The following is a 115,343-nucleotide window of genomic DNA, read 5'->3' on the forward strand; positions in this document are numbered from 1 at the left end:
GGCCTCGGCAATCAGATCGGCGGCGTCGCCGGCCAGCTCGCCCAGCGCTTCCTGCCGTTCGAGGCCGGCCCGCAGTTCGCCCCGCAGGGCTTCTTCGGCAATCTGCTCGGCCAGGTCGGGGCTCCGCTCGGCGGCGCCATCGGCGGTGCGTTCGGCCATCAGGGCCTCGGCAATCAGATCGGCGGCGTCGCCGGCCAGCTTGCCCAGCGCTTCCTGCCGTTCGAGGCCGCGCCGGAATTCGCCCCGCAGGGCTATCTCGGCAACCTGCTCGGCCAGACCGGTTCGCCTTACGGTGGCGCCATCACCAACTGCTTCGGGAATCGGAGTTTCGGCCCCACCCTCGGCGGCGTCATGAGCCAGCACGGCCAGAACGTGCTGCCGTTCGAAGCGGCCCCGGAGTTTGCCCCGCAGGGAATCCTCGGCGGCTTCCTCGGCAGCACGCTCGGCGGCCTCGGCGGCGGCTTCGTCGGCAAGGCGCTCGGCAATCGCAACCTGGGCCGGAGCATCGGCAGTACCGCGGGCGGCATCCTCGGCTCGATCCTGCCGTTCGACGCCGGCCCGCAGCTGGTGCAGAACGGCTGGGCCAACGTCCCGATCTATCCCTACCAGGGCGTGACCTATCACTGAGCCCGTATCGACCGGCGTAAGGCTGCACTCAGACGTTGCAAGTGTCCCGTTGCAAGTGTCCCCCGGGCGGCTCGATAGTCGTCCGGGGGAAACACGGAAGACAGTGAGGACGACCATCATGACGGACAATTTTGCCACGAACGGATCCAGCGACGAGTTCATCGTCGCCGGACGCAGCGCGTCCGACACATCCCAGCTGACCGCGTTCGAGGACGCGCTGAAAGGCATCAGCGGCGCCTCGGTCGTTTCGAGAGGCGGCCGTCCCGACCAGCCGCACCTCGTCGTGAACCTGCCGTTGCAAGACGCCGAACAACTCAAATCCCGCTTCGGCACGGCGCTGATCATCGAGCGGAACGCCAAGCTCAGTCCGTTCTGACAGGTCAACGCCATGCGCCGATCCAACAAGCGACAGAGATCCAAGGAGAGAGACGCTATGGCCGACAACAATGCGAGCGACAATTCCGCGGGCCAGGGTAAGGGCTCGAACGGCCGCGGCAATGCCGCGCCGAACAAGACCGACGCGGCCGCGCCGACGGTGGAGCCCACGGTGAAGGCGAGACGGTCCCGCTTCCTGGTCGCGGCGCGCCCGCTGCCCGGCGTGCAGCCGATGGCCGTCGATGCGATCGCGACGACCCTCAACAACATGCCGGATGTCCAGATCATCAAGCAGGTGAAGCCGAGCGGCTTCGGCGCGTTCTCGGCCGGAGGCGGCGGTGGCGGCATGCCGGAGATCGTCGTGGCGGAGATGGATCCGGCGCGCGGCGCGGCGCTGCGGGCCAGCGCGCCGCCCAACGTCATCGTCGAGCACGATGCGCTGTTGCGGCACGCCGATGATCTGTCGATGGCCTTCAACAATGCCATGACGATGTCGCCAGGCATCGGCATCGACGTGCGGCTGCGCGTCGTCGGCACCAGCGGACAGCCGCTGCCGAAGGCGACGGTCTACGTCTATGGGCTCGGCTTCCCAGGCCAGGGCGTGACCGATGACAGGGGCGAAGTCACCGTGACCGTGTTCGGCGGGCCGCTGGAGACGATCCAGGCGATCTACGTCAAGCCCTCCGCGAACTACTGGGACCGCATGTTCGAGCGCCCGGCGCTGTCCGACGGCATCAACACGCTGCAGCTGCAGCCGTTCAGCGCGACCTTCCAGGGCTTCCCCGGATCGCCCTATGTCGGCTGGGGCCAGCAGCTGATGAAGCTCGATCAGCTCGATCCGTCGCTGACTGGACAGGGCGTCAAGGTCGCGATCATCGACTCCGGCTGCGACAGCGGCCACCCGCAGCTGACCCACGTCACGCGCGGCATGGACTTCACCAACAACAAGGACGGCGCGAGCTGGGCCAGGGATACGATGTCGCACGGCACGCATTGTGCCGGCATCATCACCGCGGCGACCTCAGGCCAATTGAAGGCCGTGCGCGGCTTTGCGCCGATGGCGGAAGTACACGCCCTGAAGGTGTTCCCGGGCGGCCGCTTCAGCGACCTGATCGATGCGCTCGACCAGTGCATCGCCAGCGGCATCGACGTCGTCAACATGAGCCTCGGCAGCAGCGAGGCGTCCGAGCTCGTCGCGCACAAGCTGATCGAAGCGCGGCAGAACGGCGTCGCCTGCATCGTCGCGGCCGGCAATGCCAGCGGGCCGGTGCAGTTCCCGGGCAACCAGCCGTCCGTTCTCACGGTGTCGGCGATCGGCAAGCTCGGCGAGTTTCCCGACGACAGCTATCACGCCCGCACGGTCGTGCCCAACATGGTCGCCGGCGCGATGTTCTCGCCGCGCTTCACCTGCTTCGGCCCGCAGATCGGCGTCGCGGGTCCGGGCGTTGCCATTGTCTCGACCGTGCCCGGCGGCGGCTATGCGGCCTGGGACGGCACCTCGATGGCGACGCCGCACATCACCGGCATGGGTGCGCTGCTGCTCGCCCATCACCCGGTGTTCCGTGACGCCGCCAAGGCCCGCAACGAGCAGCGCGTCTCGCAGCTGTTCTCGCTGCTCGCCAGCGCCGGCGTGCGCTATCTCGGCGACCCGACGCGCGAGGGCGTCGGCGTGCCGGATCTGCAGCGCGTCGCCGGGCTCGGCGCCGCGGCCCAGAGCGGCAACATGGCGACCGCCTCGGCGGCGCCTCCGCTCAGCGGCACCATGAGCTTCGGCGTGCCTTACCAGGGATCGCCGTTCGCCAACGCCTATCTGCAGCCGGCCCAGATGATCCATCCGGCGCTGCTGCAGAGCTTCCTTCAGATGCGCAACGCAGGACTGGTCTGACGGGCGCGTCCACCGCAAGCAGGACTCCGCCGGCGGCAACGCCGGCGGATGTCGTTTCGATGCTTGTTCGGACCAGGCAAGACGCAGCAGGCCGTCGGCCCGGCAGAGACCGGGAACGACGCTCCAGCTTCAGCGCTGGTGATGCGCCCGCAGACGGTGAGCGGCCTGGTTGCGCCGGCGCACGTTGAGCTTCTCGAGGATGTTGTGCACGTGGTTCTTGACCGTGCCGACCTCGATCCTGAGATTGCGCGCGATCTCTTTGTTGGACAAGCCGACCTCGATCATCTGCAGGATCTCGCATTCGCGCGGCGTCAGCTCGCCGAGCCGCGACTTCGTCGCGGGCGCCGGCTGAAGGCGGTTGGGTTGCTCCTCGGGCTCGGCCACGATCGAGATCTGCTCGCTGGCAACCTGCTCGGTGCGGCCCGAGGTCAGCCGGTCGACCTGCGCGATGACATCGTCGATCGAGCCGTCGCGCGGGACGCAGCCGGCGATGCCGCGACCGATCGCAGACAGCGCGGGCGCTGCGATCTCCGGAACGCCGATCGCGAGGATCTCCAGATCGGGCTGCTGACGCAGCAGCGTGGTGGCGCGGTCGAGACTGTGCCATTCGCCGATGTCGAGCAGCACCAGATCCGGGCGGCTCGACCCGACCAGGCTGAGGGCGCCGCGGTGATCGACCGTGTCGATCACGTCGAGACGGTCGTTCTGTCCCAGCCTTGCGCCGAGCGCCTCGCGAAAGAAACGTGTTTCACTGACGATGAGAATGCGGGTCTTGCCCGCGACCACTTCGGCCATGTCGGCCGCAAGGGAGGGAACCGGCAGAATGTCGAGCTCGACGGCACGTCGCGACATTGGAAACTCCCAATTGCAAAATGGCTGCAGCGGTCCTGCAGGGCGCTCAAAACGCGCCCTCGCAGAGACGGGGTGGATTGCAGATGAAATGATGCTGGGAATTGAACAACCTTTGGGCGAAATCTGCCCCACAATCATGACGAGAACGTGGTCGGGACTGCTGGGCGCTTCGTCGCAGATCCTCGGCAAAAACCGGTATGATGCTGCCATGCCTGTACATCTGCGCGGTCTCCTCACCAACCAACCATGGACTTGCAAATGCACCTACAGGGTGTGTCGCAACACAACCTGGAAACGTTCGCAGATTCCTGGCGGAACTGACGTGTCGAGACCATGATCGACCGCACATTCAGAGCCGGCTTGCACCGGCCGTCGCGATCATTAAATTAGGCGATCACCCCACGACATGTTCGAGAACGAAACAGGCCCATGAGCTATATCGAAGCGACCGACACTGCTGCGCGCAAGAACGGCCAGATCAAGCTGCACGGCGCGAGCGGCTTTGCCGGCATGCGCAAGGCCGGCGCGCTGGTGTCGAAGTGCCTCGATGCACTGACCGACATCGTCAAGCCGGGCGTGCCGACCTCGCGAATCGACGATGTCGTGCGCGACTTCGCCTTCGGCCACGGCGCCTATCCGGCGACGCTGATGTATCGCGGCTATCGCTACTCGACCTGCACGTCGATCAACCATGTCGTCTGCCATGGCATGCCCAACGACCGACCGCTGAAGGAAGGCGACATCATCAATGTCGACGTGACCTTCATCGTCGACGGCTGGTACGGCGATTCGAGCCGCATGTATGCGATCGGCCCGATCTCGCGGAAGGCCGAACGGCTGATCGAGGTCACCTACGAATCGATGATGCGGGGCATCGCCGCGGTGAAGCCCGGCGCCACCACCGGTGACATCGGCCACGCGATCCAGAGCTTCGTCGAGCCGCAGGGCATGAGCGTGGTGCGCGATTTCTGCGGCCACGGTCTTGGACGGCTGTTCCACGACGAGCCGAACATCATCCATGTCGGTCGCCCCGGCGAGGGCGTGCTGCTCAAGCCCGGCATGTTCTTCACGATCGAGCCGATGATCAATCTCGGCAAGCCGCATGTGAAGATCCTGTCCGACGGCTGGACCGCCGTGACGCGCGACCGCTCGCTGTCGGCGCAGTTCGAGCATTCGGTCGGCGTCACCAATGACGGCGTCGAGATCTTCACGCTGTCGGAGCGCCATGGCGAGAAGCCGCTGACGCAGGTGTGAGTTCGCAGGAACGCGTGACCGCGCCGAGGTCGATGCGTCACTTCGATCCTAGAGCATGATCCGGAAAAGTGGAAACCGGTTTTCCGAAAAGATCATGTTCAAACCAAGAGACAAGATCATGATGCGTTTCCGCCGAAACGCATCTTGATCTTGACCGTTGCGCATCTCAGTTGCGCTTGGCCTTCGGCAGATCGATGGCACCGCGATGCGGAGCACCGTTGGGCAGCGAATCAAACAGAACGACGAACGTGATGCGGTCAGCGCTGGCCTCGAGCACGCCAAGCGCTTCGGCCTTGCCGACGACCCGCTTCCCGTCGACCGTTTGCTCGACGGCCGCGAGCGTGCCCAATTCCTCCGACGCGCCGCTCCCAGGCTCGACGACGAACAGCTTGAACGGGACCTCCGGTCCGTGCGGCGCGCCGGCGAGCACCAGCAGCCGGCCGTCGGGCAGCGCCGCCAGATCGCGCACGCCACGTCCGTCGAGCTTGACAGGCAGCGCCTCAGGCTTCGCGGCACCCCTCTCATGCCCCGCTGCGAACAGGTCGGAGACCGTCGCCGGCACGAGATAGGCGTTGTCGCCAATCACCGGCGCGCGCAGGCCGAACCACAGCCGGTCGCCTTGTGCGGCGATGCCCTCGATGTTCAGCCCCTTCTCGGATTCGAGATCCTTGCCGAAGAACTCACTGACTGGTGCCGCGCGCCGCAGCAGATCGGACACCCGGTAGGTCGTCTCCGCTTCACCCGATGCCGCCGGATCGGAATTCACGCGCGCCAGAATGAAGGATGACAGCCGGAACTTGTCTTTCTTGCGCGAGCAGCCGTGCGAGCCGATCACGTAGAAATATGGCTCCGCATAGGCGACGCCCTCACCGTCGAGATCATCGAAATCATCCTTTTCCTTGCACGTCGCCTCCGGCGCAGCCCCGAGTGTCTTCGGGTTCGGCTCCTTGCCGATCAGGCCGACGAGAGCGCCGGCCGTGATCCCGCCGTTGTCGATGGCGGCGCGCTGCGCCGTCCGGTTCTCGTCGTTGATCACAAGGCAGCTGCGTTTGCCCTGCTCCGGCGCCAGGCAGGCGATGCCGCTGAGATCCTCGGCCGTCTTGTCGGATCCCTTCTTGAAGGTGCCGGACACCTCGAGCTTGGTGAGTGGAATGGTGCCGGGCTGCGCGGCGAGCAAGGCCGGGCCGCCGTTGACGGCCATCAATGCGACGAGGGTCGCAACGAGGGTCAAACATGCCAATCGCATCTATGCCTCCCTTGAATGAGCGCGTGCTGAAAACAACTGACGATTGCACAGCCGCCGGAGAGCCGCAACGGCCAGCCGCTCAGCGCGGGTTCCGGCAGAGGCGCTGCGCGTCGGAGCGGTCCGATTGTTGCCATCCACCGATGGTTCGATTGCCGCATCAACATGAATCGGAGGCGCTCTTGGCGAACCCAACCCGCCGCGGCTTTCTCGGCCTCGTCTCCACGGGTGCCGCGCTGCTCGCTCCGTCCGCACGTGCGACATCGGAGTCCGCCCCACCTTCGGCGGGCGCAGGCGACGCCTGCATCCTGACGCCGCAATCCGAATCCGGTCCTTACTATCTCGACCCCGGACTGGTGCGCGCCGACATCGCCGAGGGCCGACCCGGCGTTCCGCTGGCGCTGCGACTGCGCGTGATCGAGGCCGGCGCCTGCACGCCGATCGCTGGCGCACGGGTCGACATTTGGCACTGCGACGCGCGCGGCGTCTATTCGGGATTTTCCGGCCAGAGCGACACGCACAAGGTCGACCAGACCGGCAAGACGTTCCTGCGCGGCACGCAGATGGCCGACACCTCAGGCTGGGCCGGCTTCAGGACGATCTATCCCGGCTGGTATGCCGGACGCGCCACCCATGTTCATTTCAGGGTGTTCGTCGACGACGCAACGGTGCTGACCGGGCAGACCTTCTTCCCGGAGGCCTTGAACGAGTTCATCTACACCAACGTGCCCGACTACACGGGACGGCCGAAGCAGCGGCTCGTCATCAACGCCAATGACCGCGTTGCCACCGAGGCCGACCCCGATCACCGCGCGCATTGCGCTGTCAAGGAAGAGCGCGACCACTATCTCGCGACCTTGACCCTGGCGGTGAGCCGCAAGCCGGCCACGCCGGTCGAGATGCCGACCGGCAGGCTGCCGCCGGCGCCGTGGATCAAGGACCGGCTCGCCGCGGTGGTGCCCGGACTCAAGCGCAGCCCGTTCTGATCAGTCCTGTTCGGTGAACAGATAAGCGAGCGCGGCGAGCGGCAGCGCCGTGCCGAGCGCGGCCGCGAACGTCCAGCCGCCATGGGCATAGGCGAAGGCGCCGATGCCCGAGCCGGCGGCGCCGGCCACGAAGAACGTCGTCATGTAGAGCCCGTTGAGCCGGCTGCGCTGGCCGGCGCCGAGCACGAACAACACGCGATAGCCGAGGATGAGGCTGAGCTGCGCGCCGCAATCGATTGCGATGGCGGCCACGACCAGCATCGCCAACGACCAGCTGGTCCCGAGCGGCGCCAGCAGTGTCACCGCAAAGCCGGTCGCACACAGCAGCATCGCCGCGACCGTGGCAGGCTTCGTCCAGCCGCGGTCGGCGATGCGGCCGGCCACCGGCGCCATGATCGCGCCGGCGACGCCCGCCAGCGCGAACAGGGCAATTCCGGTCTGCGACATGCGGAAATCAGGGCCTGCCAGCAACAGCGGCACAGTGGTCCAGAACACGCTGAAGCAGCCGAACAGCGCGGCCTGGTACAGCGCGCGACGGCGCAGGGCCGGCGTGTCGCGATAGAGGTGCACCATGGAGCCGAGCAGCTGGCCATAGCTCAGCCGCGCCTCCGGCTCGCGCGGCGGCAGCGCGACGCGGAGCACGATGGCAAGGATCACCATGGCCACGGCCGATGCCGCATAGATCACGTGCCAGGAGGCATGCGCAGCGACGAAGCTCGCGAGCGGCCGTGCCAGCATGATGCCGAGCATCAGGCCGGTGGTGACGTTGCCGACGGTGCGGCCGCGGATCGCCTCCGGCGCCATGTGCCCGGCATAGGGGATCAGGATCTGCACCGCGACCGAGCCGAAGCCGATCAGCAGCGCCGAGAGCAGGAATGTCGACGGGCTCGTCGCCAGGGCCGCACAGGCCAGCGCGGCGGCACCGATGATGATGGTGGCAATGACGAGCTTGCGGTTCTCGATGAGATCGCCGAGCGGGACGACCAGGAGGAGGCCGGCGCCATAGCCGATCTGGCTCATGGTCACCAGCAGCCCGGCGAACTGCGGGCGCAGACCGAGATCGGCGCCGATCGGCCCGATCAGCGGCTGCGCATAATAGATGTTGGCGACGATCAACCCGCAGGAGAAGGCGAGCAGCAGCGTGATCCAGGCCGACAGCGAGTCGCCGGAATCGGACGTGATGGTGGTCAACGGAAACGTCTCCGGGCGGGAATACCAAGTCAGTGAGGCAACGCATCGATGCTGTCGAGTGAAGATTTTGCGTCGCAACATTCAAGGCTGACATAGGTATTGCGTCCGTCCCGCCAATTCACGTCTGCGTGGGCGCCGCGTCGGGCAGGCCAGCGCGACAGCGATCACGGCCGGGCTTCCGTCTCCTGCTCCGGGATGTCGCGACCGCCGATCAGGCGGGGCAGCAGCATCGGTACCCGCCGGCGGTAGCGTCGATAGGTGTCGCCGAATGCCGCGACCAGATCGCGCTCCTCGAGCTGCAACCCGACCAGGATATAGGCCGTGTTGAGCGCCGCGAACATGAGATGTCCGACGCTCATCTCGGGCGTGGCCCAGAAGGCGAGCAGGAAGCCGAGCATCAGCGGATGGCGGACGAGACGGTAGAGCAGCGGCGTCTTAAACGGCTGCGCCGGCGCCTCCGTCGCGCGCAGCGCAAAGGCAGCCTGCTTCAGCCCGAACAGATCGAAATGATCGATCAGATAGGTCGAGGTGAGCACGATCAGCCAGCCCAGCCAGTGGATCGAGGTCAGCACGCTCGCACCAAGTCCTTCGATCCGCCAGATCGGCGTCGGAATCGGCCGCCACTGCCAGAACAGCAGCAGCAGGATCAGGCTCGACAACAGCACATAGGTGCTGCGCTCGGCCGCCTTCGGGATGAAGCGCGTCAACCATCGCTTGAACGCCGGGCGCGCCATGACGCTGTGCTGGAGCGCAAACAGCGCGAGCAGCAGCACATCGACGAGGACGGCCTCCGTCACGGAACCGGATCCGCCCACGTCGATCGACTTGGAGGTGAGAGAGTTGATATTGCCGACGAAACCGACCGCCCAGACGAACGACCCAAGAAAGACGGCGTAGCTCGTAATGGCGTAGAGCATGATGAGGAGGCGTGCGAACATGACTGTTTCCCGGTTGTGCCGCAATCAGCCTGACCGCTAGCAGCGGACCGTCCCCCGAGCGTCCCCTGGGACGCGGTCATTGCAGGTCGCATCCACGATGGTTCAGTTCAGCGTCCGCACCTTCGGCTTCCCCGAGATCCGCCGGGACGGTGAAGCGTGCCCGTTGCCGCTGCGCAAGGGCGTCGCGCTGCTGGTCTATCTGGCCGAAGCCAAGGGCGCGGTCGCGCGCGAATTCGTCGCGACGATGCTCTGGCCCGACAGCCCCGACGAAGTTGCCCGGGCGCGGCTGCGCCGCCTGCTGCACCGGATTCAGCTCACGCTCGGCGATGGCTGTCTCACGGTCGACCGCACCACGATCCGCTGGTCCGGGGCGGTCGGGCTGGAGGTGGATTCGAAGCTGTTCGAAGCGGCCTGCGATCGCGGCGAATTTGCGCTGGCCTGCCGGCTCTATCCAGGTGATTTCCTCGACGGCTTCTCGCCCGGGGACTGCCCGCCATTCGACGAATGGGCATTCTTCCGGCGCGAGGCCCTGCGCGGCCGGGCGGTGCAAGCGCTGGAGCGGGTGGTGCAGGACGCGAGCGTGGCCGGCGACCACGCCACGGCTGCGGCCCATGCCCACCGCCTCGTCGCGCTCGATCCGCTCAGCGAGGTCTATGGCCGCGCCCTGATCCGCAGCCTGATGCTTTCGGGCGATCGCGCCTCAGCCGAGCGCCAGCTCGAGGCGTTGGCGCAGCGTCTGCGCGAGGAGCTCGGCGTGGCGCCCGAAGCGGATACTCTGGCCCTGTTGCAGCAGGGCACGACCACGCAGGGCGAGCGCGCGCCGCCGACCCGCTATGTCGGCGGCGGCGGCATTCATCTGGCGTATCAGACCTACGGCACCGGCCGTCCCGACATCCTGCTGCTGCCCGGCTTCGTCTCCCATGTCGAACGGATCTGGGAGGAGCCGCGCTGCCGGGCGCTGCTGTCGGCGCTCGCGGCGATGGGACGCCTGATCCTGTTCGATCGCCGCGGCGTCGGACTCTCGGACAGGGTCGGCTTCAGTCCGAGCGTGGAGGCCACCGCGCGGGACCTCGCAACCGTGCTCGACGCCGCCGGCAGCCGGCGCGCCGTGCTGCTCGGCGCCTCCGAGGGCGGACCGGCCTGCATCTCGTTCGCGGCCGATCATCCCGAGCGCGTCGCCGGGTTGATCCTGTTCGCCTCGCTGGCCAAGGGCAGCGCGGCGTCCGACTATCCCTATGCGCTGCAGGCGAGCCAATACGGCCTATGGCTGCGGCAGCTGATCGCCGAATGGGGCGGCCCGGCCGGGATCGAGACGTTCGCGCCGAGCCTGGCCGGCGATCCCCAGGCCCGCGCCTGGTGGGCAGGGCTGCTGCGGGCCGCATCGAGCCCCGGCGCGATCAAGGGGCTGCTCCAGGCCCTCAGGGACACGGATGTCCGGCATCTGCTCGGACGGGTGTCCGCGCCGACCCTGGTGCTGCACCGTCGCGGTGACCGCGCGGTGCTGGTCGGGGCCGGCCGGCATCTCGCCAGCCACATTCCCCAGGCGCGATTCGTCGAGCTCGACGGCGCCGATCACTGGATGTTCGCCGGAGATCAGCAGCCGGTGCTGACCCGCATCGCCGCCTTCGTGGCCGGCCTCCCGGTGTAGGCACGATGGCGGGATCGCACGGATCGATGTAGTCCGGTACAGACAGGAGGATCCGATCGTCATGGCAGAGGACGCAGCATTCCATCGCGAGCAGCGCCAGGTGGCGACCGGCATGGCCGCAGCCGCGCTGATCGCCATCGCCGCCATCGGCATCGGGCTGTGGCAGGGTAGCGGCCCGACGCAGCCCCTGGCCGCGCGGCTGGCCACGGTGCTGCGGCTCGACCTGCTCGTGGTGGTCTGGCTGCTCGCCGCGATCGGCAACGTCGCGCGCCTGCGCTTCTTCTCAGCCCAGGACATCGCCGGCAGCGCCACGACGGTCGCGAGCGAGGCCGTGCGGCGCGGCAATGCGATCCTGCAGAATACCCTGGAGCAGGCCGTGCTCGCCGTCGCGGTGCATCTCGGGCTGGCGGCGACGCTGCCGTATCCGGACCTCCTGCTGGTGACGCTCGTGATCCTGTTCGGCCTCGGACGGCTGTTGTTCTGGCTCGGCTATGCCCGCGGCGCCGCAGGCCGCGCCTTCGGCTTTGCGCTCACCTTCTATCCGACCGCTTTCTCGCTGATCCTCGGCATCGCCCTGGTGCTGACCGGGCGCGCGGCCTGACGCATTTGCCGAGCGTGCAACGCGAACACTTCGAGGTTGCAAAAACGCTGCATCACGGCATGCTGGCGCGATGCCGGAGAAAGACCTTCCCCCCACCGACAATTCGGCCGAGACGCCGCATTTTCACGGCCATCGCCAACGGCTGCGCGAGCGCTTTCACAGCGCCGGCCCCGACGCGCTGAGCGACTACGAGCTCTTGGAGATGGTGCTGTTTGCGGCGCTGCCGCGGCGCGACGTCAAGCCACTGGCCAAGGCACTGCTCAAGACGTTCGGATCGTTCGCGGAGGTCATTCACGCGCCGGAGCCGCGGCTGCGCGAGATCGACGGGGTCGGGGATGCCTCGGTCACGCAGCTCAAGCTGATCGCGGCCGCCGCACACCGCATCGCCAGGGGCGAGGTCCGGCAGAAGCACGCGCTGGCGTCGTGGCAGGACGTCATCACCTATTGCCGCACCAGCATGGCGTTTGCCGACAAGGAGCAGTTCAGGCTGCTGTTTCTCGACAAGCGCAACCAGCTGATCGCCGACGAGGTCCAGCAGACCGGCACGGTCGATCACACGCCTGTCTATCCGCGCGAGGTGATCAAGCGCGCGCTGGAATTGTCGGCCACCGCGATCATCCTGGTGCACAACCACCCCTCCGGCGACCCGACGCCGTCGCAGGCGGACATCCGCATGACCAAGACCATCGTCGACATCGCCAAGCCGCTCGGCATCACCGTGCACGACCACATCATCGTCGGCAGGAACGGCCATACCAGCCTGAAGAGCATCGGGGTGATGTGACGCCGCGCGCATCCGCGCCGGACGATCGCAATGTCGTCATGCCCAGCGGCGCGCCATCCCGACACACAGCACGACGATCGCGGCTGCGCCGATCATGCTGGCGGACACCGGCTCATCCAGCAGCAGGCTCGCAAAGGCGAGGCCGAGAAACGGTTGCAGCAGCTGCAGCTGCCCCACGGTCGCGGTGCCGCCGCGTGCGAGGCCGCGGTACCAGAACGCGAAGCCGATGAACATGCTGAAGACCGAGACATAGGCGAGGCCGAGCCAAGCTGCCGCCGTGATGTCACGAGACGCGCCGGGCCACGTCAGCACGGCGAGCAGCAGCATCAGCGGCGACGACAGCACCAGCGCCCACGAGATCACCTGCCAGCCGCCGATCTGCCGCGTCAGCATCGCGCCTTCCGCATAGCCGAGTCCGCAGACGACGATCGCCGCGATCATCGCGACGTCGCCGATCGGTGAGGCCGCGCCGTCCTGCGCCAGCGCGAAGCCGGAGACGGCGGCGGCGCCGAGCGCCGCGAACAGCCAGAACAGCGGGCGCGGCTGCTCGCCACCGCGCAGCACGCCGAACAGCGCGGTCGACAGCGGCAGCAACCCGACGAACACGATCGCATGCGCGGAGGTGATGTGCTGGAGCGCGAGCGCGGTCAGCAGCGGAAAGCCTGCGACGACGCCGAGCGACACGATGGCGAGCGGGAGCAGATCGCGCCGGGCAGGACGCGGCTGCCGCAGCAGAGCGAGACAGAGCGCAGCCAGCACGGCCGCGAGCGTCGCCCGCGCGCCGGTCAGGAACAGCGGCGGGAAGCCGTCCAGCGCGGCCCGCGTCGCCGGCAGCGAGCCGCTGAAGATCGTCATCCCGATGGCGCCGCTGCCCCAGCCCTCGACCGATCCTTTCATGGTAATTCCTCCCTGATGTCACCGCCTGCATAGCCGGCGCCGCCTTGCCGCGGGAGGCACGGATCAGTACAATTTGGCCAAACTGTATTGGCTGAAAGAGCAACACACTTGACGCTGACCAGCGCGGATTCGCACTCCGGCGGCCCACGCACCGCCACCGTGATCGCGGCCATCCGGCACCGGCTGGCGACGCGCGCACTCGGTCCCGGCCAGCGCCTGCCGTCGATCCGCGCCCTTGCCGCGGCCATGGGCGTCTCGCCGGCGACCGTCGTCGAGGCCTATGACCGGCTGGCGGCCGAGGGCGTGATCCACGCCCGGCGCGGCTCGGGTTTCTACGTGGCCGACAGCGCGCTGCCGCCGCTCGCGCTCGCGGGGAGCGAGTCGCGCCGGCCGCGGGCGATCGATCCGTTCTGGGTGTCGCGGCAGTCGCTCGATGCCGATGTCACCACGCTCACGCCGGGCTGCGGCTGGCTGCCGGCGACGTGGATGCCGCAGGACGCGTTGCGTCGTGCGATCAGGAGCCTGGCGCGCCGCGACGGTCCCGTCCTGAGCGACTATGGCGGCACGCGCGGATCGGCTGCGCTGCGGCGGGTGCTGCAGGCCCGGCTCGCCGGTCTCGGCATCGACGCCTTCAGCGAGCAATTGCTGCTGACGGCATCGGGCACGCAGGCGATCGACCTGATCTGCCGCATGCTGCTGCGGCCCGGCGACACGGTGCTGGTCGACGACCCCTGCTACTTCAACTTCCTGGCGCTGCTGCGCGCGCATCAAGCTCGGATCGTCAGCGTGCCGATGACCTCGACCGGGCCCGACATCGCGGAGTTCGAGGCCGTGCTCGCTGCCGAGCGGCCGCGGCTCTACATCACCAATTCCGGCCTGCACAATCCGACCGGCGCCACGCTGTCGCTGCAGACCGCGCACCGCCTGCTCAACGCCGCCGCGGCGCATGACATGACCATCATCGAGGACGACATCTATGGCGACTTCGAGCCGGAGCCGTCGCCGCGGCTTGCCGCGCTCGACGGGCTGAGACGGGTGATCCTGATCGGCAGCTTCTCGAAGACGCTGTCGGCGTCGGTGCGATCAGGCTACATCGCGGCGCGGCCGGACTGGATCGAGCCGCTGATCGACCTGCAGATTGCGACCGGCTTCGGCGGCCCCGGACAATTCGCCGCGGAGACCCTGGCGCAGGTGCTGACCGGCGGCAGCTATCGCAAGCACATCGAGGAGTTGCGCGTGCGTCTGGCGCGGGCGCGGCCGCGCGTGGCGGCACGGCTGCAACGCCTCGGCATCACGCCATGGCTGATGCCGCGCGGCGGATTTCATCTGTGGTGCCGGCTGCCGGAGGGATGCGCGGCGACCGACATCGCCCAGGCGGCGCTGGCGGACGACGTGGTGCTGGCGCCCGGCAACGTGTTCAGCGCCGCACAATCAGCCGGCGCGATGATGCGCTTCAACGTCGCGCATTGTGAGGATGCCCGCATCATGGCCGCGCTGGAGCGCGCGATGACTTGATCGGCTGCGCGTCGGCGCGCAGCGATCATGTCTACCGGTGAGCGGCGCTTAGTAGCAGTAGCGGGGATGCGCGCGGACCCAGGAGCCGTCGCCGCGCTGCAGATAGCAGCCGTTGCGATACGCGTAGTAGCCGCCGCGGCGCCGCTCGCCGTCGGCCGCAATCGCGGCGCCGGTCCCGGCGCCGATGACCGCGCCGATCGCAGCCCCGCGCCCGCCGCCGATCGCGCCGCCCAGGATCGCACCGCCCGCACCGCCGAGGATCGCGCCCCCGAGCACGTCTTGCGCAGCCGCCTGATGCAGCGGCGCGATGGTTGCCAAGGTCAGCAGCGCCGCCGCGCCGCAGCGGGTGGCAAAGGAAATCCCCAGACGTCGGGTCATGAACAGGCCTCCGTTCCGGACACGCTATTCCGCCCGGCCGGGCCGTTCTTGATGCAGATCAAGGCGCAGTCAAGGCAGGGGATTCTGGGTTCCTGCGGCTCGGCCGTCATGCCGCGGCGCGCTGATCCGCCGTGCGATCCTCGATGATGTTGAGCAGGAATTTCGGCTCGCCTTCGCCGATCGAGATTGGCAGCCGGCGCACCACCACATCACGGATGCGGTTACCCGGCATCTCGACGCTGTGCGCCTTCGGAGTCTGATCGGTCTCATCGGCAAGCAGTTGACGATCGAAGGTCTCGATCAGGGTGCATGTCGGCTCGGGAAACAGGTCGCGCGCCGCGCGGCCGATGATCTCCGCGCGCGGCAGGCCGAACAGCACCTCAGTGGCGCGATTGACGAACACATAGCGCAGCGACTGCGCGTCCTTCGCCACCACCGCCTGCGGGATGTTCTCGAGCAGCGCGGCGAGGAAGTACTCGGCCCGCGCCAGGATCCGCTCGTTGCGCCGCTGCGCGGTGAAATCCTCATGCGTAGCGATCCAGCCGCCGCCAGCCATCGGACGCTCGGAGATACGGATGATGCGACCGTCGGCGAGCTCGACCTCCACGATCTCGGCCCTGCCCTCCTTCATGCGCTGTCTCAGGGCGGCGAGAAAGTCGGACGGCTTCTCGCGCAACAGCCCGAGCTTGGCGCGATGCGCGAGGATCTCGCGCACATGCGCACCGGGCTTCGCAATCGAAGCGGGCACGCCGTAGAGCTTGCGGTACTGCTCGTTGACCATCAGCACGTAGCCGAAGCTGTCGAGCATGATCAGGCCCTGAGCCATGTTGGCGACCGCGGCGTCGAGGCGCTGCTGGCTGCTGATCGCGCCCTGCTCCAGCTGCTCGTGCTGGCGCAGGATGTCCGTGTATTGGCGCTCGATCTCGACCTCGTGCTCTTCGAGCTCCTGGAGGCGGAAGGCGCCGTTCTGATAGGTCTCGACCGCCTGCGCGACCCGACCGATCTCGTCATGCCGTCGCGCATGCGGAATCTTCAGCTTGATGCGGCCGGCGGCGATGCGGTCGGTGACGCGGGCGATGTCGAGCAGCGGCATCAGCACGCCCCAGCGCAGCGCCAGCGCGGCTGCGGCGATCAGCGCCACGATGAGCAGGCCGAGCCCGCCGAGAAAGTACGACGCCACGCCGCGCGCGTCGGCGGTCTCGCCGAGTTCGCGGGTTCGGGCGGCGTAGAGCCGGGACAATTTCTCGAGATCCTCGTTGAGCGCGGTGCGCACCGCGCGGTTCTCGTCGTTGTCGCCGAGCTCACGCGCCGCCGACGAGCCGATCGAGATGGTCCGGCGCGCCATTTCGGTGCGGAAGGCGATGAACTGGTCGATCCGCATCCTGAACGGGGCGAACAGCGCGGCATCCGCTTCGGTGACCTGGGCCTCCCACTCCGCGACCACCTTGGCCAGCTGTGCGAGCTTTCCGAGCTGCGCGTCGGCGTAGCGCCGCGCGACGTTGCGATCCAGCGACATGTAGATGCCGCGCGATTCCATCACCACGGCATAGATCAGCGCATTGGTGCGCTCGATGTTGCGCGATGCGGCGGCGAGCTGCTCGAGGCGCTCGTAGAACAGCCGCTGCTCACGCAGCGCCGAGAGCGCGCCCAATGTCGACAGCATCACGAGGACGGCGAAAGCGGCCGCCGCCGCGGAGATCGTGTCGTTGAGGCTGAACGACGGCAACGACGTGGTGAACCTGCGCAACGGCATCTGCATGGCTGGCTCCCGGCTCTGGGACAACCATCACACGCAATATCCGTAAACAACACGTTCCAAGCGCAACGATCGGACGTAACGAAACATTAACCCGGGGTTGCGCAATCGTTAACGCCGCTGCCGGGCGGCGCAGCGCTCCGCCTCACTGCCGCAGCATGATCAAGGGATTGGCGCTGTCCGGCACCAGCCGCCACTGCGCATTGTCGTCGGCCTCGAACCGCCAGATCTCGCCGCGCGCCGACATCAGCATCATCTGGCCGTGCTCGAGCCGCCACTGCGTCGGCGCGAAAGCCGCGATCGCGGCATCGCATTTGGGTTTCACGAACACCTGGAAATTGTCATTGCCGGCCTCGGTGTTGGTCAGCACCAGGCTGCAGATCGTGACGCCATTGCCGCGGACCATGGCCCAGTCGCCGATCATCTGGTCCATTGACTTGGCCAGCGACCGCGCCGCCGCCAGGTTCTGCAGGATGTAGACACCCTCGCCCTGGCGCAGGCCTTCGAAGATGCCGGCCTCGACCTCGGTGAAGTCGAGCACCGACTCGCCATTGGCTGCCTGCAGGCTGACGATGTCGAGACCCTTCACGTTCCAGCCGGCGATGTCCTTGGTGAAGGGCAGCGCGGTGGCGCAGCTCGGCTCCAGCTCGAGCTTCTGCCCGTGCGGCGCCGCATCCGGCTTCAAGGTCACGACGCAGGTCTTGCTGCGCTCCGTGGTCGCGAGCTCCCACTGCCCGATCATCGCCTTCTTCAGGCTGGTCGCATCCTGCGCAATGGCGGGAATGCTTGCCGCCGTTGCAAGCAGCGCGATCAGGAGCGGGAGCGCACGTGTCATCAGCGGCCTTTCACCGGCGTTTCCGGAACGGGCGTCAGCGGCGGCTTGCCGGCGAACCAGACCTTGAGATTGTCGACCACCAGCTGATCCATCGCGTTGCGGGTTACGATGGCAGCCGAGCCGATGTGTGGCAGCAGCACGACATTGTCCATCGCCTTGAGCGCGTCGGGCACCGACGGCTCCTTCTCGAACACATCGAGACCGGCCGCGAGAATCGTGCCGGACTTCAGCGCATCCACCAGCGCGGCCTCATCGATCACCGAGCCGCGGGCGACGTTGACGACGACGCCGCGCGGGCCCAGCGCCTTCAGCACCTCGGCGTTGACGATTCTGTTGGTGCCGGCGCCGCCGGGCACGATCACGACCAGCGTGTCGACATCCTTCGCCATCGCCAGCAGGTCGGGATAATGCTTGTTGGCGACGCCAGCGGCGGGGTTGCGCGAGTGATAGACGACCGGGACCAGCGAGGCTTCCAGCCGGCGTGCGATCGCCTGGCCGATGCGGCCCATGCCGACCATGCCGACGGTGCGGTCGCGCAGCGAGCCGACACTGAGCGGATATGGCTTGGAGGTCCACTCGCCCGAACGCACGAAACGGTCGGCCTTGATGAACTCGCGGCAGGTGGCGATCAACAGACCCATCGCGACGTCGGCGACCTCCTCGGTCAGCACGTCAGGCGTGTTGGTGACGACGATGCCGTGCTGTCCGGCGTGCGCAGCCGCAATGTGATCGTAGCCGACGCCGAAGCTCGCGATCATCTCGAGCTTCGGCAGCATCGCCATCACGGCGGCGTCGGTCTTGACGGTGTGGAAGGTCACGGCAACGCCGCGAATGCGGCCCTTGACCTCCGCCGGCAGCGCTTCGAGATCGGCCTGCGTCGTCGCATGGTGCACGTTGAAGCTGTCCGGGAACCCGTTCTCCAGGATCGGCCGCAGCGGCCCATAGATCAGAACATCGACCTTGTCAGACGAAGTGGCCGCCATCAGTTATCCTTTCCAAGAGCACTTTCGTGCCAGCGCCGCAAAACGAGGTGCGAAACTAGCGCCAGCAAGCCATAGATGACAATCCCGGCAACCGACAGCAGCACCAGCGCGGCAAACATGCGGGGTATGTTGAGACGATAGCCGGATTCCGCGATGCGATAGGCAAGGCCGGATCCGGCACCGGCGCTGCCGGCCGCGATCTCGGCGACGACGGCGCCGATCAGCGACAGGCCGCCGGCGATGCGCAGACCACCGAGAATGTAGGGCAGCGCAGCGGGCAGCTTCAGATAGCGCAAGGTCTGCCAGCGCGAGGCGCCATAGAGCTGGAACAGCCCGGCGAGATTGCGGTCGACCGAGTTGAGCCCGAGCGCGGTGTTGGACAGCACCGGGAAGAAGCCGACGATCCAGGCGCACACGACCACCGCCGTCTGCTGCGGCAGGTAGATGAGCAGCAGGGGTGCGATCGCGATCACCGGCGTGACCTGCAGCACCACGGCATAGGGAAACAGCGCCCATTGCAGCCATCTCGACTGGTTGAACACCAGCGCCAGCGCGATGCCGCCGAGCGCGGCGGCGATGAAGCCTTCGAGCGTCGTGATCAAGGTCGTCAGCAGCGACTGCGCCAGAATCTCCCAGTCGGCGACCAGCGTCTTCAGCACCAGCAGCGGCCCAGGCAGCACGTAAGGCGGGATGCCGTTGATGCGCACGGCGAACTCCCACGCGGTCATCGCGGCGACGAAGACGATCGCGGGAACGGCGAGGCTCGCAAGCCGCGCGCCGGAGACGGCCGATGCCCGATCCTGCACGCTCACAGCGCAAGCACTCCGGTGTAGGCCGGCGCGAGCGCATCGGAGACGCGGCGGCAATATGCGGCATAGTCCGGCGAGGCGCGGAACGCGTCATCGCGCACATCCGCCTCGATCGCGATTTCCGCGCTCAGTCGGCCGGGCCGCGCCGTCATCACCAGCACGCGCTGCGACAGGTAGACCGACTCGAACACCGAATGAGTGACGAACAGGACGGTCATGCTGAGGCGCCGCCACAAGTCGAGCAGATCGTCATTGAGGCGAAAGCGCGTGATCTCGTCGAGCGCCGCGAACGGTTCGTCCATCAAGAGGATGTCCGGCTGAGTCACCAGCGCCCGCGCCAGCGACGCCCGCATCTTCATGCCGCCGGACAGTTCGCGCGGGAAAGCGTCGGCGAAATCGGCAAGGCCGACCTGCGCCAGCGCCGCATCGACCCGCGGCCGGGCCTCGGCGGCGGTCACATGCGCGAGCTTGAGCGGCAGGCCGACATTGTCGCGCACGCTGGTCCAGGGCATCAAGGTCGGCTCCTGGAACACGAAGCCGATGCGATGGCCGGGATGCGTCTCGGACGACGCCGCCGCGATCTCGACCGTTCCCGCACTCGGCCCGGCAAGCCCCGCGATCAGCCTCAGCGCCGTCGACTTGCCGCAGCCGGAGGGGCCGAGCAGGGAGACGAACTCGCCCCTGCCGATCGCAACATCGATCGGCCCCAGCGCCGCGACGCCGGACTCGTAGACCTTGGTGACGGCACGCAGCCGCACGGCGATGTCGGCGGCGCGCACGGGCGACGGGGGCAAGCTCATCTGCTGACGGCGCCGCTGCGAGGCGTCCTACTTCTTCGGCCGGAGATCGATGCCGACGCCCTTGTTGACGAAGCGCAGCGTGTAGGACTTGCGATAATCGACCGTCGGCTTGACCACGCCGGCGCGCACCATCTTGTCGAAGAAGCTGGTGATGCGCTCCTCGGTCATGGCGCCGATGCCCTTCTCGACGCTGTCGCCGGAATCGACGATGCCGTACTCCTTCATCTTGGCGACCGAATAGGCCAGGAGGTCGTCGGTCATCTCCGGGTTCATCTTCTTGATCAGCGCATTGCCCGCGGAGTTGTCGCCATAGATGTAGGTGTACCAGCCGATGATCGAGGCATCGACGAAGCGCTGCACCAGGTCGGGCTTGCTCTCGATCAGGTCGCGCCGCGTCTCGATCAGGGTCGAATAGGTGTTGAAGCCGTTGTCGGCGAGCAGAATCACGCCGGGCTTGAAGCCCGCGGCACGCTCGACCGCGAACGGTTCCGACGTGACATAGCCCTGCATGGCGCTCTGCGCGGTAGCGATGAAGGGCTGCGGATTGAAGGTGTAGGGCCGGACGTTCTTCTCGGAGAAGCCGTATTCCGATTTCAGCCATTGATAGTAGCTGGAGATGCCTTCCTTGGAGACGAACAGCGTCAGCGTCTTCAGCTCCTCGAGCTTGGTGATCCTGGACTCCGGATGCGTCAGGAACACCTGCGGGTCCTTCTGGAACATCGCGGCGATCGACACGACAGGTACGTTGTTGGCGACGGCGTCGAACGCCATCAGCGTGTTCGCGGCCATGAAGAACTCGATCTTGCCGGAGATCAGCAGCATCCGGTTGTTCTCGTTGGGGCCGCCGGGCACGATCGTCACGTCGAGGCCGTAGCGCTTGTAGGTGCCGTCGGCGACCGCCTGGAAGAAGCCGCCATGCTCCGCCTCGGCGACCCAATTGGTGCCGAACGAGACCTTGTCCAGGGTCTGGGCCTGGGCCCCCGAGATCAGTCCGGCGACGATCAGCGATGCCGCCATTAACGTTCGCGACAGAAGCGACTGCGCCATGTCTGGTCTCCCCGGTTCTTTCTGGCTGAACAATGTTAAGATCAATGGAGCGATAACTAGCCTGCCCGACGGACGAAGGAAATGGCCCGCGCGATGACCCCGCCGCCCCGCGACTGGACCGAGTTGCATTGGCCCGATCTGGGAACGTCAGAGACCGCACGCTGGATCGCGGTGCTGCCGCTTGCCGCCACCGAGCAGCACGGGCCGCATCTGCCCGTAGGCACCGACGTCCACATCGCCGAAGCCTATCTCGCGCGTGTCCGCGCGCTGCTGCCGCCGGCCCTGCCGGTGACGGTCCTGCCGGTGCAGCCGATCGGACTCTCGACCGAGCACATCGACTATCCGGGCACGCTGACCCTGCCGACCGAGGTCGCGCTGCAGAGCTGGCGCGCGCTTGGCGACAGCGTCGCGCGCGCCGGACTGAGAAAGCTCGTCATCGTCACCAGCCACGGCGGCAACAGCGCCGCGATGAGTCTGGTGGCGCAGGACCTGCGCGCCGCGCATCGCATGCTGGTGGTGACGACGTCGTGGTCGCGCTTCGGCGCGCCTGACGGCCTGTTCTCGGCCGACGAGCTGCGCCACGGCATCCATGGCGGCGCGGTCGAGACCTCGATCATGCTGGCCCGCCATCCGCAGCTGGTGCGCAGCGAAGCGATCACCGATTTCGCCTCGTCGGGCGTCGCGATGGAGCAGGCCAATCGCGTGCTGTCGACGCAGCGGCCGGCGCCGATGGCCTGGCAGACGCAGGACCTGAATGCGAGCGGCGCGGTCGGCGATGCCACGCAGGCGTCGGCCGAGAAGGGCGAGCGCATCCTCGACCACGGCGCCCGCGCCTTCTGTGCGCTGTTGCAGGATATCGATAACTTCGACGTGAACACCCTCGGCAGCGGACCTCTGGCAGGCCGCTGAATCAAGTCCAAGCCGTTGGATTTCCTCATCGATTAAGAAGGCGGCCCAGCCATTGGCGGGTGGTTCGAACCGCTTTCGAAAAGGCTCCGTCCAATTGTGCAAGCGGCCAGGACCGGCCGCCCCAACGCAAAACGGAGCCTTCCATGTCCATCAAGACCAAGCTTGCCGCCCTCGCCGTCGCCGCTCTCGCCGTCACCGGCAGCATCGCCGCCACCGCCTCTCCCGCCGAAGCCCACGGCTTCCATCATCGCTGGGGTTGGGGCGTCGGTGCGGGCCTCGTCGGAGCCGCCGTCGTCGGCAGCGCCATCGCCGCCAGCAATGACGGCTACTACCAGGGCGGCTATCGCTACTGCCGCTGGGTGCCGCAATATGACATCTACGGCCAGTATGTCGGCCGCGCCCGGGCCTGCGGCTATTGATGCCGGGACGGTCGCCGTCGCGAGCCGCTCGCCCCGGCCCGCGACAGGGCCCCGCCGATCCGCCTTGCTCCTCCGCGCTGAGGCGGGGCCTCCCTGCCCCGATCTGCCTCTCTACAGCCCGCCGGCCGCCCCGGGCGGGCTTTTTGTTGCATGAACGCCACACCCGCTGGACAGGATGACATGGAGCCGCCGCCAATCTTGCTGTTGCAAATTAATTGCAATAGAAATCATCCACAAATTGCCGCTCCTCGTCCACACTTCCGATCGAGCATGGACGAATCCGTAATCTTATCGTGACTGTGCGCGGGCAATGAGGTTCTGACTTCATTCTGTGTCGTGTGCATTGCTTTGGGGACCCCGCCACCATGATCCGCTCCAACCGTGCCAGAGAGATGATTGGGGCCGGCGCCGTGATCGTGTCGCTCGCCTCGCCCGCCGCTGCGGCCGACCTCACGGTCAAGTCCCGGATGGTGCAGGCGGTGTTCGACTGGACCGGCCTCTACGTCGGCGTCCACGCCGGCTACACCCGAGATCATGCCAATGCCACGCTGACCGATCCGACCGGTGCAGCCAGCGCCGGCAGTCCGTTCAGCGGCCTCACCGGCGGCGTCCAGGCCGGCTACAACTGGGTCACCCGCTCCGGGCTGCTGCTCGGGCTCGAGGGCGATTTCAGCTTTCCGAACTATCTCACCTCCAACCACACCGTCGCGATGCTCGGCACGCCCGGCTCGAACGTGTCGGAGCTGTGGGATTATGTCGCCACCGCGCGCGGCCGCGTCGGCTACGTCAGAGGCGACTGGCTGCTCTATGCCACCGGCGGCCTCGCCTGGACCGGCGGCCGCTTCCTCAACAGCAACGCGGCCGGCGACACCGAGAAGCTGCTGACGACGCGGCTCGGCTGGGCCGCCGGCGCCGGCATCGAGCGCAGCTTTGCGCCGCATTGGAGCTGGCGCCTCGAATATCTCTACAGCCATTTTGAGAACGGCGGCGTCCGCTTCTCCAACGGGGCCAGCTACAATTCGCAGCTCGACTTCCAGACCCTGCGCGTCGGGCTCAACCGCAAGCTCGACTTCGCTGATGGCCCTGAGCTCAAGCTCAAGAACGATCCCTCCGATACTGAATCGGATCGCTGGGAGATTCACGGCCAGGCGACCGTGATCGGCCAGGGCTATCCCGCGTTCCGTGCCGCCTATACCGGCCCGAACAGCCTCACCCCCGCGCGGCAGTTCCAGCAGACCTGGAGCAACAGCCTCTATCTGAACGCGCGGCTGTGGGAAGGCGGCGAGGTCTACTACAATCCCGAGCTGCTGCAGGGCTTCGGCCTCAGCAACACGGTCGGGCTCGGCGGCTTTTCCAACGGCGAGGCGCAGAAGTCCGACTTCCCCTACCCGCACTACAACACCTCACGCCTGTTCCTGCGCCAGACCTTCGGCTTCGGCGGCGAGCAGGAGCTGCTCGGCTCCGGCCAGCTGCAGCTCTCCGGCAAGCAGGACATTTCGCGGCTCACCTTCCAGATCGGCAAGTTCGCCGTGCTGGACGTGTTCGATGGCAACGCCTATGCCAAGGATGCCCGCAAGGACTTCATGAACTGGTCGGTGTGGGCGCCCGGCGCCTTCGACTATGCCGCCGACAAGCTCGGCCTGACCTACGGCGCCACCGCCGAGCTGAACCAGAAGAACTGGGCGCTGCGCACCGGCTATTTCATGGTCGGCGCCGAATCGAACTCGAACAGTTTCGATCAGCGGGTCTTCCGCCGCGGCAGCTACGTCGTCGAGCTGGAGACGCGCTATCAGCTGTTCTCACAGCCCGGCCACCTGCGCACCATCGGCTGGTTCAACAACAGCTTCTCCGGCAGCTATCGCGAGACGCTCGACAATCCCGCTGTTAACCTCGACATCAGCCAGACCCGCCGCGGTCGAGCCAAGTTCGGCTACGTCGTCAGCTTCGACCAGGCGCTGTCGGACGATGTCGGCCTGTTCGGACGCTGGAGCTGGAACGACGGCAAGACCGAGATCATGGCGTTCACCGACATCGATACAAGCCTGTCACTGGGCAGCTCGATCAAGGGCACCCGCTGGGGCCGCCCCGACGACACGATCGGCATCGCCGGCGTCAGCAACGGCCTGTCGCGCGACCACCGCGCCTTCCTCGCCGCCGGCGGCCTCGGCCCGCTGATCGGCGACGGCGCGCTGAACTATCGCCGCGAGACCATCATCGAGGCCTATTACTCCTATTCGATCAGCAAATACCTGACCTTCACGGCCGACTATCAGTTCGTCAACAACCCCGCCTACAACGCCGACCGCGGCCCGGTGTCGATCTTCTCGGGCCGGCTGCACGGAGACTTTTGAGCGGCGGACTGAGCCGGTCAGCCAAACCAGGCTCAAGGCGAGTTAGCGCCCCCATCGCACGGCACAATCGCTGTCGTCCCGGCCTTGAGCCGGGACCCATACCGCGGACGCTATCGAGGGAACGCCACTACCAGTTGCCTGCCTCATCCGGGCCGGTGGCTCTGGGTCCCGGCTCAAGGCCGGGACGACGACGGAGGACTGAGCACCGGCGGTGCGCCAAACCCGCCGTCCGCGCGCATTCCCCCAAGCTCCCGCCGCAACGCGGCAATGGGCGTCGGCCCTCCCCATATGCTAGGACCTGTCCCCATCCCGCCCGTTCCGGGTGCCAGACCAGGTCGCAATGCTGTCCGTCGAACTCTCGATCATCGTCGTCCTCATCGTCGTCAACGGCCTGTTGTCGATGTCCGAACTCGCGATCGTGTCGTCCCGGCCGGCCCGGCTGGCGATGCTGGCCGAAAAGGGCATTTCCGGCGCCCGCCGCGCACTGACCTTGGCGTCCGATCCCGGCCGGTTCCTGTCGACAGTGCAGATCGGAATCACGCTGGTCGGCGTGCTCTCCGGCGCCTTCTCGGGCGCCACGCTGGGCCAGCGCCTGACGCAATGGCTGCTGGAACTCGGAATGAGCGCCTCGGCCGCCGACATCGTGGGCGTCGGCCTCGTCGTCACGATCATCACCTACGCCACCCTCATCGTCGGCGAGCTGGTGCCGAAGCAGCTGGCGCTGCGCGATCCCGAGGCGATTGCCGTGCGCGTCGCTCCGGCGATGCAGGTGCTGGCCAAGGTGTCGCTGCCGCTGGTCGTGCTGCTCGATCTCTCCGGCAAGCTGATTCTTGCCCTGCTCGGCCGCTCCGGCGACGCCGAGGAGAAGGTCTCGGAGGCGGAAATCCATCATCTGGTGCGCGAGGCCGAGACCGCGGGCGTGCTCGAGCCCGGCGAGAAGGAGATGATCGCCGGCGTGATGCGGCTCGGCGACCGCCCGGTCGGTGCCATCATGACGCCGCGTCCCGAGGTCGACGTCGTCGATCTCAACGACGACCCCAAGGTGATCCGCGAGCTGCTTGCCAAGAGCCCGCATTCGCGCCTGCCGGTCTCCGACGGCGAGCGCGACCGCCCCATCGGCGTGCTCCAGGCCAAGGATCTGCTGGCCGCGTATCTGCGCGACGAGACGCCGGATCTGCGCAGCCTGGTGCGCGAGGTGCCGATCATTCCCTCCACCGTCGATGCGCGCGACGTGATCGCGATCCTGAAGGTGGCGCCCGTGCATATGGGGCTGGTTCACGACGAATACGGCGCGTTCGAAGGCGTCGTCACCGCGGCCGACATTCTGGAATCGATCGTCGGCGCATTCTCCTCCGAGGAAGGCCCGCCCGAGCCCGCCTGCGTCCGCCGCGACGACGGCTCGCTGCTGGTCTCCGGCTGGATGCCGCTCGACGAGTTCGCCGACGTTCTCGCCATCGAGGTCCCGCCGCATCGCGGCTACCACACCGTCGCCGGCCTGGTGCTGCAGCACTTCGGCAGCGTGCCCGAGGTCGGCCACAGCTTCGAGCTGCAAGGCTGGCGCTTCGAGATCATCGACCTCGACGGCCGCCGCATCGACAAGATCCTGGCGACGAAGCTCGCGCCCGAGGGCGGCGAGCCGAATGTGGGGTAGCTGAGTTCCTTCTCTCGCCGCACGGACGGTGCACTCCCTCTCCCCGTTCTTCACGGGGAGAGGGTCGGGGTGAGGGGCAACCACACGGGTGGTGCCGCCCTCGAGCACCGGCATACGAGTCCGATGGAGCCTTGATGCGGCCCCGCTTGTGCCATGCCCCTCACCCGGATTGCTTCGCAATCCGACCTCTCCCCGCAAAGAGCGGGGAGAGGTGCACCGTGCCGCTGCGCTCTACATTTACAAACAAGCGATGACCGATTCGCCCGTCGGGCAGAGTGCTGGTGTCGAATGCGCCAGCAGATGGCCGATCCGAATTTCGAAAGCCTGCGCCGAAACACTCATTTCCCCTGCGCGCTCAACAGGACGCCCAATTCAAGAGCCCCCACGCAAAATAAACTGCTTCCGAAAATCATAACTCCTGATCTATCCTCCCCCCATTCCGGTCCTGATGAGGGGCGTACGCGTCGTCACGAACGTTGGGCCGGCAATGCGATGGACGGGACGGCGGCGCTGGACGAGCGCTGCAGTCACGGACGGCGAAATCGTGTGGTCCTGACCTCCCGACGCTGAGGTCCGCGGCAATGCGCTGACGGCGTATTGTCGCCACGGTGGCCAAAAGCCGGCGCACCGGGGAGAGCTCGTATAAGCCGTTAAAACCGATCGCGCAGGGAGGGCCGGGTCTGTCCGGCTGAACCTGTGGTACCTGCCGCCTGCATTTTTCTAAGCAGGCGGGCCACGGGCCTCAGTCGAGGTCCGGCTCTCCCTGCGCCCTCACATCCATGAGGGCCATCGACAGGCACACCCCGGACATGACATGTCGCGGGAACGTGAAGACGCGGGCGGCGTATCCTTTGATAGGCCGGGCCCGGAGACCGGATCCCCGGCCCGGCCGCTTGAAATCAAACCATCACAGTGGGCACTTAGGGTGCGGATCGACCGGCGGCCCAGCCGGCGCGTCCAGCTCCCAACCCATGACGAGGACCCGTCCGCAGCCACCACCATGGCTGCGGCCGATGAGACGAGACACGCCGATGCTGCTCCAGGACATCAGGACCACCGTGCTGCGCGACGCCGTTCGCCCCAACGTCTGGGACGTGGTCGCGCTGATCATCGTGGTCGGGGCGATGGTGCTGATCGTCTATGGCGGCGAGCAGACCACGCTGCCGCTGTCGGCGCTGGACTCTCCCGCGGTGTCGCTCGATCCCGCCAACCTGCCGCTCTACGCGCTGCGCACCACCTTGCGCATGCTGCTCGCGATCGTCTGCTCGCTGGTGTTCACCTTCGTCTACGCCGCGCTCGCGGCGAAGAGCCGGCGCGCCGAGATCGTGCTGATCCCGCTGCTCGACATCCTGCAATCGGTGCCGATCCTCGGCTTCCTCACCTTCACCGTCGTGTTCTTCATGAACCTGTTCCCCGGCAAGGTGCTCGGCGCCGAGCTGGCCTGCGTGTTCGCGATCTTCACCAGCCAGGCCTGGAACATGACTTTCAGCACGTACCAGTCGATGCGCAACGTGCCGAAGGATCTCGAGGAGGCGACACGCAGCTTCCACCTCTCCGGCTGGCAGCGCTTCTGGCGGCTCGACGTGCCCTATGCGATGCCCGGCCTGATCTGGAATGCAATGATGTCGATGTCCGGCGGCTGGTTCTTCGTCGTGGCGTCGGAAGCGATCACCGTCGGCAACACCACCGTCACCTTGCCCGGCATCGGCTCCTATGTCGCGCTCGCGATCCAGCACAAGGATCTCGCCGCGATCGGCGCGGCGCTGCTGACCATGCTGCTGGTGATCACGGCCTATGACCAGCTGCTGTTCCGCCCGATCGTCGCCTGGGCCGACAAATTCCGCTTCGAGCAGACGGCGTCAGGCGATCCCCCCTCGTCCTGGATGCTCGATCTGTTCCGCCGCACCCGTGCGCTGCGCTCGCTGTCGATTCCGTTCGCGGCGATCAACCGCTCGTTCTCCAACCTGCGGCTCAACTGGCCGAAGACGTGGAGCGGGCCGGTGCGCCATGCGCCGCCATCGCAACTCGTCGACGGCCTCTGGCTCGCCGTCGTCATTCTCGGCTGCGCCTATGCCGGCTGGAAGACTTATCTCTATCTCTCGACCACCCTCGCGCCCTCCGACGTCTTCACCGCGATCGGCTGCGGACTGATCACGCTGGTCCGCGTCGCCGTGCTGATCGCGCTGGCCTCATTGATCTGGGTCCCGGTCGGCGTCTGGATCGGGCTGCGGCCCAAGCTCGCCGAGCGCATCCAGCCGCTGGCGCAGTTCCTGGCCGCCTTCCCGGCCAATCTCGCCTTCCCGGTGTTCGTGGTGCTGATCGTCCGCTACGGCCTCGATGCCAATGTGTGGCTCAGCCCGCTGATGATCCTGGGCACGCAGTGGTACATCCTGTTCAACGTCATCGCCGGCGCCAGCGCCTTCCCGACCGACCTGCGCGAGGCCGCCGCGAGCCTGCACCTGACCGGCTGGCGCTGGTGGTTCAAGGTCGTGCTGCCCGGCGTCTTCCCCTATTACATCACCGGAGCGATCACCGCCTCCGGCGGCTCGTGGAACGCAGCGATCGTGGCCGAGGTCGCGAGCTGGGGCGACACGCATCTGACCGCATCAGGGCTCGGAGCCTACATCGCGGCTGCAACAGAGCGCGGCGACTTCCCCCGCGTGGTGCTCGGCATCGCCGTGATGTGCATCCTCGTCACCCTGTTCAACCGGCTGCTGTGGCGGCCGCTCTATGCCTTCGGCGAACGCCGGCTGCGGCTCGGCTGACCGGGAGAATTCATGATCCGCGACCAGATCAAGGACACCTCGCTGATCGAGATCAAGGGCGTGAGCCGGCTATTTCCCAAGGGCAGCGGCGAGGACCTGGTCGTGCTCGAGAAGGTCGACCTCACGATCCGCGCCGGCGAGATCGTCGGCCTGCTCGGACGCTCAGGATCGGGCAAGTCCACCTTGCTGCGGATCATCGCCGGCCTGGTGTCGCCGTCGTCCGGCGAAGCCAGATGCCGTGGCGAGATCATCGCCGGTCCCCCTGTTGGCGTCGCCATGGTGTTCCAGTCGTTCGCACTGTTTCCCTGGCTGACCGTGCTGCAGAATGTCGAGCTCGGCCTGGAGGCGCTCGGCATCGACAGCGCCGAGCGGCGCAAGCGCGCGCTGGCTGCGATCGACCTGATCGGCCTCGACGGCTTCGAATCCGCCTACCCCAAGGAGCTGTCCGGCGGCATGCGCCAGCGCGTCGGCTTTGCCCGAGCACTGGTGGTGCATCCCGATTTGCTGCTGATGGACGAGCCGTTCTCGGCCTTGGACGTGCTGACGGCGGAGACGTTGCGCACCGACCTCGTCGACCTCTGGACCGACGGACGGCTGCCGATCAAATCGGTGCTGATGGTGACGCACAACATCGAGGAAGCTGTGCTGATGTGCGACCGCGTCCTGGTGTTCTCCTCCAACCCCGGCCGCGTCGCCGCGGAATTCAGGATCGACCTGCCGCATCCCCGCAACCGGCTCGACCCGGCGTTCCGCCAGCTCGTCGACAGCCTCTATGCGCGCATGACGCAGCGGCCCGAGCCGAAGTTGCCGAGCACAGCGAGCGCCGGGGTCGGCATGGTGCTCAGCCACGTCTCCTCGAACTCGATCTCGGGCCTGATCGAGGCGCTCGCCGGCGCGCCGTATAACGGCCATGCCGATCTTCCCGTTCTCGCCGGTCACCTGCAGCTCGAGGTCGACGAGATCTTTCCCTTGGCCGAGGCGCTGCAGCTGCTGCGCTTCGCGCAGCTCAGCGAGGGCGACCTGACCCTGACGGAGGCGGGCCGGCGCTTCGCCGACCTCGAGACCGACGAGCGCAAGAAGCTGTTTGCCGCGCATCTCATGGAGAACGTGCCGCTGATGGGCCTGATCCGCCGCGTGCTCGACGACCGCCCGTCGCACGCCGCCCCCGCCGCGCGCTTCCGCATCGAGCTCGAGGACTACATGTCCGAGCAATATGCCGACGAAACCCTGCAGACCATCGTGTCATGGGGCCGCTACGCCGAGCTGTTCGCCTACGACGAGCAGTCCGAGACCTTCAGCCTGGAGAACCCGCATTAGCTCGCTGATGACTCCAACCACCGCCGTCGTCCCGGGCAAGTCCGGCAACGCGAAGCGTTGGCGGACGCCGACCCGGGACCCATACCGCGTGATCTCGCTTGAGGCAGGTGGCGCGTTGAACCTTCCGCGCCACAAACACAGGCCTGTGGTTGTGGATCCCCGCGTTCGCGGGGATGACAGCGAGGGTGAGGACACTGCTTACCGCCTCATTTCGGACCGGTACGACGGCCTCACGCTGCCGCGAACGTATCCGGCCGCGCCATCGCCCAGGCGTCACGGAAGCGGGCATCCTGCGTACCATCGAGCAGTTCCCCCGGCCGCAGCGACGGGTAGAGTTTGGCGAAGGAGGAGACCTCGGTGGTTGACGTCCGCTGTGAGAAGTGGATGGGACGCAGGTCCTGCGGATGTTCGAGCCCGGCGGCCGCAAGCAGCTCGGTCAGCGCATGCAGAGTTGCGTGATGGTAGTTGTAGACGCGGTCGATCTTGTGCGGGACGACCAGCGCGCGGGCGCGCGTCGGATCCTGCGTCGCAACGCCGGTCGGGCAGCGATCGGTGTGGCAGCTCAGCGACTGGATGCAGCCGAGCGCAAACATGAAGCCGCGCGCCGAATTGCACCAGTCGGCCCCGATCGACATCGCCCGCGCCATGTCGAAGGCGGTGGCAATCTTTCCGGAGGCGCCGATCTTGACGCGGTCGCGGATATTCAGCCCGACCAGCGCATTGTGCACGAAATTGACGCCCTCGCGCATCGGCATGCCCAGATGGTCCATGAACTCCAGCGGCGCCGCACCCGTGCCGCCCTCATTGCCGTCGACAACGATGAAGTCGGGATAGATGCCGGTCTCCAGCATCGCCTTGCAGATCGCCAGGAATTCCCAGGGATGGCCGATGCACAGCTTGAATCCGGCCGGCTTGCCGCCGGACAGCCGCCGCATCTCCCCGATGAACTGCATCATCCCGATCGGTGTCGAGAACGCGCGATGCGCCGGCGGCGAGATGCAGTCCTCCCCCATCGCGACGCCACGGATCTTGGAGATCTCCTCGGATACTTTGGCCGCCGGCAGCACGCCGCCATGGCCGGGCTTCGCACCCTGGCTGACCTTGAGCTCGACCATCTTGATCTGCTCGGTCGCCGCGACGCGTGCGAAGGCGTCGGGATCGAAGGTGCCGTCGCGGTGGCGGCAGCCGAAATAGCCGGAGCCGATCTCCCAGATGATGTCGCCGCCCATTTCGGCGTGATACGGGCTGAAGCCGCCTTCGCCGGTATCATGGGCGAAGCCGCCCCGCTTGGCGCCGCCATTGAGCGCACGGACCGCGTTCGGGCTCAGCGCGCCGAAGCTCATGGCGGAGATGTTGAACACCGAGGCCGAGTACGGTTTCGCGCAATCGGGGCCCCCGATGGTAATCCGGAATTTCTCCTCCGCGTGCGGCTTCGGCGACATCGAATGGTGCATCCACTCGTAGCCCTCGCGATAGACATCCTCCTGGGTGCCGAACGGGCGCTTGTCGAGCACCATCTTGGCGCGCTGATAAACCACCGCGCGGGTGTCGCGCGAGAACGGCATGCCGTCCTTTTCGCTCTCGAAGAAATACTGCCGCATCTCCGGCCGCATTTCCTCGAGCAGGAAACGCAGGTGCGCCGCGATGGGGTAATTGCGCAGCACCGCATGGCTCTTCTGCATCAGATCCCGCACCCCGAGCAGGGTCAGCGCGCCGAAGATCAACAGCGGAATCAGAATGAGATCGAATATCTCGCGGTCGTAGACGCCGAGAATCAGCAACAGGGCTGTGGCCGTGGCACAGATCGTCAGCACGATGAAGCGCGGCGAGAATGGGAGCAGCAGCGTATCCATGGAAGGCCTCGGGGCGGCTCGTGGAGGATCGATCGTCACGATACTACGCGTATCGCGAAGCAATCGTTACATAAGCGTGCGCAATCGGCCATCGACGATATCACATCGTCGATAGCCTGCGGCTATCGACCCGGATGCCGAGATGTCCATGAGCCCGATATCCATGAGCCCGGCGCGCGACAGCGACGTGTCCTTCTAGCGCCTCGGTCGCCCCTACGGGCCTACCAAGGTGAGGACGCGACCGGGCCGCGCCGCTATGCCTCAGCCGTCCGCGAACAGGCCGGAATGCGCCTCGCGCAACTGCCGCTTCAACAGTTTGCCGCTGGGGTTCTTCGGCAGCGCGTCAACGAACACCACGCGCTTCGGCGTCTTGAACGAGGCCAGGCGGCTCGAGGCCTGCTTCAGCAGCGCCTCCTCGGTCAGCTCGCAGCCGGACTTCACGACGACCATCGCCACGACCGCCTCCACCCAGCGCGGATGCGGCAGGCCGACCACGGCGACCTCCGACACTTCCGGAATCAGATACAGCGCCTCCTCGACCTCGCGGCTGGCGACGTTCTCGCCGCCGGTCTTGATCATGTCCTTCTTGCGGTCGACGATGGTGATGTAGCCATCCTCGTCGATGGTCGCGAGATCGCCGGAGTGAAACCAGTCGCCCTGGAAGGCGGCGGCGGTCCGCTCGTCATCGTGGAAGTAGCCCAGCATCAGATGCGGCGAGCGGTGCACGACCTCGCCGACCTCGCCGGGCGCAACGTCCTTCATGTCGTCGTCGACGACCCGCGTCTCGACATTGAGCACGGCACGGCCGCACGAGCCCGGCTTGCGCAGCTGATCCTCTGGTCCGAGCATCGTCGCCAGCGGAGCGATTTCGGTCTGCCCGTAAAGATTCCACAGCTGCACCTTCGGCAGCCGCTGCGCCAGCTCGCGCAGCACCTCCACCGGCATGATCGAAGCGCCGTAATAGCCCTTGCGCAGGGTCGAGACATCGGTGGTCTCGAACAATGGCGAGCGCAGGATCGAGATCCACACCGTCGGCGGCGCGAAGAACGAGGTGATGCGATACTTGGCAATCAGCGGCAACAGATTGTCGGGCGTCGGAAACGCGGTGATGATGTTGGTGGCGCCGACATAGATCGAGGGCCCGAAGAACACGTCGAGCTGAGCGCAATGATACAGCGGCAGCGCATGCAGGGTGACGTCCTCGGCAGCAATGCCGGCGTCCACGATGCAACTCACATACTGCCAGATCACGGCGTCATGGGTCAGCATCGCGCCCTTCGGCAGCGATTCCGTGCCCGAGGTGTAGACGATCTGCGCGACGTCGCTGCCCACGATTTCGACGGCCGGCACGGCAGCCGTCGAGGCCGCGAGCTCCGCGAAATCGATCATGTCGCCCTGCCGCTCGCTCGGCCCTTCCGATGGGAGCCAGATCATCTGCTCGACAGCGGGCGCCAACGCCTTGGCCGCGCGGGCCACACCGGCAAAGCCGCTGTCGGTCGCCAGCAGCCGCGCGCCGGCATGCTTGAGGATGTAGGCGACCTCCTCGGGCTTGAGCATGAAATTTATCGGCACCAGCACGGCGCCAAGCCGCGCCAGCGCGAAGCGCAGGGCGGCGAAGGCATGCGAGTTACGGGCGAGGATCGCGACGCGCTCGCCCTTGCCGACACCGCGAGCGGCAAGGCCTGCCGCGAGGCGATCGACGACGGCGTTGAATTCGGCATAGGTCCAGCTGGTGCCGCCGCAGATCACGGCCGTCTTGCCCGGCGTGCGCGCCGCGCTCCTGCGCAGGAGGTCACCGAGCGTTTGCCTGCGGACGATGGAATCCATGGCCGTTCCCCTTGTTGTCGCGGGGATGGCCGCCGTTCAGGCAATCCATGTCCCCTCCCTGCTTCGTTCCGGACATCTGTCGGTCCGATGTTGCGGCCGAAAATCGCACGGCCGCAAGGACGCGTGCAAGGAGGATATTGCCAACGAAAAGAGCGCCCCGATTGCGTCGAGGCGCTCTTTCGAAAATGTCAAAGTCGGGAGATCGACCGCTCAGCGCTCGACGAAAGCCTTCTCGATCACGAAGTGCCCCGGCTCGTTGCCGCTGCCTTCAAGGAAGCCGCGCGACTCGAACATGGTCTTGAGCTCCTCCAGCATGGCCGGGCTGCCGCACATCATGATGCGGTCCTTGGCGATGTCGAGCTCATGCTGGCCGAGATCGTTGAACAGCTGCTGCGACGTGATCAGGTCGGTGATGCGGCCGCGGTTCCGGAACGGCTCACGGGTGACGGTCGGATAATACTGCAGCTTGCCCTCGAGCAGCTCGCCGAACAGCTCGTCCTCGCGCAGCTTGGCGACGACGCTCTCGCCATAAGCGAGCTCGGCGACCTGGCGGCAGCCATGGACCAGCACGATGGTCTCGAAGCGCTCGTAGACGTCCGGGTCCTTGATCAGGCTGGCGAACGGGGCGAGGCCGGTGCCGGTCGACAGCAGCAGCAGCCGGCTGCCGGGCAGCAAATTGTCGGGAATCAGCGTGCCCGTCGCCTTGCGGCCGACCAGAATGGTGTCGCCTTCCTTGATCTTCTGCAGCCGGGAGGTCAGCGGACCGTCCTGCACCTTGATGCTGAAGAACTCGAGTTCTTCCTCGTGATTGGCGCTCGCCATGCTGTAGGCGCGCAGCAGCGGCCGGCCCTCGACCTCGAGGCCGATCATCGCGAACTGGCCATTCTGGAAACGGAAGCCCGCATCACGGGTCGCCCGGAAGGAGAACAACGTGTCCGTCCAATGGTGAACGGAAAGAACTTTCTCTTTATAGAACGCGCTCATGTCGTTTGTTTTTTCACGTGGGCTGAAGTTGGAAGAAACAAGTCGTGACGGAGGCAGGATCGCAAAAACCCTATAGATCACAGCGATTTTCGGCGCCTGATGTACGTGAAAACAGCAAATAATCAACCCGCATGGATGCACCATTGATCACGATCAAACGCATGCCGGCCCGTGCCGGACAGCCTCGATCGGCCATTCGTTCGTACACAAACGATAAGGGTAATTTACTTGCCGAGATTCCGTTTTTCCAGCACTTTAATTCCGCAACATTCGACCAATCCTTGAGCAATGATTAACGCTCCGCACATCCAGCTTGCAGCCGTCACCCGCTATTGCACCGACCGCGGCATCCGCCTCGAGGTCCGGGAGGACGGCTGGTTGCTGGTGCTGGAGGATGCGACCCGGCGCCATCTCATCTTTGGCTATGATCTCGGCCTGAACAGTGCGGTGGCGCACAGATTGGCCTGCGACAAGGCGGCGACGGCCGCGCTGCTGGGGGCCTCCGGAGTTCCCGCCATTCCCCATGTGTTCTGTCTTGCGCCGGTTCTGGGAGGCCGGCCGGGCCTGGCTCCAGAGACGATCGTGGAATTGCTCGAAACGCATCCCCACGGGCTCGTCGTCAAGCCCAATGAAGGCACCTCAGGGCGGTCCGTCACCCGGGCGACGACGCTGGGCGAAGCGCTGGGGGCGGCGAAGAAGATCTTCGATACCGGCGCGAACGTCGCGATCTCGCCGCTTCTGGATATCGCCGACGAGGTCCGCGTCGTGCAACTCGATGACGCGCCGCTGATCGTCTATCGCAAGCAACGCCCCACCGTGACCGGCGACGGCGTCCGCTCGCTGCGCGACCTCGCGCTGGCGACCGCGCTTTCGGAAGAGCATGCACGCCTGCTGCGACGGCTCGATGCAGAGTTCGGTGCAGCAGCCTTAAGCGCCATTGTGCCACCTGGCGAGGAGCGGCTGCTGAGCTGGCGACACAATCTCGAATTCGGAGCACGGCCCGTGCTGCTCGGGTCGGGACCGCCGCGGGACGTCTGCGCCGCGCTGGCCAGAGAAGCGGCGCAGGCCATCGGCATCCGCTACGCATCGGTCGACCTCGTGCTGGTCGACGGATGCTGGCAGGTGCTCGAAATCAATTCGGGCGTGAAGATGGAAGCGCTCGGCCCGCATGCGCCGGAGCTGGTCGAGAGCGCCTGCTTCGCCGCGCTCGATGCGGTCTTTGGAGGCCCTCCGCGGCAGTGACGACCGGCCGGGCACGCCAGACATCCGGCAACAAGATTTCTCTAGCCTCGACCGGAATGAGGGATTAGTCTCCGATCCAAAATAAACAGTATACTGTCAATTGGGAGAGCGTCCTTGCGCATCGCCGTGCTCGGCGGCGGCCCTGGCGGGCTGTATTTCGCCTATCTCTGGAAGAAGCGGCATCCGGCCGCCGTGGTCGATCTGTTCGAGCAGAACCCGGCCGGCGCGACCTGGGGCTTCGGAGTCGTGTTCTCCGACCAGGCCCTGGAGTTTCTGCGCGCCGACGATCCCGACACGGTCGACGCGATCGCGCCGCGCATGGAGAGTTGGCGCAACATCACGCTCAATCTGCATGGTGAGAGCGTCGAGATCGACGGCGTCGGCTTCGCTGCGATCGGCCGGCTCGAACTGCTGAAACTGCTGCAGGCACGCGCCGAGGGCGTCGGCGTCACCGCCCGTTACGGCACGACCGTCCAATCGCTCGACCAGCTCGCGGGCTACGATCTGATCGTTGCCGCCGACGGGCTGAACTCGCTGGTCCGACGCAGCTTCGAAGGCGACTTCGGCTTCTCGGTCTCCTACTCCAGCAACAAATTCGCCTGGTACGGCACGAGCAAGACCTTTCCAACACTGTCGCAGACCTTCGTCGCGACCGATCGCGGCTCCTTCAACGCGCATCATTATCGCTACGCACCCGACATGAGCACGTTTCTGGTCGAATGCGATCGCGCAACCTGGCAAGCCTATGGTTTCGCCGAAATGTCCGTCGACGAATCCCGGCGCATCTGCGAGCAGGTGTTCGCCGGTACGCTCGACGGCCATTCCTTGATCTCCAATCGCTCGGTCTGGCGCAATTTTCCCTGGGTCTGGAATGAGCATTGGTGGCACCGGAACATGGTGCTGATCGGCGACGCCCTGCACACGGCGCATTTCTCGATCGGCTCCGGAACGCGGCTGGCCATCGAGGATGCGATCGCGCTCGCGAAGGCACTCGAGGCTGAAAGCAATCTATCCGACGGGCTCGCCCGCTACCAGGCGGAACGGCAGCCGATCGTGAAGAAACTGGTCACGGCGGCGCGCACCAGCGCCGAGTGGTACGAGTCGTTTCCCGGCCATATGAAGCTCGGCCTGATGGATTTCGCCTACAGCTACATCACCCGTTCCGGCCGCATCGATGACAACAGGCTGCGCACGATGGCGCCCCAGTTCATGGCCCGCTACGAGGCATCTCGCGACAAGGGAGCGCGCGCATGACGCGAGAGATTGCCGACCAGGTGCCGAGTGACAGCGCGGGCGCCCGCGAAATCGGCTTCGCGATTCCGGCGCGCTACAATGCGAGCCGCGTGCTGTTCGACAATCTCGTCAACGGCAATGCAAGCAAGCCGGCACTGATCGGCCCCGCCGGTGAGCGCAGCTACGCCGAACTATGCGCCGATGCCTGCCGCTGGGGCAACGGCTTCTTGTCGCTCGGACTCACGCGCGGCGACCGCGTCCTGCTGTTCCTCGACGACACGCCGGCCTATCCGGCTGCCTTCTTCGGCGCGGTGCGCGCGGGACTGGTGCCGCTTCTCATCAACACGCTGACACCGCCGGACCTGCTGCAATTCTATCTCGCCGATTCCGCTGCCAAGGTCGCGGTGGCGGATGCGGAATTCGCAGGGCGGTTCGATGCGCAGGCCTGCGCAGAGACGGCGCTGCAGGCGCTGATCGTCGTCAACGGCGATGCGCCGGCCACTGCCGCGCCGTCCACGGTCGCGGTTGATCGATGGCTGCCGGCATTCGCAGATCAATTGGCCGAAGCCGACACCCACCGCAACGAGATGGCGTTCTGGATGTACTCGTCCGGCTCCACCGGCCGGCCGAAGGGCATCGTCCATCTGCAGCACGACATGGCCTATAGCGAGCAGGCGTTCGCCAGGAACGTGCTGCGGCTGACGCCGGACGACATCTGCTTCTCGGTACCGAAGATCTTCTTTGCCTACGGCTTTGGCAACGCGATCACCTTTCCGTTCTCCGCCGGCGCGACGACATTGCTGCTGCCGGGCCAGCCGAAGCCGGCCGCGATTTTTGATGCGATCAGCCGCTTCCGCCCCACCGTGTTCTTCGGCTTGCCGACGCTCTATACGGCGCTCACCAAGGCCGAGGGAGCGGAGCAGGCGGACTTTTCGTCACTGCGGCTCGCCGTCTCGGCGGCCGAGGTGCTCTCGGCGGAGGTCTTCAATGGCTGGAAGAGCTTGACGGATCTGGAGATCGTCGAGGGTCTCGGCTCGACCGAGGTGCTCCATGTCTATCTTTCCAACCGCGAGGACCGGAAGAAGCTCGGGGCCGCCGGTCTGCGCGTGCCCGGCTACGAGATCGCCTTGCGCGACAGCGAGGGGCGCGACGTCGCGGCCGGCGAAGAAGGCATTCTGTGGGTGCGCGGCGATTCCAACACGCCGCTGTACTGGAACCGGCCGGACAAGACCGCGGAGACGATCCGCGACGGCGGCTGGATCTACACCGGGGACCGCTTCGTATGCGACGCCGACGGCTTCCATTTCTTCCGCGGGCGGGCCGACGACCTCGTGAAGATCTCCGGACAATGGGTCTATCCGTTGGAGGTCGAGCTCTGCCTCGCCGAGCACCCGGACATCAGGGAGTGCGCCGTGTTCGCACATGAGCTGCCGGATCGGCGGATGAGCCTGAAGGCGGTGGTGGTGACCAATGGCAGGCCCCATGACGAGCCCGGCCTGAGCAGGGCACTGCAGGACTACGTCAAGGCGAGGCTGCTGCCTTACAAATATCCACGTGAGATCGTATTCATCCACGAGCTGCCGAAGACCGGCACCGGCAAGATCGACCGCCAGGCGGTGATGCGGCTATGAGCAAAGGCTGTCCGCGGGGCATGCACGCGCGTCGGTGCTCAGCCTCCCTTGCCGAGATGCTCCAGCGCGTCCTCGGCGCGCAGCGGCACACGCGACACCTCGTTGTTGAGATCGACCAGCTGCGACAGCAGGGCCATCAGCATCTTGCGGTCTGTCGACTTCAGCGGCGCCAACATGCGCGCCTGTGCCCGGTCGACGAACGGCATGATGTTTCGCAGCAACGCCGCGCCGGCCTTGGTCAGATAGAGCAACTTGACGCGCTTGTCCTCGACCGAGGGCTTGCGCTCGACATGGCCCTTGCTCTCGAGCCGCTCGATCACGCTGCCGAGCGTGGAGCGGTCGAACGCGATAACTGCGGACAGCCTGGTGGCATCGATGCCGGGATGGTTCTGGATCGCGACCAGCGCGGCATATTGCACCGGCGTGAGATCGAACTCACGGCATTCCTCGATGAAGATCGAGACCGCGATCTGCTGCATGCGCCGGAACAGATAGCCGGGCTTGGTGTAGACCGCGTCCATCGTGATTTCGGGCGGCTTACTCGGCATCGGGCTGGCGCTCCGGAGCAGCATCGGCAAATGCCGGCATCGCCTTGGCGGCGGCTTCCGCCTGTAACAGACGCGGGAAGGCCGCGACATCGACGCCGAAGCGGCGCGCATTGCCGAGCTGCGGCACAAGGCAGAGATCGGCCAGGGTCGGCGTGGCACCAAAGCAGAACGGACCGGGCTCATGCTTGACCAGCACCTCGCACACTGCCAGGCCCTCGCGATTGGCCCAGCCGGCCCAGGCCGTGACCTTGTCCTCAGGCAGGCCGAGCTCGCGCAGGCGCGCCAACACCTTGAGATTCTGGACCGGATGGGTGTCGCAGGCGAGCACCTGCGCAAAGGCCCGGACCTGTGCCCGGCGCAGGGGATCCTTCGGCAGCAGCGGCGGTTCGGGATGCGTCTCGTCGAGCCATTCGATGATGGCGAGCGACTGGATCAGCGCGGCACCGCTGTCGTCCTCCAGCGTCGGAACGAAGCCCTGCGGGTTGAGCGCGAGATAGCCGGGAGCGCGCTGCTCGCCCTTGCGAAGGTGATGCGTCAGCTGCTCGGCTCGAAGCCCCTTGAGGTTCAGCGCAATCCTGACGCGATAGGACGCGCTGCTGCGGAAATATCCGTGCAGCTTCATCATGGCACTCCTCCCGAAACGACATCTCTGGTTGCAATTGACGCTAGCGTAATTGACAGTATACTGTCAATCAATAACGACACCTGATCGCGGGAGGCGTGCATGGCCGCAGTTTCGACACCGGAGCGCGAGGCATTCTACAAGAAGATTGACGGCGAGAACATGACCGCGCTGTGGACCGTGATGAGCGATCTCATCACCCCGGAGCCGAAAAGCGGGTGCCGCCCGCACCTCTGGCAGTTCGCCGCCATTCGCGACTATATGATCGAGGCCGGGCGATTGATCACGGCCAAGGAGGCGGAGCGGCGCGTGCTGATCCTGGAAAATCCGGGACTGCGCGGCCAATCCAAGATCACGACCTCGCTCTATGCCGGGGTTCAGATGGTGATCCCCGGAGACGTCGCGCCCGCCCACCGTCATAGCCAGTCGGCACTGCGGTTCGTGCTCGAAGGCAAGGGCGCGTTCACGACCGTCGAGGGTGAGCGCACCTTGATGCAGCCGGGCGACTTCATCATCACGCCATCGATGACCTGGCACGATCACGGCAACGAAACGTCGGATCCGATGTTCTGGCTCGACGGCCTGGACATTCCCTTGGTGCAGTTTCTCGACGCCTCATTCGCGCAGGGATCACAGGAGGATCAGCAGAAGGTGGCGCGTCCCTCGGGGGACAGCTTCGCCCGCTATGGTCACAATCTGTTACCGGTCGACGCCAAGCGTAGATCGCGCACGTCGCCGATCTTCAACTATCCCTATTCCTACACGCGCGAGGCGCTGGAGAGCGCCAAGCGCAGCGAGGAATGGGATGCGTGCCACGGCCTGAAGCTGAAATTCTCCAACCCGGAGACCGGCGACTTCGCCATGCCGACGATCGGCACCTTCATCCAGCTGCTGCCGAAGGGCTTCAAGACCGCGCGTTATCGCTCGACCGATGCCACGGTGTTCACCGCGATCGAGGGCCGGGGACGCAGCCGCATCGGTGACCAGATATTCGAATGGGGCCCGCGCGACCTGTTCGTGGTGCCGAGCTGGCAATGGGTCAGCCACGAGCCGGACGAGGATGCCGTGCTGTTCTCGTTCTCGGATCGGCCGGTGCAGGAGAAGCTCGACCTGTTTCGCGAGGATCGCGGCAATGCCTGAGCGCGCTCAACGCCAGTGCAGCAGCCGCGCCTCGAGCATGCTGATGAGCCGGCCGACGGCGAGCCCGAACAGCGACAGCATCAGGATTCCCGCCATCAGCTGATCCGTCTGCATCAGATTGCCGGCCTGCAGCACGAACGTGCCGATGCCGGTTTCGGCGCCGATCATCTCCGCCGAGACCACCAGCATCAGCGCCACCGACGCGGTGATACGGAAGCCGGCAAGGATCGACGGCAGCGCGCCGGGCCAGATCACCTTGCGGACGATGGTCGCGAACGGCACATCGAAACTCTGCGCCATGCGGATCAGATTGCGCGGCACCGCATCGACGCCGCTGTAGACCGAGATCGTGGTCGAGAAGAACACCCCGAGCGCGATGGTTGCGATCTTCGGCTGCTCACCGATGCCGAGCCACAGGATGAGCAGCGGCAGCACGGCGATCTTCGGGATCGGGAACAGCGCCGAGACGAAGGTGATGCCGACGCTGCGCGCGATCCGCCACAGTCCGATGGCGAAGCCGACGGCGATGCCTGAGGCGGTGCCGAGCGCCCAGCCGGAGAGAATGCGCAGCAGCGATACCGACACGTGCTGCCACAGCGCCCCGCTCTCTGCGAGTCGAAAGAGCGCGCGCAGGATCCCGAGCGGGGTCGGCAGGAACAAGGGATTGACCAGCGCGAGACTGCCGATCAGTTGCCATAGGCCCAGCGCAGCGGCGAGGGCGAGCAGGCCTGCCCAGCGGCTCGCGGCCGGTGTGAAGCCGCCGCCACGGAAGCGCACCGGTCTCGTCGTCGCGCCGTCGGTGGTGCGGACCGCTTCGCCCGTCGCACGATCAAGCATGCTGGACCTCGCGCTCGGCATCGATGGCTTCGGTCCGGATCAGCGACCACAGCTCGTTCTGCAGCTCCAGCAATTGGGTTCGCACCGATGCCTCGTCGCGCTCCCGTCGTTTGACAGGAACGCTCACGACCTTCCGGATGCGGCCGGGACGGCGCGACAGTACGACGATGCGGTCGGCGAGCCGCACGGCCTCTTCGAGATTATGCGTGACGTAGACGGCGCCCATCGTTCCGTCGGCGAGCAGATCGACGAAATCCTCCATCAGCAGCTCGCGGGTCTGGGAGTCCAAAGCCGACAGCGGTTCGTCCATCAGCAGGATGGCAGGCCGCACCACGAGCGCCCGGGCTATGCCGACCCGCTGACGCATGCCGCCGGACAGCTGCTTCGGAAAGACAGCCCGGAAGTCGAGCAGCCTGGTCCGACCCAGGGCGTCGTCGACGGCTGCGGCCCGCTGTAGCGCCGATTGCGACGTATGCAGCAGCGGGAACGCGACATTCTCCGCGACGCTCGCCCAGGGCAGCAGTGCAAAGTCCTGGAAGACGAAGGTCAGGGGATTGAGGCTGCCGGGCGGCGGTGCGCCGCGGAGCAGCGCCCTTCCCGCGGTCGGCTGCAAGAGCCCGCCGAGGATCGAGAGCAGCGTGCTCTTGCCACAGCCGGAGGGGCCGACGATGGCGACCACCTCGCCTGCCCCCACCGTGAAGGACACATCATGGAGCACGTCCAGCGCATCGAAGCGGTGACTGATGGTCTCGGCGATCAGATCCATGTCAGACGGTTCCGGCCCAACTCTGGCCCTGCATATCTCCGCTCAATCCGGTTTCACCAGCTCTTTGGCGATGATCGCGGCCGCGTCATAGCCCTGGTCCGCAAAACCCTGCGCCTGAAGCCACTTGATCTGGCTGTCGATGTTCTTGACGTCGAGCTTGCCGTCGGGATCGATATAGGCGCAGTTGCCCACCACCTGCTCGACCGGCAGGTTGGTGTACTTGCCGATGATTTCGAGCAGCGGCTTCGTTCCATCGTCGATTGCGGCATTGCCGTCCTTCACCGAGGCAAGCACCACGTCATGATACTCGCGCTCGGCGCGCTGCAACGCGGCGAGCAGCTTGCCCACCGCGGCCGTGTTCGCGAGAGTCTTCGGTCCAGCGAAGACGCCGCTCACCTGCCAGGGCGTCTCGTCTCCGACCCATCCGAAATGCTTGACGGCACCTTCCTCCATCAGCTTGCGCGCGACCGAGACGGGCATCAGCGCCGCATCGACGGCCTCTCCCTTGATGGCAGCCGCCATGTTCGACATCGATTGCAGCGGCACGATCTTCACGTCCGCGAGCTTGAAGCCGTATTTGTCGGCGAGGAGTCCGACGGAGTAGTGAAAGCTCGACCCCACTTGCGTCATCGCCACGCGCTTGCCGGCAATGTCCTTGGGGGTCTTGAGACCGGCCTCATAGGCCTTGTTGCTCGCGAAATAGCCGATCAGCGGATAGCCGGGGCGATCGCGGCTCATGCCTGCAATGATCTTCAAGGCGCCCTTGCCCGCAAGATTATAGAGCCCGGCCGTGAACGCGGTGACTCCGACATCGACATCGCCGGTTGCGGTGGCCACCGCGATCGGTTGCGCCGCATCGAAGAACTTGAGCTCGACATCCAACCCGGTCTCGCGGAAATAGCCTTTGTCGAGCGCGATGAAGACCGGGGCTGACGACGACAACCTGAGCACGCCGATCCGAAGCTTGGCGTCGTCGGCCTGCGCGGCGGTGATCGACGCAAATGTCCAAAGGGCCGCCAAGACCAGGTTCAGGTGTCGGAACATCAAGCTCTCCAAGATCCGTCCACCTCACGGCTTCAGCCCGGCGGTGTCCGCAGACTTGTTGCAATATTTCGAACCGGATGTCGCGCAAATTTTCGGAGAGATCGGCGGCTTGGAGGCCCGCAGGCCTGCCCGCGCTCGGCACGAAATCTCCTTCACACCTGCCCCGGTCGGGGCCGGCCCGGCAGCCGAGCTTTTCGCAAGTGCGGTGGAGGGACTACCCGACCGGCGACGCCCCGCGCCGCCAGCTTGCCGATGCCACCATCGATCGCCGAGATCGCCATCTCGACTGCATAGAGGGCGGCTGATCTCCCAGACTGGAGAAAGTGATCATCAGCCCGTCGAGCGTCACGACGTAGAAGCCGGTTCGCCAGTCCGCGTCGTCGCAGAATCTGCCGTCGGCCTCAGAACGTCTTGAGCTCGGGCTTCTCGCCGTTTGACAGAAAGGTCCCCTCGAACCGGCCGGTCTCGCTATCCGCCGTACATTCGAGCAGCGACGGCCCCTTGAACGGGTTTCCATGGCGGCAGCGGCCCTTGGCCTTGAGCCGATTGATGCTCTGCTTAGGGCTCTGACCGACGATCACCATGTCGACCGGCGTGACGATCTTGTCCGGCCCGGGCCTCTCCTCCAGATCGCCACGATTCGAGAAGGTGATCACGCCGCCGTCCAGCAAAGTGAAATAGAAACCGGTCCGCTGGTCGTCGTAATCGGTGTTGAGCAGGACCCCCTTGCAGTCGGCGCTGCGATCTCGATCCGCAATCACGAGCTTCTTGCAGGTCCCTTTCACGATTGCCATGCCGGTCAGGCGAGGGGCGGCAAGCCCTGGATCTGTCGACATCCAGATGCAGCTCATAGCAAACACGGGCACCGCCAGCGCTGCGGATTTCATCGTCGGCCCCTCCACCCAGACCCTTCCTCTTGACTATGTCTCAACCTCTGATGACAGCCAAGTTCTTTTTTTGTTCTCATTCAATTTCTTCGGAATGGCGGGCGCGGGTCCGACCCGGGGAACGTCAGGAGTCGCGGGCGCCCAGGCCATCGGCCCATGACGCAAATGTCAACGTAAGCTCGTCCATGACGGCCAGATCGTCCCGGCCCGAACGCGCAGGGACGTGGAAGGCGTGATCAGCCTGCGCGATCAGATGCAGCGTCGCGCGCCGCTCCAGCCGCTTGACGACGGGCTCGAGCAGCTCCGTCTCCGCCAGCTTGTCGCGCGTGCCCTGCAGAAACAGCATCGGCAAAGCAACCCCGTCGAGGTGATCGGCGCGCGCGACCGACGGCTTGCCGGCGGGATGCAGGGGAAAGCCGAGGAAGGCCAGGCCTGCGACGCCCGGGAGCGGCAGGACGGATTGCGCCTGCGACGTCATGCGCGCCCCGAACGATTTGCCACCGGCAATCAGCGGCAGCCCGGGGCAGAGCCGCGCTGCCTCCGCCACGGCCGCCCGCACCGTGGCCTGCGCGAGCGCCGGGGGATCGGGCCGCTTGCTGCCCTTCTCCATGTAGGGAAACTGGAAACGCAGCGTCGCGACGCCGCGGCGGGCGAGGCTTTCCGCCGCATCGTTCATGAAGGTGTGGGTCATGCCGGCGCCGGCGCCATGCGCGAACACGAAGCAGGCGCGCGCCTGCGGCGGGGCGAGCAGCAGCGCGGACACGGGGCCCGCGCCGGCGACTGGGATGCTGAGAGGCCGCGAGGCGTTCATGGCGTCATGCTTGCAGTTGCGGTCCGCCGCGCGTCAACTCTCATCGTCATCACAGCGAACGGCGCAGTCACGCCGTCTCGCCCGGCTCTGGTGTGGTGACGATCAGGCCGCGGTCCGGATCGTCTGCAGGAAATCATCGACGTTGCTCTTCAGCGACGCCGCCTGTTGCTGGAGAGCGGCGGCTGCCGCCAACGCTGCTTCCGCGCCGGCATCGGTCTGTCCGGCCACGCTGCGGACGTCGCCGATCTCCTGGGTGACCGCCGCCGTGCCGCTGGCCGCCTGCTCGACATTGCGCGCGATCTCGCTGGTCGCAGCCCCCTGCTGCTCGACCGCAGCCGCGATCGCATTGGAGATTTCGGCGATCTCGCGCACCGTGGTGCCGAACTGCGCGATCGCGCCGACCGTCTCCTCCGTCGCGCTCTGGATGGTCGCGATCTGGCTCGAGATCTGCTCGGTGGCCTGCGCAGTCTGCGAGGCGAGGTTCTTCACCTCGCTCGCGACGATCGCAAATCCCCGGCCTGCTTCGCCGGCGCGCGCCGCCTCGATGGTCGCGTTCAGCGCGAGAAGATTGGTCTGGCTCGCGATCGCCTGAATCAGCTGCACGATGGTTCCGATCCGCTCGGCGGCGCTCGACAGGCCGTCGATCAACTCGGAGGTCCGCTGGGTTTCCTGCGTCGCCCGACCCGACACGGCAACCGAACGCTGCACCTGGGCGGAAATTTCGCGGATCGAGGCCGCCAGCTCCTGGGTCGCCGAGGCCACGGTCTGCACGTTGACGGAGGCCTGCTCGGCCCGGTTGGCAACCGCCTCCGCAAGGCCACGTCCACGCTCGGCCACGCGTGCCAACTCGCTCGCGCTCTGGCCCATCTCGGTCGCACGCCCGCCGACACCGGTGATGACGCCCTGCATGCCCTGCTCGAAGCGCCCGGCCAGGTCGGACATCATCCGGGTGCGCTCGGCTTCCGCCGCCTCGCGCTGGGCCGCGGCCTCCTGCTCCATTCGGCGCACGGCAAGCGCATTGTCGCGGAACACCTCAACGGCCCGCGCCATCCGGCCGATCTCGTTGCGCTGCTCGCCGCCGGGGATCGGCTGCTCCAGCTCGCCTGCGGCCAGCGACTGCATACGGTCCGTCATGCTGCGGATCGGGCCCGACACGCTGGCGCCGATCAGCCAGGCCAGCACTGCGCCGAGCACGAGGGCGCCGGCCGCGGTGACGATCACGGTCTGCCTCGTGTCCTCGACCGCGACAGCCGTCCGGGCTCCCTGATCCACGCGCGCCGTCCCCAGCTGCTGGTTGATCCGACCGACATGCCCGTCGATCGCCGCACTCGCCTTGACCAGCTCGGCCTGCTTGGCACGCAGATCAGCTGCAATCTTGATGACCTCTTCGAAAGCCGCGGCGTCGGCCGTCATGGCCTCCTTGAGCGACGCGACCAGCCCCTTCAGCTTGGCGTCGTCGACAGCGGCGAGCTCAGCCTCGGAATCGGCGATCGCGAGCCTCGCATAGACGAAGGTGAGCCTGGCGTCCTCGGCATCGTTGGGGGACAGCGTGCTCGTGTAGCGCATGACTGCGACGCGCGCCGCGTCCACGACGCTGGCAATACGCAACGGGTTGAGCAGCGGCTCGCTGCCCGCACGATTGGCGAGCGCGACCTGGATGCCACCGACATTGACTCCGGCAACGGCGCCTAACGCCTCGGTCTTGTTCGTCGCCGCACGGAGTCTGTCGACAGCTTCGGCAGCGGCCGCGAACGAGGCCCGATAGGCCGCGAGCTCGGTCCGCACCGCGCCGACGCCATCGGCGATGACCTTCAGCTTGCCGGATTGCTTCTCGACCTCCTCGGCGAGTCCGCCGACCGCGTCGATGGCCTTCCCGGCGATATCCTTGTCGCCGACGCTCCAGGTGCGGATGAACTTCTCGACCGCACCGTTGGCACTGAGCAGCGCGGCGCGGACCCGCGACATGCCGGCATCACCCGCAGCGCTCGCGACGAGCTCATCCACGGTGCCGCCAATGCGGCCGACCTGGATCATGGCAAAGCCGCCGAGCAACACGAGGAAGCTCAGGATCAGCGCAAAGCCGCCGAAGATTCGCGGACGGACGCCGATCAACGACATCAGGGAAGAGAGTTTCATGGGATTGCCCGGCTGTTACGGAGTAGACCTGATGGTGGCAAGCAGCTCCTTGCCGAAGCGCTTCTCGAATTCGGGATCCAGCGGCTTGACCGCATCCACGAAGGACTTCCGATCGAACGTCTCGATGACGTCCATACCGCCCTTGCGCAGATCGACCAGCTTCTCGGCATCGAGCTCGGCCTTCCAGGTCACCTCCGCCGCGACTCTCGCGGCTGCGATCAGCGCCTCGCGCTCGCTCGCGTCCAGATGATCGAACATTGCGCGGTTGGCGACGAAGACGATCGGCGCAAAGAAATGGCCGGTCAGCGTCAGATGTTTCTGGACCTCCTCGAAGCGATTGGCCGCGATGGTCGGCACGGGATTCTCCTGACCATCGAGACGTCCATCCTTGAGCGCGGCATAGACCAGCGGAAAGTCCATCGGCACCACTTCGGCGCCCAGCGCCTTGAAAGTCATCTGATAGACCGGGTTGGGAATCACGCGAATCTTCAGACCCTTGACGTCAGCGACGGAGCGAACCGGTCGCTTCGAGTTGGTCAGGTTGCGGAAGCCCTGCTTGCCCAACGCCAGCAGCACCAAGCCCTTGTCGGCGAACTTCGCGCCGATCGCGGCGGCGACCGGTCCCGTGGCGACGGCCTTGGCATGGGCCGTGTCGCGAAACAGGAAGGGAATGTCGAACACGCCGAGCTCGGGAACGACAGCGCTCGCGATGCCTCCGGACACGACCGCGATATCGACCGCGCCGCTCCGTGTTGCAGCCAGCACGGCCGCTTCGCTGCCGAACGAGTTCCCGGCGCGCTCGTCGATGATGAGCCGTTTGCCAGCGAGCGCCTGCAGCCTGACGCGGAACTCGTCAGACCCGACCTGCTGCGGGTTCTGCGGCTGCGAATTGAAAACCAACGAGACCATTCGCGGTGATGCTGCGGCGTGATACGGACCGAGCAAGGCTGCGGTCATCAGTCCGGCAAATAAAATCTCTCGTAGCTGTCTGCGCATGAGATCCCGAGCTCGTTGTTCTCGGCGCAGTCTAGGAGGGAGGTATGGTTAAGGCGTTAAGAAGCGAGCTCATGCTGATGTCGTCGAAGTTTCGACTATCGTAGGTTAGTATCAGTAGCTCTTGCCGTGACACGTCACTCTGCGGCGCCTTCGGAGTGATGAGCCCGTAGAATTACGGGCTCATCATCAACAGTCGCCGAAAAAAGGTCGCCTGGCTCGTAGCTACGACCGGGGGCATCTTCTGATAAATAGAATTCATCGCGGACACCGCAAGAGGAGACGCCGTCAGCGGCGCATCGCGCCCGACAGAAGCACTCTGACTCCATCGACCGACGGAACGGTCTCGAGCAGCGCGTGTGCGACATCCGCAGCCATGATCGGCTTGTAGTTCGCGGGGATGAGGAAGCCGATGAGCTTGTTCAGCCTGTTGCCCCATTCCTCCCCCGGCCGGTCAGGCTGCCCCAGTTCCGCCCGCGCGCCGACCAATAGCGAAGGCCTGGCAATGACGAGGCCCGCGAAAGGCAGCGCGGCCAGATCCTGCTCCAACTCACCTTTCACGCGGCTGTAGAAGACGCGCGATTTCGCATCGGCGCCCATTGCGCTGACGAGCCCGACCCGTTTGGCGCCGCTCGCAAGCGCGGCCTTGGCAACGGCGAGGTTCGCATCGTGATCGACGGCACGAAAGGCGGCCTGGCTGCCGGCGACCTTGATGGTCGTGCCGAGCGCCAGATACAGCTCATCGGCGGCAGGCAGAGCCGGGAGTGCGGCGAAGTCCACGGCGTGGGCGGTCAGCTTGGGCGAAACAACCGCCGGCGCGCGGCGGCCGACGGCGTGGACGTGCTCGACGGACGGATCGGCGAGCAGGCCGCTCAGAAGCTCACGGCCGACGAGGCCGGTGGCTCCGGCAATGATCACGGTGCGCTTTGACATCTCCGCTCCCCGGCCAGCAGGCTGGGAGAAGGTAGGCATTGCCCGCCCGGTTCGGAAGGTGGCCTCGTACTTTTCGTTCAACGCCGCGGAAGGGAGCTCCATTCCGCGACGTGCTACTGATGATGGGCGTCGGGGCGCTTACGCGCCCTTGCGGCGCTCCGCCGCCCTGGCCATCGCCGCGGCAAACGCGCCGCCGCCCGACGATTTCTCCTCGCGCGTGGTCATGCGGGAGGCCGCCGGCGGACGGGCGCTGGTACGCTTCTCGCCCTTTGCAGGCAGCGGATCGGACAAACGAAGCGTCAACGAGATGCGGTTGCGCGGCACGTCGACGTCCAGCACCTTGACCTTCACGACCTGGCCCGGCTTCACCACCTCGCGCGGATCGTTGATGCGCTTCTCGGACATCGCCGAGATGTGGATCAGACCGTCCTGGTGCACGCCGATATCGGCGAAGGCGCCGAACGCGGCGACGTTGGTGATCGTCGCCTCCAGGATCATGCCCGGCTTGAGATGCGTGATCTTCTCGACGCCCTCCTGGAAGGTCGCGGTCTTGAACTCCGGACGCGGATCGCGGCCGGGCTTGTCCAACTCCTTGATGATGTCGGAGACGGTCGGCACGCCGAAGCGCTCGTCGGCGAACTTGGCCGGGTTGAGCGTCTTCAAGGTCTTGCTGTCGCCGATCAGAACCTTGATGTCGCTCTTGGTCGCTTCGAGAATCTTCTTCACGACCGGATAGGATTCAGGGTGCACCCCGGAAGCATCGAGCGGATTGTCGCCGTCACGGATGCGCAGGAAGCCGGCGCACTGTTCGAACGCCTTCGGGCCCAATCGCGGCACGTCCTTGAGCTTGTCGCGGGTCGGGAACGGCCCGTTGGCATCGCGATGCGCGACGATGTTCTGCGCCAGCGTCTCGCCAATGCCGGAGACACGCGCCAGCAGCGGCGCAGAGGCGGTGTTGAGATCGACGCCGACCGCGTTCACGCAGTCCTCGACGGTCGCATCGAGCGCGCGCGCCAGCTCATACTGGTTGAGATCGTGCTGATACTGGCCGACGCCGATCGAGGCCGGCGGCACCTTGACGAGTTCGCCGAGCGGATCCTGCAGGCGGCGCGCGATCGAGACCGCGCCGCGGATCGAGACGTCGAGATTGGGGAATTCCTTCGCCGCGAACTCCGACGCCGAATAGACCGACGCGCCGGCTTCCGACACGATCGCCTTGGTCAGCTTCAGGTCCGGCTTCAGCTTCATCAGGTCGGCGACCAGCTTCTCGGTCTCGCGCGACGCCGTGCCGTTGCCGATCGCGACCAGCTCGATGCGATGCTTGATGCAGAGCTGCGCGAGCGTGAGCATGCTCTCGTTCCACTGCCGCTGCGGCTCGTGCGGATAGATCGTGGCATGGTCGACGAACTTGCCGGTGCGGTCGATCACGGCGACCTTGACGCCGGTGCGGAAGCCCGGGTCGAGCCCGAGCGTCGCGCGGCCGCCGGCAGGCGCCGCGAGCAGGAGATCGCGCAAGTTCGCGGCGAATACGCGCACCGCTTCCTTCTCGGCCTCCTGCCACAGCCGCATGCGGACATCGAGCGCGAGCGACGTCTTGATGCGGGTGCGCCAGGCCCAGCGCACGGAGTCTGACAGGAACTGATCCGCCGGGCGGCCCTGGCGCGAGATGCCGAAGGTCACCGCGATGCGGTTCTCATACAGCGATGGATCCTTCGAATCCTCCGGCTCGCCGTCGCCGAAATCGAGCTGCAGCACCTCTTCCTTTTCGCCGCGCAGCATCGCCAGGATGCGGTGCGACGGCAGCTTGGTGAACGGCTCGGAGAAATCGAAGTAGTCGGCGAACTTGGCGCCCTCGGTCTTCTTGCCGTGACGCACCGAGGATTTGACGGCGCCACGCGTCCACATCTCCTCGCGCAGCGAGCCGACGAGATCGGCATGTTCGGCGAAACGCTCGACCAGGATCGCGCGGGCGCCGTCGAGCGCGGCCTTGACGTCCTTGACCGGATTGTCGCCGTCTTTCTTGATGAACGCCTTGGCTTCGTCTTCCGGATTCTTCATGGGGTCGCCGATCAGCATGTCGGCGAGCGGCTCGAGCCCGGCCTCCTTGGCGATCTGCGCCTTGGTGCGGCGCTTTTCCTTGAACGGCAAATAGATGTCTTCCAGACGCGCCTTGGTGTCGGCGGTCGCCAGTGCCAGCTCGATCTCCGGCGTCATCTTGCCCTGCGACTTGATGCTCTCGATGATCGCGGTGCGCCGTGCATCCATCTCGCGCAGATAACGCAGTCGCTCCTCCAGCGTACGCAGTTGCGTGTCGTCGAGCATGCCGGTCGCTTCCTTGCGGTAGCGCGCGATGAACGGAACGGTCGCGCCGCCGTCGAGCAGATCGATCGCGGCCTGGACCTGGGCATCCCTGACGGAGAGCTCAGCGGCGATGATGGAGGCAAAATTCGACACGGTGTTCTTCCGAGATTCGTGACGGGGCTGATTGGATAGGAGTCCGCGCGCGCCGGCGCAAGCGGGTGGCGGACGCTCTGTGGGCAACCGTGGCAAAAAAGACCGGTTGCGAATCATGTAAAACGCTGTCGCAGCCGAGCCATCTCGTTGCGCGCGCGAAGCAAATCGCGGATTCTCTTGGACTGAGGGACGATTCGTGCAGGCAGCGGCCGCGACATATCTCGACGATCTCAATCCGGAGCAGCGCCGCGCGGTCGAGCATGGCGGTGCGCTGGCCGCACCGGGGCCGCCGCTGCTGATCATCGCGGGCGCAGGCTCCGGCAAGACCAACACGCTGGCGCATCGTGTCGCGCATCTGCTCGTCAACGGCGCCGATCCGCGCCGCATCCTGCTGATGACCTTCTCGCGCCGCGCGGCCAGCGAGATGAACCGGCGGGTCGAGCGCATCGCGCGAAAAGTGCTGGGCGGCCAGGCCGAAGCGATCACGTCGGGGCTGACATGGGCCGGCACGTTTCACGGCCTGGGCGCGCGGATGCTGCGCGAATACGCTGAGCGCGTGGGCCTCGATCCCGTGTTCACGATCCATGATCGCGAGGATTCCGCCGACCTGATGAATTTGGTGCGGCACGAGCGCGGCCTGTCCAACACGCAGCGGCGCTTTCCGACCAAGGGAACCTGCATCGCGATCTACTCGCGGTGCGTCAATGCCGACATGCCGCTCGACGAGGCGCTGGTGCGGCACTTTCCCTGGTGCGCGGAATGGGCCGGCGAGCTCAGGGGCTTGTTCGCGGCCTATGTCGACGCCAAGCAGGCCAACGCCGTGCTCGACTACGACGATCTGCTGCTCTACTGGGCACAGATGATGGCGGATGAGAGCATCGCCCGCGAGATCGGCGACCGCTTCGACCACGTGCTGGTCGACGAGTATCAGGATACGAACCGGCTGCAGTCGCAGATCCTGCTGGGGTTGAAACCAACCGGCGCGGGTCTCACGGTCGTCGGCGACGACGCGCAGTCGATCTACGCGTTTCGCGCCGCCACCGTGCGCAACATCCTGGAATTTCCCGATCAGTTCAGCCCGCGCGCCGACATCGTCACGCTCGACCGCAACTACCGCTCGACGCAGCCGATCCTCTCCGCGGCGAATGCCGTGATCGGGCTGGCGCGCGAGCGCTTCACCAAGAATTTGTGGACCGACCGCACGGCCTCGCGCAAGCCGCAGCTGGTGACGGTGCGCGACGAGACCGACCAGGCGCGCTACGTCGTCGAGCAGGTGCTGGCCAAGCGCGAGGAAGGCATCGTGCTGAAGCAGCAGGCGGTGCTGTTCCGGACCTCGTCGCACTCTGGTCCGCTGGAGTTCGAGCTGACGCGCCGAAACATTCCGTTCGTGAAGTTCGGCGGGCTGAAGTTTCTGGATGCGGCCCATGTCAAGGACATGCTGGCCTGCCTGCGCTTCGTCGAAAACCCGCGCGACCGCATCGCCGGATTTCGCGTGCTGCACCTGATCCCGGGCATCGGCCCGGCCTCGGCACAGCGGCTGCTCGATGCCGCCGGCGAGAGCGCCGATCCGCTTCGTGCGTTGTGCGCACAGCCGGCGCCGGCGCGCGCGGGCGAGGATTGGGCGGCGTTCGTGCGCATGCTGGAGCAATTGCGGGTCTCGGACTGGCCCGCCGACATCGAGCGCGTCAGGCACTGGTACCAGCCGCATCTCGAGCGCGTGCACGAGGACGCCGAGGTGCGTAGCGCCGATCTGCTGCAGCTCGAGCAGATCGCCAGCGGCTATCCCTCGCGCGAGCGTTTTCTCACCGAGCTGACGCTCGACCCGCCGGACGCGACCTCCGACCAAGCCGGAGTCCCCTTGCTCGACGAGGACTATCTGATCCTCTCCACCATCCATTCCGCCAAGGGCATGGAGTGGAATGCGGTGCACGTGCTCAACGTCGTCGACGGCTGCATGCCGTCTGATCTCGGCGCCGGCTCCAGCGCCGAATTGGAAGAGGAGCGCCGGCTGCTCTATGTCGCGATGACCCGCGCCAAGGACGACCTGCATCTGCTGGTGCCGCAGCGCTTCTTCGTCCATGGCCAGCCTGTGCGCGGCGATCGTCATGTCTACGCCTCGCGCACGCGGTTCATTCCGGAAGCGCTGGTGCCGCTGTTCGAGCGCGTGAGCTGGCCGAAGGTGCAGGCGGGGCCGGCATATGCGAGCGCGGGACCGCGGATCGATCTGGGTGCGCGAATGCGCGAGCGGTGGCGGTGAACGAACGCGGCAGCAGCGCTCCTACGGTGCCAATGATTGCGCCCTCTCCCCTTGTGGGAGAGGGCTACACAACTGATAGCCACGAACTCGCTCGGGTGAGGGGTTCGTGCCGCAAATTCAGGCCGGAGTTCGTGGCGACCCCTCACCCGGCTTTCATGCTTTGCATGAAAGCCGCCCTCTCCCACAAGGGGAGAGGGTGCACCGTTTGCGTGGCGAGGAGTTCGGCACCAACTCATCATGAATTGGCCTTCGTGATCCACTGCGTCCGAAACCACGCCAGCGTCTGCCGTGTAACGGCCACGTACCCCTCCCCGCGATACTTGATCTCACCATCGACGATCGCATGCAGCTTCGGCAAGGCGTGGAACGGCACGGCCGGATAGGCGTGGTGCTCGACATGGTATGGCATGTTCCAGGCGAGCCAGTGCACGAATTGCGTGGTGAAGGTGGTGCGGGTGTTGTGGAAGGCGCTTCGCGTGTGATCGCAGCCGGTGTGTTCGGCATAGAGATAGGGCCGCAGGATCAGTTGCCCGAGCAGCAGCGGGAGCACCCAGACCCACAGCAGGAGCGCGCTGTGCAGCGCGAGCGAGCCGAACAGCAAGAGTGCGTAGCCGGCGACGTAGACGCGGGCCTCGCGCACGATGATCGCGCGGCGGCCGGCAGGCACCCAAGGCACGGTCACCTCGCCGGTTACGGCGTGCTTCACCACCAGCCTGAGACGGCCGACGACCTGCACCAGCCCGGAATAGGCAATCGCGAGCTGCGTTTCGGAGCGCGGCTTGGGGCCGACAATCAGTTCGGGATCGCGCTGGGGATCCTGGGTGTGGCGGTGATGCTCCCAGTGGAACAGGCAGTAGTACTCATAGGGCAGCCCGATCAGGAAGCCGGACAGATTGCCGACGGCGACATTGAGCCGGCGGCTGTCGAACGCGGTCTTGTGCGCGGTCTCGTGCACCGCCATGAACAGGAACGCGATCAGCACGCCCTGCGCCGGCAGCAAGGGCAGCGTCCACAAGACCCCATGCGTCGATGCGACCGCTCCAATCAGCGCTCCCATGCCGATGATCGCGCCGTAATGGCTCAGCGTGCGCAACGCGCCCTTGAGGTTGGAGCGCGTGCAGAGCTGCTGCAACACCGGCGGGGTCAACAACTTCGGACGGGGCGCAAATTCGTCGGTGGGCACATCGGTCATGACAGATATGGACTCAGCTCTGGAGAAGGGTCGAAACGTGGGCTTTGATGAAGTCGCGGTCGGCCGGAATGCGGATCGGATTGCCGGCGCGGTGGCCGTGGACCGATGGGATCGGCCGCAGCGCGGCCGAGCGCGCGTTGATGAGCTTCGGCAGCTCGCGCTCATTGTCGCGCCAGTCGAAATAGCGGTCGGTCTGCCCGGGCATCAGCAGCATATGCGCGGTAATCGAAGCCAGCGCGCGATCAAGATCGCCGCCGAAGGCGTCGCAACGGCTGATGTCGCCGCCCTGCCAGATCGCGATCTGCGTCAGCAGATTGTTGGCGTCGCGATGCGCGAAGGCGGTATCCCAGGTGGCGGCGAGATAGTCCTCCTGCGAGGCAAAGCCCTGCTCGCGCCAGACCTCGTCGCGATAGAACTCGTAGGACATCGCCCAGCCGGCATAGATGCGGCCCATCGCCCGCAGGCCGGCGACAGGCTTCTCCACGAAGCGGCCATTCTGGAACGCTGGATCTGCCATCAGCGCCGCCTTCACCGCGTCGAGGAACAGATGATTGTAGGGCGAGCAGCGCGCGCTGCCGCACACGACCGCGGCGCGCTCCACCATGTCCGGGTGGAGAGCAGCCCAGTGATAGGCCTGCATGCCGCCCATCGACCAGCCATAGACCAGCGCGAGCTTCGCGATGCCGAACTGCTCCTCCAGCAGCCGCCGCTGCGCCGCGACTGCGTCGTGATAGCTGATCGCCGGGAACGGCGCATCGCCGAGCAGGTCGCGCGTGTTGGACGGCGAGGACGACAGGCCGTTGCCGAACAGGTTCGGAATGATGATGAAGTATCTGTCTGAATCGAGAATGCCGCCCGGCCCGATCAGCCATTCGGTATCGACATGCTGGGCGCCGAACGACGTCGGATAGAGGATGACGTTGTCCTTGGCCGGATTCAGCGTGCCGTACGTCTTGAAGGCGAGCCGCAGCGACCGGAACGTCGCGCCCGATTGCAGCACGACATCGCCCGCCTCGAAGATCTGATATTCGCCGCTGACTTTCATGCGCGTGGTCCCGTGTCATCCATGAGCTGAGCCTAGGTGATGCGCGGCCGTGCCACACGCCCATTTTTTGGCATGGCCTGCTCGCGTGAACGGCGCAACGGCGGGGGCGGCACGTCACCCACGCGCTCGCATTCCCGCGGCTGCTGAGGCCCGAGTTCTGGCAAGGATTGCACACCCTCGAAAGAATGAGGGCGCAGGGAATGCCGGGTGAAGGCCTCACCCATGGCCCGCCTGCGAAAAAAATGCAGGCGGCAGGAACCACAGGTTCAGCCGACAATCCGGCATTCCCTGCGCGATGGGCTTACGGCTGCTCCGTGCTCTCCCTGGGGACCGGCGTTCTTGCCCCCATCGCCCGCGCCTGCCCTGGAGCAGAGATCACGGACTTGGCCTCAGCGTCGGGAGGCCAGGACCACACGGCTTGACCGTCCGCAGCAGATCGTTCGTCGGCGCGACTTGCGTCACGCTGCGACCCGCCACGGCCACCGCATCCCCGCCTCGCGTCTCGTGACGACCGCGCGTACGCCCCTCATCGATGAGGCGGGATGCGCGCAATAGAGCATAGTTTTCGGAAAACCGAAAGGTGAATTTTTGGGCGATTGCGGCTGCCGTGCGGACGCAGGACTTTCGCATATGACGATCGCGGTTTTGCGCGCGTCTCTCTCCACGTGGTCATGGCCGGGCTTGTCCCGGCCATCCACGTCGTCGGCATGCTGGGAACGGCGTGGATGCCCGGGACAAGCCCGGGCATGACGTGCCACAAAACAGCAATCACGCCAGCCGCGAGATCTTTCCTTGCTGCCATAGAGAAACCCTGTGTTTCGCGACCGCCCGCTTGCAAACTGGCTCCGCCCCTTCCAGCTGACGCACGGACGCCGTATGACGGCCCGACGCATTGGAACGAGACATGACCGCAGCAATCGAATTCGGCCTCGACACCTTCGGCGACGTCACCCGCGGCGCTGACGACGCGATGGCCACGCATGCCCAGGTGATCCGCGACGTGGTCGAGGAAGCCGTGCTCGCCGACCAGCTCGGGCTCGACTTCATCGGGCTCGGCGAGCACCACCGCGGCGACTTCGCGATTTCGGCGCCGGAGGTGGCGCTGGCGGCGATCGCGGCGCGGACCACGAAGATCAGGCTCGGATCGGCGGTGACGGTGCTGAGCTCGGATGATCCGATCCGCGTGTTCCAGCGGTTCGCGACGCTCGACGCGGTGTCGAACGGCCGCGCCGAGGTGATTCTCGGCCGTGGCTCGTTCACCGAGTCATTCCCGCTGTTCGGCTTCGACCTCAAGGACTACGAGGCGCTGTTCGAAGAGAAGCTCGATCTGTTCGTCAGCCTGCTGCCGCAACAACCGCTGACCTGGCAAGGCCATCTGCGCCCGCCGCTGCGCGAGCAGCTCGTCTATCCGCCGGTCGAGCACGGCCGGCTGAAGGCCTGGATCGGCGTCGGCGGCAGTCCGGAATCGGTGGTGCGCGCCGCGCATTACGAGCTGCCGCTGATGCTCGCGATCATCGGCGGCGAACCTGCGCGGTTCGCGCCCTATGTCGATTTGTATCATCGCGCGATCAAGCAGTTCGGCCGCGAGGTGAAGCCGATCGGCGTGCATTCGCCGGGCTACGTCGCGGACACCGATGCGCAGGCGCGCGAGGAACTGTGGCCGGACTACAAGACCATGCGCGACCGCATCGGCCGCGAGCGCGGCTGGCCGCCGATGGGCCGCGACGAGTTCGTGCAGGAGGCCGACCACGGCTCGCTCTATGTCGGCTCGCCGGAGACGGTGGCGCAAAAGATCGCCGCCACCATCAAGGCGCTCGGCCTGTCGCGCTTCCAGCTGAAGTACTCGGCAGGGCCGCTGCCGCATGCCAAGCTGATGCGCAGCATCGAGCTGTATGGCCGCGTGGTGGTGCCGCGGGTGCGGGAACTGCTGGCGCAGGAAGCGGTGCCGGCGTCCTGATCAGCGGTGCCGTGACGGCGCCTTGGTGAGCATCGGTCGTCCGACACCCACCGCCGTCGTCCCGGCGAACGCCGGGACCCATACCGCGTGATCGTTCTGTGTGGCACGCTGAGCGTCGCTCTTCGCCAAACAGCGGCGCGGGGCTATGGGTCCCGGCGCGGAGGCCGGCACGACAGCGGTGGGATGGATAGAGCACCCTCACATCGCTCAGCAGACGTCCATCGTGGCGGGCAACAGCAGCCCGCGCTCTCCTGCCGCCACCCGCGCCAGCTCCTCAGCGGCTCGCATCAGCACCCCGTCCCACGCCATCGGCTTGTCCTGCCGGAACAGCCGCATGGTCGGATACCACGGCGTATCCGCGCGGTCGCGCAGCCAGCGCCAGTCGAGGGCGTAGGGCAGCAGCACCCACACGGGGCGGCCGAGCGCGCCGGCAAGATGCGCGACTGAGGTGTCGACGGAAATGACGAGATCGAGCGCGGCGACGGCGGCCGCGGTTTCGGCGAAATCCTTCAGCAGCGGCGCGAGGTCGACGATGTCGCTGCCGAGATCCAGCAGCGCGGGCACATCCTCCGGCCGCGGCTCCTTCTGCAGGGAATAGAGCTGCACGCCCGGCATCACCAGCCGCGGCAGCACGTCGCGCGCGGCGAGCGAGCGCTGCCGGTCGCCCTTGTGCCGGGGATTGCCCGCCCAGACCACGCCGACCTTGAGCTGCGGCGCGCGGCCGAGCACGCTGCGCCACGCCGCGACCTTGACCGGATCGGCGGTGAGATACGGCACGTCGCCGGGAATCGTCGCCAGCGTCGTGCCGAAGATGCGCGGCAGATCCATCAGCGCCAGCTGCAGATCGAACGGCGGCAGCGGCGCGCCGCGCGCGACCACGGTGACGGCCTCCAGACAGCGCAGCAGCGGCGCGATCGCCGGCTGCACCTGCAGCACGATCCGGCCGCCCATCGCCCTCACGCGATCGACGTAACGCACGAATTGCAGCGCATCGCCGATGCCGTATTCGGCAAACAGCAGCAGCGTGCGGCCGGCGAGCGGCTTGCCCTGCCATTCCGGCACATCGAAGCGCGGCATGCCCGCGGAGAGATCGGGGCAGTCGCGGCCCCAGCGGTGCTCGGCGAAGCCGGCCGGGAGGTCGCCGCACATCAGGAGAAAATGCGCGTGGTTGTACCGGGCCAGCGCGTCGCCGGGCGCGAGTGCGACCGCCCAATGGGACGCTGCCAGCGCATCGTCGATGTCGCCGGCATTGCGCAGCGCCACCGCGAGATTGGCGTAGCCCTTTCCGTAGGACGGATCGGCGGCGACGGCGCGGCGATGCGCCGCGACGGCCTGCCCGGTCTCGCCGCGCAGCTCATGGATGATGCCGAGATTGGTGTGCGCCGGAGCGTGATCGGGCGCGAGCGCCAGGGCGTGCTCGCAGGCGGCGATGGCGGCGTCGAGCTGCCCGGCGCCGCACAGGCAGGCGCCGAGATTGCTGAGCACGACGACATCGGTCGGGTCGAGCACCGCCGCGCGGCGATAGGCCTCCACGGCCTCGGCTGAACGGCCGGCCTCGTACAGCGCATGGCCGAGCAGCCGCGCCGCGCTGGCATCGCCGGGCGCGAGATCGGCAGCGCGGCGGTAATGAAGCGCAGCCTCGGTGAAGGCGCGCTGCCTGTAGAGCACATCACCCAGGCTGAGATGCAGGCCGGCATCCCCCGGGCGCGCAGCGAGCGCCTGCTGATAGGCCGATACGGCCGCCGCGTCGTTCGCCTGGTCGGCGAGCACCTGCGCGAGCGCCCGCCAGGCTTCGGGATAGGATGGGTCGCGTTCGAGCAGCGCGCGATACGCGGCTTCGGCGTCGCTGAGCCGGCCCTGCCGCGCCAGGGCGAGCGCGAGATTCCAGCGGGTGCGGAGCAGTTCCGGGTCGAGCTCGAGGGCATGGCGATAGGCAGCCTCGGCGTCGGCGAGGCGCGACAGCTCGAGCAGCGCCGTGCCGAGCTTGCTGTGAATGGCGGCGTCGTGCGGCCGCAACGCCGCGGCGCGCGCGAAGGCATCCGCAGCCCCTTCGCGCTCGCCTTTGACAGCGAGGGCATCGCCCAGCGTGACATAGGCCGGCGCGTGGTTGGGATCGCTGGCGAAGACGCGTCCGAGCAGCGCGGCGCCCTCCGCCATGCGGCCATCGGCGAAGGCGAGGATCGCGGAGAGATGCAGCGCCGGAAGATGATCCGGCGCGGCCTGGAGGATCTCGCCGCAGACGACCTGGGCCAGGCCGGCCCGCCCTGCATTGTAGTGATCGGCTGCCTCGATCAGCAGTCTCTCGACAGAAACAGCCCCCATGATGTCCTCGACGTCTCGCACCGGATGCAGGCTTGAACGTGCGGCCGGACGATTTCAGGCGAGACGCGCGGCACGAATCGCTCAGCTCGCGGCCGCCTCGAGGCTCGCGGTGGTGCGGGCGCGGGCGATATCCGGCGTGCGATAGGCCGCTTCCGGGATCGTTGCGAGCCGCGAATCCTGAAGCCTGGAGCCGAGGCCATAGAACTGCTGGAAGCTCATGATCAGCGGCCGCCATTTGTCCGGATCGATGCGGTCGCGCGCCCCTTCCATCAGGATGGAGCCATCGACGTGAACGCGCTGCACCCGGACCTCGAAGCACTGGATGTGGCCCTTCAGCACGGCATCGTCGTCGGCGATGCCGTGCATCGCCTCGACCCGCGCTTCGAGCTGCACGGGACATTCGGCGACGCGCGGCGCGGCGACGGTTTCGGATCGCATCGCCGTCAGCCCGGCTGCGCCGAACTTGTCGGCCTCATGGCGATAGCCGCCGCGCTGCTTCATCGGCGGCACCGGATCCGATCCGGTGGTGAGCGCGAGGCGATCGACCGCAGCCACCAGATCGACCGACGGCAGGTTCAGCACGCACTCGCGGCTGCGCCGCATGTTCTGCGGCGTCTTCGATCCCGCGGCGAGGCCGAGCATGCAGCGCCAGCCGAGCCAGAACGCCGACGACATCGGCGCGAGATTGAAGCTGCCGTCCTCGTTGACGGTGCTGATCAGGACGACCGGCGTCCCGAAATAGAGGATGCCCGGCTCGATGGTCGTGTGCATGGAAGCGCTCTCCAGGGTGATGCATGCCGGCGGCAAATTCGCGCGCCGCGCGGACGGGCGCATGCGTCCGTCTCGCCCCGGAAGATTTGCGATGCGGCGACGATGCGCTCCACCCGATTCCCGAGCGGATCGGAATCGGCGCGTGACGGGAGAGACTTCACGATGGAGAGGCGGCGATCCCGGCCGCCGCAGCCGCCCCGGCTCGGCAACCGCCGAGCCCGATGGTTGCCGTACGCATCTTCTCATCCGATGGTTGACGCGATATGATCCTGCTGCGGGCAGGGAGGCTCTGTTGCGATGAGGAAGCTCACGAGGGCGACGTCGTTCCAATTGTTTGCTGTTGCGTTGGCATGGGTCGCGCCGAGCGGGCACGCGTCGGCCGAGGCGGATATCTGCACCCCGGTGGCACAGCTCATGAATGGCTTCATTGCGCAGGAGCTGTTCTACTGGGACCCGGACACCAAGACATGGGCCGCCGTGCCGGACGGCGGCCTTTCGCTCTCCGGGGGTGAAGCCCAGCTGATCTACGTCACGCGGGAATTTTTTCAGGACGAGCCGCGGTCGGGCGCGATCGTCGTCAAGACCGGCCGCAAGATCGATACCAGCGAGAAAGATCCCGAGCCCGCCCGCAAGAAGATCAAGCTCGATCGCGCCAAACAGGCCGAATTCGACTCCTGCCGGGGCAGGGAGCCGTCCTCGTTCGACGGGCGGGTCTCGGCGCTGGAATATGACCGGTACCACGACTACGGCTATGACGCGTCCGACAACGAGGATGGCCGCAGCCTCGGTGAATTTCACACCAGATATGTCAGCCGCAGCGGTCGATGCGATGCCGCGACCGACAGCACCACTTTCGACGCCCCGCTGCGCTGGGACTGGCGCAGCAACCGGTCTCAGTTCTCGTTCGACCCGAGCGTGGTGAGCGGCGGGTTCCATAGCCAGATCATGGCCGGTCTGAGCATCCGTGGAGCCGCCGCGGTCGGATCGGTCGGCCTCGCCGACCAGCGGGTGGACATCATCAAATATCGCACGAACGCGCAGAAGATGGCCTGCATCGCCCTTCGCGTGAAACCGACCGGCAGAAATTTCTTCATCCGTGTCAATGATTTGGAGGGAGCACCGAAGGGCGGCCGGCTGATCCGGGCGGATGAACTGTCGCGCCAGCTCACGCGTTAATCCGTCTTTAGCCGTACTTGTTTAGTATTCTTTCGGCTCGGTGGACGGCGAACGAGCTCGAGGCTTGCGGCGATGACGGACGGACTGACCATGACGTCGGAAGGCCGGCCTGATCTGAAGGAGGCCGGGGACCGGAAACATCTTCCCTCATTTGGGCCCGCGATCCTGCAGACCGGCCTGGTCGTTGCCGCCTGCGCGCTGTTCGTGATCGCGAAGTCGATCGCCACCGGCGGCCGGGTGCATATCGACGATGTCGAGTACTGGATCGTCGGGGTCGTGCCGGTCGCCCTGCTCTACGGATTGTCCCTGCTGATCGCACGCGCCACGCCCGAAGCCAGGCGGGATGCCGTGGCCCGGCGGCTGATTGCGGCCTGGATCGTCACGCTCATCCTGTTCTGCATCAGCAAGGATCTCCACATCTATGAGGGCCTGCGCGATGCCGTCGAGACGGTCGCACAGCTCGGCCGCAGCGCCGCCGAGGCCGTCGTTGCGCTGCTGTTCGCGGCCCTCGCCGCGATGATCACGATGACGAAGCTCGTCGCGGAAGCCGGTGACCGGCTCCGGCTCGCGATCGGCACGCTCGCCGCAATCATCCTGATGACGGGGATGGCGAGCCTGCTGCTGTCTTGGCACTAGGCTCCGTGGCACCAGGCTTCGCGGCGCCAGGATTCGAATAGCTGCTCCAGAGTTCATCCCGGCTCGGAAATCGATGGGACCCGGAGCCCGCGAGCCCCAATTCCCTGATCATGATGGACGCGCTGCGGAAGCCGAGATCGCGATACGCTTCGAACTGGCTCGGGTCGAAGAACTGATCCAGGGTCGTCTCATGCGGGAAATCCGGACTGCCGGCGCGATAGCCTGCGGTCGTGAAGTCGAGATCCCGGATCAATGTCGCCTTCAGATAGATGACGATGCTGTCCGGCGAGCCATCCTCATAGCGGACGCGTCCGACCACATAGGGGGATTTGGCGAAATGCGCGCCGGCGGGATAGCCGACCTCCTTGTCGACCGGCAGCAGGCGATCGACCCCAGCGGCGGGCTCGAAGGTCAGGGTTGCCTTGAAGTCCTCCTTGATGCGGACCGCAGCCGACACCAATGCGGGCAGCGCAATGGTCGCATCAGCCTCCCCGTCGATCAGGACGATGATCCCCAGCTTGCGCCGCACGAGCTCGTACAGACCGAGATTCTCGAAATTTCCGCCGTCCGAGATCTCGATGAAGGCGCCGGTCCGCGCGCGACCATATCCCAGGAGACCCGCCGTCAGGGTCGGGCTCCAATAGGCGGGCTGGCTGCGTCGTTCGCCCTTGAGCCAGGGATTGCCGACCCAGATGCCGAGCCGCATGTTAAGGATCGTCATGACGGCGGAGACGAGACGATTGCGGGTGAAGCCGGTGCCGATGTAGCCGGCATTGGAGTTGACCGCCGCCCCCGACGCCGCCATCGCCGTCGCCAGCGTCAGCGGACCGTACCGGTCCTCATCCGTGTATGACTTGGTGTCCTCCCAGCCGGTCGAACGCGAGCCGATATAGAAGGGCGACAGGATGAAGTTCACCCCGCCCCGATTGACGATCCTGGGGTCCACGTCCCTGACGATCCGGCCGAAGGTGTTGATGAGGGGATACGGAACGGGGGATCCCTTGCGGGCGGACGGCGAATACGACGATCGAAGGTCGACGAGATTGAGGCTGTCGGCCACGGGTGAATAGGTCGCCCGGCCGATCTTCACCGCCAGCGTCGACGGCAGGAATGCTTCCATGAGACGGTCGCGATAGAACCGATGCAGGCCGATCTGGTTCACGTTGGCGCGAATGCTCAGGACGACACCGACGATGATGAAGACGGTCGACGCATAGGCGATCAGCGACTTGTAGGAGGCAAGGCCGCCGGGGAGAAGCGGCGAGTTCTTCTGAGAGAAGACGTCGAAGACGAAGACGGATCCGATATAGCCGAATGTCAGCGTGCCATACAGGAAAATGGCGGCCCCGAGTGGCACGAACACGCGCGACGCGATGGTCTCATCGATCTTCTTGACGAAGGAATAATAGCCATAGAGCGCCGATGCCGCGCCGCTCAGGACGGTGAAGAAGGCGGTGAACACGATCGAAGGACCGCTGGAAGCGGTGATCTTCTGAGCGAGGAAAAATGGCAGCACGGGCAACGACCCGACGACCAGCACGGCGAGGCCGATCGCGAAGATGACACCGAACCATTCCTCGAGCGTTCGCCGCCACCAATAGCTCGCCGTGACGGAGGAGCCGCGAAAGAAATACTCGAAGACAAATCGAGCAATCAGCACGATCCCGAACAGGCTCGAAGCGACGATGACCGCGAGCGTGGTGAAGCTGATCAGACGCCAATAGAGCAAGATCGGCACGACGATCATCGCAGCACCCGCCACGGCGGATAGCACGGCAGCCATGCTGACTCGTGGACCCTGGCCGACTTCACTGGGAACGCGCGTCAGGAGAGCGAACAGCAACGACATGAAGACGAAGAACAGGACCCCCACCGCATAGACCACCAGCGCCAGCGTATACAGCGGAGGCAGCGCGAACGGACATTGCGGCTTGGTGGACATGCAGGTCCATGTGAACCACGACTCCGGAAATCCGGGCAGCGGCCGGTCGAGCGCAGGGAAGACGTGCTCGATGACGCCGGTGAGCAGGAGGTTGATGAGTTGGACGATCAGGAACAGAAAGAAGATCAACGGCAGCCAGACGATCAGGCTGATCAGCAACGTCCTGAGAACGACGTAGATGCCCGACAAGGCGGTGATGCCCTGGCCGGAGATCAGGTAGTTGCCGTGATTGCGCAGGAAGGCGAGGTTGCACTTCTGGTCAGGATTGTCCGACAGGTTCGGATTGGACAGATGGTCGCAACCGTACGGGAAATTGTCACGGTCCACGCCATAGATTCTTGGCCCGGCAGCGACCGTCGTGCCGGGGAGCGACGCTCCACCGGCTGCCTGCACTACGACAGGGGCCTGCGCGAGAGCGGCAGCTTCTTTCGCCCGCGCCTCGCTCCACCACCATTGCAGGGAGGAGCCGATGTAGCCGCCCCCCGAGACCGTCGAGATGTAGTCGAACTTGGCGAGCAGTCCGTGGGCGACCAGCGCCTGAAGCGCGCCGAGACTGAAGGTCGCGGAGCGAATCCCGCCGCCTGAAAGACCGATGCCCTTCCAATCATCGCTCTCGCCCTTCCCGATACGGCGCGCGTGGGTTTTCGCAAGCTTGCGCTTCTCCCATAGCAGCACGGCTTGCTCATGCCGCTCTTCTGGCGTCCCCTTCTTGGAGCGGCCACGGGAGTTTGCACGGGCACCAAGAAAATCACTCATCGGAAATTTCGATTTGCGCACGCCGGACATGACGGCGAGCCAATGATAAAAACTAAGGGTATCACGCGCGGTCGTGCGCTTCAATTAAAACGAGGATGATGCGCAGGGCGCTACCAACGATCTGGATAAGCGGCCTTCACAGTCACACAGATCGCGCTTCAGCGACGCAAGACCAACGACGAGAGTTGCAGTGCCACAGGAGCGATGGCGACCGACTTGCTCCCTCACGGAAGAAGGCAAATGTGGACAGCGGCAGATGGCGATCCCGGCATGACTCGAACATGCGACCTACGGTTTAGGAAACCGCCGCTCTATCCAGCTGAGCTACGGGACCGGAGCCTGCACCGACGTGCAACTGCTTCGGTGCCTCCATAGCAGACCCGGGCACCGACCGGAAGCCTCTCCGGGGGGCAGGTCGGCCCTGTCTCGGACCAGCACCGTGGCAGACCGCCGAACAGCCGCGCCTCCGGGGGCAATCCATGCCTTCAGTTCCGCTCACCGCCGTTCAGGGATCGTCCGGCCGCCGCTCCGAACAAGGGCTGCACGGCATACAGGCCGAACTGGGCGACCCAGTGACCGACCGCCAGATAAGAGCCGCTCCAGTTCGACGCCGGCCGGTAGCCATTCTCGACGTGGGCTGCATAGGCGGCGGCGATGTCGGGGCGCCCGCTCGCCTCGTACATGTCCCAGAGCCCCCAGGCCCGGCTGAAATTCAATCCAAACTCGTGGTCGGTCGCCGGCCGCTCGATCGGGCTCGGCAGCCCGTTCGTGGCGATGAAGCGCGATAGCCAGGCGGCATAGTCCGCCCGGCTCAGCACCCTGGCGACCAGCGCCGCCCAGTTGCTGCAGATCGCCATGAATTGTCGCTGCTCCCGCCCATAGGAGCATTCTGGGTCGGCGTCGACGAAGCTGGGGCGGATCCAGCCGATCACCTCGGTTTCGAGATCGGCAAGACCGCGGGCACGCGCATAGTCGAGCAGATTGGTCAGGGCCCAGCTGTCGCTACGATACTCCCCGGCGAAGCGGTCGATGCGGCGGCCCCGATAATATTGTCGCAGCGTCCCCGCAACCTCGTCCGCAAACGGCACGAGATCGTCGGAGCCGGTGAGCTTCCGGTGATCGATCGCGAGCCGCAGGAACCAGGCACGGCCATACGGCATTTCGAATTGCGGCGATTGCCGCAGCAACCGGCGCTCCGACGCGAGCCTGTCGGGCGCCAGGATGGAAGCCACGAGGGGCTGATATTGACGATCACCCGTTGCCCGCTGATAGGCGATGAGCGCCCAGACGCCGTGGACCGCCGAATGCCAGTCGACACATCCCCTGAACGCCGGGTGGTTGGTGTCCTCGCGGCGGCTGCACGTCGCAACCTGCCGGGCGAGATTTGCCGCCATCGTCTGTCGCTGCGCCGCCAGCGGCAACGCGACCTCGGCGGCCGCAGCAGCGCCGCAGCCGGCCAGCAAGGCGAGCGCAATCGCGAGCCTTTTCAACACGATCACACCCTCGTTTCCGCGCGCAGCCCACTCTATCCGTCCGCCGCCCGATGGTCTAAGAGAGCGGGCGCCCGGCAGGCGCCAGGATAGTCCCCTGCCGTCGCCACCACAAACATTGCCGCCGCCGGATCCGCTCCGGATGTTCCGGCAGCAGATCCAGCGTTGAGGAAGCAGATTCGTGATGCTCATCCGGTCGGTCATTCTCGGCATGCTTGCGGGCTGCCTCTCCGTCGCCGCGAGCCAGGCGCAAGATACCCGCAATCTGCTGGAGTCCAAGGAGTCGCTCTACAACAACATCTATGTCTATGAGCAGGGCCCCTATCGCAGCATGACGTTCGGTCACAACCGGCGCATCTATACCGAGAGCGTCTACAACACCCGCGACGAGCTCGACCTGCCGGTCGACTATACCCGCTTCATGACCGCGAGCGTGATGTACGCCAAGAACGTGAGCTCGATCCTGGAGATCGGCTTCGGCGGCGGCCGCACGGCCTGGTACCTGCACCGTTTCCTGCCCAAGGTGCAGGTGACCTCGGTCGAGCTCGACCCGACCGTGCTGGAGTTCGCCAAGAAATATTTCGGCATCAAGGAGGAGCCGAACTTCCACGTCGCCAACCGCGACGGCCGGCTGTTCGTGCAGGAATCGAAAGAGCGCTACGACATCATCCTGATCGACGCCTATCGCGGCCCGTTCGTGCCGTTCCACCTGCTGACCAAGGAATTCTATCAGCTCGTCAAGGATCATCTCGCCGAGGGCGGCGTGGTGGCGCAGAACGTCGAGCCCTCGACGATGCTGTTCGATGCCGCCGTGAAGACCATTCACAGCGTGTTCCCGCAGGTCGACTTCTACGAGGCGGGCGGCAACATCGTCATGGTCGGCTATCCCGGCGACGAGCGGAAGCCCGAGGATCTCGCCGCCGTCGCGCAGGAGCGCGACAAGGAATTCGGCTTCCGCTACAAGCTTGCCGACATGCTGGCCCAGCGCAAGCGCATCGACATCGACAATGGCCAGGTGATCGACGCCAAGGCCAAGGTGCTGACCGACGACTTCGCGCCGGTCGAGGCGCTGAAGACGATCGAACGCCACAACAGGAAGCTGCCGTGAGCGCTCCGGTCTCCCGCGCCGGCCTGGTGGCGATCTACGTCTGCTCGTTCCTGGTCGGCTGCGTGCTGATGGGCTTCGAGATGCTCGGCAGCCGGTATCTCAATCCCTATTTCGGCAGCGGCATCGGCGCCTGGGCGAGCCTGATCTCGACCGTGCTGTGCGCGCTCGCGATCGGCTATTTCGCCGGCAGCGCCATCGTCGATCGCCAGCCGACGACGCGCACGATCGGCGTCATGATCCTGATCGCCGCCGCCTATATGGCGGTGGTGCCGGCGACCGCCGACACGGTCATGGCCGACATCCTCGACACCATCGGCGACGGTCCTGCCGCCACGCTGCTCGCCTCGACCGCGCTGCTGCTGGTGCCGCTGACCTTGCTGGGGACGTTCTCGCCGATCGCCGTCAGCCTGCTGACCCGCTCGGCCGGCGAGGCGGGCCGCGTTGCCGGCCTCGTCTATGGCGTCTCGACCATCGGCAACGTCGTCGGCACGCTGGTCACGACCTTCATGCTGATTCCGACGATCGGCTCGCGGGCGATCACCTACTACTTCGCGGTGGCGCTGGCGGGCTGTGCCGGCATCCTGTTCATTCCGTTCGGACGGAAGAGCTCGCGGCCGTGACCGGGAGGAGCAAGGCAGCCCATGTCCGCGCATGCTCTGTCCTGAGCGGCGCCGTCGTCGCGATTGCCGCCGCCGTGCTCGGCGTCAGCGCCGCCACGGCTGCCGATGGGTGGATCGAGCAGTGGGACGGACGACGGGCGATGGAGCACATCGCCGACCAGCTGCGCTTCACGCCCCGCGCGATCGAGACGCCGGGGCATCAGCAGACCATCGACTACATCAAGTCGGCCATGGCGAAGACGGCCGCCGAGGTGGTGAAGACTCAGAATTTTGCCTTCAAGAGCGACGACGGGCGGGTCCTGCGGCTGACCAACGTTATCGCCCGCTTTCAGCCGCAGAATCCACGCCGCGTGATCGTTGCCACGCACTACGACAGCATCATCCACGCCTATCGCGACGCCAACAACCCGAAAGCGCCGATGCCGGGAGCCAACAATTCGGCATCGGGCGTCGCCGTGCTGCTGGAAACCGCACGCGTATTGTCCCTGCTGCCGAAGGCCGAGGTCGGCATCGACATGATCTTTTTCGACGGCGAGGAAGGGCCCCGCGCGCTGGGCGCAGGTGATCCCATGTGGCGAGCGCTCGGCTCACCGCACTTCGCGGCGAATCTGAAAGAGTACTATCCCGACCGCAAACCCGAAAAGGCAGTCGTGTTCGACATGGTCTGCGACAAGGACCTCGCACTGATGCCCGAACCGATGTCGCTGCGATCGGCGCCCGCCGAGGTCAAGAAGTTCTGGAGCATCGGCCAGAGCATCGCTCCCCAGGCTTTTCTCACCAAGCCGACGGCGTACCCGATCAGCGACGACCACACGGCGCTTGCGCAGGTCGGCATTCCCAGTTTCCTCGTCATCGATTTCGACTACGAGCCGCATTTCAACACGACGCAGGATACGCTCGACAAATGCTCTGCCGACAGCCTCCAGGCGGTCGGCCGGACGCTGCTGAAGTATCTGCTCACGCCTTAGTCCTCTTTGCCCGAACGCCAAGCCGCAACCCGGGTCCCGAATTTCTGGTCGGCCGCGGAGAGCGCGCCGGGCTTCTTCGTAGTTGCAACGTCGTTCCGCGGTTGCGCGGCGGTGCCACCGAAGCTACAATACAATCATTGCAGGATTTATTGTGTCTGAGCCACTGTTTCTGGTGGAGACGCTGATGACTTTGGTTGAGAAATTGGAAAAGGTCGGCGCTCGGCCCAAGGCTTCCGGCGCTAAGAAGGATCCGTCTCTCGAGCGCCTCAACATCTACATCGGGCTGGCCAAATTCCTGTTCGGCACGTTCGCGCTTGGCCTGATTACCCTTGTGCTCAATCAGCAATACCGGACCGCACAGCTCGAGCTGGAGCGCGCCAAGAGCGAGCATGCGCTCGGCCTGCAGGACAAGCAGGTCGAAGTCGAGTACCTTCACAAGTTCCAGACCATGGCGATGGACAAGGACATCACCGTCCGCGTGGATTTCGCCGACTACATGAAATCGGTCGCGCTATCGAAGACCCTTCAGGAGATCTGGGAGAAGTACTACGCCGCCTTGAGCAAACGGCAGGCCGAGCATCAAGAGAAGATCGAACGCCTGAAAAATCAAAAGAAGGATGCCGCCACCGAACTCAATGCGGTGATCTTGAAACCGTCGGATTCGATCGTCGGCCCGCTGCTCGAAAAGTTGCAGCGTATCGACGCCGAGCTCTATACGACGCAGGAAGCGCTGGACAAGTCGCGCTACGGTACGTTCAAGGAGAATTATTTCGACTTTCAAAGCATCTACGACGATGCGGCTGCCGCCGAGCGCGCGCGAGACTACGAGCGCGAGCGCGATCTGCTCTTTGGCGCGATGGAGCGGATACCGAAGACGGTCAAGCCCTACTTCCTCGCGCGTCTCGCAGGAGCCTACCGGGCGCTTCACGACTTCTCCAGCGCCCGGGCGGTGATGCAGCAGGCCGTGGATCTCGCCCCCACCGCAGAAAGCCTTTTCCGGCTTGCAATCATGCAGAAGAACGACCGGCAGGTTCAACGGGCGCTGGAAAGCCTGAAACGCGCCGCAGAACTCAGTGACGACGATCCGGACACGTTGAGGCAGATCGAACTCGTTACGGCGGGCTACCTCATTCACAATGGGCAGCGGGATGAGGGGCTGCGGCTTTTTGCGGCGCTTGAACCGAGCCTGCAGCCACGCGACAATTTCATTACGAACATAGCCTGGTTCTATGCGGTCGCTGGCCGGGACGACGATTTCTATGCAGCGTTGGAACGATCGCTGCAGATCAACCGTCAGGCCACGCTGACCTGGATCGACCAGGAGGTCGACATCGACAAATACCGCGAGGATGATCGCTTCAAACAAGTCGTCCTGCAAGCGCGGGGTCGGAGCGGCCAGCGGCCGTAGCTCACCGCGACATCGTGAACGTGCCGCTCGCCCCGCTGAGGGACCAGCGTCCGCTGATGCTGCGCAGATCGGCAGAGATCCTGCCGACATAGCTCACCGCGTGCGAGACACCGCCGGTGCCGTCATAGGTCTTGGTGATGGTGACGGTCTGGCCCGGCACCAGGGACGCGGACGAGCAGGCGAGATTGGCGAACAGCTTCGGCGCGCTGCGGTTGCCGAACGTGTTCACCTCTTCGGCCCGTCCGGCACAACCCGCCGTCCCGAAGTTGAAGGTGAAGGGGACTTGGCTGCCATTCGCATAGGAATAGCTGCCCGTCCAAACGCCGGCCATCGACCGCAGCTGCGGTGTCGGGGGCGGCGGCAGCGGCTCGGACGGCGCGGCCAATGCGACCTTCGACTTGATCTCGTCCAGGCGCGACCGCGCAATGCTCGCATAGAAACCGTCCGGATAGGCTTTCAGGAAGGCCTCCCAGACCTCCCGCTTTCCGAGCTTCTGCGCCAGCTCGAAATCCTCCCGCATGCGATCGGCGGCGGAGACCGGCGGCTGCGCCGGCGCGGCCGGGGATTCGGCTTCGGATCGGCCAGTGAAATAGAATCGGCCGGCGATCGGCGAGGACGACACCCAGGGCTGCTGCGCGCCGCCGGTCGACTTCTTCACGGCGAGTCCGACTTCGTTGAATGCCTCGAACAGGCCAAGCCCGGGCTTGCGGATGGTCGCGGCGAGAGCGCTGGAATAGGGGCTGTTGCCGCCGTCGCCATCCAGCGCCACGTTGCCGGGCTGGGTGGCATAGGAGATCAGCGTGCCTTCGGGGGCCTGCATCTGGGCAAGCCCGCCGCCGGTCGCACGGAAGCCGCGGCCGCCGAACGGATTGTTGCGGCAGGCATCGAGCACGACGATGTTGAGCTTGGTCCCGGCGCCGTCCATCTGGCTGAGAACGACGTTGGTGTCGACCATCTGCAGGTAGACATCGGCCTCCTTGGTCGGGTTGGCCGCCACGGGCACCAGGAAATTGCGGCCCGCGACCTGCACGCCGTGACCTGCATAGTAGAACAGCGCGACGTCGGCCCCCATGATCGCGTTGCCGAACTTCTGCAGCACGCCGTCGAAGGCCGCCTTGTCGAGATCGATCTGCGGGCCGCCAGCGACGAGCGCGAAGCCGAGCGAACGCAATGTCTCAGCCATCAGCCGGGCATCGTTGCGCGGATTGCCGAGCGGCGTGACGTTCTGATAGTTCGAGTTGCCCACCACCAGCGCGATGCGCTTCTCGGCGCTCGCCGGTGCCGACCACACAGAAATCAAAGTCAGAATCACGAAGAGGCGCAGGATCGCGCCCATCGATAAAATAAACCCCATGGCCATGCCCATTTCCGAGGGTCACTGCAAGAATGTCCCCTCTTAACATGCCGACACCGACCGGTCTTGCCCATCTTCGAGACGGGCAACGCAGCCACCGCGGCGGGATGGGCTCACTTCGGCGCTGCGAGCACTGACGCACGGCACGATCCCGAGGTATTTCGATCCGCACGCTCCGACGGCTGGGACCGGACGGACGCACGCCCGGGCCCGTCGCAATGGCTCTACCAGCCCCCCCCCACCGTCAGCGCAGGCGAGCAGGCCGGCCGGTGTCATGCTCTCGCGACGAGGCGATCGTCTCGCCGAAACCGCCTTCCGCGCTGCGCTCCTTCAGGCCACCGCTAGCTCGGGCTGCGGCTTGACCGCAGCCATCGGCTTGCGCGACAGCAGCCCGGGCACCAGCGCCTCGGCCGCCTCAGCACCCGAGATCACCACGGCCTCGACGCCCGCGCCGGCATTGCCGCCGCCGGCGATGACGAGGTTGCGCAGCGGCGCCTTGGCGCCTTTCAGGCGGCCCGAGCGCGCCACGCCATAGATCGAGCCGGCGCTGGCGAGGTCGTAGCGCGCATAGGTCACGGGGCTGGCGTCGGTGCGATAGACGATGTGCTGTGACAGGCCCGGAATGACGGTCTCGGCGGCGGCGACCATGGCATCGCCGAGCTGCTGCTTACGCGCCTCGTAATCCTTCGAGCGGCGCCATGCCTTCCAGTCGTCGCCGCCCTCGGCCTGAAACCAGCCCTTGGCCTCGTCGTGAGGAACGAGCGTGATGATCGTCATCGTCGCGTGGCCTTCGGGCGCCGCCGACGGATCGAGTTTGGACATCACGGCGAGACCGATGCCCATCGGCGTATCGAGATGGGTGGCGGGAGCAATGTCCGGCACGACATCGAGACCGAGATGCACCGAGAAGCACGACGTCGCCGGCGTGAGGCTGCGGGTGCGCTCACGGAAGGCCGAGGGCAGATCGTCGGGGCCGAGAAGCTCGGTGAAGGTACGGCCGAGATCGGCGTTCGAGACCACCGCGCGCGCGCGGATCGCGCGGCCATTGCCGAGCACGACGCCGGCCGCACGGCCCCGCTCGACCAGGATCTGCGCAACCTTGGACTTCAAATGCACCTCGCCGCCGCGCGCGGTGATCGCCTCGGCCATGATGTCGGCGAGGTGACCGGAGCCGCCGACCGGATAGAAGCCGCCCTTGAAGTAGTAGCCGAAGATCGGGACCATCTGCGCACAGCTCAGCCGCTCGCTGCCGTCCCCGAGATAGCCCGACAGCGCATTCAGATACGCTATCAGCTCGGGGTCGGAGACATGCGCTGCGACCAACTCGTCGAACGGGCGGTTCATCCAGCGGAACGCCTGCGGATGCTTGCGCGGGAAGGCCAGCATCTCCTCGATCGATTCCGGCATCCCGGGAATGCCGCTGCGGCCCTGTCCGGTCGCATACATGCTCTGGAAGATCGCATGGATCGTATCGAACAGCTTGACGAGCCCGTCGGCGCTGGCGGGGAATGCGTCGCAGAGCAGCCGGACATAGGCGCGCCAGTCCTCGGGCACGTCGATGCGGCGGCCGGCGAGCCGGTAGGAATGGGTGACGCGCTTCCATTGGATGCGATCGGCGACACCGAGCCGGCGCAGCACGCTGTCGACCGGGCCGCCGGGCCAGACGCCGGAGAAATCATGCGGGCCGGCATCGAAGCGGTACAGCACCGGCTTGTTGTCGTGATGCGCCTTGCGCAGATAGCTGTGGCAGAAGCCGCCGGGCACGACGTGGTGGTCGAACACCTTCACCGTCAGTCCGGATTCGGCAAGCAGCGCCGCGGCGGTAAGACCGCCGATGCCGGCACCGATCACCGCGACGTCGCAATCGGCGCTGGCGACACCGGAGAAGTCCGGCGCCGGCCAGTGATGATCCTCGCGGGACGCCCGGATCCGCTGCAAGGCCTGCCGGATGGCGAAGCGCGGGCCAAAGATCGAGACGAGCGCTCCGCCGATGACGATCGCAGTCGTGATCCAGGATGACACGCCAGCCCATCGGCAGAGGCCGAGCACGAGGAACAGGACGCCCCACAGCCCCGTCATCAACATGTTGATCAGCTGGAATTGCGGTGTCGACGCGCTGTCGGCGTAGCTCCCGCGGGAATAGTCGGCCGTCCAGGGCCGGCTGACGGCGAGCGAGCCGAAGCTGATCACGCCGAGCGCCGCAAAAGACAGCCACAGTGAGTTGATCGCGGTCCAGCCCGGCGCGACATCATTGGCGATGGCCAGCAGGACGAACAGCGCGAGGCTGCCGAGCTCGAGCAATGCGAGCTCCGACCGCGTCGCGCGCCACAGATTGCCGGCGAGAGACAGCGCGAGCGCCGACCACACCGCCCAGCTCGGCTGATGCCAGCCGAGCAAAGCCCAGAACACTACGAAGGGCAGCAGCGCCAGCTTGACCGTCAGGAACACCTTCATACCTGCCTCCTCCGCGCCAAGCGCGCCACAATCTTTCCAATGTCAAGATGAAGAATAGCGGCATTGCCCTGCCTGCGTCAACGACGATCTTGCCAACGTCAAGATTAGATTCGTCAACCTCGACGGGATGAAAGTGGTAGAATGATGCCCGTCATCACGCGAAGGTCACAGCCTATCGTCCGGACGCCACAGCAAGGCGCGATTCGCGCACCGCCAAGCCGCCAAAGCTGGCTCGACTGTGGCAATGGGATCACGGAACCCGGGCGATGAACGAACAAAGTCGAAAATTGCGCAGCATAGGAGTCACACACCGCCGCAAAATGGCGACAATCTGCGGTCATCTGAGGCGAGGAGATGCTGAGGATTGCCGTTCGTGTACCGACCCCAACTGCCAATATTGGTCTTTGCTGCAATCAGCTGCGTGTCGGCCATGCAACTACAACGCGCGCATGCGGAGTGGTGGAGCCGCTCTCCGACTGATTTCGAGGAATGCGCCGACGCGGCGGAGAAATCTGCCACGAAGGAAGAGAAGACCGCGGCGATGGCGCAATGCAACGCCAAATTTGCCGGGAGACGGAAGCCGGGCGGCGGCTATGTCTACTACGACTTCATGCAGGACCGCAGCTTCGACATCGCCGGACCCAATCCGACGCCGGAAGAGCAGAAGTTCATCGATCAGCAATACACGCAATATCTCGAGCGGCAGCGCCACGCCAATATGAGCTCGGCCATGATGCCGCGGCCGCAGCCGCAGGGCCTGCAGCCGACCTCGCTCAGGGACATGACGGCGCGCGCCGCGATCGAGCCGCCCAAGCCGGCGATGCCAGCGCCGCCACCACTGCCCCGACCGAGCAAGCCGCCTGCTGCGGCAGCGCAGCCCGGCCAGGTGCCGCCCGGCGCCACCGCCGAGGCGCGCGCCCGTATCAAGGCGGCCCACTGCGCCAAGGATGGCGGCAGGCGCGATTCGTTCTCGTGCAATTTTCCAGTCCTGTCCGAAAAGCTCGATGAGCTGAAGCGGATGTTCACCGGCCCAAGCCAGACGGCTGCAGGACCGGCCGCGAAGTCGCCGAAGCGCGCCGACGCCAAGAACTGACACGGAGAACGGACACCCGACCGCCTGCGATGGCGGAGTTCGGCGCCCCGCTCCCGTTTCCATCGCGCCGTCACCTGCGCCACGCCATAACATGATGCGCACGCAGAGTTCCGACAGCAGCGGCCGCGATGGCGTACGCATTCCCCGGTCTGCTGTTTCTGGCCGCCGCTTGTAACGATCCGAGCAACGCCATAGCTTTACGCGCGTGGGGCGCAGGAGGCAGGTCATGGGTCTACTCGACATTCTCAACGGCATGCAGAACGGCCCGCACGGGCCCAGTCATCCGACGACACAGAAGAACGACGGCATGTCGCCGATGACGATGGCGATCCTCGCGCTGCTGGCCTGGAAAGCCGTGAAGCACTTCTCGCAAGGCAGCCGGCAGCCGAATGCAGCTCCAGCGCCAGTTCAGCCGCCCCAGCCGACCGGCCAACAGGGCGGGCCGCTCGGCGGCGCGCTCGGTGGCGGCCTGGGCAACATCATTGCCGGCGGTCTCGGCGGCCTGCTCGCAGGCGGCGCAGCCGGCAGCGTGCTGTCCGGCGGACTCGGTGATCTCCTGCGCCAGTTCCAGGAGAAGGGCCATGGCGACACGGCGAGCTCGTGGGTGAGCCCTGGCGAGAACAAGCCGATCTCGCCGGGCGATCTCGCCAACGCGCTCGGCGCCGACCAGATCGATCAGCTCACCGCACAGAGCGGCCTGTCGCGCGATGAGCTGCTCAGCGGGCTGAGCCAGTATCTGCCGAAGGTGATCGATCAGCTGACGCCGGACGGGCGGCTGCCGACCGAGCACGAGCTCTCGAGCCGGATCTGAGCGCGACCTTCAGGCAAGGATGATCTGATGATTTACATTTTGATCGTTGGCTTCGTCGCCGGCCTGCTGGCGCGGCTGCTGTCCCCCGGGCCGAACAATCCGTCCGGCTTCATCCTCACCACAGTGCTCGGCATCGTCGGGGCCTTCCTCGCCACCGCGATCGGACAGGCGATCGGACACTATGGTCCGAACCAGGGCGCCGGCTTCATCACCGCCACGATCGGCGCGGTGGCGGTGTTGTTCATCTGGAACAGGTTGGTCGCGAGCGGCACGATCCGCGATTTCAATCGGTAACAGCCTTCACCCCGTCATTGCGAGCGCCGCGACGCAATCCATGGCCTAAAGATGAGGTCTGGATTGCGTCGTCGTTTGCAGGTCTCACAATGACGGCGATCTCATCCCAGCAGATGCATCCCTGCATCCATGCGGACGACCTCGCCGGTCATCTGCCCGGATGCGGAGCTGGCCAGGAAAACGACCAGTTGCGCGATGTCCTCGGCCGATGACGCCGTACGCAGCGGCACCCGCGCCACCACGGCGTCGCGTACCTGCTTGGCGCCGGCCTCGCCGCGGCCCTTGGTGAACCAGGGCGTATCGATATAGCCGGGACATACCGTGTTGACGCGGATTGCAGGCGCCAGCGCGCGCGACAGCGACAAGGTCATCGTGTTCAGCGCCCCCTTGCTCGCGGCATAGGCGATCGACGAGCCGACGCCGCTGATGCCGGCCACCGACGACACGTTGACGACGGCGGAGGCGCGTTCGGTCTGCCTGGCCGCTTGTTCGAGCAGCGGCCGCGCCGCGCGCACCATCTGGAACGGTCCGATGGTGTTGACGGCGAAGATGCGCTGAAAATCCTCGGCCGACAGGCCATCGAGCTCCGCATGCGGGACGTGCTTGGTGGTGCCGGCATTGTTGACGAGCACGTCGAGCCGCCCCCATGGCGCCGCGGCCGCGACGATCCTCCTGCAATCCTCGTCGCGCGACACGTCGCCCTGCACGACCACGATTTCGGCGCCTTCCTTGCGGCAGAGATCGGCTGTCTGCTCGGCCTCCGTCTTGCTGTTGGAATAGTTCACGACGATGCGCATGCCGGCCTTGGCCAGCAGCAGCGCAGTCGCGGCGCCCAGGCCGGAGGCCGAACCCGTCACGATCGCGCACAGACCTTCCACCGCCATTCCGCTTCTCCCTGCTTTCCCGCTTCTCATTCTCAGATCGTTGCTTCTTAGAGCATGATCCGGAAAAGTGGAAACCGGTTTTCCGAAAAGATCATGCTCAAACAAAGGGATGAGATCATCGCGACTGCAAAATCCGAGCAATCTCCGCGCTGCGGAAATCGCCAGGTCCATGCGGCGAGCGGACGGCGCCCTGCGATGCGCAGCGCTTGTCAGGACCAGTGACTGCGCTCATCATGCGACGCAAACATCCGGCGCGGCGCGCAACTGTGACGCCGTGCGGCAGAACAATCAGCACGAGGAACGCCGTGGCGGACGCTGACAACATCGTGGTTGCGACCGCGGAGAAGATCTTCGCAGATCTCGCCGACCCGCAAACGATCAATCATGACAAGGACGGACGCTGGGCGGCGCCGCTGTGGCGGGCCCTGAGCGAGGCCGGCCTGCCGCTAGCCTGGGTCGCCGAGGAGCTCGGCGGCGCCGGCGTCGATCTCGCCGACGGCTTCGCCGTGATCAATTCCGCCGGTCGCTTCGCTGTGGCGGTGCCGCTCGCCGAGACGCTGCTGGCCGGCTGGCTGCTGCAGCAGGGCGGGATCGCTTCGCCCGACGGCGTCATGACGATCGCCCCGGCGCGCCCGAACGACCGGATCATGCGCAACGCCGACGGCACGTTGTCCGGCCCCGCCCGCGGCGTGCCGTTCGCGAAGAGTGCAAGGCATGTGGCCGTTGTCGCGCATGACGGAGACGGCGTCTCGATTGCCCTGGTCGAGACGGGCGGGCTGCGCATCGATGCCGGCCTGTCGCTTGCCAATGATCCCAGCGACACCGTCATCTTCGACAAGGTCGCACCCGTGGCGATCCAGCGCGCGCCGGCGGGCTTCGATCAGGACCGCCTGATGCTGATGGGCGGCGTCGTGCGCGGGCTGCAGATCGCGGGCGCGCTGGATCGGTTGCTGGAGATCAGCGTCCGCTATGCCGGCGAGCGCGTCGCCTTCGAAAAGCCGATCGGTAAATTCCAGGCGGTGCAGCACAATCTCGCGCGGCTCGCCGGCGAGAGCGCTGCGGCGAGCGCCGCCGCGACCTCCGCGGCCGACGCCATCGCAGGCGCCGACGCGTTCGACGATGCGGTGTTTCTCGAAGCTGCATCGGCCAAGATCCGCTGCGCCGAAGCCGCTGAGAAGGGCGCGGCGATCGCTCACCAGGTCCATGGCGCGATCGGCTTCACCACCGAGCACATCCTGCATCGCTTCTCCTTGAGGGCGCTCGCCTGGCGCGACGATTTCGGCTCCGAGAGCCATTGGGCCGTGGCCCTCGGCCAACGCGTCGCCGCCCGCGGCGCCGACGAATTGTGGCCGCTGGTCGCCTCACGCTGAGAGCTGCAGGAGAAGGATAGACCATGACCGCGCTCCGTTTCGATCCGATCCGCCTGCCTGGGGAATGCGAGGAGCTGCGCAAGGAGGTGCGCGCGTTCCTCGCCGAGGAGATCGCCGCCGGCACCTTCAATCCGTTCCAGCCACTGCGCGAGGACGCCGATGCCCGCGAGTTCTCGCGGCGGGTCGGCGAGCGCGGCTGGATCGGCATGACCTGGCCGAAGAAATATGGCGGCCACGAGCGCACGTTCCTGGAGCGCTATGTCGTGACCGAGGAGATGCGCGTTGCCAACGCGCCTGTGCGCCGCTTCTTCGTCGCCGACCGCCAGAGCGGTCCGATCCTGCTGCGCTACGCGCCCGAGCACATCAAGATGGACATCCTGCCGCGCATCTGCCGTGGCGAGCTGTGCTTCGCGATCGGCATGAGCGAGCCGAATTCCGGCTCCGACCTGTTCGCGGCCAAGACGCGGGCGACCAAGACCGAGGGCGGCTGGCTGATCAACGGCTCCAAGATCTGGACGACGTCGGCGCACATGGCCGACTACATGATTGCGATCTTCCGCACGTCGCCGGCCACCAAGGAGAACCGGCGGCACGGCCTGACGCAGTTCCTGGTGAACATGAAATCGCCGGGCATCAAGGTGAATCCGATTCCGCAGATCACCGGACAGAAGGAATTCAACGAGGTCGTCTTCACCGACGCCTTCGTGCCGGACGATCATCAGCTCGGCGAGATCGACGGCGCCTGGAAGCAGGCGACGTCCGAGCTCGCCTATGAACGCTCCGGACCGGAGCGCTTCCTGGAGACCTATTACGTGCTGACCGAGCTGGTGCGCGCGGTCGGTCCCGATCCGGACACGCGCAGCGCCGAGGGCATCGGGCGCCTGGTGGCGCAGCTGCATGCGATGCGGCGCATGTCGGTGTCGGTCGCCGGCATGTTGCACGCCGGCAAGGAGCCGGTGGTCGAGGCCTCGATCGTCAAGGACGTCGGCACGGTGTGGGAGCAGCAGCTGCCGCATCGTGTCCGCGATCTCGCCGCCTTCGTCGAGGAGGACGCCGGCAATCGCGAGACCCTGGAGAACCAGCTGACCTTCGCCATCCGCACCGCGCCGAAGCTGACCATCCAGGGCGGCACCACGGAGGTGCTGCGCGGCATCATCGCGCGCGGGCTTGGATTGAGATGAGGCGGCGGCACTCCGCGGTCATCGCCGCGGCAAGCAAGAATAGGTAGCTCCATCATCGCGAGCGCAGCGACTTGTCCGCCATAGCCCAAAGGGGCGACGGCGGAAGCGATCCAGAGCCGCACGTAAAGTCCGGATTGCTTCGCCGCGCTCGCACTGACCCCGGATAAGCAGACTCGGAGACCAACGCATGACCGACTTCCCTGACATCGGCGTCGAGATCCATGGCCATGTCGGCCTGATCGAGATCCGCCGGCCGCCGCTCAATTTCTTCGACATTTCGCTGATCAATCAGATCGCGGATGCGCTCGAAGGTTTCGATCGCGACATCGAGATCCGCGCCTCTGTGCTGGCCGCGCAGGGCAAGGCGTTCTGCGCCGGCGCCAATTTCGGCGATCCGGCGCGGCAGGCCCAGGAAGCCGCAAGCGCCAAAGGCGATCCGGCCGACAGCCTCGGGCCGATCAACCATCTCTATATGCAGGCGGTGCGGATCTTTCGCTGCAAGAAGCCGATCGTTGCCGCCGTCCATGGCGCGGCGATCGGCGGCGGACTCGGGCTCGCGGTGTCGGCCGACTTCCGCGTCACCTGCCCGGAGGCGCGCTTTTCCGCCAACTTCACCAAGCTCGGCTTCCATCCGGGCTTCGGCCTGACGGTGACCTTGCCGGAGCTGATCGGCAAGAACAACGCCGAGCTGATGTTCTACACCAGCCGTCGCGTCACCGGCGAGGAGGCCTACAAGATCGGCCTCGCCAACGAATGCGTGCCGCAAGACCAGGTGCGCACGGCCGCGATGAAGCTCGCCGCCGAGATTGCCGAATGCTCGCCGCTCGGCCTGCTTTCGACCCGCGCCACGATGCGCGCCGGCCTCGCCGACCGCGTGATGGCCGCGACCGAGCACGAGCTCGCGGAGCAGACAAGGCTGCGCGCGACGGAGGATTTCAAGGAAGGCGTGAAGGCCACCGAGGAGCGCCGCTTCGCGAATTTCAAGGGACGGTGAGCGGTTACGCTATCGCGTAGTCTGTCGCGGCGCGCGCAGTCCACCTCGCCCGGCCAGGGCTATCGCATTTTGCGATGAGAGTGACACGTTCGTAGATCTCCACATCGTCATGGCCGGACTTGTCCCGGCCATCCACGTCGTTCAGCACGCTGAGAATCACGTGGATGCCCGGGACAAGCCCGGGCAGGACGGAGTAGCCAACTGTCGGGATTGTTTGTCGCGACGGCCCCGTATTTCCCTTTGCGATAGCCCTGCCGCTTGCGGGGAGAGGGAGCGCAGCGTCGCCTGCGCGAGAGCTGAGACTCGACTCATGAGTCTACGTTGTCGGTGTGAACGTCACGCCCGCCATCTCGAACCCAACATCCGACACTGCGTAGCCGCGCGCACGCGCGGCGTCGATGATGCCCGCGGCATCCGTGACGCGGAAGGTCAAGCCGCTCATCAGCTCGCGCTCGCCGGGCGTCACACGGATTGAGGCATTCGGCAGCCTCAATCGCCAACCACCGTCATCCTCGGCTGTCGGCGTCAGATCGAGTATCCGTCCCCAATGCGCTGCGAGAGACGCCGGCTCCGGGCTTTGCAGCACGACCTCGGTCAACGCCACCGTGACATCGCCGCGGATCGCCCGAGTCCAATCCGGCCCGGCCGGCGGATACGGCCCCAGCACGTCGTCGCTGCCCTCGGTGTGGTTGAGCTCGATGAAGGCCGCGCGGCAGTCGCGGGGATGCAGCTGCACGCCGTGATAGGGCGGATGATCGATCACGTTGGCGGTGCGCACGCCGAGCGCATTGGCACGGGCCGCGCGGCCGTCGGGATCGTCGCAGGAGAAGATCGCCATGTAGCCGCCGCGGCCGCCTGACTTGTCGAGAAAGCGTCCCGCCGCGGTACCCTCGCGCGTCGGCGCGATTACCTCGAGCAGGATCGGCCCGACCGGCAGCAGCGCATTCTCCAGGCCGTATTTGCCGACATGCGGATCGCGGTAGCAGACATCGAGACCCAGGATCGCGGCGATTTCGGAGACGGCGGGCTCGAGGCTGCGTGCGACAAGGCAGATCTGACGCAGGTGGAGGTAAGGCATGGCAGGCCTCTTTGAAGTATCACCTGTCGACGCAAGCCGTCGACCTCACCGTCGTCATTGCGAGCGAAGCAATCCAGGGCTCAGGCAAAAACCCTGGATTGCTTCGCTCGCAATGACGGGGAGTACGGCGCTAGCGCCCCTGGAACACCGGCGCGCGCTTCTCGACGAAGGCCCTCGCCGCCTCCTTGTGATCTTCCGTGTCGCTGCAGCGCGAGTGGTGCATCGCCTCGGCGTCGAAGCAGGCTTCGAGCGTCATGGTCTCGGCGTTGTTGATGTTGCGCTTGATGTAGCCGAGCGTGACGCTCGGCCCCTGCGCCAGCGACATCGCCAGCTCGCGCGTGGCGGACTCGACCTCGGCATCGGGCACGACCTTTGTCAGCATGCCCAGCGCGAGTGCCTCCCGCGCGGTCAGGATCGGCGACGTCAGATAGAGCTCGCGCGCCTTGGCACTACCGAGCAGTTGGGTCAGGAAATAGGTGCCGCCGAAATCGCCTGATAGTCCAACCTTGGCAAAGGCGGTGGTGATCTTGGCCGACTCGCCGGCAACGCGCAGGTCGCAGGAGAGCGCGATCGACAGGCCCGCGCCGGCCGCGGCGCCGTCGATCTGCGCCACCACCGGCTTCTGCATCTGGTGCAGCAGCCGCGACACCTCCATGCGCTCGCGCAGTGTCGTAACCTTGGTCTCGAACGACGGCGCCGTCTTGGCTTCCGCCATCGCCTTGACGTCGCCGCCGACGCAGAACGTCCCGCCGGCGCCCTTCAGCAGCACCGCACGCACGTCCGGATCATTGGCGGCCCGCTGCGCGGCCTCGACGAGACCCTTGGTCATGTCGCTGTTCAGCGCATTGCGCCGCTCGGGGCGGTTCATCGTGATCGTGAGCAGGCCGGAGTCGAGATGCTGCAGGACGGTGGTGTTGGTGGTCATGGCGGAAGTTCTCCATTTCTGGCCGTCATTGCGAGTGAAGCGAAGCAATCCAGAGTCGCACGTGCAGCCCTGGATTGCTTCGTCGCTTCGCTCCTCGCGATGACGACGACTATTTCTTCACCAGCGGACAGCGCGAGGCCTCCAGCGACTGGAACGCGTCATTGCCGGTCACGGTCGCCAGCAGCTTGTAGTCGTCGGACTTGCCCTTCGACTCCGACGGCTTCTTGACCTCGAACAGATACATGTCGTGCACCATCCGGCCGTCCTCGCGGATGCGGCCGCCCTTGGCGAACATGTCGTTGATCGGGGTCGACCGCATCAGCTTCATGACGGCGTCCGCATCGGTCGTGCCGGCGGCCTTCACGGCCTTGAGATAGTGCGTCACCGAGGAGTAGACGCCGGCCTGCGCCGAGGTCGGCACGCGCTTGGTGCGCTCCATGAAGCGCTTGGCGAAGGCGCGCGTGTCGTCGTTGAGGTCCCAGTAGAACGCTTCCGCGACGAGCAGCCCTTGCGCTGTTTCCAGTCCGACGCTGTCGATGTCGGAGACGAAGGCGAGCAGTGGCGAGAGCTTCTGTCCGCTCTTGGTGAGGCCGAACTCGGCGGCCTGCTTGATCGCATTGATGGTGTCGCCGCCGGCATTGGCGAGACCGACAACTTTGGCTTTGGACGCCTGCGCCTGCAGCAGGAAGGACGAGAAGTCCGAAGTGTTGAGCGGATGGCGCACGCTGCCGAGCACCTTGCCGCCCGACTTCACGACGACATTGGTGGTGTCCTTCTCCAGATCCTGGCCGAACGCGTAGTCGGCGGTGAGGAAGAACCAGCTGTCGAGCCCGGATTTCACCGCGGCAAGGCCGGTGACGTTGGCCTGCGCGAACGTATCGAACACGTAGTGCACCGTGTAGGGCCCGCACGCCTCGTTGGTGAGCCGAACGGAGCCCGGACCGTTGAAGATGACGATCTTGTTGCGCGCCTTCGCGATCTCGCCGGCCGCGAGCGCGGTGGCGGAGGCTGCGACGTCCCAGATCATCTCGACGCCCTGGTTGTCGAGCATGTCGCGGGCGATGTTGGCGGCGAGATCGGCCTTGTTGAGATGGTCGGCCGCGATCACCTCGATCTTGCGCCCCAGCACCTCGCCGCCGAAATCCTCCACTGCCATCTTCGCGGCTGCCTCGCTGCCGGGCCCGGTGATGTCGGCGTAGAGGCTGGACATGTCGAGGATGCCGCCGATCTTCAGCGGCGGCTTGCTCTGCGCATGGGCTGCGGTTGCGGACAGCGTGAGCGCTGAAGCCAGCATGAACAGCGACGCCGCTGCGCCGCAGATGGACCTGCTCATCAATTACCTCCCTGCCGGGCAACGCCGCTACATGGCGACGGCCTCGTTGATAGTTCGCATCATGGCGCACGCGCACGTCAGCGGCAAGCGCCTGCAACAGGCGTTGCACGCCGCTGTTTTCCGCTGAGTGGAATGGGCATTTCGTGCGATGATGCAGCATGACGCGTGCACGCAAGTCCGACTGCAGAGACTCGCTCCATCGCCTCGGCCTGATGCTGCTCGCGACCTGCGCGACCGTGCCGATGAGCCATGCCGCATCCTGCGTGCTCGCCGAGCTCGGCGAAGGGCATGTCGGCGAGATCGTCGACGCGCGCAGCATCCGCCTCAGCGACGGCCGCGAGGTCAGGCTCGCCGGCATCGAGGCGCCGCCGGAGCAGAGCGCAGCGGCGATGGATGCGCTCGGCACGCTGCTGCGCGGCCGCGACGTCGTGCTCCGCGGCGAGGACGATGCGCCCGACCGCTACGGCCGGCAGCGGGCCTTTGCCTTCGTTCCCGGGGGTGGCCAGCCGGTGCAGAGCGAGCTGCTCCGGCAGGGCCTCGTCCTCCGCGGCATCGACCTGCCGGACCGCGATTGCGCCCTCGACCTGGGCGCGGCGGAGGCCGAGGCGCGCACGGCACGGCGCGGCGTTTGGAAGATGGGGACCGTCATAAAAAACGCGGAAAGTCCAGACGATATTTTGGCTGGCGTTGGGCTATTTACGGTTGTCGAAGGGAAGGTGTTGTCCGTACGACAGACAGGGGCAACAACTTATCTGAACTTCGCTCGTAGCTGGACACGGGGCTTCGCTGTGATTATTCCAAAGCGTATGGTCGCGGTATTGGAAGGTGCCGGCATCGACGTCAAATCACTTGCGAATCGGCAGGTTCGCGTGCGCGGTTGGATCGAGGCGCATGCGGGTCCGAGACTGGAACTGACGCAGATCGCGCAGATCGAGATTTTGAGCGGAAATTGACCGCGGTGGTACGTGAGTAGCGACGTGAACCTGTCTGTTCGAAGGCGCATGACGGCGATGAGCTGCGGTTCGCGGATCGCACCGGCCTTGCTGTGCCTGGGGCTGGCCCTGTCGGGTTGCAGCGACATGGGCAAGTTGCAGCAGGCGACGGCGCCGATGCCGACGCCGCGACCGAAGCCGGCGATGGTGCAGACCACCCCGGCCAGCGATCGCGAGCACGAACGCATTCTTGCAACCTATGGCGGCGCCTATGAAGACCCCCAGCTCGAAGGGCTGATCGGAAAGATCGTCGATCGGCTGGTCGCGGCGTCTGATCGTCCCGACCAGGGCTACAAGGTCACGATCCTGAACTCCGGGGCGGTCAACGCCTTTGCGCTGCCGACAGGTCAGCTCTACGTCACGCGCGGCCTGATCGCGCTGGCGAACGACACCTCGGAACTGTCCTCGGTGCTGAGCCATGAGATGGCGCATGTGCTGGCGCGGCACGCCGCGATCCGCGAGGACCAGGCACGCCAGGCCGCCGTCGTGACGCGCGTCGTCTCCGACATGGGCAACGACCCCGACCTGACCGCGCTGGCGCTGGCCAAGACCAAGATGACGATGGCCAGCTTTTCGCGCACCCAGGAGTTCGAGGCCGACGGCATCGGCGTCGGCATCTCGGCCAAGGCCAAGTTCGATCCCTACGGCGCAGCGCGTTTCCTGTCCTCGATGGAGCGCAACGCCGAGCTGAAGGCCGGCAAGGTCGCGCTCGACCCGCGCGCGCAGGACTTCCTGTCGTCGCATCCGGCGACGCCGGAGCGGGTGCAGAACGCCGCAGCGATCGCCAAACAGTATATCTCGCCGGAGGCGCGGGAGCATGATCGCGAGACCTATCTCGCGGCCGTCGACAACATCGTCTACGGCGAGGACCCGAGCGAGGGTTTCGTGCGCGGCCGGCGCTTCCTGCATCCGAAGCTCGGCTTCACCTTCCAGGCGCCGGAGAACTTCACGCTCGACAACACCGCGCAGGCCGTCATAGGCGTGCGCGAGGGTGGCGCCCAGGCGATGCGCTTCGACGTGGTGCGCGTGCCCGCCCGCCAGACCCTCGGCGACTATCTCAATTCGGGCTGGATGGAGAACGTCGACAAGTCGGCGACCGAGGAGCTCACCATCAACGGCTTCCCGGCGGCCGCGACGACGGCGAGCGGCGATCCCTGGCAGTTCAAGGTCTACGCCCTGCGGGTCGGCAGCGACGTCTACCGCTTCATCTTCGCCTCGCGCCAGAAGACCACCGAGAGCGAGCGCAACGCGCGCGAGACCGTCAACTCGTTCCGCCGGCTCAGCCTGGAGGAGATCCAGTCCGCCCGTCCGCTGCGCATCAAAGTCATCACCGTGCAGCCCGGCGACACGGTCGAGTCCCTCGCTCACCGCATGACCGGCGTCGACCGCCCGATCGAACGCTTCCGCGTTCTCAACGGCCTCGACGCCCGCGCGCAGGTCAAGGTCCGCGACCGGGTGAAGATCGTGGTGGAGTGACGGCGCGGATCGCCTCCCTCGTTCCCTGCGGCACGCTCGGCTGGCGGCGCGCCGCAAGCGATCGACGAAGCGGACGTAGCCGGCTTCCCGCCACCCCACCGAGCGCCACAAACTCCTTGGCGCTGGCGCAACCGCCCTGCGACGCTTTGACGTCATGACTGCGCCCTCCTCACCTGACCTGTTTCTGCTGTCCCTGTTCGACCGCGAGCAATGGTGCCCGGTGCTGCAGGCCCGCTTCGAGGTCACCGATCGGGCGCGGCTCTGCCGCCTGGTCGGTGCCGGCAGCGAAGCGGAACTCGAGCGGATGGGCTTCCAGCTCGATGACGCCGAGGCACTGAAGCTCTGCGAGGCCTTCGGGATCAGCCTCGACTGGGATGCGCTCGACTTTCCCGATCGCGAATTCATCGTCGATCGCGTCCGGCCGATTCAGACCGCGCCCTATCTCATCCATACCGGCTACGAGCTGCCGCTGCTGCTCGACGGCCGGAAGAAGCTGGCGCATTTCGCCGAGCCTTACCCACCGATGAGCTTTCCCGGCGAGCATCGCTTCGACCACTGGGTCGCGGCCGGCCGGCTGCACAAGGAGGTCAAGCTTGAGCCGTTCGGCGATGAGCCGACCAAGGCGGGCAGCCATCAGGGGACGAGGCGCGTCTACTTCACCGCCAAGAGTGAGGAGTGGCGCATTCCCGCGATGAAACTCGTGTGGGAGGCTGCGTCGAGGGCCAACGGCGGCTGGAACGAGTATTTCGAGCGGCTAGAGGGCATGCTGTTCGGCTATGAGGACTGGCAGAACGATTGGTGGATCGAGACCGGGCTGTGCGGTGGCGGCTTCGGCGGCATGCCGTTTTGCTGCGCCGTCGACAGCCAGGGCCTCGCCTGGATCGAACAGGCCGGCTACCGGGCGCTGCCGCCCGTCGTTCAACCTCAGCTCATCCTGGATGACTACGATCCCGCGAGACCGTTGCCAGAGCAGCTTGCCAGGCTTGAGCGGACCGACGCCGCAGCCCTCGCAATCTTCAGCGTCGGCTGGCAGTCCCTGGACCTGTGGACCGAACAAGCCGCGCCGTGCCGCATGCCCGCCGCACGCATGCCGGAGCTGAACGCGCTGCTGCTGCGGCCGATCAGGATCATCCGACTGAAGCCACAGGCCGCCACCTAGACTCGCCAGCGCCAGTGCTTTGCGGCGAGCGCCCTCTCAGCATTGACCGTCATCCCCGGCAAGGCTGGCAACGCGCCAGCGTTGCCGGGCGCTGACCCGGGATCCATAACCACAACAAGTGCAAGAGGTGCGATGGCTGGAGCTCCAGCGCGCTCTCTCGCAGGAGCCGGTGGCTATGGGTCCCCGCTTTCGCGGGGACGACACCGATTTCGCGGAGACACGCAGTGTCAAAACGCCAACCCACGCGCGGTGACGACAAATGGACGGAGCAACCAGGGCGGCACGCTTGCGCGCTTCGACCAGCGCCCCAAACAAAAAGCCCGACCTCGCGGCCGGGCTTTCGTAAGCAACTAATTGGAAAACGCTGGAACGGTCGATCAGGCGGCTTCATCGGCCACGGCGGTGTCGTCGCCGTCGATGTCGTCACCCTCGGCGTCGGCATCGCCCTCGGCGACCGCGTCGGCTTCGGTCTTGGCGCCGCGGCGCGGGCTCTTGGCGAGCTGCGTCTCGATCTCCTTGACGGCCTCGGTCTCGGTCGAGTGCTGCACGACGGCGATCTCGCGCGACAGACGATCGAGCGCGGCTTCATACAGCTGGCGTTCGCTGTAGGACTGCTCCGGTTGCGACTCCGAGCGATAGAGATCGCGCACGACCTCGGCGATCGCGACGATGTCGCCCGAATTGATCTTCGCTTCGTACTCCTGGGCGCGGCGCGACCACATCGTGCGCTTGACGCGGGCACGGCCCTTGAGGGTCTCCAGCGCCTTCTTGACCAGCGCCGGATCGGACAGCTTGCGCATGCCGACATTGGCGACCTTGGCGGTCGGCACGCGCAGCGTCATCTTGTCCTTGATGAAGTTGATGACGAACAACTCGAGCTTGGCGCCCGCGATCTCCTGCTCCTCGATGGCCAGGATCTGGCCGACGCCGTGAGCGGGATAGACGACGAATTCGTTGGTCTTGAAGCCCTGGCGCTGGGTCGGCAGCTTCTTCTCCTCGACGCGCGGCGCGGCCGCAGCGGGAGCCGCCGGCTTGGCGGCGGGAGCAGGAGCAGCCGGTACGGCGGTCTTGGTGGCCTTCGGCGCAGCAGCCGCCTTGGCAGTCACGGTCTTCGTCACAGAGTCCTTCGCAACCGAGTCCTTTGCAAGAGTGGTCTTCGCGGCGGATGCTTTCGCGGCAGTCTTGGCAGTCTTTTCAGGCATTGCGCTTCTTTTGTTCTTGGTGGACTTGGCAGCCGAGGCCTTTGCGGCAGCCCGAATCTCCTTTACAGGAGCGCGGGCACGGCCCTTGGAAACGCTGCGGCTCGCCGCGGCGGCTTTTTTTGTACTCTTGGAAGCACTCTTTTTACGCGTTTTCTGTGACACAGCCTGCGCGCGGAACTGCCACGCCCCTGTTTGATGTTGCGGGAACCTAAAAGGGCGGCCAAAAAAGTATACGCATGGCCGGGTTCGGCTCTGAGAATGTGCCATATATAGCACATTTCCCGCAAAAATCAATGATTTAGAGGCTCCAGGGGCGGTATTGTGACGGATCCGCGAAGTTAGGGTTAAGTGAAGCGTGCCAGAATCGAACACTCCTGCACGGGTTGTTCCCGCACCGCAGGATGCCTCCTAGGCCATTGTTTCCGCGTGGCATTCCGATCGAGCTGACGTCCCGCGGCCAGCCTGCTCGGCGCTCGGCGAGCGCCGGTTGCCACGCGACCCGCTAGTCTCCGGCGCCGGCCTTCGACGAAAAATATTTCTCGAACTTTCCGCCTTCGCCGTCGTGCTCCTTGGCATCGCCCGGCGGGTCCTTCTTCTGGGTGATGTTGGGCCAGGACTTGGCGTATTCGGCATTGACGCCCAGCCACTTCTCCAACCCCGGCTCGGTATCGGGCTTGATCGCGTCCGCCGGGCATTCGGGTTCGCACACGCCGCAATCGATGCATTCGTCCGGATGAATGACGAGCATGTTCTCGCCCTCGTAGAAGCAGTCTACCGGGCAGACCTCAACGCAATCGGTGTATTTGCATTTGATGCAGTTTTCGGTGACGACGTAAGTCATCCAGGGCTCCGGAACGGATCGATAAATCGGCAGGCTTGCACTAGCGCAGGATGTGGTGTGCCGCAAGGGAAGCAGGACGAAGAACTGAACCGGAGTTGCGCAGGCGCAACCCCGTCAGCTTCGTTCAGCGCCGTCGAGATCATCATACAGTCCACGCACCGATGCTGCGTCCCCCCGGCGCGCGGCGAACCCTGTCACCTTGAGCACGCGGACGCTGCGATCGAGCGCGATCGTCAGCACGTCGCCGGTCTTCACCCCGTGTCCAGGCGAGGTCTCGCGCACGCCGTTGACGCGGACGTGGCCGGACGACACCAGCGCCGCGGCGCTGGTGCGAGCCTTGACCAGCCGCGCGTGCCACAGCCATTTGTCGAGACGCTGGCGCTCTGACGGAGTGTCAGACGTGGGCGTTGTCCTTCCGATCGATACGGCCAACCGGACTGCCGGTCAGTCCTTGCGGTTGTTCGCCGCAAGCTGCTCCTTGAGCGCGGCGAGCTTGGCGAACGGCGAGTTCGGATCGACCGGCCGGTCGCGATCACGACCGCCCCCGCCGCTCGACGCATAGGGTCGCAGCGCCGGGCCGCTGTCGCGCTTGTCGCGACCGCCCTTGCCGAAGTCGCGGCCGCCGCGTCCCTCGCGATCACCGCCGAACTTGCCACCCTTGTTGCGGTCGCGATTCTGGTCGCGCCCCTTGGCATCGTGATCGCGGCGCGGACCGCGGTCCTCACGTGCCGGCGCCGATGCGCCCTCTGCGGGAGCCGCACCGCTCTCCGGCGGGCCCTTGCGGAAGTCCTTGCCGAACTCCTTCATGCGGTCACGACGGCCATGACCGCGATGCTGACGCTCGCGTGCCTCACCGCCTTCCGCCGACGCAGCGCCTGCAGGCGCTGGCGTGCCGCCAGCAGCCTGCCCGCGCTCGTGCTGCGGACGATTGTGCCGGCCCCGCTGATGATGGTCGTGACGCGGCCTGCGCTCCTCCGAGCGTCCGCCGGGCCGCCAGACTTCGATCAGGACCGGCTCGGCCGCGGGCGCCGCTTCGGCAGCGGGAGACTCGGCAACCGTCGCGCTCGCGGGAGTATCGCCCGCGCTCGCAGCCTCGCTCGGAGCAGCTTCAGCGGCCTCCGGCTGCGGCGCGTCCGCCGCCACGGCTTCGGCCGCAGCGTCGACGCTCGCGGGGACCGTCTCGGCTGCAGCGGCTTCCTCGGCTGCGTCCGGCGTGACGAAATCCACGGTCGGCAGCGAGGCCAGGGCCGACGCCGGCGCGGTCTCGACCTGCACATCACCGGCAGCTTCCGGCACAGCGACGACCTGCTCGATCACCGGAGCGACCGCGGCCTCTGCGACGGTGGGAGCCAGCTCGTCGGCCAGCTCGCTGGCAATCGCTGCGACCTCATCGCCGGGCGCGTTCTCGTGTTCTGCCGGCTCAGCCGCAGTCACCTGAACAGCAGCCTCGACGGGCGTCTCAGCCACGGGCGTCTCAGCCACCGGCTTCTCATCGACCGGCTTGGGCGGCAGCGGCGGGCGCTTGTCCATGCGGTAGCCGAGCGCGCGCAGGATGGAAGCGAAATCCTCCCCCGCCGAGCCGGTAAGCGAGGTCATCGCCTGGGTCACCACGAAGCCGCGGCCGTCGAACGCGCCGGCCGGCTTCTCGCCCTGCGCATTCTCGCGCCAGGCCAGAGCAGGACGAATCAGGTCGGCAAGCCGCTCCAGGATGTCGACGCGCACCGCGCGCTCACCGGCCTGCTTGTAGCCGAGCACGCGGTAGGCGTCGCGCGGCAGCGCCTTGTCGACCGGGAACGAGGTACGTCCCGAGCTCGCCAGATGCTGCGCTCCGGTCAGCGCCGACATGTCGACATTGCCCTGCTTCTCGGCCCACAGCAGCGCGGCCAGTGCACGCGCGGCCGGCTTGAGCAGCGCCGGAACGTAGATGTGATAGGCGCCGAAGCGCACGCCATATTTGCGCAGGACCGCACGCGACGGCTGGTCGAGATCCTTCATCTCGGCCGCGATCTTGGTGCGCTCGATGACGCCGAGCGCCTCGACCAGCTGGAACGCGATGCCGCGGGCGATGCCGGTGATGTCCTCGGCCTTCGACAGTTCGAACAGCGGCCCGAGCAGCTTTTCGATATGGGTCTTGAGCCACAGGTCGAGCCGGGCCTGCACCTTGTCGCGGGCAGCCCCCGTGAGCCGCTCGTCGGCGATGATGCGCAGGCGCGGATGCAGGGCGTCGTCGGCCGCGACGAGCTTGGCGACGGCGTCGCCGGTCCAGCGGATGGTGCCGTCGGCAGTCAGCACGATGTGCTCGTCCGGCGCATTGGACAGCTTCTCGGCGCGCGCCTCGATCTCGCCGGCCAGTGCCTTCTGGGCAGCAGCCTGCAAGGCCTTGGCCTCGGAGCCGGCCTCGGCGGCGTCGGGGGCGAAGGTGAATCCATCGAGGCGGCCGATCGCGTGCCCTTCAACGATCACTTCGCCGGTCTTGCCGATTTCCGTATTCAAAACACTGTTCTCCCGCAGGCGCCGCATCAATACACTGGTACGACGATCAACGAAACGCTCCGTGAGCCGTTCATGAAGGGCGTCTGACAATTTATTTTCGAGTTCGCGGGTAATCCCCTGCCAATAATCCGGGTCACGCAGCCAATCTGGCCGGTTGGCCACGAAGGTCCAGGTGCGAATTTGTGCAATCCGCCCCGACAGCGTGTCGATATCGCCGTCCACGCGGTCGGCCTGATCGACCTGGGCCGCGTACCAGGCGTCCGGAATACGCCCCTTCTGCATCAGGAAGCCGAACACGGTGGTCACCAGCTCCGAATGCGCGGCCGGCGACAGCCTGCGATAGTCCGGGATCTGGCAGGTTTCCCATAGACGCTCGACCGCCGCGGCGCCATGCGCCATGTCGCGCACCTCGGCGTCGCGCGCGGCGTGATCGAGCACGCGCAGATCCTCGGCGATCGGCGCGCGCGTCAGCGCCTCATGCCCGGGCGCGACCGCCAGCGACACCTGCAACGCGCTGAGAGAGGCGAAATCCAGCTTCGAATTGCGCCATTGCAGCATCTTCACGGTATCGAAGGCGTGGTTCTGCAGCGCGTTGACCAGCTCGGGCTCGAAGGGACCACAACGCCCGGTAGTGCCGAAGGTGCCGTTACGCGTTGCGCGCCCCGCCCGGCCTGCAATCTGGGCAAATTCGGACGGCGTCAGACGGCGGAACTGATAGCCGTCATACTTGCGGTCGGAGGCAAAAGCGACGTGATCGACGTCGAGATTGAGGCCCATGCCGATCGCGTCGGTGGCGACGAGATAGTCGACGTCGCCGTTCTGGAACATCGCGACCTGCGCATTGCGCGTGCGCGGCGACAGCGATCCGAGCACGACCGCCGCGCCGCCGTGCTGCCTGCGGATCAACTCAGCAATCGCATAGACCTCATCGGCCGAGAAGGCGACGATCGCCGTCCGGCGCGGTTGTCGCGTGATCTTCCGATCGCCGGCGAATTCGAGTTGCGACAGCCGGGGTCGCGTCACCATCGAGACCCCCGGCAATAGCCGCTCGATGATCGGGCGCATCGTCGCCGCTCCCAGCAGCAGCGTCTCGTCGCGGCCACGGCGGTTCAGGATGCGGTCGGTGAAGACGTGGCCGCGCTCGAGATCGGATGCGATCTGGATTTCGTCGACGGCAAGGAAGGACACGTCGAGGTCCCGCGGCATCGCCTCGACGGTCGAGACCCAGTAGCGCGGATTTTTCGGCTTGATCTTCTCCTCGCCGGTGATCAGCGCGACGGCCTCGCTGCCGACCCGATCGGCGATCTTGTTGTAGACCTCGCGCGCGAGCAGCCGCAGCGGCAGGCCGATGATGCCGGAGGAATGCGCGAGCATGCGCTCGATCGCAAGATGCGTCTTGCCGGTGTTGGTGGGACCGAGCACGGCGGTGACGCCGCTTCCTGGGGCACGGTCGGACATGCGCTCGAAGGGCGAGGCAGCCGAAGAAGACGAAAAAGCCATTCGTTAAATTTGGGTCTCGAAGCCGGCGTTGGAGGCGCGCCGTTCACGCGCGATGACTGCGGAATTCTCGGTTCTGTGCGAGGCTGCGATGCTCACCCCTGTCTCACATTGTGACGCATATAGGGACGCAGCTTAAGCTTCGGAACGCCTTGAGAACGAATCACGAAGGAATCGCTGACTCCCTCGTCTTTCCGGCTTCGTTCACCGCAACATCTCGCGCTCTGCGATCAAGACGGCACTAGATCAAGTTTTCGCGGGCTCGACAAGCAACGCTTTCGCGATGGAACCGGGGCCGATTGTCGTGACTCCCGAGTCGAATCAGAATCGGCGGAGAGTCAAACGGATTCACGACCGCCATGGTTCAGGCGCGCCGACGGTCGTATGGCCCTCCCCGCGAGCGTCGCACGAGCCGGCACGCGTGAGCCGATGAAGGGATTGCATCGCAGCCCGCGCGTCGCGCGCGAGCCCCGCACTATTGCGTCTTGGCGACGTGCGGCGAGGCCTGGGTGATGAAGGAGGTCGCCTCGAGCATCGCCGTGCCGAACGAGGTCGGGATCACCACCCGGAACGGCACCAGGATGCGCGTGCCCGCCAGCGGCACGAAGAAGATCTCCATGTTGCGGGCCTGCGCCAGGTATTTCACGACGGGCCGGTCCGGAATGTAGCCCGCGACCGGCGTGAAGTAGACGGCGCAGACCAGCGCCGGACCACGATAGCCCTTGTCGGCCTTGACGTTCTCCATGCGCTTGTAATCGAGCTTGAGCTCGTAGCGCATGCGTCCGTCGAACACCGGCGCAGCGCCGCGGCACGAGTCCGGGGACAGCAGCTCCCCGTTGCCGGGCACGCGCACCAGCGACGCCGTCATCGGATCGAGCACGCCCCGCTTGTGCGCATCGGTCACCGGAATGCGATCGGGATCGACCGGCGGCGCCGGCTCGATGGCGAAATCCTTCACATTGCCGTTCTGCAGATTGATCCGGATCTGTTCCGACTTCTTCCCCGCGGTGGTCGATGCCTGGTAACTCTGGCCAACAAGCACGCCGTTGACGACGCGCCCCTGCACCGAGCCCGAGCCCGAGCCTTGCGAGAAGCTCTTGAGCAGCCCGGCGGTGCCGCCCTGCGCCGAGGCGCCGTACTGCTCGTCGCCGATCTCGATGGCCCAGGTGCCCTTGCCGACGGGAATACCGGCCAGCGAGGCCGTGTATTGTGCATCCAGCCGGGATTGCGCCTGTGCGTCTTGCGCCACCAGCAAAACGACGACCGCGGCGCCGGCCGCGACCAGACGACGGGGGAGGAATGAGGAAGCCGAGATGATGGTCACGTGAGGATTGATCCTGCCGATCCGCCTGCCAGAGCGCCGGATGCCTCCGGCGTGCCGTCCTTGCTACTTAAGCCAAAAACGCCTTCGAACAACGCGAACCGTCCGACAATGGCGGTTTGTCCAGCGCTTTGCGCCAGAACTGCCTCCAAAAGCGGTCGTCCGAGATCCTGCCGGAATCACGCGCGGACCGCCGGACCGCGCCAGCATGCCGCCTTTCTGGCGTTCGGGACTGCCGCGGGACACCATCCATCCCGTCCGAATGCGCCCTTTATATGGTCTAAACTGCCGGCTACACCGTTGATTATACGCCTGCTTTTGTGCTGATCCGCGATCCCTGACCCGATCGGGCGGCTGCACAGACCCAGGCCCCCCTGATCGGACGGGTCAGAACGTCTGTATCTGCCGCGACCTTCAAAACCTTGACGAAAAGCCGCATCCCCCCTATAGGACCGCATCTCCCAGAGACGAGCTGGACGAGTTTTGGACCCCCGCGGCCCGCCGACACGAGCGGACGAAGGGTGCGGGGATGAGAGAGGATTTATTGCCATGTCGCGGCGCTGTGAACTGACGGCCAAGGGCCCCCAGGTTGGCCACAAGGTCAGCCATTCGAACATCAAGACCAAGCGGCGCTTCCTGCCGAACCTGTGCAACGTGACCTTCATCTCGGATGCACTCGGCCGCAACGTGCGCCTGCGCGTCTCGACCAACGCGCTCAAGAGCGTCGACCACAATGGCGGCCTTGACGCCTATCTGCTGAAGGCCAACGCCGCGACCCTGTCGCCGCGCGCCCTCGAGTTGAAGCGCGCCATCGAGAAGAAGGCCGCCGACGCAGCGCCGGTCGCCAAGGCGAGCTGAAGGGCGATAGCTTCATCGCCAAGCTCGGTGCATCCTGCGCTAGGCTCTAGCGAATTGAGACGACGAAACGGCCGGATCGCGAGATCCGGCCTTTCTCATTTGCGGCTGACGCGCTCATTTGCGACTGACGCGATGACATTGCGTCGGAGATGTCGCGCACTCGGCGGATTTCCCGATGCGCCTCGTGATCAAGCGTTCGCACATCGGTCAACGATGCGCGCCGACAGGGAATGCCGCATATCGGCGTCGACAATAGAGACGAAGTGTCATGCCGACCGGCCTCCCCAACGCCAGCCGGATATTCTACACTCGCTGCGGTAGCATTATTGCGGACATTCCTTTGCCATGAAGAATATTGTCATCTGCTGCGACGGCACCGGCAACGAGATCAGCGAGAACATCTCGAACGTCCTCAAGCTGTATCGCTGCCTGCGCAAGACCGACAAGACGACGCCGCATCAGGCCGTGTTCTATGATCCCGGCGTCGGCACCTTGACGCAGCCCGACAGCTGGCACCGCTTCAAGGCGAACTTCAATCTGGTGCTCGGGCTCGCGACCGGATACGGGCTCGATGACAACGTCATCAACGCCTATTGCTTCCTGGCCACGCATTATCAGGACGGCGACCGCATCTTCCTGTTCGGCTTCTCGCGCGGCGCCTACACCGTGCGCGTGCTGGCCGGACTGATCCACAAGGTCGGGCTGATCTCGCCCGATCAGATCAATCTCGCCGGATCGGGCGTCATCGCCTACAAGAAATACTCCTCCGACAATCCGAAGGCCGGACGCGGCATCACCGCCGAGGTCGAGAGCACCGAGGAGGAAGGCCCGATCCCCGAGAGCCGCGAGGATCAGGCCGCGCAGTTCGCGCGCATTACTTCAACGCGCTGGCCGACCATTCATTTCGTCGGCGTGTGGGACACTGTCGCGAGCGTGATCGTGCCGCGCACCGACCGGCTGTTCGCACTGCCGAGCCTCGAAGAGCTCGCCTTCACGATCCAGAATCCGAGCGTCAGGATCTTCCGTCAGGCGGCGGCGATGGACGAGCGGCGCTGCATGTTCCGGCTGAAACCCTGGGACATGCCGCAGACCTTCACGCCCAACCGCTTCAACAAGGCGCAGGCGGGACCGCAGGACGCGAAGCAGGTGTGGTTCGCGGGTGTGCATTCCGACGTTGGCGGCGGCTACCCTGAGGCGCAGTCGGCCGCTTCGAAATATCCGCTGCTTTGGATGCTCGACGAGGCCGTCGAGGCCGGGCTCGCGGTCAATCCGCGCACCGTGAACCAGCTGGCCTGGGGCGTGCAGCGCAAGAGAAGCCCGTTCTCCTATGTGGCGCCGAGCATCCAGGGCCCGCTGCACAACTCGATGACGCCCGCCTGGCGCCTGCTCGAATGGCTTCCGAAGAGCGCAAAGTATAAGGAATGGCCGGAGCGCAAGGTGCATTTCGGCTTCTACATTCCGAATTGCGAGCCGCGCTTCATCCCCGACGGCGCCTTCATCCACGAGAGCGTGCTGATGCGGATCGCCGAGTCGAAGGACTATCGGCCGGTCAATCTGCCGTCGTCCTATGAGCGCGTGGCGCTGCCGGTCAAGCAGAAGGCGGACTAAAAGCGCAGACGCGTCAGTGCCATGCAGCCGCACGCCACCGATGCGGATTGCGTCAGATCATGCGCAGATGAATGACGCCGTCCTTGACCTCTCCGCGAGCGAACTGCTCGCGCGCCATCTGCTCGAACGTCGTGCGGTTCCTCTGCAGATAGGCGAACGCCTGATTGCGCGTGCAGAAGCAGGTCTCCAGGTGACAGACCTGCCGCGTTGCCCCGATCGCAAGCGCAAAAGCGATCGTATGGCCGCCGTCGGGGGTGTCGTCCTTGGCAATGCGAACGTCTGTTGCGGTCGACTTGGCCACGTCAGCCTCCTCGGTCGGAAGGTCGGATCTGTACGCGGAACACTGTTCGAAATCGCGCAGCGGAATTGAAGTTCCGATTCACAACGACGCAGCCGATCGGAACCAACAATCAGCCCTGTCAGCGCGCGACCTTCTTTCGCCGCTTCGGTGCCGCATCAGGAGGGGCTTGCGCGGCCTCCGCTTCCTTCGCGAGCCGCAGCACGCGCAGCCGTTCCATGTTCTTGCGGACGGCAACGGCACGCTGATCCCATTCGGCGCGCGCCTTTGCTCCATCTTCCGCGGCAACGCGCTGGCGCTCTGCACGTGCCATACTTTCGGGAGAGCGCTCCGACGTCTTCTTGGTGGCCATCGCGACTGATCCTTCCGAAGCTGCAGGTTGTCGTCGAGACGCAGAAAGCCCGCTCAATACAGGATCGAGCGGGCAAACCAGCCATTTCAGTACATCCGTGAAATGGCCCAAGGCATTCAACAAGACGTCAGATCAGTACGATCAAACCAGCGCGAGGTTTTCCGCACTGGTCTTGCCGCGCATCTTGTCGGTCTTGACGTCGAAAGTAACCTTCTGGCCCTCGGCCAGACCAGCGAGACCAGCGCGCTCAACGGCGCTGATGTGAACGAACACGTCGTTCCCGCCATCCTGCGGCTGAATGAAGCCAAAGCCCTTCTGGCCGTTGAACCACTTGACGGTACCCTGCATGTCTATCTCCAATCATTCATCGCGCGACCATCACGCGATCTCATTCAACTGAGCAATGACTTTGGAAATAGCCAACAGGCACATTCAGAAAGGCACAGCGGCTAATCGAACCTCCTGAAGGTAGAGACTTTCCGTGGGATTACAAGGCCGCGAGAGAAATATAGTTTGCGGAAGCCGATGCGGGCGAGTCGGCGCGCTGGCAATATCAGCCGATCGCCCTTATCTTCGCGGGACCACCGGTAACGGCTTGGCCACCGGTGGCTGAGAGACGCGTCGTGCTCCCGCCTTCCCACGAAGGGGATCACCATGTCTCATCACAATCTGAGCAACTCATTTCATTGAAGCGCCGTGTCGAGCGTGCCGCTGTCCGCAGCGCCGCGCGGTCGACTACGCTTCTGTAAGATCTCATCGATCTCGATGAAGACAAGGAGGACGCTTTTGCAGGTTCTTGTTCGTGACAATGACGTCGAGAAGGCGTTGCGTATCCTGAAGCGGAAGATGCAGCGCGAGGGCGTCTTCCGCGAGATGAAGCGACGCCGATCCTACGAGAAGCCGTCGGAGCGCAAGACGCGCGAAAAATCCGATGCGATCCGGCGCCAACGCAAGGTTGCGCGCAAGCAGGCGATCCGTGAAGGACTGCTGCCGGCACCGGTGAAGAAGGCGCCAATGGCACGGCCGGGCGCGCTGCCCGCAACGACGCCCACGCGATCAGACCGCGACAGACCCCAGGGTCAGCTGGCCTCTGCGGCTCCGCGCAGCTGATCTGAAGGCTGCGGCTCCGCCGTGCGACCGTGAACCAAGCTCGCAGTCACGCCAGCTTTTTCGGCTGTTTGCTCTCGCGAACAGCCGCTTCACGCGCCAGACGCTCGGCCTTCAGCCGCTCCCGGTTCTGATCGAAGGCGCTCTGCGCCTTTTCATAGTCATTCCTTGGCGCCGCGGCCGGCTTGAAGGCCTTGCGAGCTTCGAGCACGGCAGCCGTTGGCTTGCGCTCTGACATGATGAGCTTCCTCGTTAGGTGGTCGATACGGCAGCGACATCCTGGCGGGACTGGCACAGGAGCGCCACCGTTCCATGACGGCCTCGATCGACGGAGCACAAATCCGTTGTCGCCAGCCGAATTCTACAGCCAATTCCGGGATCAGACTTTCTTGGACCAGACTTTCTTGGACCCGATCCCCGGGGGTCGACGCGGCCGCTCGGCGATTGCCCGGCCGGGTGCTCATGATCTCCATGCTTATAACCCAAATACGCCGATTATGTTGCAAGTCATTCAAACCAAGCTCGGCGTGCTTCTCGTCGCACCGTCCCGCCGGCGGCGGCGCACGCTCACGCCACCTCCTGCTTGCGGCCGGGCACGGCGGCGAGCAGCTCGCGTGTATAGGCATGTTCGGGATCGGCGAACAGGGCGGCCGTCGGCTTCAGCTCGACGATCTCGCCCTTCTGCATGACCGCGATCCGGTCGCAGATCTGCGCAGCGACGCGCAGGTCATGCGTGATGAACAGCATCGACAGGCCGAGGCGCGCCTTCAGATCCTCGAGAAGGCGCAGCACCTGCGCCTGCACCGAGACGTCGAGCGCCGACACCGCCTCGTCCGCGACGATGATCTCCGGATCCAGCGCCAGCGCCCGCGCAATGCCGATGCGCTGACGCTGGCCGCCGGAGAACTCATGCGGGTAGCGGCCGATGGCGCCGGCATCGAGTCCGACCAGACCTAACAATTCCTGCGCGCGCTTCAGCGCGGCCTCGAGCGGCGTGCCCCGCGCGACCATGCCGTCGGCGATGATGCGGCCGACCTTGCGGCGCGGGTTGAGCGAGGCGAATGGATCCTGGAAGATCATCTGGATGCGATGGCGCTGCGTCCGCAGCGCACGGCCGTCCAGCGCCGTGAGATCGACGTCGCCGATGCGCACGGTGCCGCGATCGGCCTCGATCAGCCGCATCACGAGACGCGCGACAGATGACTTACCCGAGCCGGATTCGCCGACGAGGCCGAGCGTCTCGCCCTGATGGATCGCGAAATTCACCGCATGCGCGGCGCGCGTCTCGCGCTTCGGCCGGAACCAGCCGGTCGGGGTCACGTAGGTCTTGTCGAGGCCGACCACCTCCAGCGCCCGCGGCGCATCCTCACGTGACCGACGCGGCGGCGGATCAAACGACGGGACGGCGGCGAGCAACGCCTTGGTGTAGTCGTGCTGCGGCCGGCCAAGCACGGCCTCCGCCGTGCCCTCCTCCACCACCTTGCCGTGGCGCAGTACCACGACCTGGTCGGCGATATCGGCGACGACGCCGAAATCATGGGTGATGAACATGACCGCCATGTTGTGGCTGGCCTGCAGGTTGCGGATCAGCTTGAGGATTTGCGCCTGCGTCGTGACGTCGAGCGCCGTCGTCGGCTCGTCGGCGACGAGCACGGCCGGCTCGAGCGCCAGCGCCATCGCGATCATCGCGCGCTGCCGCTGGCCGCCGGAGAGCTGGTGGGGATAGGCGCGGATGATGCGCTCGGGATCGGGCAGCCCGACCTCGCGCACCAGCGCCAGCGCCTTGGCGCGGCGCTCCTTCGGGCTCAACAGATCGTGCGCCTCGAACACCTCCATCAGCTGCTCGCCGATCCGCATCAACGGATTGAGCGCCGTCATCGGCTCCTGGAACACCATGGCGATGCGGCGGCCGCGCAGATCGCGCCAGCCGTCCTGATCCACCGAGAGCAGATCGCGTCCCTCGAAGGCGATCTCGCCGCTCTCGACCTTCACGGTGTCCGGCAGCAGGCCGAGCAGCGCATGCGCGCACATCGACTTGCCGGAGCCGGACTCGCCGACGACGCAGACGATCTTGCCCGCGGTGAGGTCGAACGAGACGCCGTCCACGGCGTGGGTGCGCTCGGCACCCCTGGGCAGCGCGATGCGGAGATTCTTGATCGAAACGACGGGATCACCCATGCCTCACCTGCCCTCCCGCGACAGGCGCGGGTTGAGTGCGTCGTTGAGGCCCTCGCCGATCAGGTTGAGGCCGAGCACCGACAGCAGGATGGCAACGCCGGGGAACACCGTGATCCACCACGCCTGACGAATGACGGTACGACCGGCGCCGACCATGTAGCCCCAGGAGATCAGGTTGGGATCGCCGAGGCCGAGAAACGACAACGAGGATTCCAGAAGGATCGCGGTGGCGACCATCAGCGAGGCCAGCACGATCACCGGCGACAATGCGTTGGGGAGGATCTCGCGCCAGATGATCCAGGCATTGCTCTGGCCGGTGACGACGGCCGCCTGGACGTATTCGCGGGTGCGCAGGCTCAGCACCTCGCCGCGCACCAGACGGGCGACCGGCGGCCAGCTGACGAGACCGATGGCGGCAACGATCGAATAGATCGAGGGCTGCAGGATCGCAACCAGCACGATGGCGAGCGCGAAGCTCGGGATGGTCTGGAAGAACTCGGTGAAGCGCATCAAGGCGTCGTCGACACGGCCGCCGAAATAACCGGCGATGGCGCCGAGCGGAACGCCCACCACCAGGGCCACCAGGGTCGATACGAGGCCGACCAGCAGCGATACGCGGGCACCGAAGATCAGCCCCGCGAGCACGTCGCGCCCCAGCGCATCGGTGCCGAGCGGCACCTTCGCCAGCGTAAATGGCGGGACGAACGGCCGCTGCACCATCCGCCACGGCGAATTGGGAAAGTAGAACGGCCCGGCCACCGCGATCACGATCGCCAGCACGAGAATGATCAGCCCGATGATCCCGCTCGGGCTGCGCAGCATGGTGCGCCAGAACTGCCTCATGAAGCGTACTCGATGCGCGGATCGACCAGGCGATAGACGAGGTCGGTGACCAAATTGAAGATCAGCACCATCGCCGAGGAGACCACGAACACGCCGAGCAGGAGATTGTAGTCGCGCTGGATCAGCGCGTCGTACATCAGCCGGCCGATGCCGGGCCAGGCGAACACGGTCTCGGTCAGCACCGCGCCGCCGACAAGCGTGCCGGCATGAACGCCGGCCAGGGTCACCACCGGCAGCAATGCGTTGCGCAGGACGTGACGACGCAGGATGATCCCGTCGCGCAGGCCCTTGGCGAGCGCGGTCTTGACGAAGTCGAGCCGCTTGACTTCCAGCATCGAGGCGCGGGTCATGCGGGTGTAGGTCGCCATGAAGAACAGACCGAGCGTGGCGGCAGGCATCACCAGATGCGCACCGACGTCGAGCGCGTGGCGCAAGCCGGTGTAGCCGGCACCGACGGTCTCATAGCCGAAGCTGGGCAACCAGTCGGCCCAGACCGAGAACAGCAGGATTGCGATCAGCGCGATCCAGAACAGCGGCGTGGCGTAGAAGATCAAGGCGAGCACCGTGATCGCGGTGTCGAGAAAGGTGCCGGCGAAGCGCGCGGCCAGCACACCGAACAGGATGCCGAGACCGAGCGAGATCGCGAACGCCGTCAGCGTCAGCAGCAGGGTCGCCGGCAGCCGCTCGGCGATCAGCTTGGCGACCGGGGCCTGCTGGCGGAACGAGAAGCCGAGGTCGAGGCTGGCGATGCCCTTGACGTAGATCAGCAACTGCTCCGGCAAGGGCCGGTCCAGACCGAACTTCTCGCGGAGCTGCGCCACGAAGATCTGGTCGGAGGCGCCGGCCTCGCCGGCCATGACCACGGCAGGGTCGCCCGGCGCCAGCCGGATCAGGAAGAAGTTCAGCACGATGATGGCGAGAAGGACGATGACGCCCTTCACGACGCGCTGGGCAATGAAGGAGAGCATGAATGGCCCGTGGTGGTCGGCTCGGCAGGAGGATGAGGCGGCGGAGCGCGGAGCGTGAGCCCCGCGCTCCGGACAGCGCCCTTACTTGTCGAGCCAGGCGTCGCGGAAGCCGTCGTTGACGCCGATGCCGGTGGTGATGAGGCTCTTCACCTTGCACTTGGTGATGGTCGGGAACTGCAGCTCGAGCAGCCAGGCCACCGGCACGTCCTCGGCAAGGATCTTCTGCACCTTGTCGTAGGCCTCCTTGCGCTTGGCATCGGTTGGCGCCGTCGCGCCCTCGGCGAACAGCTTGTCGACCTCCGGATTGGAGTAGCCCTCGACATTGTTGAACAGCTGGCCCTTGGCGATCGCCGAGGTGATGTAGTTGCGGGAGACGCCGAGTGCGGGATCTCCGTACTGGTAGAGATAGGTGAAGGCGATGTCGTAGTCCCACTCCATGATCTTCTGGTTGCCGCCGGGGACATCGGTCGCGATCGTCTCAATCGTCATGCCGACGTCCTGCAGGTTCTGCTTCACCGCCTCGCCCCAGCGCTGCCAGGTCTCGCCATAGGCCAGCGGCAGCATGCGGATCTTCTCGCCCTTGTAGCCCGCCTCCTTCAACAGCGCCTTGGCCTTCGCGGGATCGTACGGATATTTCGGCACGTCATCGCTGTAGAACTTGATGGTCGACGCGGACGGGCCGGTGGCAACCTTGCCGAGCCCGTTCCAGATCACGTCCTTCGCGAAGTCTCGGTCGATGGCGTACATGATCGCCTGCCGCACCTTCTTGTTGGCAAGGATCGGGTTGCGGTTGTTCAGCCACATCCAGGACAGGGGCGAGAAAAACTCCCAGCCGGCGCCGGTGACGCAGGCGCCCGGCAGCTTGGAGACGCGCGGCACGTCGAAATTCTCGATCGAGCCGCCCGGCAGCACATCGACTTTGCCGGTCTCAAAGGCCACGGCGCGCGCGGCGGCGTCGGGAATGATCTGCCAGTAGACCTCGTCAAGATAAGGCTTGCCCTTCTCATGGTAGTTGGGATTTTTCACCATGCGGATGAAGGAGCCCTTCTGCCATTCCTTGAACATGAAGGGGCCGGTGCCGACCGGCGCGTTGTTGTTCGGATTGGTCTTGTAATCGGTGCCTTCATAGAGATGCTTCGGCACCATCGGCATCGAGCCGACCTCGAAGATGCCGATGAACGGTCCGAACGGTTCCTTCAAGGTGAACACCACGGTGAGATCGTCGGGCGCCTCGACCTTCTCGACCATCACCAGATTGTTGCGGGCGCGCGCATGCGTCTGCTTCAGCATCTCGATCGAGAACAGCACGTCGGCCGAGGTGAACGGCTTGCCGTCGTGCCAGGTGACGCCCTTCTTGAGCTTGAAGGTGTAAACCTTGGCGTCGGGGCTGATGGTCCAGCTCTCGGCGAGGCCGGGCAGCGGCTCGAGCTTGGGGCTGTAGCGCAGCAGTCCTTCGAAGATGTTGCCGGAGACCATCTGGGTCGGTCCATTCTGCACCATCGCCAGCATCAGGCCAGGCGGCTCGGGCTGGATCACCGCATTGACCACACCACCGGTCTTCGGCTCCTCCGCTTGCGCCGCGGATAGCCCGCAGCCGACGACGACACCCAGCAACACCCGTTTCAGCATGATGAACTTCCCAAATGTTTCGACCGGCCACGATGCATCAAGCGCGCCAATGCGCTCGATCCTGCCATGCGGCTTCTGATGTGACGCCTGCTCTGCGTGCATGGGCTGGTGGATCGCCCATGCGCAGCGCTATGGAACGGGCTTCGATCGCCACACTGACGATGCTTTGGAAACATCGCCAGGACCTGCATCGGCCGTGCGTTGCGCAGCGGTCGACGGTCCTCACAGGTCAAGCCCCGACGTGGAGGCTCACACGGCTGCAAACAGCATCGCAAGCTGAAACTCGCGACAGCGTTAGCTCAAAAATTGGACAGGTTGTTAGATCGGGGCATCCTACCGTGCCGTCCGCTCATGCCGCGATCTCGACGCCATCAGCGCCGCATCCGCGCAATCGCACCTGCGACAATCTGCATCACCACACCGATCACCCAGCCCGCCATGATCAGCGAGGTCCAGACGATGTGCGGGTCTTCGCGCAGGATGATGATGCCGACGGCGAAGAAGGCGGTGAGGGTGGCGAGAAAGGTGCCGACCGCACTGAGGAACTCCGCGGCGTCGATCTTCCGCTCGGCCGGCGTGCCTTCCTCATGAGGGTGAAACGGTATCTGGGGCGTATCGATGCCGAGATAGAAGCCGAATGCGCCCGACAGCATCATCACCAACAGGAAGCCCTGCGTGGTGAGCCACGGCACGCTGGAGCCGACATGGGCGCCGACGAACACGCCGCAGGCCGCTCCCGCCAGGGCAAGACCCGACCGTTCGAGCACATGGGCGGATTGGCGGACACGAATGCGCATGGGAGGCCTCTCTGATCGGACCGGCGCGCCGACGCCGGTCCGATCGTCAACGTTACGCCGCCTTGGTCATATCGGCATTGAGATGGCGCAACCTCGGCATCACCTCCTGCTTCAACAGGCGCAACGAGTTGTGCCAGGCTTCCGGCCTGTGCTTGTAGTCGAAGCCGAACACGCACAGCGTCCCGAAGCCGCCGACCTCGTGCCAGATCTTCTCGATCTTCTCGGTCACCGTGGCCGGCGAGCCGATGATCCAGTTGCGCCTGGCGCAATAGTCCACCGTCACGTCCGTATCCGGCACGTCGGGCGAATGCTTCAGATAATCCTTGAAGCCGAAATGGCCGAGCAGGGGCAGGAAGTATTCGCTCATCATCCGGCCCATCATGTCGCCGGTCGAGAGACGCCAGGCCTCCTCGTCCGTCTCGGCGACGAACACCTCGCGCACTAGGCGCCAGTCGTTGCGACTGGGCGTCCGTCCGGATTTGGCGGCGCCCGCCTCGACCGAATCCCAGTGCGACGACACATAGGCCGGGTTGAGGTTGAGGCTCATCGGAATGAAGCCGCGCTCGCCGGCGAGCTTCAGCGTGTCCGAGTTCTTCGAGAGCCCGGCGACGCCGATCGGCGGATGGGGCGCCTGCACCGGCTTGATGTGCGGCTTGAGGAAGTCGAACATCACGTCGGGCTTGGTCACCGTCCAATACTTGCCCTTGTGCGTGAACGGCGCCGGCTCGGTCCACAGGCGCAGGATGATCTCCAGCGCCTCGCGCGTCATCTCGCGATTCTGCCCGCTCATGCCGTCGACATTGAACATCGCCCAGTCGCTCGGCAGGCCCGATGCGGCAATACCGAAATTGAGCCGGCCATCCGAGAGGTGATCGAGCATCGCGACGCGGTTGGCGAGCTCGGCCGGGTGGTGATAGGGCAGCAGGAAGCCGCCGGGCCCCAGCCGGATGTTCTTGGTTTCGCGGAAGGCCTGCGCCAGGATGAGATCGGGTGCGGGATGCGGCTCCCAGGGCGCCGTATGATGCTCGCCGATCCAGGCTTCCTGATAGCCGAGCTCGTCGAGCCAGCGCAGGACCTGCAGGTCCCACTCCTGCCCTTCTTTCAATCCGCACTCCGGCGGATGCGAGGGCATCGTGAAGTATCCGATTTCCATGGCGCTTTCCTCTCGCGTTTGTATTGCGGCGCATCTTTGTGATGCGCTCATCGTCACGCGAGACGAAACACGACCAACCGAGTCGGCAACGCCGCACGTGGTCTACGAAGTCTAGCACTTCGTTGGACAGCGACAATCGTCAGCTGTGTCGCTGGCGGAATGATGACCCGGAGATTTTTGCAATGCTGATCCGCGCCACGGCATCATCAATTGCACGTCAGCGTGCGCCAAAGCTGGTCTTGCCGAACAGCTCCTTCTGGGTCGAGGGCTGCGAGCGCCAATATTGCGGAGGTGCGGCAACCTGGCCGCCGAGCTCGGCTGCGGCATGCCAGCCCCAGCGCGGGTCGTAGAGCATGCCGCGAGCCAGCGCGACGAGATCCGCTTGGCCCGACGCCACGATCTGCTCGGCTTGCTGCGCCTGCGTGATGAGGCCGACCGCCATGGTGGGAAGTCTTGTCGCCTTCTTCACCGCTTCGGCGAACGGCACCTGATAGCCGGGTCCGAGCGTGATCTTCTGCAAGGGCGAGACGCCGCCCGAGGAGACGTCGATCCAGTCAGCGCCGCGGCGCTCGAGCTCTTGCGCGAGAGCGATGGTCTGGTCGAGATCCCAACCGCCCTCGACCCAATCCGTCGCCGAGACGCGCATGCCGACCGGCCTGTCTGCGGGGAAGACGCTGCGCACCGCATCGAATATTTCGAGCGGAAACCGCATGCGGTTCTCCAGCGAGCCGCCATAGGCATCGCTGCGCTGATTGGCGAGCGGCGACAGGAACTGGTGCAACAGGTAGCCGTGCGCGCCATGGACCTCGATCGCATCGATGCCCAGCCGCGCAGCCCGTTGCGCTGCGGAAACGAACGCATCGCGAATGCGTGCCAGGCCGACGCTATCGAGCGCCTCGGGCGCAAGCTCGCCGGCCTTGTGCGGCAGCGCCGAGGGCGCGACCGTCCGCCAGCCACCGTCCGCGAGCGGAATCTGCTGACCGCCGTCCCACGGCTTGTGGCTGGAGCCTTTGCGTCCAGCATGGGCAAGCTGCATCGCGATCGCGGTGTTCGAATGCTTGCGCACCGAGGCGAGAATCGGCGCGAACGCCGCCTCCGTGGCGTCGTCCCACAGTCCGAGACAGCCGGGCGTGATGCGTCCGATCGGCTCGACATGCGTCGCCTCGATGCAGAACATCGCCGCACCCGACAGCGCCAGCGTGTTGATGTGGGTGAAGTGCCAGTCATTGGCCACGCCATTCTCGGCCGAGTACTGGCACATCGGCGACACCATGATGCGATTGGCGAGCTCGAGGCTGCGCAGCTTGATCGGAGTGAACAGGGCGCTCATGCTGATTTCCAGGCTGGACGGATTTCGCGGTGATCTGAGGTCTGGGAGTGTCGGCGAAGGACGGCCCGCGGTCAACGCAACCGTCGCGGCGCGGTCACGGCTCATTCCACCAAGGTGAACTGCAGCAATAGGGTGCGCTGAATCATCGAGAAATTGTCGTCGGAGACCAGGGTCAGCACGGTCTCGCCCTCGGGCGTCACATGCGCATCGATGCCCTCGAGATTGTCGATCTCCTGGCCGAGATCGGCCGAGAAGATCGCCGGACCGTCGACGAGCGCACCCGGCGCAATCTGCGACAGCGCCAGCCGGCGAATCCGGACGCCGACGCCATTGAACAGCGAAAACTTCCGTTCCAGCACCAGCAGGTCGCCCGATGGCAGCAGCACGGCATCGCTGACGTCGAAATCATTGCTTCTGACGATGCTGAACTGCCCCGCAGCCGGACCGCCGATCAGGAAGGCCAGCAGATTGCCGTTCGCATCCAGGCCGCGTTCGGAGAGCGCGATCAGCGTTCCGGCGAGCGGCAGGCCCTTGGGCACCACCACAAGGGCTTCCAGCCCCTTGTTGTTGGGCAACCGTCTGGCCGCAGCCGGCAACGGCAGGATCTCACTGCGCGCGCCGGTCCCGCCCTTGGCGAAGTCATAGCGCAGCAGCTGATTGACGCGTTCGAGGCCGACATAGACGACGTCGCCATCACGCGCGAGCGACTCGGAATCATACCAGCCGCGCTCGGTGATGGGCCGTCCGTCCGGCGCGAGCAGCGGCGTCGCCTCGACATCCGCCAGCCCTGCGATCTCGCGGCCGGAATAGACGATGCGGCCAGTGAACCAGCCGCCCTTGTCGCTGATCGCAAGGAAGCGCTCGCCGTTGGCGTCGAGACGGATGCCGGACAGGCCGCCGAAGCCCGAGAACGGCGAGGTCAGCGCCACGCCGCTGCGATATTGCAGCATCCCGAAGCGCAGATGCGTCCGATCGCGCAGGTCGAAGGAGGGCAAGGGCCGTGCCTTGACCTCGATCCTGACTGCCGACGTGACGGAATGCTCATCGACCGCGGCGCGCCTACGGACCGGCGGCGATGCCGATTGCGCCGAGGCGCTGAGGGACCATGCCAGAGCGGACGCTCCGCCGAGGGTCAGCGCAAGGAAGCGCCTGCGGTCGGCGATCGCATGCAGCGACATCGTCAGCGGGGCCCCCTCCCCACGACCTCCTCCGATGCGGAGGAGGCACGCATCCGCTTCTTGTTTACGAATGCAGCTTGCGCTTCGGCCCCCGCGCAGGCTGCGGCGCCGCGTGGGTTTCCGTGAACAGCTCGGCGAGCTTCTCGGTGATGGCGCCGCCGAGCTCCTCGGCATCGACGATCGTGACTGCGCGGCGATAGTAGCGCGTCACATCGTGGCCGATGCCGATCGCGATCAATTCGACCGGCGAGCGGGTCTCGATCTCCTCGATGATGTGGCGCAGATGGCGCTCCAGATAGTTGCCGGGGTTCACCGACAGCGTGGAGTCGTCGACCGGCGCACCGTCGGAGATCATCATCAGGATCTTGCGCTGCTCGGGCCGGCCGAGCAGCCGCTTGTGCGCCCAGTCCAGCGCCTCGCCGTCGATGTTCTCCTTCAGGAGACCCTCGCGCATCATCAGGCCGAGGTTTTTCCGCGCCCGGCGCCACGGGGCATCGGCCGACTTGTATATGATATGGCGGAGATCGTTGAGCCGGCCGGGATTGGCCGGCTTGCCGGCCGCAAGCCAAGCCTCGCGCGACTGCCCGCCCTTCCAGGCGCGTGTCGTGAAGCCGAGGATCTCGACCTTCACGCCGCAACGCTCGAGCGTACGGGCGAGAATGTCGGCGCACGTCGCGGCCACCGTAATCGGGCGACCGCGCATCGAACCGGAATTGTCGAGCAGCAGCGTCACCACGGTGTCGCGGAAGGTCGCTTCCTTCTCGCGCATGAAGGACAACGGCTGATAGGGATCGATGACGACGCGCGACAGCCGGGCGGGATCGAGGATGCCTTCCTCCAGATCGAACTCCCAGGCACGATTCTGCTGCGCCATCAGCCGGCGCTGCAGCCGGTTGGCAAGCCGCGCGACGATGCCCTGGAGATGCGCCAGCTGCTTGTCGAGATAGGAGCGCAGCCGCTCCAGCTCGTCATGATCGCACAGGTCCTCGGCGGCGATGATCTCGTCGAACTTCGGTGCAAAGGCGTGATATTCCGGCCCGCGCGGCTCGTTGGCGCCGCCACGGTTCGGCCGCGTCGCCTCGCCCGGCGTCTCGTCGTCGCCGAGCTCGCCATCGTCGAGCGTATCCGAGGCCGACGCCTGCGCGGCCTCCATCGCGCTTTCCGACATCTCGTCCGACGTCGTCTGCGCCTGGTCGGCACTCATCTCCTGCGCGGCGTCGGAATCGGGCGAACCTTCGGCACCGGACTGATCATTGTCGCCGTCGCGATTGTCGTCGTTGTCCTCGTCCTCCTCGGAATCGGCATTGCGCTCGTCGCCGAGATCGAGTGCCGACAAGAGATCGTGGACGAGGTCGCCGAACTTGGCCTGGTTTTCGGTGAAGCGGCTGAGCTCATCGAGGCGCGAGCCGATCTTGTCCTCCAGGAACGGCCGCCAGAGATCGACGACCTTGCGCGCCGCGTTCGGTGGCGCCATCCCGGTCAGCCGCTCGCGCACCATCATCGCCAGCGCGTCCGACAGCGGCGCGTCGGCGCGGTCGGTGATCTCGTCATATTTGCCGCGATGGAAATGATCATCGAGCATCGCCGTCAGGTTCTTGGCGACGCCGGCCATGCGCTTGGCGCCGATCGCCTCGACGCGCGCCTGCTCGACCGCCTCGAACACGCCGCGCGCCTGCGGATTGCCGGGGATCAGTTTGCGGTGAATTTTCGGATCGTGACAGGCGAGCTTCAACGCAATCGAGTCGGCATGACCGCGCACGATGGCCGCATCGCGCTTGGTCATCTTGCGCGCCGGCTCCGGCAGCCGCGCCTTGCCTGGCGAGAGGCCCGGACGTTCGGCGGCAAAGGAGACGTCGAGCTCGGGCGCCCGTGCGATCGCGCGCAGGCAGCCCGTGACCGACCGCTTGAACGGCTCGGTCGGGGCTTCCTTGGTTCCGGGACGGAGTTTGCTGTTGGATGTGGTCATCTGGTCCCTGCGGCTATCGTCCCGGCGAACGCCGGACCCATAACCACCGGCGGTCATTCATTGGTGTCGACGCCAACTCCAGCGCATGCCGAAACGTCACGGCGGATGTGGGTCCCGGCGCAAGGCCGGGACGACGCCCTGTCAGCTCAGCGCCACGTTGATCGCCGATTCCGGCAGCTCTGCATTGAAGCAGCGCTGATAGAACTCGGCGACGAGCGGACGCTCCAGCTCGTCGCACTTGTTGAGGAAGGTCACGCGGAAGGCGAAGCCGATGTCGCCGAAGATCTCGGAGTTCTCGGCCCAGGTGATCACGGTGCGCGGGCTCATCACGGTGGACAGATCACCGTTCGCGAAGGCGTTGCGCGTGAGGTCGGCGAGACGCACCATCTTGTTCACGGTGTCGCGGCCCTGCGCGTTCTGATAGTGCTTGGCCTTGGCCAGCACGATCTCGACCTCCTCGTCATGCGCCAGATAGTTCAGCGTCGTGACGATCGACCAGCGGTCCATCTGGCCCTGGTTGATCTGCTGCGTGCCGTGATACAGGCCCGACGTGTCTCCGAGGCCGATCGTGTTGGCGGTCGCGAACAACCGGAAGGCCGGGTGCGGCTTGATCACCTTGTTCTGGTCGAGCAGCGTCAGCCGGCCCGACACTTCGAGCACGCGCTGGATCACGAACATCACATCGGGGCGGCCGGCGTCGTATTCGTCGAACACCAAGGCAACGTTGTGCTGCAGCGCCCAGGGCAGGATGCCGTCACGGAACTCGGTGACCTGCTTGCCGTCCTTGACCACGATCGCATCCTTGCCAACGAGGTCGATACGGCTGATGTGGCTGTCGAGATTGACGCGCACGCACGGCCAGTTGAGTCGCGCGGCGACCTGCTCGATATGGGTCGACTTGCCCGTTCCATGGTAACCCGTGACCATCACGCGGCGGTTCTTGGCGAAGCCGGCCAGGATCGCAAGGGTGGTGGCGCGGTCGAAACGATAGTCGGCATCGACCTCAGGGACGTGCGGGTCGGTTGCGGAAAAGGCCGGCACCTCAAGGTCGCTGTCGATCCCGAACACCTGCCGCACCGACACCTTCATGTCGGGCACACCGGTCATCTCCTGCGCATTGGTCGTAGCGGCGGTCGTCATTCATCCTCCGAGGTCCCGGGCATTCCCGAAACCAGATTTCATGTTTGGCTGCGGTTGAAGGGCTTCAGACGCCAGCCTAGCAGAGAGCACGCGCGGGCAGAAGCCTAAGCCTTGATCAAAGTTCCGTCGTTATATCATCGAGATAGGCATGGGACGACGTTTTTGGAAGGCTGCCCTGCGGAAAGCGCCACCTTTTGGCCGCGAGCCCGCCCCCGAACTTGCGACGTGGCACTCCCAGCCAGGGTTCCTACTTATCGGCATGTCGTCGCCCTCACCAGCAGGAACCGCGTGGCCCATCTGCTCGACCCCCTGATTGCCTTCGTCTCCGCCCATGCGGGACTGGCCTATCTGACCTTGTTCATGGCCGCATTGCTCGAGGCGGTCCCGATCATCGGCTCTGTGGTGCCGGGAACGACCATCATCCTGGCGCTGAGCGCGCTCATTCCGGGCGGCGAGCTGACGCTGCAATGGGTGCTGGCTGCGGCCATCCTTGGTGCCGCCCTTGGGGACGGCGGGGCTTTCTGGGTCGGTCATCGCCGGCAGCGCCAGATCCTGACGACGTGGCCGTTCTCGAACTATCCCCGCCTGGTGGCGCAGAGCGAGGCGTTCTTCCATCGCTTCGGCACGCTCGCGATCTTCTTTGCCCGGTTCGTGGCGCCGATCCGCGCCGTCGTCCCCATCACGGCCGGCGCCCTCGATATTCCGCCAGCCCGCTTTTACGCCGTGAACATTCCCGCCATCGTGTTGTGGGCCTGCGCCCATGTCCTGCCGGGCGTCTTCG

98 protein-coding genes and 1 tRNA gene (1 of these 99 running past the window's edge) are annotated in these 115,343 nt (G+C 65.9%); 41 read left to right on the forward strand and 58 right to left on the reverse strand.

The window, feature by feature from the left end; genetic code table 11:
* The 3 genes from HL666_RS26380 to HL666_RS26390 all read left to right on the forward strand — a co-directional run.
* Positions 1 to 627 (forward strand): hypothetical protein (locus HL666_RS26380; protein ID WP_246741628.1); only part of this gene is annotated, 627 nt, incomplete at its 5' end.
* A gap of 118 nt (positions 628 to 745) precedes the next feature.
* Positions 746 to 1,003, forward strand: a complete 258-nt coding sequence (locus HL666_RS26385) for a hypothetical protein (protein WP_172111689.1) — start codon at positions 746 to 748, stop codon at positions 1,001 to 1,003.
* A gap of 57 nt (positions 1,004 to 1,060) precedes the next feature.
* Positions 1,061 to 2,887 (forward strand): S8 family serine peptidase, encoded by a 1,827-nt coding sequence (locus tag HL666_RS26390; protein ID WP_172184432.1) that lies wholly within the window; start codon positions 1,061 to 1,063, stop codon positions 2,885 to 2,887.
* Positions 2,888 to 3,016: 129 nt separating this feature from the next.
* Here HL666_RS26390 and HL666_RS26395 read toward each other — a convergent pair whose 3' ends face one another.
* Positions 3,017 to 3,739 carry a LuxR C-terminal-related transcriptional regulator gene (locus HL666_RS26395; RefSeq protein WP_172184434.1) on the reverse strand — a complete coding sequence of 241 codons (723 nt, stop codon included), beginning with the start codon at positions 3,737 to 3,739 and terminating at the stop codon, positions 3,017 to 3,019.
* Between the two features lie 429 nt (positions 3,740 to 4,168).
* Between HL666_RS26395 and map the strand changes: the two genes are divergently transcribed.
* Positions 4,169 to 4,993 carry a type I methionyl aminopeptidase gene (map, locus tag HL666_RS26400; protein ID WP_172131354.1) on the forward strand — a complete coding sequence of 275 codons (825 nt, stop codon included), beginning with the start codon at positions 4,169 to 4,171 and terminating at the stop codon, positions 4,991 to 4,993.
* Positions 4,994 to 5,159: 166 nt separating this feature from the next.
* Here the strand turns inward: map and HL666_RS26405 are convergent, their stop codons facing one another.
* A complete protein-coding gene (locus tag HL666_RS26405; RefSeq protein ID WP_246741629.1) occupies positions 5,160 to 6,224 on the reverse strand; it encodes a DUF3616 domain-containing protein in 1,065 nt (354 codons plus the stop codon).
* A gap of 194 nt (positions 6,225 to 6,418) precedes the next feature.
* Between HL666_RS26405 and HL666_RS26410 the strand changes: the two genes are divergently transcribed.
* A complete protein-coding gene (locus HL666_RS26410) occupies positions 6,419 to 7,222 on the forward strand; it encodes an intradiol ring-cleavage dioxygenase (protein WP_172184438.1) in 804 nt (267 codons plus the stop codon).
* On the opposite strand, the gene HL666_RS26415 is transcribed toward HL666_RS26410, so the two are convergent.
* The gene (locus HL666_RS26415) at positions 7,223 to 8,413 is read right to left on the reverse strand and encodes an MFS transporter (protein ID WP_172184440.1); all 1,191 of its coding nucleotides are present in this window, start codon (positions 8,411 to 8,413) and stop codon (positions 7,223 to 7,225) included.
* A 164-nt stretch (positions 8,414 to 8,577) separates the two neighbouring features.
* Positions 8,578 to 9,351 (reverse strand): methanethiol S-methyltransferase, encoded by a 774-nt coding sequence (gene mddA / locus HL666_RS26420; protein WP_172184442.1) that lies wholly within the window; start codon positions 9,349 to 9,351, stop codon positions 8,578 to 8,580.
* A gap of 97 nt (positions 9,352 to 9,448) precedes the next feature.
* On the opposite strand from mddA, the gene HL666_RS26425 reads away from it, so the two are divergent.
* The 3 genes from HL666_RS26425 to radC all read left to right on the forward strand — a co-directional run bounded on the left by HL666_RS26425 (position 9,449) and on the right by radC (position 12,384).
* Positions 9,449 to 10,999, forward strand: coding sequence for a bifunctional AfsR/SARP family transcriptional regulator/alpha/beta hydrolase (locus tag HL666_RS26425; RefSeq protein ID WP_172184444.1), 1,551 nt, complete (start codon positions 9,449 to 9,451; stop codon positions 10,997 to 10,999).
* A gap of 61 nt (positions 11,000 to 11,060) precedes the next feature.
* On the forward strand, positions 11,061 to 11,600 hold the full coding sequence (locus tag HL666_RS26430; protein WP_172131359.1) for an MAPEG family protein: 540 nt from the start codon (positions 11,061 to 11,063) through the stop codon (positions 11,598 to 11,600).
* Positions 11,601 to 11,670: 70 nt separating this feature from the next.
* Positions 11,671 to 12,384: a RadC family protein gene (gene radC / locus HL666_RS26435; protein WP_172184446.1), complete on the forward strand. Its 714-nt coding sequence runs from the start codon at positions 11,671 to 11,673 to the stop codon at positions 12,382 to 12,384.
* 36 nt (positions 12,385 to 12,420) lie between these two features.
* Here radC and HL666_RS26440 read toward each other — a convergent pair whose 3' ends face one another.
* On the reverse strand, positions 12,421 to 13,281 hold the full coding sequence (locus HL666_RS26440) for a DMT family transporter (protein WP_172131384.1): 861 nt from the start codon (positions 13,279 to 13,281) through the stop codon (positions 12,421 to 12,423).
* A 108-nt stretch (positions 13,282 to 13,389) separates the two neighbouring features.
* On the opposite strand from HL666_RS26440, the gene HL666_RS26445 reads away from it, so the two are divergent.
* On the forward strand, positions 13,390 to 14,796 hold the full coding sequence (locus tag HL666_RS26445; protein ID WP_172131385.1) for an aminotransferase-like domain-containing protein: 1,407 nt from the start codon (positions 13,390 to 13,392) through the stop codon (positions 14,794 to 14,796).
* 48 nt (positions 14,797 to 14,844) lie between these two features.
* On the opposite strand, the gene HL666_RS26450 is transcribed toward HL666_RS26445, so the two are convergent.
* From HL666_RS26450 to HL666_RS26480, 7 genes are all read right to left on the reverse strand, one after another.
* Positions 14,845 to 15,174, reverse strand: coding sequence for a YMGG-like glycine zipper-containing protein (locus HL666_RS26450; RefSeq protein WP_172131386.1), 330 nt, complete (start codon positions 15,172 to 15,174; stop codon positions 14,845 to 14,847).
* A gap of 106 nt (positions 15,175 to 15,280) precedes the next feature.
* Entirely contained in the window at positions 15,281 to 16,927 is a 1,647-nt protein-coding gene (locus HL666_RS26455) for a PAS-domain containing protein (RefSeq protein ID WP_172111766.1), read from the reverse strand.
* Positions 16,928 to 17,075: 148 nt separating this feature from the next.
* Positions 17,076 to 17,672: an AprI/Inh family metalloprotease inhibitor gene (locus HL666_RS26460; RefSeq protein WP_172184610.1), complete on the reverse strand. Its 597-nt coding sequence runs from the start codon at positions 17,670 to 17,672 to the stop codon at positions 17,076 to 17,078.
* A 92-nt stretch (positions 17,673 to 17,764) separates the two neighbouring features.
* The gene (locus tag HL666_RS26465; protein WP_172131387.1) at positions 17,765 to 18,748 is read right to left on the reverse strand and encodes a 2-hydroxyacid dehydrogenase; all 984 of its coding nucleotides are present in this window, start codon (positions 18,746 to 18,748) and stop codon (positions 17,765 to 17,767) included.
* Positions 18,748 to 19,554: an ABC transporter permease gene (locus HL666_RS26470; RefSeq protein WP_172184612.1), complete on the reverse strand. Its 807-nt coding sequence runs from the start codon at positions 19,552 to 19,554 to the stop codon at positions 18,748 to 18,750. The genes HL666_RS26465 and HL666_RS26470 overlap by 1 nt, the downstream gene beginning before the upstream one ends.
* A 2-nt stretch (positions 19,555 to 19,556) precedes the next feature.
* On the reverse strand, positions 19,557 to 20,357 hold the full coding sequence (locus HL666_RS26475; protein WP_172184448.1) for an ABC transporter ATP-binding protein: 801 nt from the start codon (positions 20,355 to 20,357) through the stop codon (positions 19,557 to 19,559).
* 27 nt (positions 20,358 to 20,384) lie between these two features.
* Positions 20,385 to 21,404 (reverse strand): ABC transporter substrate-binding protein, encoded by a 1,020-nt coding sequence (locus HL666_RS26480; protein WP_376698619.1) that lies wholly within the window; start codon positions 21,402 to 21,404, stop codon positions 20,385 to 20,387.
* 81 nt (positions 21,405 to 21,485) lie between these two features.
* Between HL666_RS26480 and HL666_RS26485 the strand changes: the two genes are divergently transcribed.
* From HL666_RS26485 to HL666_RS26510, 6 genes are all read left to right on the forward strand, one after another.
* Positions 21,486 to 22,313, forward strand: a complete 828-nt coding sequence (locus HL666_RS26485; RefSeq protein WP_172111706.1) for a creatininase family protein — start codon at positions 21,486 to 21,488, stop codon at positions 22,311 to 22,313.
* A gap of 143 nt (positions 22,314 to 22,456) precedes the next feature.
* On the forward strand, positions 22,457 to 22,732 hold the full coding sequence (locus HL666_RS26490) for a hypothetical protein (RefSeq protein ID WP_172131389.1): 276 nt from the start codon (positions 22,457 to 22,459) through the stop codon (positions 22,730 to 22,732).
* A 365-nt stretch (positions 22,733 to 23,097) separates the two neighbouring features.
* On the forward strand, positions 23,098 to 25,083 hold the full coding sequence (locus HL666_RS26495) for a carbohydrate porin (RefSeq protein WP_172184450.1): 1,986 nt from the start codon (positions 23,098 to 23,100) through the stop codon (positions 25,081 to 25,083).
* A 340-nt stretch (positions 25,084 to 25,423) separates the two neighbouring features.
* On the forward strand, positions 25,424 to 26,734 hold the full coding sequence (locus HL666_RS26500) for a hemolysin family protein (protein WP_172111709.1): 1,311 nt from the start codon (positions 25,424 to 25,426) through the stop codon (positions 26,732 to 26,734).
* A gap of 1,031 nt (positions 26,735 to 27,765) precedes the next feature.
* The gene (locus tag HL666_RS26505; protein WP_172184614.1) at positions 27,766 to 29,499 is read left to right on the forward strand and encodes an ABC transporter permease; all 1,734 of its coding nucleotides are present in this window, start codon (positions 27,766 to 27,768) and stop codon (positions 29,497 to 29,499) included.
* A gap of 15 nt (positions 29,500 to 29,514) precedes the next feature.
* Positions 29,515 to 30,816: an ABC transporter ATP-binding protein gene (locus tag HL666_RS26510; RefSeq protein WP_172184616.1), complete on the forward strand. Its 1,302-nt coding sequence runs from the start codon at positions 29,515 to 29,517 to the stop codon at positions 30,814 to 30,816.
* Positions 30,817 to 31,046: 230 nt separating this feature from the next.
* On the opposite strand, the gene HL666_RS26515 is transcribed toward HL666_RS26510, so the two are convergent.
* The 3 genes from HL666_RS26515 to HL666_RS26525 form a co-directional block, all read right to left on the reverse strand.
* A complete protein-coding gene (locus HL666_RS26515; RefSeq protein WP_172111770.1) occupies positions 31,047 to 32,669 on the reverse strand; it encodes an FMN-binding glutamate synthase family protein in 1,623 nt (540 codons plus the stop codon).
* 261 nt (positions 32,670 to 32,930) lie between these two features.
* Positions 32,931 to 34,496, reverse strand: a complete 1,566-nt coding sequence (locus HL666_RS26520; protein WP_172184452.1) for an acyl-CoA synthetase — start codon at positions 34,494 to 34,496, stop codon at positions 32,931 to 32,933.
* Between the two features lie 210 nt (positions 34,497 to 34,706).
* Entirely contained in the window at positions 34,707 to 35,480 is a 774-nt protein-coding gene (locus HL666_RS26525) for a ferredoxin--NADP reductase (RefSeq protein ID WP_172111712.1), read from the reverse strand.
* 288 nt (positions 35,481 to 35,768) lie between these two features.
* Between HL666_RS26525 and HL666_RS26530 the strand changes: the two genes are divergently transcribed.
* The 3 genes from HL666_RS26530 to HL666_RS26540 all read left to right on the forward strand — a co-directional run bounded on the left by HL666_RS26530 (position 35,769) and on the right by HL666_RS26540 (position 39,586).
* Positions 35,769 to 36,722 carry an ATP-grasp domain-containing protein gene (locus HL666_RS26530; protein ID WP_172184454.1) on the forward strand — a complete coding sequence of 318 codons (954 nt, stop codon included), beginning with the start codon at positions 35,769 to 35,771 and terminating at the stop codon, positions 36,720 to 36,722.
* Between the two features lie 114 nt (positions 36,723 to 36,836).
* Positions 36,837 to 37,976, forward strand: a complete 1,140-nt coding sequence (locus tag HL666_RS26535) for an FAD-dependent monooxygenase (protein WP_172131394.1) — start codon at positions 36,837 to 36,839, stop codon at positions 37,974 to 37,976.
* Positions 37,973 to 39,586, forward strand: a complete 1,614-nt coding sequence (locus tag HL666_RS26540) for a benzoate-CoA ligase family protein (protein ID WP_172184456.1) — start codon at positions 37,973 to 37,975, stop codon at positions 39,584 to 39,586. Before HL666_RS26535 ends, HL666_RS26540 begins: the two co-directional genes overlap by 4 nt.
* A 38-nt stretch (positions 39,587 to 39,624) precedes the next feature.
* Here HL666_RS26540 and HL666_RS26545 read toward each other — a convergent pair whose 3' ends face one another.
* A complete protein-coding gene (locus HL666_RS26545; protein WP_172184458.1) occupies positions 39,625 to 40,134 on the reverse strand; it encodes a MarR family winged helix-turn-helix transcriptional regulator in 510 nt (169 codons plus the stop codon).
* Entirely contained in the window at positions 40,124 to 40,756 is a 633-nt protein-coding gene (maiA, locus tag HL666_RS26550) for a maleylacetoacetate isomerase (RefSeq protein ID WP_172184618.1), read from the reverse strand. Before maiA ends, HL666_RS26545 begins: the two co-directional genes overlap by 11 nt.
* A 102-nt stretch (positions 40,757 to 40,858) precedes the next feature.
* On the opposite strand from maiA, the gene gtdA reads away from it, so the two are divergent.
* Positions 40,859 to 41,896 (forward strand): gentisate 1,2-dioxygenase, encoded by a 1,038-nt coding sequence (gtdA, locus tag HL666_RS26555; RefSeq protein ID WP_172111717.1) that lies wholly within the window; start codon positions 40,859 to 40,861, stop codon positions 41,894 to 41,896.
* A gap of 6 nt (positions 41,897 to 41,902) precedes the next feature.
* On the opposite strand, the gene HL666_RS26560 is transcribed toward gtdA, so the two are convergent.
* From HL666_RS26560 to HL666_RS26600, 9 genes are all read right to left on the reverse strand, one after another.
* The gene (locus HL666_RS26560) at positions 41,903 to 42,733 is read right to left on the reverse strand and encodes an ABC transporter permease (RefSeq protein ID WP_210262196.1); all 831 of its coding nucleotides are present in this window, start codon (positions 42,731 to 42,733) and stop codon (positions 41,903 to 41,905) included.
* Positions 42,726 to 43,499 carry an ABC transporter ATP-binding protein gene (locus HL666_RS26565; protein WP_172111718.1) on the reverse strand — a complete coding sequence of 258 codons (774 nt, stop codon included), beginning with the start codon at positions 43,497 to 43,499 and terminating at the stop codon, positions 42,726 to 42,728. The genes HL666_RS26560 and HL666_RS26565 overlap by 8 nt, the downstream gene beginning before the upstream one ends.
* A 42-nt stretch (positions 43,500 to 43,541) precedes the next feature.
* Positions 43,542 to 44,543 (reverse strand): ABC transporter substrate-binding protein, encoded by a 1,002-nt coding sequence (locus HL666_RS26570; RefSeq protein WP_172184460.1) that lies wholly within the window; start codon positions 44,541 to 44,543, stop codon positions 43,542 to 43,544.
* Positions 44,544 to 44,944: 401 nt separating this feature from the next.
* Positions 44,945 to 45,430: a hypothetical protein gene (locus HL666_RS26575; RefSeq protein WP_172184462.1), complete on the reverse strand. Its 486-nt coding sequence runs from the start codon at positions 45,428 to 45,430 to the stop codon at positions 44,945 to 44,947.
* A gap of 124 nt (positions 45,431 to 45,554) precedes the next feature.
* Positions 45,555 to 46,241 (reverse strand): alpha/beta hydrolase family protein, encoded by a 687-nt coding sequence (locus HL666_RS26580; protein ID WP_172184464.1) that lies wholly within the window; start codon positions 46,239 to 46,241, stop codon positions 45,555 to 45,557.
* Between the two features lie 102 nt (positions 46,242 to 46,343).
* The gene (locus tag HL666_RS26585; RefSeq protein ID WP_172184620.1) at positions 46,344 to 48,359 is read right to left on the reverse strand and encodes a methyl-accepting chemotaxis protein; all 2,016 of its coding nucleotides are present in this window, start codon (positions 48,357 to 48,359) and stop codon (positions 46,344 to 46,346) included.
* A 33-nt stretch (positions 48,360 to 48,392) separates the two neighbouring features.
* On the reverse strand, positions 48,393 to 49,373 hold the full coding sequence (locus HL666_RS26590; RefSeq protein ID WP_172111722.1) for a TRAP transporter substrate-binding protein: 981 nt from the start codon (positions 49,371 to 49,373) through the stop codon (positions 48,393 to 48,395).
* A gap of 285 nt (positions 49,374 to 49,658) precedes the next feature.
* Positions 49,659 to 50,405: a Rossmann-fold NAD(P)-binding domain-containing protein gene (locus tag HL666_RS26595; protein ID WP_246741631.1), complete on the reverse strand. Its 747-nt coding sequence runs from the start codon at positions 50,403 to 50,405 to the stop codon at positions 49,659 to 49,661.
* A gap of 36 nt (positions 50,406 to 50,441) precedes the next feature.
* A complete protein-coding gene (locus tag HL666_RS26600; protein ID WP_172184466.1) occupies positions 50,442 to 52,757 on the reverse strand; it encodes a Tex family protein in 2,316 nt (771 codons plus the stop codon).
* Positions 52,758 to 52,953: 196 nt separating this feature from the next.
* Here HL666_RS26600 and HL666_RS26605 point away from each other — a divergent pair, with 196 nt between their 5' ends.
* Positions 52,954 to 55,014: an ATP-dependent helicase gene (locus tag HL666_RS26605; protein WP_172184468.1), complete on the forward strand. Its 2,061-nt coding sequence runs from the start codon at positions 52,954 to 52,956 to the stop codon at positions 55,012 to 55,014.
* A gap of 235 nt (positions 55,015 to 55,249) precedes the next feature.
* Here HL666_RS26605 and HL666_RS26610 read toward each other — a convergent pair whose 3' ends face one another.
* Positions 55,250 to 56,206, reverse strand: a complete 957-nt coding sequence (locus HL666_RS26610; RefSeq protein WP_172131405.1) for a fatty acid desaturase — start codon at positions 56,204 to 56,206, stop codon at positions 55,250 to 55,252.
* Between the two features lie 13 nt (positions 56,207 to 56,219).
* A complete protein-coding gene (locus HL666_RS26615; protein ID WP_172111727.1) occupies positions 56,220 to 57,251 on the reverse strand; it encodes an alpha/beta fold hydrolase in 1,032 nt (343 codons plus the stop codon).
* Positions 57,252 to 58,155: 904 nt separating this feature from the next.
* Between HL666_RS26615 and HL666_RS26620 the strand changes: the two genes are divergently transcribed.
* Positions 58,156 to 59,208, forward strand: coding sequence for an LLM class flavin-dependent oxidoreductase (locus HL666_RS26620; RefSeq protein WP_172131406.1), 1,053 nt, complete (start codon positions 58,156 to 58,158; stop codon positions 59,206 to 59,208).
* Between the two features lie 207 nt (positions 59,209 to 59,415).
* On the opposite strand, the gene HL666_RS26625 is transcribed toward HL666_RS26620, so the two are convergent.
* Both HL666_RS26625 and HL666_RS26630 read right to left on the reverse strand, forming a co-directional pair.
* Positions 59,416 to 61,530, reverse strand: a complete 2,115-nt coding sequence (locus HL666_RS26625) for a tetratricopeptide repeat protein (RefSeq protein WP_172184470.1) — start codon at positions 61,528 to 61,530, stop codon at positions 59,416 to 59,418.
* Between the two features lie 81 nt (positions 61,531 to 61,611).
* A complete protein-coding gene (locus HL666_RS26630; protein WP_172184472.1) occupies positions 61,612 to 62,301 on the reverse strand; it encodes a flavin reductase family protein in 690 nt (229 codons plus the stop codon).
* Positions 62,302 to 62,598: 297 nt separating this feature from the next.
* On the opposite strand from HL666_RS26630, the gene HL666_RS26635 reads away from it, so the two are divergent.
* Both HL666_RS26635 and HL666_RS26640 read left to right on the forward strand, forming a co-directional pair.
* Positions 62,599 to 63,477, forward strand: coding sequence for a hypothetical protein (locus HL666_RS26635; RefSeq protein ID WP_172115445.1), 879 nt, complete (start codon positions 62,599 to 62,601; stop codon positions 63,475 to 63,477).
* 72 nt (positions 63,478 to 63,549) lie between these two features.
* Entirely contained in the window at positions 63,550 to 64,113 is a 564-nt protein-coding gene (locus tag HL666_RS26640; RefSeq protein WP_172184474.1) for a hypothetical protein, read from the forward strand.
* On the opposite strand, the gene HL666_RS26645 is transcribed toward HL666_RS26640, so the two are convergent.
* From HL666_RS26645 to HL666_RS26655, 3 genes are all read right to left on the reverse strand, one after another.
* The gene (locus HL666_RS26645) at positions 64,067 to 66,811 is read right to left on the reverse strand and encodes a patatin-like phospholipase family protein (RefSeq protein WP_172184476.1); all 2,745 of its coding nucleotides are present in this window, start codon (positions 66,809 to 66,811) and stop codon (positions 64,067 to 64,069) included. The two genes, HL666_RS26640 and HL666_RS26645, sit on opposite strands and share 47 nt — an antisense overlap.
* Positions 66,812 to 67,068: 257 nt before the next feature.
* Positions 67,069 to 67,145: transfer RNA gene (locus tag HL666_RS26650), tRNA-Arg, on the reverse strand.
* A gap of 151 nt (positions 67,146 to 67,296) precedes the next feature.
* Positions 67,297 to 68,505 carry a DUF2891 family protein gene (locus HL666_RS26655; protein ID WP_172184478.1) on the reverse strand — a complete coding sequence of 403 codons (1,209 nt, stop codon included), beginning with the start codon at positions 68,503 to 68,505 and terminating at the stop codon, positions 67,297 to 67,299.
* Between HL666_RS26655 and HL666_RS26660 the strand changes: the two genes are divergently transcribed.
* The 4 genes from HL666_RS26660 to HL666_RS26675 all read left to right on the forward strand — a co-directional run bounded on the left by HL666_RS26660 (position 68,486) and on the right by HL666_RS26675 (position 72,405).
* Positions 68,486 to 69,409 carry a spermidine synthase gene (locus HL666_RS26660; RefSeq protein ID WP_172184480.1) on the forward strand — a complete coding sequence of 308 codons (924 nt, stop codon included), beginning with the start codon at positions 68,486 to 68,488 and terminating at the stop codon, positions 69,407 to 69,409. The genes HL666_RS26655 and HL666_RS26660 overlap by 20 nt on opposite strands.
* Positions 69,406 to 70,029 carry a fused MFS/spermidine synthase gene (locus HL666_RS26665; protein WP_172115455.1) on the forward strand — a complete coding sequence of 208 codons (624 nt, stop codon included), beginning with the start codon at positions 69,406 to 69,408 and terminating at the stop codon, positions 70,027 to 70,029. Before HL666_RS26660 ends, HL666_RS26665 begins: the two co-directional genes overlap by 4 nt.
* The gene (locus tag HL666_RS26670) at positions 70,026 to 70,997 is read left to right on the forward strand and encodes a M28 family peptidase (RefSeq protein WP_376698620.1); all 972 of its coding nucleotides are present in this window, start codon (positions 70,026 to 70,028) and stop codon (positions 70,995 to 70,997) included. Before HL666_RS26665 ends, HL666_RS26670 begins: the two co-directional genes overlap by 4 nt.
* A gap of 151 nt (positions 70,998 to 71,148) precedes the next feature.
* Positions 71,149 to 72,405, forward strand: coding sequence for a hypothetical protein (locus HL666_RS26675; protein WP_172184482.1), 1,257 nt, complete (start codon positions 71,149 to 71,151; stop codon positions 72,403 to 72,405).
* Position 72,406: 1 nt separating this feature from the next.
* Here HL666_RS26675 and HL666_RS26680 read toward each other — a convergent pair whose 3' ends face one another.
* Both HL666_RS26680 and HL666_RS26685 read right to left on the reverse strand, forming a co-directional pair.
* Positions 72,407 to 73,765, reverse strand: coding sequence for a caspase family protein (locus HL666_RS26680; protein ID WP_376698621.1), 1,359 nt, complete (start codon positions 73,763 to 73,765; stop codon positions 72,407 to 72,409).
* A 324-nt stretch (positions 73,766 to 74,089) separates the two neighbouring features.
* Positions 74,090 to 76,213, reverse strand: coding sequence for a phytoene desaturase family protein (locus HL666_RS26685; protein ID WP_172184484.1), 2,124 nt, complete (start codon positions 76,211 to 76,213; stop codon positions 74,090 to 74,092).
* A gap of 430 nt (positions 76,214 to 76,643) precedes the next feature.
* On the opposite strand from HL666_RS26685, the gene HL666_RS26690 reads away from it, so the two are divergent.
* From HL666_RS26690 to HL666_RS26700, 3 genes are all read left to right on the forward strand, one after another.
* Positions 76,644 to 77,306, forward strand: a complete 663-nt coding sequence (locus tag HL666_RS26690; protein WP_172115461.1) for a hypothetical protein — start codon at positions 76,644 to 76,646, stop codon at positions 77,304 to 77,306.
* Positions 77,307 to 77,532: 226 nt separating this feature from the next.
* Positions 77,533 to 78,117, forward strand: coding sequence for a YidB family protein (locus tag HL666_RS26695; protein ID WP_172184486.1), 585 nt, complete (start codon positions 77,533 to 77,535; stop codon positions 78,115 to 78,117).
* A gap of 27 nt (positions 78,118 to 78,144) precedes the next feature.
* A complete protein-coding gene (locus HL666_RS26700; protein ID WP_172115465.1) occupies positions 78,145 to 78,411 on the forward strand; it encodes a GlsB/YeaQ/YmgE family stress response membrane protein in 267 nt (88 codons plus the stop codon).
* A gap of 101 nt (positions 78,412 to 78,512) precedes the next feature.
* On the opposite strand, the gene HL666_RS26705 is transcribed toward HL666_RS26700, so the two are convergent.
* The gene (locus HL666_RS26705; protein WP_172115467.1) at positions 78,513 to 79,295 is read right to left on the reverse strand and encodes an SDR family NAD(P)-dependent oxidoreductase; all 783 of its coding nucleotides are present in this window, start codon (positions 79,293 to 79,295) and stop codon (positions 78,513 to 78,515) included.
* Between the two features lie 305 nt (positions 79,296 to 79,600).
* Between HL666_RS26705 and HL666_RS26710 the strand changes: the two genes are divergently transcribed.
* From HL666_RS26710 to HL666_RS26720, 3 genes are all read left to right on the forward strand, one after another.
* Positions 79,601 to 80,665: an acyl-CoA dehydrogenase family protein gene (locus HL666_RS26710; RefSeq protein WP_172131417.1), complete on the forward strand. Its 1,065-nt coding sequence runs from the start codon at positions 79,601 to 79,603 to the stop codon at positions 80,663 to 80,665.
* 23 nt (positions 80,666 to 80,688) lie between these two features.
* Positions 80,689 to 81,846: an acyl-CoA dehydrogenase family protein gene (locus tag HL666_RS26715; RefSeq protein WP_172115471.1), complete on the forward strand. Its 1,158-nt coding sequence runs from the start codon at positions 80,689 to 80,691 to the stop codon at positions 81,844 to 81,846.
* Positions 81,847 to 82,033: 187 nt separating this feature from the next.
* The gene (locus HL666_RS26720) at positions 82,034 to 82,840 is read left to right on the forward strand and encodes an enoyl-CoA hydratase/isomerase family protein (protein ID WP_172115473.1); all 807 of its coding nucleotides are present in this window, start codon (positions 82,034 to 82,036) and stop codon (positions 82,838 to 82,840) included.
* A 316-nt stretch (positions 82,841 to 83,156) separates the two neighbouring features.
* Here the strand turns inward: HL666_RS26720 and HL666_RS26725 are convergent, their stop codons facing one another.
* From HL666_RS26725 to HL666_RS26735, 3 genes are all read right to left on the reverse strand, one after another.
* On the reverse strand, positions 83,157 to 83,918 hold the full coding sequence (locus tag HL666_RS26725) for a VOC family protein (protein ID WP_172184488.1): 762 nt from the start codon (positions 83,916 to 83,918) through the stop codon (positions 83,157 to 83,159).
* A 130-nt stretch (positions 83,919 to 84,048) separates the two neighbouring features.
* The gene (locus tag HL666_RS26730; protein WP_172184490.1) at positions 84,049 to 84,843 is read right to left on the reverse strand and encodes an enoyl-CoA hydratase; all 795 of its coding nucleotides are present in this window, start codon (positions 84,841 to 84,843) and stop codon (positions 84,049 to 84,051) included.
* Positions 84,844 to 84,952: 109 nt separating this feature from the next.
* Positions 84,953 to 86,137, reverse strand: coding sequence for an ABC transporter substrate-binding protein (locus HL666_RS26735; protein ID WP_172114527.1), 1,185 nt, complete (start codon positions 86,135 to 86,137; stop codon positions 84,953 to 84,955).
* Positions 86,138 to 86,162: 25 nt separating this feature from the next.
* Here HL666_RS26735 and HL666_RS26740 point away from each other — a divergent pair, with 25 nt between their 5' ends.
* From HL666_RS26740 to HL666_RS26755, 4 genes are all read left to right on the forward strand, one after another.
* Complete coding sequence (locus HL666_RS26740) at positions 86,163 to 86,303, forward strand: hypothetical protein (RefSeq protein WP_172114517.1); 141 nt, start codon at positions 86,163 to 86,165, stop codon at positions 86,301 to 86,303.
* 31 nt (positions 86,304 to 86,334) lie between these two features.
* Positions 86,335 to 87,129, forward strand: coding sequence for a thermonuclease family protein (locus HL666_RS26745; RefSeq protein WP_172184492.1), 795 nt, complete (start codon positions 86,335 to 86,337; stop codon positions 87,127 to 87,129).
* Between the two features lie 48 nt (positions 87,130 to 87,177).
* A complete protein-coding gene (locus HL666_RS26750) occupies positions 87,178 to 88,644 on the forward strand; it encodes a M48 family metalloprotease (protein WP_172184624.1) in 1,467 nt (488 codons plus the stop codon).
* Between the two features lie 154 nt (positions 88,645 to 88,798).
* A complete protein-coding gene (locus HL666_RS26755) occupies positions 88,799 to 89,803 on the forward strand; it encodes a hypothetical protein (protein ID WP_172184494.1) in 1,005 nt (334 codons plus the stop codon).
* A 377-nt stretch (positions 89,804 to 90,180) separates the two neighbouring features.
* On the opposite strand, the gene HL666_RS26760 is transcribed toward HL666_RS26755, so the two are convergent.
* The 5 genes from HL666_RS26760 to HL666_RS26780 form a co-directional block, all read right to left on the reverse strand.
* Positions 90,181 to 91,005: a CarD family transcriptional regulator gene (locus HL666_RS26760; RefSeq protein ID WP_172114515.1), complete on the reverse strand. Its 825-nt coding sequence runs from the start codon at positions 91,003 to 91,005 to the stop codon at positions 90,181 to 90,183.
* Between the two features lie 502 nt (positions 91,006 to 91,507).
* On the reverse strand, positions 91,508 to 91,846 hold the full coding sequence (gene fdxA, locus HL666_RS26765) for a ferredoxin FdxA (RefSeq protein ID WP_172114514.1): 339 nt from the start codon (positions 91,844 to 91,846) through the stop codon (positions 91,508 to 91,510).
* Between the two features lie 114 nt (positions 91,847 to 91,960).
* Complete coding sequence (locus tag HL666_RS26770) at positions 91,961 to 92,266, reverse strand: RNA-binding S4 domain-containing protein (protein WP_311976457.1); 306 nt, start codon at positions 92,264 to 92,266, stop codon at positions 91,961 to 91,963.
* A gap of 24 nt (positions 92,267 to 92,290) precedes the next feature.
* Positions 92,291 to 95,839 carry a helicase-related protein gene (locus HL666_RS26775; RefSeq protein WP_172184496.1) on the reverse strand — a complete coding sequence of 1,183 codons (3,549 nt, stop codon included), beginning with the start codon at positions 95,837 to 95,839 and terminating at the stop codon, positions 92,291 to 92,293.
* Positions 95,840 to 96,311: 472 nt separating this feature from the next.
* A complete protein-coding gene (locus tag HL666_RS26780; RefSeq protein ID WP_376698623.1) occupies positions 96,312 to 97,160 on the reverse strand; it encodes a DUF3108 domain-containing protein in 849 nt (282 codons plus the stop codon).
* A 546-nt stretch (positions 97,161 to 97,706) separates the two neighbouring features.
* Here HL666_RS26780 and rpmB point away from each other — a divergent pair.
* Both rpmB and HL666_RS26790 read left to right on the forward strand, forming a co-directional pair.
* Positions 97,707 to 98,015, forward strand: a complete 309-nt coding sequence (gene rpmB / locus HL666_RS26785) for a 50S ribosomal protein L28 (protein WP_172114511.1) — start codon at positions 97,707 to 97,709, stop codon at positions 98,013 to 98,015.
* 345 nt (positions 98,016 to 98,360) lie between these two features.
* Positions 98,361 to 99,623 carry a T6SS phospholipase effector Tle1-like catalytic domain-containing protein gene (locus HL666_RS26790; protein ID WP_172184498.1) on the forward strand — a complete coding sequence of 421 codons (1,263 nt, stop codon included), beginning with the start codon at positions 98,361 to 98,363 and terminating at the stop codon, positions 99,621 to 99,623.
* 52 nt (positions 99,624 to 99,675) lie between these two features.
* Here the strand turns inward: HL666_RS26790 and HL666_RS26795 are convergent, their stop codons facing one another.
* From HL666_RS26795 to HL666_RS26805, 3 genes are all read right to left on the reverse strand, one after another.
* Positions 99,676 to 99,924, reverse strand: a complete 249-nt coding sequence (locus tag HL666_RS26795; RefSeq protein WP_172114509.1) for a hypothetical protein — start codon at positions 99,922 to 99,924, stop codon at positions 99,676 to 99,678.
* 118 nt (positions 99,925 to 100,042) lie between these two features.
* Positions 100,043 to 100,273 carry a transcriptional regulator gene (locus HL666_RS26800; RefSeq protein ID WP_172114508.1) on the reverse strand — a complete coding sequence of 77 codons (231 nt, stop codon included), beginning with the start codon at positions 100,271 to 100,273 and terminating at the stop codon, positions 100,043 to 100,045.
* Between the two features lie 141 nt (positions 100,274 to 100,414).
* On the reverse strand, positions 100,415 to 100,621 hold the full coding sequence (locus HL666_RS26805) for a cold-shock protein (RefSeq protein WP_172114507.1): 207 nt from the start codon (positions 100,619 to 100,621) through the stop codon (positions 100,415 to 100,417).
* A 438-nt stretch (positions 100,622 to 101,059) separates the two neighbouring features.
* Between HL666_RS26805 and rpsU the strand changes: the two genes are divergently transcribed.
* Complete coding sequence (gene rpsU, locus HL666_RS26810; RefSeq protein ID WP_172114506.1) at positions 101,060 to 101,383, forward strand: 30S ribosomal protein S21; 324 nt, start codon at positions 101,060 to 101,062, stop codon at positions 101,381 to 101,383.
* A 46-nt stretch (positions 101,384 to 101,429) separates the two neighbouring features.
* Here rpsU and HL666_RS26815 read toward each other — a convergent pair whose 3' ends face one another.
* The 11 genes from HL666_RS26815 to cobS form a co-directional block, all read right to left on the reverse strand.
* A complete protein-coding gene (locus HL666_RS26815; RefSeq protein ID WP_172114505.1) occupies positions 101,430 to 101,618 on the reverse strand; it encodes a hypothetical protein in 189 nt (62 codons plus the stop codon).
* Positions 101,619 to 101,947: 329 nt separating this feature from the next.
* Positions 101,948 to 103,558 (reverse strand): ABC transporter ATP-binding protein, encoded by a 1,611-nt coding sequence (locus HL666_RS26820; RefSeq protein ID WP_172184500.1) that lies wholly within the window; start codon positions 103,556 to 103,558, stop codon positions 101,948 to 101,950.
* A gap of 3 nt (positions 103,559 to 103,561) precedes the next feature.
* Positions 103,562 to 104,401 carry an ABC transporter permease gene (locus HL666_RS26825; RefSeq protein ID WP_172114503.1) on the reverse strand — a complete coding sequence of 280 codons (840 nt, stop codon included), beginning with the start codon at positions 104,399 to 104,401 and terminating at the stop codon, positions 103,562 to 103,564.
* Positions 104,398 to 105,369: an ABC transporter permease gene (locus HL666_RS26830; protein WP_172184502.1), complete on the reverse strand. Its 972-nt coding sequence runs from the start codon at positions 105,367 to 105,369 to the stop codon at positions 104,398 to 104,400. The genes HL666_RS26825 and HL666_RS26830 overlap by 4 nt, the downstream gene beginning before the upstream one ends.
* Positions 105,370 to 105,450: 81 nt before the next feature.
* Positions 105,451 to 106,998 carry an ABC transporter substrate-binding protein gene (locus HL666_RS26835; protein ID WP_172114501.1) on the reverse strand — a complete coding sequence of 516 codons (1,548 nt, stop codon included), beginning with the start codon at positions 106,996 to 106,998 and terminating at the stop codon, positions 105,451 to 105,453.
* A 371-nt stretch (positions 106,999 to 107,369) separates the two neighbouring features.
* Positions 107,370 to 107,795, reverse strand: a complete 426-nt coding sequence (locus tag HL666_RS26840; protein WP_172114500.1) for a hypothetical protein — start codon at positions 107,793 to 107,795, stop codon at positions 107,370 to 107,372.
* Positions 107,796 to 107,847: 52 nt separating this feature from the next.
* Positions 107,848 to 108,948, reverse strand: coding sequence for an LLM class flavin-dependent oxidoreductase (locus HL666_RS26845; RefSeq protein WP_172114499.1), 1,101 nt, complete (start codon positions 108,946 to 108,948; stop codon positions 107,848 to 107,850).
* Between the two features lie 217 nt (positions 108,949 to 109,165).
* A complete protein-coding gene (locus HL666_RS26850) occupies positions 109,166 to 110,278 on the reverse strand; it encodes an NADH:flavin oxidoreductase/NADH oxidase (protein WP_172184504.1) in 1,113 nt (370 codons plus the stop codon).
* Positions 110,279 to 110,379: 101 nt separating this feature from the next.
* Entirely contained in the window at positions 110,380 to 111,456 is a 1,077-nt protein-coding gene (locus HL666_RS26855) for an esterase-like activity of phytase family protein (RefSeq protein ID WP_172184506.1), read from the reverse strand.
* Positions 111,457 to 111,520: 64 nt separating this feature from the next.
* Positions 111,521 to 113,422 (reverse strand): cobaltochelatase subunit CobT, encoded by a 1,902-nt coding sequence (gene cobT / locus HL666_RS26860; protein ID WP_172114497.1) that lies wholly within the window; start codon positions 113,420 to 113,422, stop codon positions 111,521 to 111,523.
* A 141-nt stretch (positions 113,423 to 113,563) separates the two neighbouring features.
* Positions 113,564 to 114,562 (reverse strand): cobaltochelatase subunit CobS, encoded by a 999-nt coding sequence (gene cobS / locus HL666_RS26865; protein ID WP_172114496.1) that lies wholly within the window; start codon positions 114,560 to 114,562, stop codon positions 113,564 to 113,566.
* A gap of 288 nt (positions 114,563 to 114,850) precedes the next feature.
* On the opposite strand from cobS, the gene HL666_RS26870 reads away from it, so the two are divergent.
* Positions 114,851 to 115,343 carry the 5' portion of a DedA family protein gene (locus tag HL666_RS26870; RefSeq protein ID WP_172131431.1) on the forward strand. It continues 164 nt past the right edge of the window, so the window shows 493 of its 657 coding nt (coding positions 1-493); the start codon lies at positions 114,851 to 114,853; its stop codon lies off the right edge, out of view.

Origin of the sequence: Bradyrhizobium aeschynomenes, from assembly GCF_013178945.1 — a bacterium.
Lineage (GTDB): Bacteria > Pseudomonadota > Alphaproteobacteria > Rhizobiales > Xanthobacteraceae > Bradyrhizobium > Bradyrhizobium aeschynomenes.

Excerpts from the sequence above, each read along its gene's own strand:
- HL666_RS26395 (WP_172184434.1), bottom strand. The coding sequence starts at position 3,739 with ATGTCGCGACGTGCCGTCGAGCTCGACATTCTGCCGGTTCCCTCCCTT.
- HL666_RS26720 (WP_172115473.1), top strand. The coding sequence starts at position 82,034 with ATGACCGACTTCCCTGACATCGGCGTCGAGATCCATGGCCATGTCGGC.
- HL666_RS26455 (WP_172111766.1), bottom strand. The coding sequence starts at position 16,927 with ATGCCGTTGCGCAGGTTCACCACGTCGTTGCCGTCGTTCAGCCTCAAC.
- HL666_RS26830 (WP_172184502.1), bottom strand. The coding sequence starts at position 105,369 with ATGCTCTCCTTCATTGCCCAGCGCGTCGTGAAGGGCGTCATCGTCCTT.
- HL666_RS26750 (WP_172184624.1), top strand. The coding sequence starts at position 87,178 with ATGACGGCGATGAGCTGCGGTTCGCGGATCGCACCGGCCTTGCTGTGC.
- HL666_RS26705 (WP_172115467.1), bottom strand. The coding sequence starts at position 79,295 with ATGGCGGTGGAAGGTCTGTGCGCGATCGTGACGGGTTCGGCCTCCGGC.
- HL666_RS26390 (WP_172184432.1), top strand. The coding sequence starts at position 1,061 with ATGGCCGACAACAATGCGAGCGACAATTCCGCGGGCCAGGGTAAGGGC.
- HL666_RS26480 (WP_376698619.1), bottom strand. The coding sequence starts at position 21,404 with ATGGCGCAGTCGCTTCTGTCGCGAACGTTAATGGCGGCATCGCTGATC.
- HL666_RS26425 (WP_172184444.1), top strand. The coding sequence starts at position 9,449 with ATGGTTCAGTTCAGCGTCCGCACCTTCGGCTTCCCCGAGATCCGCCGG.
- HL666_RS26615 (WP_172111727.1), bottom strand. The coding sequence starts at position 57,251 with ATGAAAGTCAGCGGCGAATATCAGATCTTCGAGGCGGGCGATGTCGTG.
- HL666_RS26815 (WP_172114505.1), bottom strand. The coding sequence starts at position 101,618 with ATGTCAGAGCGCAAGCCAACGGCTGCCGTGCTCGAAGCTCGCAAGGCC.
- HL666_RS26545 (WP_172184458.1), bottom strand. The coding sequence starts at position 40,134 with ATGCCGAGTAAGCCGCCCGAAATCACGATGGACGCGGTCTACACCAAG.
- cobT (WP_172114497.1), bottom strand. The coding sequence starts at position 113,422 with ATGACCACATCCAACAGCAAACTCCGTCCCGGAACCAAGGAAGCCCCG.
- HL666_RS26515 (WP_172111770.1), bottom strand. The coding sequence starts at position 32,669 with ATGGATACGCTGCTGCTCCCATTCTCGCCGCGCTTCATCGTGCTGACG.
- radC (WP_172184446.1), top strand. The coding sequence starts at position 11,671 with ATGCCGGAGAAAGACCTTCCCCCCACCGACAATTCGGCCGAGACGCCG.
- HL666_RS26685 (WP_172184484.1), bottom strand. The coding sequence starts at position 76,213 with ATGAAGGTGTTCCTGACGGTCAAGCTGGCGCTGCTGCCCTTCGTAGTG.
- HL666_RS26690 (WP_172115461.1), top strand. The coding sequence starts at position 76,644 with ATGCAACTACAACGCGCGCATGCGGAGTGGTGGAGCCGCTCTCCGACT.
- rpmB (WP_172114511.1), top strand. The coding sequence starts at position 97,707 with ATGTCGCGGCGCTGTGAACTGACGGCCAAGGGCCCCCAGGTTGGCCAC.
- HL666_RS26590 (WP_172111722.1), bottom strand. The coding sequence starts at position 49,373 with ATGCGCAGACAGCTACGAGAGATTTTATTTGCCGGACTGATGACCGCA.
- HL666_RS26530 (WP_172184454.1), top strand. The coding sequence starts at position 35,769 with ATGATTAACGCTCCGCACATCCAGCTTGCAGCCGTCACCCGCTATTGC.
- HL666_RS26585 (WP_172184620.1), bottom strand. The coding sequence starts at position 48,359 with ATGTCGTTGATCGGCGTCCGTCCGCGAATCTTCGGCGGCTTTGCGCTG.
- HL666_RS26755 (WP_172184494.1), top strand. The coding sequence starts at position 88,799 with ATGACTGCGCCCTCCTCACCTGACCTGTTTCTGCTGTCCCTGTTCGAC.
- HL666_RS26540 (WP_172184456.1), top strand. The coding sequence starts at position 37,973 with ATGACGCGAGAGATTGCCGACCAGGTGCCGAGTGACAGCGCGGGCGCC.
- HL666_RS26680 (WP_376698621.1), bottom strand. The coding sequence starts at position 73,765 with ATGGCCATGGGGTTTATTTTATCGATGGGCGCGATCCTGCGCCTCTTC.
- cobS (WP_172114496.1), bottom strand. The coding sequence starts at position 114,562 with ATGACGACCGCCGCTACGACCAATGCGCAGGAGATGACCGGTGTGCCC.
- HL666_RS26660 (WP_172184480.1), top strand. The coding sequence starts at position 68,486 with ATGCTCATCCGGTCGGTCATTCTCGGCATGCTTGCGGGCTGCCTCTCC.
- HL666_RS26475 (WP_172184448.1), bottom strand. The coding sequence starts at position 20,357 with ATGAGCTTGCCCCCGTCGCCCGTGCGCGCCGCCGACATCGCCGTGCGG.
- HL666_RS26495 (WP_172184450.1), top strand. The coding sequence starts at position 23,098 with ATGATCCGCTCCAACCGTGCCAGAGAGATGATTGGGGCCGGCGCCGTG.
- HL666_RS26715 (WP_172115471.1), top strand. The coding sequence starts at position 80,689 with ATGACCGCGCTCCGTTTCGATCCGATCCGCCTGCCTGGGGAATGCGAG.
- HL666_RS26385 (WP_172111689.1), top strand. The coding sequence starts at position 746 with ATGACGGACAATTTTGCCACGAACGGATCCAGCGACGAGTTCATCGTC.
- HL666_RS26430 (WP_172131359.1), top strand. The coding sequence starts at position 11,061 with ATGGCAGAGGACGCAGCATTCCATCGCGAGCAGCGCCAGGTGGCGACC.
- HL666_RS26560 (WP_210262196.1), bottom strand. The coding sequence starts at position 42,733 with ATGCTTGATCGTGCGACGGGCGAAGCGGTCCGCACCACCGACGGCGCG.
- HL666_RS26460 (WP_172184610.1), bottom strand. The coding sequence starts at position 17,672 with ATGATCGGGCAGTGGGAGCTCGCGACCACGGAGCGCAGCAAGACCTGC.
- HL666_RS26850 (WP_172184504.1), bottom strand. The coding sequence starts at position 110,278 with ATGAGCGCCCTGTTCACTCCGATCAAGCTGCGCAGCCTCGAGCTCGCC.
- map (WP_172131354.1), top strand. The coding sequence starts at position 4,169 with ATGAGCTATATCGAAGCGACCGACACTGCTGCGCGCAAGAACGGCCAG.
- HL666_RS26790 (WP_172184498.1), top strand. The coding sequence starts at position 98,361 with ATGAAGAATATTGTCATCTGCTGCGACGGCACCGGCAACGAGATCAGC.
- HL666_RS26440 (WP_172131384.1), bottom strand. The coding sequence starts at position 13,281 with ATGAAAGGATCGGTCGAGGGCTGGGGCAGCGGCGCCATCGGGATGACG.
- HL666_RS26805 (WP_172114507.1), bottom strand. The coding sequence starts at position 100,621 with ATGCAGGGTACCGTCAAGTGGTTCAACGGCCAGAAGGGCTTTGGCTTC.
- HL666_RS26565 (WP_172111718.1), bottom strand. The coding sequence starts at position 43,499 with ATGGATCTGATCGCCGAGACCATCAGTCACCGCTTCGATGCGCTGGAC.
- HL666_RS26725 (WP_172184488.1), bottom strand. The coding sequence starts at position 83,918 with ATGCCTTACCTCCACCTGCGTCAGATCTGCCTTGTCGCACGCAGCCTC.
- HL666_RS26635 (WP_172115445.1), top strand. The coding sequence starts at position 62,599 with ATGAGGAAGCTCACGAGGGCGACGTCGTTCCAATTGTTTGCTGTTGCG.
- HL666_RS26645 (WP_172184476.1), bottom strand. The coding sequence starts at position 66,811 with ATGAGTGATTTTCTTGGTGCCCGTGCAAACTCCCGTGGCCGCTCCAAG.
- gtdA (WP_172111717.1), top strand. The coding sequence starts at position 40,859 with ATGGCCGCAGTTTCGACACCGGAGCGCGAGGCATTCTACAAGAAGATT.
- HL666_RS26855 (WP_172184506.1), bottom strand. The coding sequence starts at position 111,456 with ATGTCGCTGCATGCGATCGCCGACCGCAGGCGCTTCCTTGCGCTGACC.
- HL666_RS26500 (WP_172111709.1), top strand. The coding sequence starts at position 25,424 with ATGCTGTCCGTCGAACTCTCGATCATCGTCGTCCTCATCGTCGTCAAC.
- HL666_RS26450 (WP_172131386.1), bottom strand. The coding sequence starts at position 15,174 with ATGACCCGACGTCTGGGGATTTCCTTTGCCACCCGCTGCGGCGCGGCG.
- mddA (WP_172184442.1), bottom strand. The coding sequence starts at position 9,351 with ATGTTCGCACGCCTCCTCATCATGCTCTACGCCATTACGAGCTACGCC.
- HL666_RS26745 (WP_172184492.1), top strand. The coding sequence starts at position 86,335 with ATGACGCGTGCACGCAAGTCCGACTGCAGAGACTCGCTCCATCGCCTC.
- HL666_RS26655 (WP_172184478.1), bottom strand. The coding sequence starts at position 68,505 with ATGACCGACCGGATGAGCATCACGAATCTGCTTCCTCAACGCTGGATC.
- HL666_RS26610 (WP_172131405.1), bottom strand. The coding sequence starts at position 56,206 with ATGACCGATGTGCCCACCGACGAATTTGCGCCCCGTCCGAAGTTGTTG.
- maiA (WP_172184618.1), bottom strand. The coding sequence starts at position 40,756 with ATGAAGCTGCACGGATATTTCCGCAGCAGCGCGTCCTATCGCGTCAGG.
- HL666_RS26730 (WP_172184490.1), bottom strand. The coding sequence starts at position 84,843 with ATGACCACCAACACCACCGTCCTGCAGCATCTCGACTCCGGCCTGCTC.
- HL666_RS26695 (WP_172184486.1), top strand. The coding sequence starts at position 77,533 with ATGGGTCTACTCGACATTCTCAACGGCATGCAGAACGGCCCGCACGGG.
- HL666_RS26700 (WP_172115465.1), top strand. The coding sequence starts at position 78,145 with ATGATTTACATTTTGATCGTTGGCTTCGTCGCCGGCCTGCTGGCGCGG.
- HL666_RS26640 (WP_172184474.1), top strand. The coding sequence starts at position 63,550 with ATGACGGACGGACTGACCATGACGTCGGAAGGCCGGCCTGATCTGAAG.
- HL666_RS26625 (WP_172184470.1), bottom strand. The coding sequence starts at position 61,530 with ATGGGGGCTGTTTCTGTCGAGAGACTGCTGATCGAGGCAGCCGATCAC.
- HL666_RS26465 (WP_172131387.1), bottom strand. The coding sequence starts at position 18,748 with ATGGCGGCCACTTCGTCTGACAAGGTCGATGTTCTGATCTATGGGCCG.
- HL666_RS26570 (WP_172184460.1), bottom strand. The coding sequence starts at position 44,543 with ATGTTCCGACACCTGAACCTGGTCTTGGCGGCCCTTTGGACATTTGCG.
- HL666_RS26760 (WP_172114515.1), bottom strand. The coding sequence starts at position 91,005 with ATGCCTGAAAAGACTGCCAAGACTGCCGCGAAAGCATCCGCCGCGAAG.
- HL666_RS26845 (WP_172114499.1), bottom strand. The coding sequence starts at position 108,948 with ATGGAAATCGGATACTTCACGATGCCCTCGCATCCGCCGGAGTGCGGA.
- HL666_RS26800 (WP_172114508.1), bottom strand. The coding sequence starts at position 100,273 with ATGGCCACCAAGAAGACGTCGGAGCGCTCTCCCGAAAGTATGGCACGT.
- HL666_RS26595 (WP_246741631.1), bottom strand. The coding sequence starts at position 50,405 with ATGGAGCTCCCTTCCGCGGCGTTGAACGAAAAGTACGAGGCCACCTTC.
- HL666_RS26840 (WP_172114500.1), bottom strand. The coding sequence starts at position 107,795 with ATGCGCATTCGTGTCCGCCAATCCGCCCATGTGCTCGAACGGTCGGGT.
- HL666_RS26525 (WP_172111712.1), bottom strand. The coding sequence starts at position 35,480 with ATGAGCGCGTTCTATAAAGAGAAAGTTCTTTCCGTTCACCATTGGACG.
- HL666_RS26835 (WP_172114501.1), bottom strand. The coding sequence starts at position 106,998 with ATGCTGAAACGGGTGTTGCTGGGTGTCGTCGTCGGCTGCGGGCTATCC.
- fdxA (WP_172114514.1), bottom strand. The coding sequence starts at position 91,846 with ATGACTTACGTCGTCACCGAAAACTGCATCAAATGCAAATACACCGAT.
- HL666_RS26485 (WP_172111706.1), top strand. The coding sequence starts at position 21,486 with ATGGCCCGCGCGATGACCCCGCCGCCCCGCGACTGGACCGAGTTGCAT.
- HL666_RS26620 (WP_172131406.1), top strand. The coding sequence starts at position 58,156 with ATGACCGCAGCAATCGAATTCGGCCTCGACACCTTCGGCGACGTCACC.
- HL666_RS26740 (WP_172114517.1), top strand. The coding sequence starts at position 86,163 with ATGGACCTGCTCATCAATTACCTCCCTGCCGGGCAACGCCGCTACATG.
- HL666_RS26825 (WP_172114503.1), bottom strand. The coding sequence starts at position 104,401 with ATGAGGCAGTTCTGGCGCACCATGCTGCGCAGCCCGAGCGGGATCATC.
- HL666_RS26820 (WP_172184500.1), bottom strand. The coding sequence starts at position 103,558 with ATGGGTGATCCCGTCGTTTCGATCAAGAATCTCCGCATCGCGCTGCCC.
- HL666_RS26520 (WP_172184452.1), bottom strand. The coding sequence starts at position 34,496 with ATGGATTCCATCGTCCGCAGGCAAACGCTCGGTGACCTCCTGCGCAGG.
- HL666_RS26775 (WP_172184496.1), bottom strand. The coding sequence starts at position 95,839 with ATGGCTTTTTCGTCTTCTTCGGCTGCCTCGCCCTTCGAGCGCATGTCC.
- HL666_RS26490 (WP_172131389.1), top strand. The coding sequence starts at position 22,457 with ATGTCCATCAAGACCAAGCTTGCCGCCCTCGCCGTCGCCGCTCTCGCC.
- HL666_RS26575 (WP_172184462.1), bottom strand. The coding sequence starts at position 45,430 with ATGAAATCCGCAGCGCTGGCGGTGCCCGTGTTTGCTATGAGCTGCATC.
- HL666_RS26580 (WP_172184464.1), bottom strand. The coding sequence starts at position 46,241 with ATGAACGCCTCGCGGCCTCTCAGCATCCCAGTCGCCGGCGCGGGCCCC.
- HL666_RS26735 (WP_172114527.1), bottom strand. The coding sequence starts at position 86,137 with ATGCTGGCTTCAGCGCTCACGCTGTCCGCAACCGCAGCCCATGCGCAG.
- HL666_RS26505 (WP_172184614.1), top strand. The coding sequence starts at position 27,766 with ATGCTGCTCCAGGACATCAGGACCACCGTGCTGCGCGACGCCGTTCGC.
- HL666_RS26630 (WP_172184472.1), bottom strand. The coding sequence starts at position 62,301 with ATGCACACGACCATCGAGCCGGGCATCCTCTATTTCGGGACGCCGGTC.